At 45.7% G+C, this 115,343-nt stretch carries 113 protein-coding genes, 1 tRNA gene, 1 other RNA gene, 1 riboswitch and 1 other annotated feature (2 of these 117 running past the window's edge); of the genes, 81 read left to right on the top strand and 34 right to left on the bottom strand.

The genetic code is table 11. From position 1 onward, the window contains the following. The 5 genes from BQ5375_RS02555 to BQ5375_RS02535 form a co-directional block, all read left to right on the top strand. Positions 1 to 231, top strand: partial view of a hypothetical protein gene (locus tag BQ5375_RS02555; protein ID WP_022133195.1) — the 3' portion only. Its footprint begins 9 nt before the window's first position; the window shows 231 of its 240 coding nt (coding positions 10-240); its start codon lies off the left edge, out of view; it ends in the stop codon at positions 229 to 231. Continuing rightward, a complete protein-coding gene (locus tag BQ5375_RS02550; RefSeq protein WP_022133196.1) occupies positions 228 to 1,370 on the top strand; it encodes an aminotransferase class V-fold PLP-dependent enzyme in 1,143 nt (380 codons plus the stop codon). Before BQ5375_RS02555 ends, BQ5375_RS02550 begins: the two co-directional genes overlap by 4 nt. Before the next feature lie 149 nt (positions 1,371 to 1,519). Continuing rightward, positions 1,520 to 2,389 carry a diadenylate cyclase CdaA gene (cdaA, locus tag BQ5375_RS02545; protein ID WP_022133197.1) on the top strand — a complete coding sequence of 290 codons (870 nt, stop codon included), beginning with the start codon at positions 1,520 to 1,522 and terminating at the stop codon, positions 2,387 to 2,389. Positions 2,390 to 2,423: 34 nt separating this feature from the next. After that, positions 2,424 to 3,716, top strand: coding sequence for a CdaR family protein (locus BQ5375_RS02540; protein ID WP_076917354.1), 1,293 nt, complete (start codon positions 2,424 to 2,426; stop codon positions 3,714 to 3,716). Between the two features lie 106 nt (positions 3,717 to 3,822). Next, positions 3,823 to 5,475 carry an NAD(P)/FAD-dependent oxidoreductase gene (locus tag BQ5375_RS02535; RefSeq protein WP_022133199.1) on the top strand — a complete coding sequence of 551 codons (1,653 nt, stop codon included), beginning with the start codon at positions 3,823 to 3,825 and terminating at the stop codon, positions 5,473 to 5,475. Between the two features lie 41 nt (positions 5,476 to 5,516). Here BQ5375_RS02535 and rpoN read toward each other — a convergent pair whose 3' ends face one another. Then, positions 5,517 to 6,971 carry an RNA polymerase factor sigma-54 gene (gene rpoN, locus BQ5375_RS02530; protein WP_022133200.1) on the bottom strand — a complete coding sequence of 485 codons (1,455 nt, stop codon included), beginning with the start codon at positions 6,969 to 6,971 and terminating at the stop codon, positions 5,517 to 5,519. A 354-nt stretch (positions 6,972 to 7,325) separates the two neighbouring features. Here rpoN and BQ5375_RS02525 point away from each other — a divergent pair, with 354 nt between their 5' ends. The 5 genes from BQ5375_RS02525 to BQ5375_RS14310 all read left to right on the top strand — a co-directional run bounded on the left by BQ5375_RS02525 (position 7,326) and on the right by BQ5375_RS14310 (position 12,238). Then, positions 7,326 to 9,263, top strand: a complete 1,938-nt coding sequence (locus BQ5375_RS02525; RefSeq protein ID WP_076917353.1) for a Zn-ribbon containing protein — start codon at positions 7,326 to 7,328, stop codon at positions 9,261 to 9,263. 64 nt (positions 9,264 to 9,327) lie between these two features. Further along, complete coding sequence (gene hemW / locus BQ5375_RS02520; RefSeq protein WP_076917352.1) at positions 9,328 to 10,440, top strand: radical SAM family heme chaperone HemW; 1,113 nt, start codon at positions 9,328 to 9,330, stop codon at positions 10,438 to 10,440. A 102-nt stretch (positions 10,441 to 10,542) separates the two neighbouring features. Next, positions 10,543 to 11,502, top strand: a complete 960-nt coding sequence (locus BQ5375_RS02515) for a D-2-hydroxyacid dehydrogenase (RefSeq protein ID WP_022133203.1) — start codon at positions 10,543 to 10,545, stop codon at positions 11,500 to 11,502. A gap of 96 nt (positions 11,503 to 11,598) precedes the next feature. Beyond that, positions 11,599 to 12,078 carry a hypothetical protein gene (locus BQ5375_RS02510; RefSeq protein ID WP_076917351.1) on the top strand — a complete coding sequence of 160 codons (480 nt, stop codon included), beginning with the start codon at positions 11,599 to 11,601 and terminating at the stop codon, positions 12,076 to 12,078. 22 nt (positions 12,079 to 12,100) lie between these two features. Beyond that, the gene (locus BQ5375_RS14310) at positions 12,101 to 12,238 is read left to right on the top strand and encodes a hypothetical protein (protein ID WP_159438015.1); all 138 of its coding nucleotides are present in this window, start codon (positions 12,101 to 12,103) and stop codon (positions 12,236 to 12,238) included. Positions 12,239 to 12,286: 48 nt separating this feature from the next. Here the strand turns inward: BQ5375_RS14310 and BQ5375_RS02505 are convergent, their stop codons facing one another. After that, the gene (locus tag BQ5375_RS02505; RefSeq protein ID WP_076917350.1) at positions 12,287 to 12,646 is read right to left on the bottom strand and encodes a DUF1667 domain-containing protein; all 360 of its coding nucleotides are present in this window, start codon (positions 12,644 to 12,646) and stop codon (positions 12,287 to 12,289) included. Between the two features lie 27 nt (positions 12,647 to 12,673). Continuing rightward, a complete protein-coding gene (locus tag BQ5375_RS02500) occupies positions 12,674 to 14,227 on the bottom strand; it encodes a D-alanyl-D-alanine carboxypeptidase family protein (protein ID WP_022133207.1) in 1,554 nt (517 codons plus the stop codon). A 205-nt stretch (positions 14,228 to 14,432) separates the two neighbouring features. Here BQ5375_RS02500 and BQ5375_RS02495 point away from each other — a divergent pair, with 205 nt between their 5' ends. Together BQ5375_RS02495 and BQ5375_RS02490 are read left to right on the top strand one after the other, a co-directional pair. Continuing rightward, positions 14,433 to 15,098: a metallophosphoesterase gene (locus tag BQ5375_RS02495; RefSeq protein ID WP_022133208.1), complete on the top strand. Its 666-nt coding sequence runs from the start codon at positions 14,433 to 14,435 to the stop codon at positions 15,096 to 15,098. 21 nt (positions 15,099 to 15,119) lie between these two features. Beyond that, a complete protein-coding gene (locus BQ5375_RS02490) occupies positions 15,120 to 16,439 on the top strand; it encodes an alpha-L-fucosidase (RefSeq protein WP_022133209.1) in 1,320 nt (439 codons plus the stop codon). Between the two features lie 53 nt (positions 16,440 to 16,492). Here BQ5375_RS02490 and BQ5375_RS02485 read toward each other — a convergent pair whose 3' ends face one another. From BQ5375_RS02485 to BQ5375_RS02470, 4 genes are all read right to left on the bottom strand, one after another. Then, positions 16,493 to 17,824 carry a uracil-xanthine permease family protein gene (locus BQ5375_RS02485; protein WP_022133210.1) on the bottom strand — a complete coding sequence of 444 codons (1,332 nt, stop codon included), beginning with the start codon at positions 17,822 to 17,824 and terminating at the stop codon, positions 16,493 to 16,495. A 191-nt stretch (positions 17,825 to 18,015) separates the two neighbouring features. Further along, on the bottom strand, positions 18,016 to 19,164 hold the full coding sequence (locus tag BQ5375_RS02480; RefSeq protein WP_022133211.1) for an MFS transporter: 1,149 nt from the start codon (positions 19,162 to 19,164) through the stop codon (positions 18,016 to 18,018). A gap of 302 nt (positions 19,165 to 19,466) precedes the next feature. Continuing rightward, positions 19,467 to 19,652: a YlcI/YnfO family protein gene (locus BQ5375_RS02475; protein WP_022133212.1), complete on the bottom strand. Its 186-nt coding sequence runs from the start codon at positions 19,650 to 19,652 to the stop codon at positions 19,467 to 19,469. Positions 19,653 to 19,769: 117 nt separating this feature from the next. Then, positions 19,770 to 19,860 (bottom strand) — tRNA-Ser (locus tag BQ5375_RS02470). Positions 19,861 to 20,332: 472 nt separating this feature from the next. Between BQ5375_RS02470 and BQ5375_RS02465 the strand changes: the two genes are divergently transcribed. The 6 genes from BQ5375_RS02465 to cimA all read left to right on the top strand — a co-directional run bounded on the left by BQ5375_RS02465 (position 20,333) and on the right by cimA (position 26,996). Next, entirely contained in the window at positions 20,333 to 21,562 is a 1,230-nt protein-coding gene (locus BQ5375_RS02465) for an ABC transporter substrate-binding protein (protein WP_022133213.1), read from the top strand. Between the two features lie 168 nt (positions 21,563 to 21,730). After that, positions 21,731 to 22,618: a branched-chain amino acid ABC transporter permease gene (locus BQ5375_RS02460; protein WP_022133214.1), complete on the top strand. Its 888-nt coding sequence runs from the start codon at positions 21,731 to 21,733 to the stop codon at positions 22,616 to 22,618. Positions 22,619 to 22,645: 27 nt separating this feature from the next. Next, complete coding sequence (locus BQ5375_RS02455; protein ID WP_022133215.1) at positions 22,646 to 23,689, top strand: branched-chain amino acid ABC transporter permease; 1,044 nt, start codon at positions 22,646 to 22,648, stop codon at positions 23,687 to 23,689. Continuing rightward, positions 23,689 to 24,456 carry an ABC transporter ATP-binding protein gene (locus BQ5375_RS02450; RefSeq protein ID WP_022133216.1) on the top strand — a complete coding sequence of 256 codons (768 nt, stop codon included), beginning with the start codon at positions 23,689 to 23,691 and terminating at the stop codon, positions 24,454 to 24,456. The genes BQ5375_RS02455 and BQ5375_RS02450 overlap by 1 nt, the downstream gene beginning before the upstream one ends. Positions 24,457 to 24,536: 80 nt before the next feature. Beyond that, entirely contained in the window at positions 24,537 to 25,241 is a 705-nt protein-coding gene (locus tag BQ5375_RS02445; RefSeq protein WP_076917376.1) for an ABC transporter ATP-binding protein, read from the top strand. A gap of 174 nt (positions 25,242 to 25,415) precedes the next feature. Then, a complete protein-coding gene (cimA, locus tag BQ5375_RS02440) occupies positions 25,416 to 26,996 on the top strand; it encodes a citramalate synthase (protein WP_022133218.1) in 1,581 nt (526 codons plus the stop codon). 480 nt (positions 26,997 to 27,476) lie between these two features. Here cimA and BQ5375_RS02430 read toward each other — a convergent pair whose 3' ends face one another. Together BQ5375_RS02430 and BQ5375_RS02425 are read right to left on the bottom strand one after the other, a co-directional pair. Continuing rightward, entirely contained in the window at positions 27,477 to 27,689 is a 213-nt protein-coding gene (locus tag BQ5375_RS02430) for a helix-turn-helix domain-containing protein (protein WP_076917348.1), read from the bottom strand. Positions 27,690 to 27,768: 79 nt separating this feature from the next. After that, the gene (locus BQ5375_RS02425; RefSeq protein ID WP_022131968.1) at positions 27,769 to 27,981 is read right to left on the bottom strand and encodes a helix-turn-helix domain-containing protein; all 213 of its coding nucleotides are present in this window, start codon (positions 27,979 to 27,981) and stop codon (positions 27,769 to 27,771) included. 92 nt (positions 27,982 to 28,073) lie between these two features. Here BQ5375_RS02425 and BQ5375_RS02420 point away from each other — a divergent pair, with 92 nt between their 5' ends. From BQ5375_RS02420 to BQ5375_RS02410, 3 genes are all read left to right on the top strand, one after another. Next, on the top strand, positions 28,074 to 28,274 hold the full coding sequence (locus tag BQ5375_RS02420) for a hypothetical protein (protein WP_022131969.1): 201 nt from the start codon (positions 28,074 to 28,076) through the stop codon (positions 28,272 to 28,274). Between the two features lie 198 nt (positions 28,275 to 28,472). Then, complete coding sequence (locus BQ5375_RS02415; protein ID WP_022131970.1) at positions 28,473 to 28,919, top strand: MarR family winged helix-turn-helix transcriptional regulator; 447 nt, start codon at positions 28,473 to 28,475, stop codon at positions 28,917 to 28,919. Next, on the top strand, positions 28,906 to 29,970 hold the full coding sequence (locus tag BQ5375_RS02410) for an FUSC family protein (protein ID WP_022131971.1): 1,065 nt from the start codon (positions 28,906 to 28,908) through the stop codon (positions 29,968 to 29,970). Before BQ5375_RS02415 ends, BQ5375_RS02410 begins: the two co-directional genes overlap by 14 nt. Before the next feature lie 112 nt (positions 29,971 to 30,082). Here the strand turns inward: BQ5375_RS02410 and ppdK are convergent, their stop codons facing one another. Beyond that, positions 30,083 to 32,713, bottom strand: a complete 2,631-nt coding sequence (ppdK, locus tag BQ5375_RS02405; protein ID WP_143529414.1) for a pyruvate, phosphate dikinase — start codon at positions 32,711 to 32,713, stop codon at positions 30,083 to 30,085. 430 nt (positions 32,714 to 33,143) lie between these two features. Between ppdK and glmU the strand changes: the two genes are divergently transcribed. The 7 genes from glmU (at position 33,144) to BQ5375_RS02365 (ending at position 42,877) form a co-directional block, all read left to right on the top strand. Beyond that, positions 33,144 to 34,556, top strand: a complete 1,413-nt coding sequence (gene glmU, locus BQ5375_RS02400) for a bifunctional UDP-N-acetylglucosamine diphosphorylase/glucosamine-1-phosphate N-acetyltransferase GlmU (RefSeq protein WP_235849967.1) — start codon at positions 33,144 to 33,146, stop codon at positions 34,554 to 34,556. Positions 34,557 to 34,726: 170 nt separating this feature from the next. Next, complete coding sequence (locus BQ5375_RS02395; RefSeq protein ID WP_022131974.1) at positions 34,727 to 35,686, top strand: ribose-phosphate pyrophosphokinase; 960 nt, start codon at positions 34,727 to 34,729, stop codon at positions 35,684 to 35,686. Between the two features lie 61 nt (positions 35,687 to 35,747). Then, positions 35,748 to 35,897 carry a (2Fe-2S)-binding protein gene (locus BQ5375_RS02390; RefSeq protein WP_022131975.1) on the top strand — a complete coding sequence of 50 codons (150 nt, stop codon included), beginning with the start codon at positions 35,748 to 35,750 and terminating at the stop codon, positions 35,895 to 35,897. Between the two features lie 196 nt (positions 35,898 to 36,093). Further along, complete coding sequence (gene pth / locus BQ5375_RS02380) at positions 36,094 to 36,717, top strand: aminoacyl-tRNA hydrolase (RefSeq protein ID WP_076917375.1); 624 nt, start codon at positions 36,094 to 36,096, stop codon at positions 36,715 to 36,717. Between the two features lie 35 nt (positions 36,718 to 36,752). Then, positions 36,753 to 40,226 (top strand): transcription-repair coupling factor, encoded by a 3,474-nt coding sequence (gene mfd / locus BQ5375_RS02375; RefSeq protein ID WP_076917344.1) that lies wholly within the window; start codon positions 36,753 to 36,755, stop codon positions 40,224 to 40,226. 135 nt (positions 40,227 to 40,361) lie between these two features. Continuing rightward, complete coding sequence (locus BQ5375_RS02370) at positions 40,362 to 41,441, top strand: hypothetical protein (protein WP_022131979.1); 1,080 nt, start codon at positions 40,362 to 40,364, stop codon at positions 41,439 to 41,441. Between the two features lie 290 nt (positions 41,442 to 41,731). Beyond that, the gene (locus tag BQ5375_RS02365; protein ID WP_159438014.1) at positions 41,732 to 42,877 is read left to right on the top strand and encodes a sortase domain-containing protein; all 1,146 of its coding nucleotides are present in this window, start codon (positions 41,732 to 41,734) and stop codon (positions 42,875 to 42,877) included. Between the two features lie 79 nt (positions 42,878 to 42,956). Here BQ5375_RS02365 and BQ5375_RS02360 read toward each other — a convergent pair whose 3' ends face one another. The 3 genes from BQ5375_RS02360 to BQ5375_RS02350 all read right to left on the bottom strand — a co-directional run bounded on the left by BQ5375_RS02360 (position 42,957) and on the right by BQ5375_RS02350 (position 44,612). Further along, positions 42,957 to 43,796, bottom strand: coding sequence for a M23 family metallopeptidase (locus tag BQ5375_RS02360; protein ID WP_022131981.1), 840 nt, complete (start codon positions 43,794 to 43,796; stop codon positions 42,957 to 42,959). 67 nt (positions 43,797 to 43,863) lie between these two features. Further along, positions 43,864 to 44,259: a TSUP family transporter gene (locus BQ5375_RS02355; protein ID WP_022131982.1), complete on the bottom strand. Its 396-nt coding sequence runs from the start codon at positions 44,257 to 44,259 to the stop codon at positions 43,864 to 43,866. A 14-nt stretch (positions 44,260 to 44,273) separates the two neighbouring features. After that, positions 44,274 to 44,612, bottom strand: coding sequence for a sulfite exporter TauE/SafE family protein (locus BQ5375_RS02350; protein WP_022131983.1), 339 nt, complete (start codon positions 44,610 to 44,612; stop codon positions 44,274 to 44,276). A 167-nt stretch (positions 44,613 to 44,779) separates the two neighbouring features. Between BQ5375_RS02350 and BQ5375_RS02345 the strand changes: the two genes are divergently transcribed. Both BQ5375_RS02345 and BQ5375_RS02340 read left to right on the top strand, forming a co-directional pair. After that, positions 44,780 to 45,112 carry an autorepressor SdpR family transcription factor gene (locus BQ5375_RS02345; RefSeq protein ID WP_022131984.1) on the top strand — a complete coding sequence of 111 codons (333 nt, stop codon included), beginning with the start codon at positions 44,780 to 44,782 and terminating at the stop codon, positions 45,110 to 45,112. Next, positions 45,057 to 45,719 carry an SdpI family protein gene (locus BQ5375_RS02340; protein ID WP_022131985.1) on the top strand — a complete coding sequence of 221 codons (663 nt, stop codon included), beginning with the start codon at positions 45,057 to 45,059 and terminating at the stop codon, positions 45,717 to 45,719. Before BQ5375_RS02345 ends, BQ5375_RS02340 begins: the two co-directional genes overlap by 56 nt. A gap of 54 nt (positions 45,720 to 45,773) precedes the next feature. On the opposite strand, the gene BQ5375_RS02335 is transcribed toward BQ5375_RS02340, so the two are convergent. From BQ5375_RS02335 to BQ5375_RS02325, 3 genes are all read right to left on the bottom strand, one after another. Then, on the bottom strand, positions 45,774 to 46,502 hold the full coding sequence (locus tag BQ5375_RS02335; protein ID WP_022131986.1) for a tRNA threonylcarbamoyladenosine dehydratase: 729 nt from the start codon (positions 46,500 to 46,502) through the stop codon (positions 45,774 to 45,776). 71 nt (positions 46,503 to 46,573) lie between these two features. Next, positions 46,574 to 46,778: non-coding RNA, 6S RNA (gene ssrS / locus BQ5375_RS02330), on the bottom strand. A gap of 30 nt (positions 46,779 to 46,808) precedes the next feature. Beyond that, on the bottom strand, positions 46,809 to 47,117 hold the full coding sequence (locus BQ5375_RS02325; RefSeq protein WP_022131987.1) for a DUF1292 domain-containing protein: 309 nt from the start codon (positions 47,115 to 47,117) through the stop codon (positions 46,809 to 46,811). Positions 47,118 to 48,164: 1,047 nt separating this feature from the next. Here BQ5375_RS02325 and yfmF point away from each other — a divergent pair. The 12 genes from yfmF to BQ5375_RS02265 all read left to right on the top strand — a co-directional run bounded on the left by yfmF (position 48,165) and on the right by BQ5375_RS02265 (position 58,650). Further along, the gene (gene yfmF, locus BQ5375_RS02320; RefSeq protein WP_076917343.1) at positions 48,165 to 49,454 is read left to right on the top strand and encodes an EF-P 5-aminopentanol modification-associated protein YfmF; all 1,290 of its coding nucleotides are present in this window, start codon (positions 48,165 to 48,167) and stop codon (positions 49,452 to 49,454) included. Position 49,455: 1 nt separating this feature from the next. Then, complete coding sequence (gene yfmH / locus BQ5375_RS02315) at positions 49,456 to 50,727, top strand: EF-P 5-aminopentanol modification-associated protein YfmH (protein ID WP_022131989.1); 1,272 nt, start codon at positions 49,456 to 49,458, stop codon at positions 50,725 to 50,727. A gap of 25 nt (positions 50,728 to 50,752) precedes the next feature. After that, positions 50,753 to 51,946: a prolipoprotein diacylglyceryl transferase gene (gene lgt / locus BQ5375_RS02310; protein WP_022131990.1), complete on the top strand. Its 1,194-nt coding sequence runs from the start codon at positions 50,753 to 50,755 to the stop codon at positions 51,944 to 51,946. Between the two features lie 28 nt (positions 51,947 to 51,974). Next, on the top strand, positions 51,975 to 52,823 hold the full coding sequence (folD, locus tag BQ5375_RS02305) for a bifunctional methylenetetrahydrofolate dehydrogenase/methenyltetrahydrofolate cyclohydrolase FolD (protein ID WP_022131991.1): 849 nt from the start codon (positions 51,975 to 51,977) through the stop codon (positions 52,821 to 52,823). 431 nt (positions 52,824 to 53,254) lie between these two features. Then, a complete protein-coding gene (gene rplU / locus BQ5375_RS02300; protein WP_022131992.1) occupies positions 53,255 to 53,563 on the top strand; it encodes a 50S ribosomal protein L21 in 309 nt (102 codons plus the stop codon). Then, positions 53,563 to 53,892 (top strand): ribosomal-processing cysteine protease Prp, encoded by a 330-nt coding sequence (locus tag BQ5375_RS02295; protein ID WP_022131993.1) that lies wholly within the window; start codon positions 53,563 to 53,565, stop codon positions 53,890 to 53,892. Before rplU ends, BQ5375_RS02295 begins: the two co-directional genes overlap by 1 nt. Next, positions 53,885 to 54,166, top strand: coding sequence for a 50S ribosomal protein L27 (gene rpmA / locus BQ5375_RS02290; RefSeq protein ID WP_022116380.1), 282 nt, complete (start codon positions 53,885 to 53,887; stop codon positions 54,164 to 54,166). Before BQ5375_RS02295 ends, rpmA begins: the two co-directional genes overlap by 8 nt. 75 nt (positions 54,167 to 54,241) lie before the next feature. Further along, a complete protein-coding gene (locus tag BQ5375_RS02285) occupies positions 54,242 to 54,760 on the top strand; it encodes a GNAT family N-acetyltransferase (RefSeq protein ID WP_022131994.1) in 519 nt (172 codons plus the stop codon). A gap of 34 nt (positions 54,761 to 54,794) precedes the next feature. Continuing rightward, the gene (locus tag BQ5375_RS02280) at positions 54,795 to 55,943 is read left to right on the top strand and encodes an MFS transporter (protein ID WP_022131995.1); all 1,149 of its coding nucleotides are present in this window, start codon (positions 54,795 to 54,797) and stop codon (positions 55,941 to 55,943) included. Between the two features lie 82 nt (positions 55,944 to 56,025). Continuing rightward, positions 56,026 to 57,300, top strand: coding sequence for a GTPase ObgE (obgE, locus tag BQ5375_RS02275; protein ID WP_022131996.1), 1,275 nt, complete (start codon positions 56,026 to 56,028; stop codon positions 57,298 to 57,300). A gap of 36 nt (positions 57,301 to 57,336) precedes the next feature. Then, positions 57,337 to 57,753: a Mini-ribonuclease 3 gene (locus BQ5375_RS02270; protein WP_022131997.1), complete on the top strand. Its 417-nt coding sequence runs from the start codon at positions 57,337 to 57,339 to the stop codon at positions 57,751 to 57,753. Between the two features lie 3 nt (positions 57,754 to 57,756). Continuing rightward, positions 57,757 to 58,650 (top strand): YitT family protein, encoded by an 894-nt coding sequence (locus BQ5375_RS02265; RefSeq protein WP_022131998.1) that lies wholly within the window; start codon positions 57,757 to 57,759, stop codon positions 58,648 to 58,650. A 69-nt stretch (positions 58,651 to 58,719) separates the two neighbouring features. Here the strand turns inward: BQ5375_RS02265 and BQ5375_RS14305 are convergent, their stop codons facing one another. Beyond that, a complete protein-coding gene (locus BQ5375_RS14305) occupies positions 58,720 to 58,860 on the bottom strand; it encodes a hypothetical protein (RefSeq protein ID WP_022131999.1) in 141 nt (46 codons plus the stop codon). 278 nt (positions 58,861 to 59,138) lie between these two features. Here BQ5375_RS14305 and BQ5375_RS02260 point away from each other — a divergent pair, with 278 nt between their 5' ends. After that, positions 59,139 to 59,687 (top strand): NADH peroxidase, encoded by a 549-nt coding sequence (locus BQ5375_RS02260; protein ID WP_022132000.1) that lies wholly within the window; start codon positions 59,139 to 59,141, stop codon positions 59,685 to 59,687. A 70-nt stretch (positions 59,688 to 59,757) separates the two neighbouring features. Beyond that, a complete protein-coding gene (locus tag BQ5375_RS02255) occupies positions 59,758 to 60,111 on the top strand; it encodes an arsenate reductase family protein (RefSeq protein WP_022132001.1) in 354 nt (117 codons plus the stop codon). A 166-nt stretch (positions 60,112 to 60,277) separates the two neighbouring features. On the opposite strand, the gene BQ5375_RS02250 is transcribed toward BQ5375_RS02255, so the two are convergent. After that, positions 60,278 to 60,898 (bottom strand): ECF transporter S component, encoded by a 621-nt coding sequence (locus tag BQ5375_RS02250; RefSeq protein WP_022132002.1) that lies wholly within the window; start codon positions 60,896 to 60,898, stop codon positions 60,278 to 60,280. Between the two features lie 131 nt (positions 60,899 to 61,029). Beyond that, positions 61,030 to 61,162, bottom strand: a riboswitch (FMN riboswitch). A 164-nt stretch (positions 61,163 to 61,326) separates the two neighbouring features. Then, on the bottom strand, positions 61,327 to 61,878 hold the full coding sequence (locus tag BQ5375_RS02245) for a phosphatase PAP2 family protein (RefSeq protein WP_022132003.1): 552 nt from the start codon (positions 61,876 to 61,878) through the stop codon (positions 61,327 to 61,329). 52 nt (positions 61,879 to 61,930) lie between these two features. Here BQ5375_RS02245 and BQ5375_RS02240 point away from each other — a divergent pair, with 52 nt between their 5' ends. Further along, a complete protein-coding gene (locus BQ5375_RS02240; protein ID WP_022132004.1) occupies positions 61,931 to 62,521 on the top strand; it encodes a DedA family protein in 591 nt (196 codons plus the stop codon). A gap of 51 nt (positions 62,522 to 62,572) precedes the next feature. Here the strand turns inward: BQ5375_RS02240 and BQ5375_RS02235 are convergent, their stop codons facing one another. The 4 genes from BQ5375_RS02235 to BQ5375_RS02220 form a co-directional block, all read right to left on the bottom strand. Then, entirely contained in the window at positions 62,573 to 63,088 is a 516-nt protein-coding gene (locus BQ5375_RS02235) for a flavin reductase family protein (protein ID WP_022132005.1), read from the bottom strand. Between the two features lie 96 nt (positions 63,089 to 63,184). Continuing rightward, positions 63,185 to 64,078, bottom strand: a complete 894-nt coding sequence (locus BQ5375_RS02230; RefSeq protein ID WP_022132006.1) for an LCP family protein — start codon at positions 64,076 to 64,078, stop codon at positions 63,185 to 63,187. Between the two features lie 128 nt (positions 64,079 to 64,206). Then, complete coding sequence (locus BQ5375_RS02225) at positions 64,207 to 64,731, bottom strand: hypothetical protein (RefSeq protein ID WP_022132007.1); 525 nt, start codon at positions 64,729 to 64,731, stop codon at positions 64,207 to 64,209. A 245-nt stretch (positions 64,732 to 64,976) separates the two neighbouring features. Then, positions 64,977 to 65,732, bottom strand: a complete 756-nt coding sequence (locus BQ5375_RS02220) for a polysaccharide deacetylase family protein (RefSeq protein ID WP_022132008.1) — start codon at positions 65,730 to 65,732, stop codon at positions 64,977 to 64,979. A 283-nt stretch (positions 65,733 to 66,015) separates the two neighbouring features. Here BQ5375_RS02220 and BQ5375_RS02215 point away from each other — a divergent pair, with 283 nt between their 5' ends. The 3 genes from BQ5375_RS02215 (at position 66,016) to BQ5375_RS02200 (ending at position 69,586) form a co-directional block, all read left to right on the top strand. Beyond that, positions 66,016 to 67,059, top strand: a complete 1,044-nt coding sequence (locus BQ5375_RS02215) for a hypothetical protein (protein WP_022132009.1) — start codon at positions 66,016 to 66,018, stop codon at positions 67,057 to 67,059. A gap of 452 nt (positions 67,060 to 67,511) precedes the next feature. After that, positions 67,512 to 68,798 (top strand): serine--tRNA ligase, encoded by a 1,287-nt coding sequence (gene serS / locus BQ5375_RS02205; RefSeq protein ID WP_022132010.1) that lies wholly within the window; start codon positions 67,512 to 67,514, stop codon positions 68,796 to 68,798. A 233-nt stretch (positions 68,799 to 69,031) separates the two neighbouring features. Beyond that, a complete protein-coding gene (locus BQ5375_RS02200) occupies positions 69,032 to 69,586 on the top strand; it encodes a TIGR01440 family protein (RefSeq protein WP_022132011.1) in 555 nt (184 codons plus the stop codon). A 400-nt stretch (positions 69,587 to 69,986) separates the two neighbouring features. Here the strand turns inward: BQ5375_RS02200 and BQ5375_RS02195 are convergent, their stop codons facing one another. Continuing rightward, positions 69,987 to 70,322, bottom strand: a complete 336-nt coding sequence (locus BQ5375_RS02195; protein ID WP_022132988.1) for a helix-turn-helix domain-containing protein — start codon at positions 70,320 to 70,322, stop codon at positions 69,987 to 69,989. Between the two features lie 157 nt (positions 70,323 to 70,479). Between BQ5375_RS02195 and BQ5375_RS14300 the strand changes: the two genes are divergently transcribed. The 9 genes from BQ5375_RS14300 (at position 70,480) to BQ5375_RS02155 (ending at position 78,779) form a co-directional block, all read left to right on the top strand. Further along, positions 70,480 to 70,644 (top strand): hypothetical protein, encoded by a 165-nt coding sequence (locus BQ5375_RS14300; RefSeq protein ID WP_022132989.1) that lies wholly within the window; start codon positions 70,480 to 70,482, stop codon positions 70,642 to 70,644. A 157-nt stretch (positions 70,645 to 70,801) separates the two neighbouring features. After that, positions 70,802 to 72,001, top strand: coding sequence for a recombinase RecA (gene recA / locus BQ5375_RS02190; protein ID WP_022132990.1), 1,200 nt, complete (start codon positions 70,802 to 70,804; stop codon positions 71,999 to 72,001). Beyond that, positions 72,001 to 72,834 carry a regulatory protein RecX gene (locus tag BQ5375_RS02185; RefSeq protein ID WP_022132991.1) on the top strand — a complete coding sequence of 278 codons (834 nt, stop codon included), beginning with the start codon at positions 72,001 to 72,003 and terminating at the stop codon, positions 72,832 to 72,834. Before recA ends, BQ5375_RS02185 begins: the two co-directional genes overlap by 1 nt. 29 nt (positions 72,835 to 72,863) lie before the next feature. Then, positions 72,864 to 74,207: a 30S ribosomal protein S12 methylthiotransferase RimO gene (rimO, locus tag BQ5375_RS02180; protein WP_022132992.1), complete on the top strand. Its 1,344-nt coding sequence runs from the start codon at positions 72,864 to 72,866 to the stop codon at positions 74,205 to 74,207. Positions 74,208 to 74,220: 13 nt separating this feature from the next. Beyond that, positions 74,221 to 74,787: a CDP-diacylglycerol--glycerol-3-phosphate 3-phosphatidyltransferase gene (gene pgsA / locus BQ5375_RS02175; RefSeq protein ID WP_022132993.1), complete on the top strand. Its 567-nt coding sequence runs from the start codon at positions 74,221 to 74,223 to the stop codon at positions 74,785 to 74,787. A 63-nt stretch (positions 74,788 to 74,850) separates the two neighbouring features. After that, a complete protein-coding gene (locus BQ5375_RS02170) occupies positions 74,851 to 75,429 on the top strand; it encodes a GNAT family N-acetyltransferase (protein ID WP_022132994.1) in 579 nt (192 codons plus the stop codon). Positions 75,430 to 75,447: 18 nt separating this feature from the next. Then, positions 75,448 to 75,659 (top strand) — a binding site (T-box leader). Between the two features lie 134 nt (positions 75,660 to 75,793). Beyond that, positions 75,794 to 77,200 (top strand): cysteine--tRNA ligase, encoded by a 1,407-nt coding sequence (cysS, locus tag BQ5375_RS02165; RefSeq protein ID WP_076917341.1) that lies wholly within the window; start codon positions 75,794 to 75,796, stop codon positions 77,198 to 77,200. Positions 77,201 to 77,368: 168 nt separating this feature from the next. Then, positions 77,369 to 77,905, top strand: coding sequence for a GNAT family N-acetyltransferase (locus tag BQ5375_RS02160; RefSeq protein ID WP_022132997.1), 537 nt, complete (start codon positions 77,369 to 77,371; stop codon positions 77,903 to 77,905). Beyond that, a complete protein-coding gene (locus BQ5375_RS02155) occupies positions 77,898 to 78,779 on the top strand; it encodes a methionyl aminopeptidase (protein ID WP_022132998.1) in 882 nt (293 codons plus the stop codon). Before BQ5375_RS02160 ends, BQ5375_RS02155 begins: the two co-directional genes overlap by 8 nt. 56 nt (positions 78,780 to 78,835) lie before the next feature. Here BQ5375_RS02155 and BQ5375_RS02150 read toward each other — a convergent pair whose 3' ends face one another. Next, entirely contained in the window at positions 78,836 to 79,774 is a 939-nt protein-coding gene (locus BQ5375_RS02150) for a S1 RNA-binding domain-containing protein (protein ID WP_022132999.1), read from the bottom strand. 325 nt (positions 79,775 to 80,099) lie between these two features. On the opposite strand from BQ5375_RS02150, the gene BQ5375_RS02145 reads away from it, so the two are divergent. The 20 genes from BQ5375_RS02145 to BQ5375_RS02050 all read left to right on the top strand — a co-directional run bounded on the left by BQ5375_RS02145 (position 80,100) and on the right by BQ5375_RS02050 (position 104,670). Then, positions 80,100 to 80,279 carry a DUF951 domain-containing protein gene (locus BQ5375_RS02145; RefSeq protein ID WP_022133000.1) on the top strand — a complete coding sequence of 60 codons (180 nt, stop codon included), beginning with the start codon at positions 80,100 to 80,102 and terminating at the stop codon, positions 80,277 to 80,279. Between the two features lie 78 nt (positions 80,280 to 80,357). Further along, positions 80,358 to 81,449: a peptide chain release factor 1 gene (gene prfA / locus BQ5375_RS02140; RefSeq protein ID WP_022133001.1), complete on the top strand. Its 1,092-nt coding sequence runs from the start codon at positions 80,358 to 80,360 to the stop codon at positions 81,447 to 81,449. Positions 81,450 to 81,477: 28 nt separating this feature from the next. Further along, complete coding sequence (locus BQ5375_RS02135) at positions 81,478 to 82,545, top strand: L-threonylcarbamoyladenylate synthase (RefSeq protein ID WP_022133002.1); 1,068 nt, start codon at positions 81,478 to 81,480, stop codon at positions 82,543 to 82,545. Positions 82,546 to 82,563: 18 nt separating this feature from the next. Then, positions 82,564 to 83,190 carry a dephospho-CoA kinase gene (coaE, locus tag BQ5375_RS02130; protein WP_022133003.1) on the top strand — a complete coding sequence of 209 codons (627 nt, stop codon included), beginning with the start codon at positions 82,564 to 82,566 and terminating at the stop codon, positions 83,188 to 83,190. A gap of 30 nt (positions 83,191 to 83,220) precedes the next feature. Further along, the gene (locus BQ5375_RS02125; RefSeq protein WP_022133004.1) at positions 83,221 to 83,817 is read left to right on the top strand and encodes a lytic transglycosylase domain-containing protein; all 597 of its coding nucleotides are present in this window, start codon (positions 83,221 to 83,223) and stop codon (positions 83,815 to 83,817) included. A gap of 92 nt (positions 83,818 to 83,909) precedes the next feature. Beyond that, a complete protein-coding gene (locus BQ5375_RS02120; RefSeq protein WP_076917339.1) occupies positions 83,910 to 85,325 on the top strand; it encodes an aminopeptidase in 1,416 nt (471 codons plus the stop codon). 129 nt (positions 85,326 to 85,454) lie between these two features. Next, complete coding sequence (locus tag BQ5375_RS02115) at positions 85,455 to 85,850, top strand: DUF2500 domain-containing protein (RefSeq protein WP_022133006.1); 396 nt, start codon at positions 85,455 to 85,457, stop codon at positions 85,848 to 85,850. Positions 85,851 to 86,130: 280 nt separating this feature from the next. Then, the gene (rpoB, locus tag BQ5375_RS02110) at positions 86,131 to 89,871 is read left to right on the top strand and encodes a DNA-directed RNA polymerase subunit beta (protein ID WP_022133007.1); all 3,741 of its coding nucleotides are present in this window, start codon (positions 86,131 to 86,133) and stop codon (positions 89,869 to 89,871) included. Positions 89,872 to 89,893: 22 nt separating this feature from the next. Further along, positions 89,894 to 93,484, top strand: coding sequence for a DNA-directed RNA polymerase subunit beta' (rpoC, locus tag BQ5375_RS02105; protein WP_076917338.1), 3,591 nt, complete (start codon positions 89,894 to 89,896; stop codon positions 93,482 to 93,484). Between the two features lie 167 nt (positions 93,485 to 93,651). Then, the gene (locus BQ5375_RS02100; RefSeq protein WP_022133009.1) at positions 93,652 to 94,224 is read left to right on the top strand and encodes a hypothetical protein; all 573 of its coding nucleotides are present in this window, start codon (positions 93,652 to 93,654) and stop codon (positions 94,222 to 94,224) included. A 13-nt stretch (positions 94,225 to 94,237) separates the two neighbouring features. Then, the gene (locus BQ5375_RS02095; protein ID WP_022133010.1) at positions 94,238 to 94,957 is read left to right on the top strand and encodes a hypothetical protein; all 720 of its coding nucleotides are present in this window, start codon (positions 94,238 to 94,240) and stop codon (positions 94,955 to 94,957) included. Between the two features lie 27 nt (positions 94,958 to 94,984). Continuing rightward, complete coding sequence (locus BQ5375_RS02090; RefSeq protein ID WP_022133011.1) at positions 94,985 to 95,902, top strand: hypothetical protein; 918 nt, start codon at positions 94,985 to 94,987, stop codon at positions 95,900 to 95,902. Between the two features lie 246 nt (positions 95,903 to 96,148). After that, the gene (gene rpsL / locus BQ5375_RS02085) at positions 96,149 to 96,565 is read left to right on the top strand and encodes a 30S ribosomal protein S12 (protein ID WP_022116200.1); all 417 of its coding nucleotides are present in this window, start codon (positions 96,149 to 96,151) and stop codon (positions 96,563 to 96,565) included. A gap of 164 nt (positions 96,566 to 96,729) precedes the next feature. Beyond that, entirely contained in the window at positions 96,730 to 97,200 is a 471-nt protein-coding gene (gene rpsG, locus BQ5375_RS02080; RefSeq protein WP_022116199.1) for a 30S ribosomal protein S7, read from the top strand. A gap of 111 nt (positions 97,201 to 97,311) precedes the next feature. Further along, positions 97,312 to 99,393 (top strand): elongation factor G, encoded by a 2,082-nt coding sequence (gene fusA, locus BQ5375_RS02075; RefSeq protein WP_022133012.1) that lies wholly within the window; start codon positions 97,312 to 97,314, stop codon positions 99,391 to 99,393. Positions 99,394 to 99,586: 193 nt separating this feature from the next. Beyond that, a complete protein-coding gene (gene tuf, locus BQ5375_RS02070) occupies positions 99,587 to 100,786 on the top strand; it encodes an elongation factor Tu (RefSeq protein ID WP_022133013.1) in 1,200 nt (399 codons plus the stop codon). Positions 100,787 to 101,068: 282 nt separating this feature from the next. Then, a complete protein-coding gene (locus BQ5375_RS02065) occupies positions 101,069 to 102,028 on the top strand; it encodes a hypothetical protein (protein WP_022133014.1) in 960 nt (319 codons plus the stop codon). Positions 102,029 to 102,193: 165 nt separating this feature from the next. Further along, a complete protein-coding gene (locus BQ5375_RS02060) occupies positions 102,194 to 102,514 on the top strand; it encodes a PadR family transcriptional regulator (protein WP_022133015.1) in 321 nt (106 codons plus the stop codon). After that, positions 102,507 to 103,520, top strand: a complete 1,014-nt coding sequence (locus BQ5375_RS02055; RefSeq protein WP_022133016.1) for a DUF1700 domain-containing protein — start codon at positions 102,507 to 102,509, stop codon at positions 103,518 to 103,520. Before BQ5375_RS02060 ends, BQ5375_RS02055 begins: the two co-directional genes overlap by 8 nt. 1 nt (position 103,521) lies before the next feature. Beyond that, a complete protein-coding gene (locus BQ5375_RS02050) occupies positions 103,522 to 104,670 on the top strand; it encodes a bZIP transcription factor (RefSeq protein WP_022133017.1) in 1,149 nt (382 codons plus the stop codon). Between the two features lie 85 nt (positions 104,671 to 104,755). On the opposite strand, the gene BQ5375_RS02045 is transcribed toward BQ5375_RS02050, so the two are convergent. Continuing rightward, positions 104,756 to 105,829, bottom strand: coding sequence for a M42 family metallopeptidase (locus tag BQ5375_RS02045; protein WP_022133018.1), 1,074 nt, complete (start codon positions 105,827 to 105,829; stop codon positions 104,756 to 104,758). 534 nt (positions 105,830 to 106,363) lie between these two features. Here BQ5375_RS02045 and brnQ point away from each other — a divergent pair. Beyond that, the gene (gene brnQ / locus BQ5375_RS02040; RefSeq protein ID WP_022133019.1) at positions 106,364 to 107,692 is read left to right on the top strand and encodes a branched-chain amino acid transport system II carrier protein; all 1,329 of its coding nucleotides are present in this window, start codon (positions 106,364 to 106,366) and stop codon (positions 107,690 to 107,692) included. 42 nt (positions 107,693 to 107,734) lie between these two features. On the opposite strand, the gene BQ5375_RS02035 is transcribed toward brnQ, so the two are convergent. From BQ5375_RS02035 to yqeC, 3 genes are read right to left on the bottom strand one after another with little or no spacing between them, the layout of a single operon-like run. Further along, on the bottom strand, positions 107,735 to 108,778 hold the full coding sequence (locus tag BQ5375_RS02035; protein WP_076917337.1) for an XdhC family protein: 1,044 nt from the start codon (positions 108,776 to 108,778) through the stop codon (positions 107,735 to 107,737). 15 nt (positions 108,779 to 108,793) lie between these two features. After that, positions 108,794 to 109,585 (bottom strand): selenium-dependent molybdenum cofactor biosynthesis protein YqeB, encoded by a 792-nt coding sequence (yqeB, locus tag BQ5375_RS02030; RefSeq protein WP_022133022.1) that lies wholly within the window; start codon positions 109,583 to 109,585, stop codon positions 108,794 to 108,796. Between the two features lie 14 nt (positions 109,586 to 109,599). After that, positions 109,600 to 110,355 (bottom strand): selenium cofactor biosynthesis protein YqeC, encoded by a 756-nt coding sequence (yqeC, locus tag BQ5375_RS02025; protein WP_022133023.1) that lies wholly within the window; start codon positions 110,353 to 110,355, stop codon positions 109,600 to 109,602. A 165-nt stretch (positions 110,356 to 110,520) separates the two neighbouring features. Here yqeC and BQ5375_RS02020 point away from each other — a divergent pair, with 165 nt between their 5' ends. The 3 genes from BQ5375_RS02020 to BQ5375_RS02010 all read left to right on the top strand — a co-directional run bounded on the left by BQ5375_RS02020 (position 110,521) and on the right by BQ5375_RS02010 (position 112,582). Continuing rightward, a complete protein-coding gene (locus tag BQ5375_RS02020; protein ID WP_022133024.1) occupies positions 110,521 to 110,889 on the top strand; it encodes a winged helix-turn-helix domain-containing protein in 369 nt (122 codons plus the stop codon). Between the two features lie 33 nt (positions 110,890 to 110,922). Further along, positions 110,923 to 111,501 (top strand): pyruvate kinase alpha/beta domain-containing protein, encoded by a 579-nt coding sequence (locus tag BQ5375_RS02015; RefSeq protein ID WP_022133025.1) that lies wholly within the window; start codon positions 110,923 to 110,925, stop codon positions 111,499 to 111,501. 139 nt (positions 111,502 to 111,640) lie between these two features. Then, complete coding sequence (locus BQ5375_RS02010; protein WP_022133026.1) at positions 111,641 to 112,582, top strand: DMT family transporter; 942 nt, start codon at positions 111,641 to 111,643, stop codon at positions 112,580 to 112,582. A gap of 41 nt (positions 112,583 to 112,623) precedes the next feature. Here the strand turns inward: BQ5375_RS02010 and BQ5375_RS02005 are convergent, their stop codons facing one another. The 5 genes in view from BQ5375_RS02005 to BQ5375_RS01985 are tightly spaced (at most 45 nt apart) and all read right to left on the bottom strand, a layout consistent with a single transcriptional unit that may run on beyond the window. After that, on the bottom strand, positions 112,624 to 113,007 hold the full coding sequence (locus BQ5375_RS02005) for a hypothetical protein (RefSeq protein WP_022133027.1): 384 nt from the start codon (positions 113,005 to 113,007) through the stop codon (positions 112,624 to 112,626). A 33-nt stretch (positions 113,008 to 113,040) separates the two neighbouring features. Then, positions 113,041 to 113,235, bottom strand: coding sequence for a hypothetical protein (locus tag BQ5375_RS02000; protein ID WP_022133028.1), 195 nt, complete (start codon positions 113,233 to 113,235; stop codon positions 113,041 to 113,043). Positions 113,236 to 113,261: 26 nt separating this feature from the next. Continuing rightward, entirely contained in the window at positions 113,262 to 113,459 is a 198-nt protein-coding gene (locus tag BQ5375_RS01995; RefSeq protein ID WP_022133029.1) for a hypothetical protein, read from the bottom strand. A 45-nt stretch (positions 113,460 to 113,504) separates the two neighbouring features. Then, positions 113,505 to 113,846: a hypothetical protein gene (locus BQ5375_RS01990; protein ID WP_022133030.1), complete on the bottom strand. Its 342-nt coding sequence runs from the start codon at positions 113,844 to 113,846 to the stop codon at positions 113,505 to 113,507. 31 nt (positions 113,847 to 113,877) lie between these two features. Continuing rightward, positions 113,878 to 115,343: the 3' portion of a hypothetical protein gene (locus BQ5375_RS01985; protein WP_022133031.1), read on the bottom strand. The gene runs 154 nt beyond the window's last position; the window shows 1,466 of its 1,620 coding nt (coding positions 155-1,620); its start codon lies beyond the right edge, outside the window; it ends in the stop codon at positions 113,878 to 113,880.

Raw genomic sequence — 115,343 nt, 5'->3', positions numbered from 1 at the left:
ATAACCAACATTCCGGTATCTTCTCTGACCTACGCGCTCAAAGGCCAGAAAGTATTGGAACGATATGGATATAAAGCATGGGCAGGCCGCGACCATAACCGCGTGAGCGGATGCGGCTATCAACTGACAGTTCGGGGAGATCCCGAAAAGGCAAAGGAACTGCTGGTTCAGTATGGAATCCGTCTGGTTTCTCAGGACAGCCGTCTGGAGAGGGGTGGGGGAAAGGTATGATCTATTTTGACAATGCCGCAACCACCTTTCCAAAGCCGCCCTGTGTTGTCAAGGCGGTCAACGAAGCTCTGCTGCGATATGGAGCAAACCCGGGACGAAGCGGGCACGATCTTTCCCTGCAAACGGCGCAGAAGGTGTTTGAGTGCAGGGAACGGGTCGGAAAGCTGTTTCACTGTCAACCCGAGCAGGTCATCTTTACCAAAAACTGTACCGAGTCGATCAATGTGGCGATCAAAGGCATTGTCCGTCCGGGCGACCACGTGATTATCTCGGATCTTGAGCACAACGCGGTTTACCGTGTGGTGGAGTCATTGCGAAGACAGGGCATAATTCAGTACGATGTGGCTCCGGTGTTTGCCGATGACCAGAAAACGCTCTGGCATTTTGAACATCTTCTGCGCAGCAATACCCGACTGATTGCCTGCACACATGGTTCCAACGTATTTGGATTCTGTGTGCCAATTGAACAGATTGGGCTGATGGCAAGGCGGCGGGGAATTTTTATGCTGGTGGATGCTGCCCAGACCGCGGGACTTTTGGATTATGATTTAAGACGGATGCCGATTGACTACCTGTGCATGCCCGGACATAAGGGACTGTATGGGCCGGCTGGAACCGGGATTTTGATTGTGAACACCGAACATCTGCCTGATCCTTTATGCGAAGGCGGAACAGGAAGCCTTTCGATGGAACCGACCATGCCGGACTTTTTGCCGGATCGTCTGGAAAGCGGAACGGTGAACACATCAGGAATTATCGGACTGTCAGCCGGTGTCGGGTTTGTGCTTCAGAACACACCAAAAAAGCTCTATCTGCATGAAATGCAGCTGTGCGATTATCTGTATCAGAAACTGTGTGGAATCAGGGGAGTTACCCTCTATTCGGATCGGCCCTGCCTTGGAAGAAATCTGCCGCTGATTGCGCTTAATTTAAAAAACATAAACCCAGAAACGGCTGCAGAAGCGTTAAACCGACATCACATCGCGGTGCGTGCCGGATTTCACTGTGCAGCGCTTGCACACCAGAAAATGGGGACCGACCGCTATGGAACCATTCGTGTCAGTCTGGGTGCGTTTAATCATAAAAACGAGGCAGATGCCTTTTGTATGGCGGTAAAACACATTTTAGCCGGAAGGTAACGGTTCAAAAAAATTTTGACGTTGCGGTTGATTATGACTATAAATATGTTACAATAAAAGAAAGAGTTATATAAAGTAAACAACGCCGGCTTTCGGCGTTTCAATAAAATCGGACAGGCTGTGTGCCTGCATAAAAAAGGATGATGATGATGGCGAGTGAATGGAATCAAATCATCGGTACAGTAAAAGCAATCGGTGTATGGGATATCCTGGATATTGTGATTGTAGCGGTGCTGATCTATCAGGTGATCAAGCTGATTCGTGAAACCAGGGCAATGCAGCTGGCAAAAGGTTTGATTTTGCTGCTGTTGTTATATTTTGTGGCGTATAACCTCAACATGAAAACGGTGAGGTTTATCATGCAGAACGTGGTGGCAACCGGTGTTCTGGCTCTGGTTATTGTATTCCAGCCGGAGCTGCGTCGAATGCTGGAACACGTTGCGCAGACAAAGCTTAATAAGTTTAATATTTTTCAGTCATCACCGGAAAAGGACAGCGAGCTGATGGCGGTTTGGAGCAGTTCCATCTCCACCATTGCGCATGCCTGTGAGCATCTTTCCAAAACAAAGACCGGTGCGCTGATTGTATTTGAACGGGAAACAAAACTGGGTGAAATCATCAAAACCGGAACGGTGGTGGATGCTCAGCCAAGTGATGAGCTGATCGGAAACCTGTTCTTTGTCAATTCCCCACTGCATGACGGTGCAATGATTATCCGCGATGGTCGAATTTGTGCTTCCGGCTGCTTCTTGCCGCTGAGCCAGAACTACACCATCAGCAAAGAGATGGGAACCCGTCACCGTGCAGCTCTGGGTATGAGCGAAAACTCCGATGCAGTCGTTGTGGTAGTTTCTGAGGAGACCGGAACCATCTCGATTGCACAGGGCGGCGTTATTGAGAGAAACTTTACCATCCCTCAGCTGGAAAAGCGGCTTTATCATGAGATCCTTCGAAAAGATGAAGGGGAGCAGCAGAAGGAAGTCGGCGTAAAGGCTCTTCTGCGCAAGGTCAAGAAATAAGCGTTTTTGAAGCTGCGGAAAGGATGAATGGCAGATGAAAAAAGAATCCATTTTTGATAACCGCACCTTCCTGATGGTTTTATCAGTAATCATGGCCTTTTTGGCGTGGCTTTTTGTGTCGATGGACAGCAATGATACCAAGGGAAAAACCATCACGGGTGTGACGGTCGATATGCAGGAAGTGGATGAATCAATCGGAAAACTGGGACTGAGTACCATTTCCACCGAACAGATCAAAGTCTCTGTCAGAGTGGAAGGTGTAGTTTATGATATCGGTAACCTCACAGCTTCTGATATTCGGGTTTATCCGGATATTTCCAAGGTTACCACAGCAGGAATGCACACAGTAGAGCTCAAGGGAGAGATCCGCGACAGCAGCAAAGATGTCACCATTCAGGAAATTACACCATCCAGTGTGCAGATTAAGTTTGACAGCCTCCAGACCAAGACATTGGATATCAAGGCAAAACTTTCCGGATACAGTGCACCGGACGATTACCTGATTCGTGATGTCAGCGTCAGCCCAAGTACCGTACAGATTACAGGACCGGCAGAGGATATTTCCAGAATCAGCCAGTGTGTTGTAGAAAAGGATATCGATGAAGAACTGACCAGCAGTTACAGCGAGACCTTGCCGCTTAAGTTCCTGGATGTGGACGGCAACGAACTGGAATTAAAATATGTGGTCAGCGATGTAACCGAAGCAAGAGTGACCATCCCGATTCTGAAGAAGAAGGTTGTTCCGGTGCGGCTTGACTTTATGAATGTACCGGATGGCTTCCAGGTTGACAGGCTCAAGTTTACCCTCTCCAATGAGGAAATTGAGGTTGCAGGTCCGGCAGAATCCATCGATAAATATAAGGAGATTCCGCTGGGACAGATCGACATCAAGTCGCTGGAACTCGGAAAGACCGAAACCTTTGAAGTAAAACTTCCAACCGGATTTGTTAACACCCAGAATATCCAAAGCGTTCTGGTTCAGTTTGATTCGGAGGGAATGATTGAAAAACAGTTTAATGTGGATAACATTATCATTCAGAACGTTCCGCTTAACTATGAGGCGGAGTCGATGACACAGGAGATTACCAATGTCCGCATCATCGGTCCAAAAGATGTTGTGGAAGGTATGGTGGCCGGTGACATTGTGGCAACCATCGATCTTCAGGAAAGCTCCAGCGTCTCTTCCGGACAGGTAGAGCTTCCAGTTAAGATCTCGGTACCAAAGAAGAGTCAGGTTTGGGCAGTGGGAGATTACCGCGCAATCGTTTCCATCTCGGAAACAACAGTGGGTTCCCCAACAGAGAGTACGACCGAGACAGATTCTTAACAACAGGATAAAATCAATTGCAGGAGGGCGCATCACCGAAGATTCGGTCGTGCACTCTCCTGCTGTTATGAGGACCAATTGAGGAGAAAAAGAAAGGCGGTTTGATATGGCGATTATCGTCTCACAGGTAAAAACCACACTGGAGGAATCCTCCAATCAGGATAGAATCTGGGAAGCAGCCCGAAAAACAGCACGCCTGAAACCGGAAGAAATTGAAAAAACCTATCTGGTAAAGAGTAGCATCGATGCACGAAAACAGGATCATATTCTGCTGGTAAGTTCGGTGGGATTTGAGCTGAAGCACCCGGAAGAGGAAAGTCTGGAACAGCTGATGCGCCGCGAACAGGAGGTGCTCAAACGCACCCAGAACAGCAGAAACGGTCAGTTTGTAAAGATTCAGCATAATCCACCTCAGCAGTTTACGGTAGGAAATGGAAAGCTTAGCCAGCCGCCGGTGATTGTGGGCTTTGGTCCGGCAGGAATGTTTGCAGGGCTTGCCCTTGCAAGAATGGGATACTGTCCGGTGATTCTGGAACGGGGTGCTGATGTTGACAGCCGTGTGGAGGCGGTACAGCAGTTTTGGAAGGAAAGGAAGCTCTCAACGGAAAGCAATGTCCAATTTGGAGAAGGTGGAGCAGGAACCTTTTCCGATGGAAAGCTGACCACCCGTATCAGCGACCCAAGATGCAGCTTTATTCTCGAAGAAATGATCCGCCATGGAGCACCGGAAGAAATCCGTTATCGCCAGAAACCGCACGTTGGCACCGATCTTCTGCGCAATGTGGTAAAAAATATCCGACAGGAGATCATCAGTCTGGGAGGAAGCGTTCATTTCAACACCCGGATGGAGGAGATTATCCTTAAAGACGGAAAAGTGACAGCAGTTCGGACCACACAGGGAGAAATTCCAACCCAAGCTGTGGTGCTGGCAGTTGGACACAGTGCCCGGGATACCTTTGAGATGCTGCTGCAAAAACAAGTTTTTCTGGAGCCAAAACCGTTTTCTGTCGGAGTGCGTATCGAACAGCGCCAGCAGGTGATTGACCGGGGATTGTACGGAAATCATGCAGGACATCCAGCCCTTCCAAAAGGAGAATATCAGCTTTCCTGGCGAAATGAGGAGGAACGGGGCGTCTATACTTTCTGTATGTGCCCGGGTGGATTTGTGGTAGCGTCCTCTTCGGAAGAAGATACCGTTGTGACAAACGGCATGAGTGAACATGCCCGTGATGCAGAAAATGCAAACTCGGCGCTGGTCGTTTCGGTGGACGGCAAGGATTTTGGAAGCGACGTGCTGGCAGGAATCGCATTTCAGCGAAAGTTGGAGCGGGAAGCGTTCTGTCTGGGCGGCAGAGATTATCGTGCACCAGCACAGTCGGTACAAAGCTTTCTGGAAAAGAGTACACCGGATCTTTCTAAACCGCTTACCACACCGAGTTTTTCCTGTGGTGTGAAAGAAGCAAATCTCCGCGAAGCCTTTCCGGAGCAGATCAATCAGATGCTCGAACAGGGAATGCGGCGCTTTAACCGCCGATTGCCGGGATTTGCAGATCAGGATGCAGTAATTACCGGAATCGAGACCAGAACCTCTTCTCCGGTTCGAGTTACCAGAAATCCGGACAGCCTTCAGGCATTGGGAATTCATGGACTGTACCCTTGCGGAGAAGGTGCAGGATATGCTGGCGGAATTGTCAGCGCCGCAGTGGATGGCGTGCGTGTTGCAGAACAGATCATGGCATTGTATCAGCCATTGCAATAAAAAAGGACGGACCTTTTGGTCCGCCCTTTTTGTTTGTTCGTTTAGTGGTGGTGACCGCAGTCACAATGGTCGTGTTCACAGCCACAGTGCTCGTGTTCATGTTCACAGTCGCAGTGCTCATGATCGCAGTCACAATGGTCGTCGTCACAGTCATCATCGTCTTCCAGATCATGCTGAGGGTCATAGAAGATGCGGTGATCGCTGTCCGGGATGTTCATTTCCTCGCGAAGACGTTCCACCATATCATCGGTCAAAAAGACGCCGTCCTGTGCCATCAGCTGAGCCAGCTGTTCATCACTGTATGGGGTGTCTGGATGTTCTTCCTGAATTAACTGGGTGAGTTTGTCGCGGATTGCCTCCATACCTTCCTGCTGCGGATGATGTTCCCTTGCAAGGAAGAATTTCATCGGGTAAACACCGAACGGAGACTGGAGATATTTGTTTTTGAGAGTAGCGGATACCAGTTCGGTTTCCATACCCAGTGCCTGAGCAAGTTCTGCGATTGGAAGCAGCTTCATATAGCGAGGGCCATAGCGGAAGAAAGGTTCCTGAAGTTTGATCAGAGTCTTGGTGACCTCGACCAGTGTTTTTCCACGGAACTCGATTTCATGCTGGAGATCTTCTGCATCGGCAATCTTTTCTTCCAGATAGCGGCGTTCCTCACCGTCTACACGGCGGAACATGTTGAGATAATCTTCATTGATTTTAATCTGAGGAAATGCAAAATCGCTGAGTGCAACATAGTATTCATCGATAAACTTGATCATCACCACATCCGGCTGGATGTATGGGGAACGGCTGTGGCTCTGATACTGGGAACCCGGTTTTGGGTTGAGCAGACGAATGCGGAGCATAGCCTGCTCGATTTCCTGCTGGGTGCGTTCAAAGCGTTCGCACATTTGATGGATGTCCGCACTGCCGGTCAGGTCAATTTCATCCAGAAGCTGGCGTGCAACGGTGTCCTCCTCATCCAGCTGAAGCAGCAGACATTCTTTTAAGCTAGATGCGCCAAGTCCCAGCGGCTCCAGATTGTGGATAATCGAGAGTGCCTCTTCATATTCCGATTCGCAAAATCCCTGCTCGGTCAGATCCTGCGGACGTGCAAGCAGATAACCATTTTCATCCAGACAACCGATCAGATAGGAAGCAGCGTTGCGAACCTGCTCGGAGAGCGGAAGCTCTGCAATCTGAGCAAGCAGATGCTGTTCCAAAGTTTCACCGTCTTTGGCATTGAGCATTGCATAATCCGGTTCCTCTGCCTGTGGAAGTTCGGTTTCCTTATCAAAGTAGCTCAGACCTTCCTCAAAGTCGTTGGATTCCAGCCACTCTGCCTTGCGGGCACGCAGATCTTCATCGGTATAACCGGTCAGATTTTCCTCAATTTCGATTACCGGATTTTCCAGCATCACCTGGTTGAGGTAGTCATTTAAGCGCAGGGTATCCATCTTCAGGATTTTGAGCCCGCGTGGGGTGAGTTTATAGTTATGAACATCCATTTTTATTGTCACCTCGTATGGTAGATTGAAAGAATGATGCCTGACAAGAAAGATTTGTCAGGTGATTTAAATTTAATTTTATTATAACATAAGTTTTTCCCTGCGAAAATGCTGTCAGCAATGTTTTATGAAAATAGACAAAAAGCAAGGCTCCTTCTTGTGGCAATGGGGAGAAACGGGGGATAAAATGGGGAAAAACAAAAGGGAGAAAGAAAGGGGAGTTTGAGGCGGTTGTAAGAAAAAATTCATAGTTAACCCCTATTCTTTGAAAAAAAAATACGATATAATGAAAAAACGTGTAAACGGCAAAAATGCCGGAAATTTTGTTTGCATCAGAAAGGTGTGTCCAATCTCATGAAGTGCAGCCAGTGTGGCAAAGAATTTACAGAAGAAGAGCTTGCAGCACAAAACGGAGTTTGTCCGGAGTGTGGAGGTAAGATTAGCAATCAGAAAGTAGAGCAAACCAAAGAAAAAGAATCACAGCATCAGGAAACCGCAGAGACAGATTCTGAAAAGAAGGAAAAGAAAAAAAGAAAGATTCTGATTATTGCCGTAGCGGTAATTGCGGCAGCAGCGGTTTTGGCATCTGCGGCATTTTTGACAAAAGGTTCTATGATGCAGGCAAATTCGGAAAACCATATCAATCCAACAGAGCTTGCTTATACTACCGATGAAGGCATCGGTTTGGCAAATGGAAATCAGACTGTCGAGCTTTATGAAAACGCGGCAGAAGAGGAAAGCGACCGTGAAGAAATCAATGAGATGTTCTCCTATTCCACACCGTATATTGGAAAACAAAACTATGTGGAGATGGAAAATGGGGATACCATTTATCTGCCGCTCAACATCACATCCACCGAAGAAATGACAGGCAAACTTTGCCTGAAAACTGCTGCGGGAGAAGAAAGTGTGCTGGATGAAAATGCGGCAATTATCTACTGTCACAGCAAAAATGCAGTTTATTACAACAAGCTGGAAGACGATAAACTGGTGCAGGTTCAGTATAAGAACGGAACCCTGACCCCTGTTTCCGAAATTGTCGGCGAAGAAAATATTGTGGTAGTTTCTGCATCGGATGATGACAGCCTGCTTCAGGTATTGCAGCTGGATGAAGACCAGAACGCAGTTGCCGGCGGTTATTACTATAACGGAAAACTCCACCTTCTGGATACCAAGTATACGGTTGCAAATGTTTCCAAACAGGGAGATGCAGTATATCTGATCACCAGTGAATCGGAAACCTCTCTGGTAGACCTCTATCGCGTTTCCGATCTGGAAACCGAAGAGACAGAGCTGATTGGAAGCGGTATTTCGGAAATTGCGTTTTATGATAACGGTTCGATGACCTTCCTTGCTGACTGTGATGCATCGCAGAACCAGTACAATCCGGTTGGAAGTGTATACTGGTATGATGGCAGCACCAAGACCGCAGAAAAGGCAGCGGATAATGCAGTTGCACTGCTGGAAACTTCCCTGCGTTCGAATGGATGGATGAATGAAAACGGCAGAGATATGACCACCAGCGAGATGGCACAGCAGATTGCATGGGATAAGCCGCTTTATGAAGGTCAGGTACACTATATCGATGCACAGGGCAATCTCTGTGTTTCCTCTGCACAGGCAGCGACTATTGGAGAAAGCGGCATGCAGGGAATTACGATCTGCGAAGATTTCTATGATGTAGATAACTACACCATGCAGTCGGACATCACTTTTGCAACAGCAACACAGACCGCACTTACCTGGAGCAGAGGAGCAGATCTCTACCGCTATAATCTGGGCAGCATGGAAGAGCCACAGATGATTCCGCTCAATGAATCGGTGGAAGAAAAAGCACAGGAAGTAACCGCACAGGTCGGTTATATTACCATTGGCAGCGGTGATATTCTGGAAGAAACCAATCAGACTCTGGTTCTCAAGAAATTCTCGGATGAAAGCAGTGTAACCGTACTGGAAAATGTGGGAACTCTGACCCTGGCAGGATTGGACAATGCTGGAACCCATATCTATTTTACTTCCGAGGATGGCAGCCTTTACAGCAAATCGCTGGAAAACAGAAGCAATCCAAAGCGCATTGACTCTGATGTAGTACAGGCAACCGCAACCAGTGAAGGACTTTATTATCTGGTCAGCGTGGAAAATACACAGGAAGAGATGACTGTGGGAGAATCCGGCGAACAGAGTGCTCCAGAAGAGCAGTATAACCTGATGTTCCTCCAGTATGGTCAGAGCAAGGGTGAGCTGATCAAAGAGGATGTCAACAGCATCATGGCGGTAAACGTACAGAAATAACAGACTCAAATCACCTCCCGGCGGCAACAGGGAGGTGATTTTTTCACAGGAGGAAAACAGGAGCATGGAAAACCTTGGAATCTATATCCATATCCCATTTTGTATTGCAAAATGTCCGTACTGCGATTTTTATTCGGTTACCTTTCAGGAGCAGACCGCAGACGATTACTGCAAGCAGATGATCCGGGCATTGAGCAATGCTCCAGGGCAGGGCAGAAAGGTGGACAGTGTCTATTTTGGCGGAGGAACACCGGTACTGTTGGGAGAACGGCTGGTTCGTATTTTAAATGCAGTCAGAGAGCACTTTGAGCTGACAGAGGACTGTGAGGTTACACTGGAAGCAAATCCGGCAGCAATGAGTTTTTCTCAGCTTCAGACGCTTTATCAGGGCGGATTTAACCGTATTTCGATGGGAGTGCAGTCTGCATCGGACACAGAACTTGCGCGCCTTGGCAGGCTCCACAGTTTTGAACAAGCAAAGCAGAGCGTCATGATGGCACAGCAGGCAGGATTTGGGAATGTATCGGTCGATCTGATGTTAGGAACACCGGGACAGAACGAGCAGTCGGTGGATCATTTTATCCAGACCTTTTCAGACTCTGGCGTACAGCATATTTCAGGCTATCTCTTAAAGATTGAGCCGGGCACTCCATTTGCCAGACAGCATATCGAAAAGGTCTGTCCGGATGAGGAAACCAGTGCCGACCTTTATCTGCATACCATCGAGCAGATGGAACGGCATGGATTTTTGCAGTACGAGGTTTCAAACTTTGCAAAGCCGGGATTTGAAAGCCGCCACAACTTAAAATATTGGAACTGCGAGGAATATTTAGGGATAGGTCCGGCAGCACACTCCTTTCTGGATGGAAAGAGATTTTATTTTGAGCGGGATCTGAAAGGATTTTTGCAGGCGGAGAATGTTTGGGAGCTGACAAAATCGGACGGAGAAGGCGGCGATTTGTTTGAATATCTGATGCTGCGCCTGCGCCTTGTAAAAGGGGTAAAACTGTCCGAATTGCATGACCGATTTGGCGAACAGACACAGCCGATTGCAGAGCGCGCAGCTTTTCTGCAAAAACATGGATTGCTTTTATTTGACGGAGAAAGGATCTCGCTTACTCCAAAAGGCTTTTTAATTTCCAACAGCATCATCGTCGATCTTTTGGAATATTGTTAGATTATGATTGGAATTTTATGGGGGACACTTGTGCAGTATATATGATTGTGCTACAATGGGTGGAAAGGGAACAATTGTAAAGTGTTGAGGGAGGAATTATCTATGAAAATTCTGGTTCTGGACGGATTTGCATTAAATCCCGGGGATCTGAGTTGGAAAGGAATAAAAGAGCTGGGCACCCTGGTTGTCTATGACCGTACCGAACAGGCAAGAATTATCAGCCGAATCGGTGATGCGGACGTGGTTGTAGTCAATAAATGCCCAATTTCCAGAGAAACGATTGAGGCGTGTCCAAACTTAAAACTGATCTGTGTAACTGCAACCGGTTATAATACCATTGACCTTGAGGCAGCAAAGGAAAAAGGAATCGTTGTCTGCAATGTTCCAACCTATGCAACCGAGTCGGTAACACAGCATGTATTTGCAATGCTGTTTGCGATTACCAACCGCATCTATGAACATGCTCAGTCTGTTAAGATGGGAGAATGGCAGAAAGCACCTGACTTTTCCTACCGCAAGACACCGATCTTTGAAATTGCAAACCAGACCATGGGTATTGTGGGAATGGGACGCATCGGTCAGAGTGTTGCAAGAGTAGCAAAAGCGTTTGGTATGAAGGTTCTTTGTTACAGCAAGCATCCACATCCGGAACTGGAAGATGAGCAGCTCCATTTTGTATCGCTGGAAGAACTGCTTTCAAATTCGGACATTGTTTCGCTTCACTGCCCATTGACCGAAGAAACCGAAAATATGATCTGTAAAAAGACGATTGCTTTGATGAAACCATCTGCAATCTTAATCAATACTTCCCGCGGAAAGATTATCAACTCGCAGGATCTGGCAAATGCGCTGACAACCGGAAAGCTTGGCTATGCGGCTATCGACGTACTGGAGGAAGAACCACCGGTTCATGGTTCACCTCTGATTGAAAATTCCCGCTGTCTGGTAACACCGCATATTGCATGGGCTCCGCTTCAGGCAAGAACCCGCTGCATGCAGATCGTGGAAGAAAATATCCGTGCCTTTAAAGAAGGCAAACCACAGAATGTGATCAACCTGTAAAGATAAAGCCATCTGGAGACAGATGGCTTTTATTTTTGTAGTTGTTTTGAGAAAAGAAAGTATGGTATAATCAGAGAAAGAAAAGGAGGGAAAGAAATGATCAACAAACAGATTTTAAAATTCCCTGCGGCCATGCTGCTTGCAGGTGTGGCGCTGAGAGTCTGTATGAATGGAATAATCAGCATCTGGCTGCGTATGGGAACCCCAATTTCCTCGCTGGGATTGTTTGGAATTCGTCTGCTGCTGAGTGTACTGCTGTTTCTTTTGGTTGGCAGAATGGTGCGCAGACAGTACAGCAAAAAGGAATTTATTCGATCTGCAAATCTGCTGGTATTTTATTCCATCGCGGTACTTTTGTTGGAACAGATTACCCAGTATGCAGGGGTATACAGTACAGTTTCTTTATGGCTTATGCTTCCAACCGAGATTTTTAATGTGATAACCGAGTTTCTTTCCCATTTGATTGGCGGAAGGATTTACTGGATTTCGTCCATACCAGCTTTGTTTGCACCTTATCTGTTTTTCTTTTTTATCAAAGAGGAGAAAAAACGAAATCGAAGCGGGCAGATCGATTAACCATAGCAGAGGAAGATGGAGAATGAAATGGTATGTGCTGGGTTCTTTGTTACTTGCGGGAATGATGATGGTGTGTCTGGTTTGCTGCCAGACACAGGCAGAGCGAAGCCCTGAATATGGCTTGGAAACCATGCAGGTTTGTACAGACAAAATGATTTGAAAAAGAAAAACGAGCTTTCGATAAGAAATCGAAAGCTCGTTTGTTTTTTTATAGGTTTTCCAGTTTATCACTGTCGATGACAACATCGACAGGAAGATCCAGCGGCTGATGCAGAAGCACCTCACCGCGCTTCATTGGACGGTCGATCTTCTGCTTTTTAATTAAGCGAATCAGACGAAAGACCAGTTCTTTTGGAACGGTTCCGGTTGTTTTGACATCAACCGAAGGAACAGCTTTAAAGACGGTGGACGCGTGATAGGTCACAATCTTGCGTTCGCCCTTGAGTTCCTCTCTGGCATGCAGGTCACCGCGGGCACATTTGTTGCCCGAAACGGTAATGACACCGTCGATTTCCTCCACTTCAAGATGGCAGTTATTTTTGCAGACAGGACAGATCATCTGTACCATGATAGGGATGCTCCTTTTTGTCAAATGCTAGAGATAACGTTTGCGGTTTACTCTGCGGTACTTTTTCTTGCGTTTGTTTTTGATGATGGTCGAGATAATAAAGATGACAACAAACAGCAGGAGGAAGAGGAAGAGGAATTTAAACCAGAAACTCTGGAACATCCTGCTGATCTGGTCAAGTACAGCAAGCAGCGGACTGACCTCAATGTCTTCGGCGGCAATCAGGTCGACCGAGCCTAGCTCGCTGCCATACAAAATCAGCTTTAGTTCTCCCATGACATCGCCCTTTTGGATAGGAGCGGTAGCGTAGTCGTTTTCTCCAATTCTTTCTCCGTTCAGGTTGTAGGCGATGCGGCGAACATTGGAAACGTCAATGTTGTTTGGAATCAAGGCGGAGAAGGTTTGTCCGCTTACCAGCTGAAGGTGGTCTTTTCCGCCTTTTGCCAAGCGAAGATTATTGATGCTGCTGACCTTGTCTCCCTTTTCCACAATAGTTTTTGCTTTGTAGGTATCGAATACCCAGTCATAAAACTGTGCAGTCAAAACGAATGCCTGGTTTGGAGAGATGTATTCACCATTTTCATCCAGATAAGGGGCACCCATCATGACCAGAAGGTATTCATAGCCGTCTTTTTCGGCAGTGGTGATCAGACAGCGTCCTGCTTCTTCCAGAGTACCGGTTTTTACACCGGTGATCTGTGGGTAATAGAAACCGGAACCTTCCACAATCATCTTGTTGGTGTTGTCCCAGTGCAGGTTATCCTGCTTGTTGGTCGGGCCGGTATCATAGCTTGGGGTGGATACGATCTCGCGGAAGGTATCGTATTGCAGCGCGTACTTGGTGATCAGATACATGTCATAAGCGGTCGAATAATGGTTTTCATCAAACAGACCGTTCGAATTGACAAAGTGAGTGTCCAGACAGCCGATTTCCTTTGCCTTTTCATTCATCATATCCGCAAATGTTTCCAAAGAGCCGCCGCCGATTTCGTTTGCCAGCATAACCGCAGCCTCATTTGCCGATGGAAGCATGATTGCATAGAGCAGCTGTTCTACGGTAAGTGTTTCTCCCAGAACGATACCGCCGGTAGAAATACCGCCGCCGTAGGAAACGTTGATTTCATAGACATAGTTTTGCAGCTCTGCAGTAAAGGTGATTTCCTCGCTCAGATCATCAAAATGTTCCAGCGTCAGGATTGCTGTCATGATTTTGGTAAGCGATGCTGGATATTTTCGTTCGGTGGCGTTTCGGGAATGGATCAGGGTGTCGGTGGTGAGCTCCACCATGTAAACTGCAAGATCCTTCATTAAAGGATCGCTCTCATCGATGAAGGGAACCGTTCCCTGAGAGATATCCAGCTTTTGGGAGCCGGTTGCGTAATCTCCGCTTTGTTCCTCTGCAGAAGTTTGTCCATTTTCCTCAGAAGCGGTCTGATCGGTTTGAGTATCAGAGTCAGTTTCATCGGTTTGGGTGATTTCGGTATTTGCAGAGAGAAAATCCGGCGGGGCAGCAAGTGCACTTTGTGCCAGAACGCCGGCAATGATGGTGCAGGAAAGCAAAAACGCCATCAGTTTTTTCATTGATTTACCTTCCTTTCTGATATCTATAAATGTAAAATTTATTAAATGGAATACATTTTTATTATAATATACAAAAAAAGATTTGTAAAATCATTTGGCAGAAAAAGAAAATTTTAGCACCAAGTTTAACTGTATGTTCATATTCCTGCTTGAAAAACAAGGGACAGATGCGGTAATATAAAAAGGTATGACAGGAGGGACAGGTATGATCTATTTTACGGGAGATCTGCACGGGGATTATGACCGCTTTAAAAGTAAGGAGCTCAAAAAGCTCAAAAAAGGGGATACCCTGATCGTGTGCGGAGACTTCGGCTTTCTGTGGGACGGTTCAAAAAAAGAACAGTCGATTCTCAAAAAAATAGAAAAATTGAAATATCAGGTCTTGTTTCTGGAAGGAACACATGATAACCTTGACTTGATCGCACAGTATCCGCTTGAGGAATGGAATGGCGGAAAGGTTCGAAGAATCTCGAAGTCTGTTTTGAAGCTGGAACGCGGCAGTGTGTTTACTATCGAAGGAAAGAGACTGTTTGTGTTTGGCGGCGGAGAAAGTCCGGAGATGGATCTTCGGACAGCGGATGGTACCTGGTGGCCTCAGGAACTGCCGACCATTGAGGAAGTGATGCTTGCAAGAGAAGAACTTGCAAAGTATGACAATCAGGTGGACTGCATCGTGACCCATGAATGCAGTTCAACGGTTCGGCATTTTATTGATATGGACGGCGAACACACCAACATTATGACCCACTTTTTTGATGAGATTACCGAAAAGGTTTCGTTTAAAAAATGGTTCTTTGGATGCTACCACATGGATAAGGTGATTCCGCCCAGATATTATGCTCTGTTTGAAAAGGTTTTACCTTTCGAATAATAAAAAAGAGGAGGACTTTGTATGTCCAGTTATGTAACCAAAAAGACACCTGGAAATACCGCATGGTTTACCCATGACCGATTTGGAATGTTCATTCACTGGGGGCTGTACGCAATGCCGGCACGCCACGAGTGGGTAAAAACCCGTGAGCGCACACCGGAGGAAAAATACGACCTCTATTTTAAATACTTTAATCCGGATTTGTATGATGCAAAAGAATGGGCTCGTCAGGCAAAGGCAGCCGGCATGAAATATGCTGTTTTTACAACCAAGCATCATGAGGGCTTCTGTATGTTCGACAGCCAGTACACCGATTACAAATGCACCAACACTCCGGCAGGAAGAGACCTTGTCAGAGAGTTTGTTGATGCATTCCGTGCAGAGGGTATCCGCATTGGCTTCTATTACTCCCTGATCGACTGGCATCATCCGGACTTCACCATCGATGTAAACCACCCACGCCGCGATGATCCAGATGCAAAACAGCAGAACGAAGGCAGAGACATGCACCGCTATGCAGAATATATGCGCAATCAGGTTCGTGAGCTGCTGACAAACTACGGCAAAATCGACATCATGTGGTTTGACTTCTCTTACAGCCAGCGTCACGGCGAAGGCGACAAAGCTTGGTTAGGCGGCAAGGGCAAAAATGATTGGGAATCCGAGGAACTGATTGCTCTGGCAAGAAGCATCCAGCCGGAAATCATCATTGATAACCGAACCGAGATCGAACAGGATATCTGGACACCAGAGCAGTTCCAGCCAACCGACTGGTTCCGTCATCCAAAGACCGGCGAACTGGTTACTTGGGAAGCATGCCAGACCTTCTCCGGTTCCTGGGGTTATTACCGCGATGAGTATACCTGGAAATCTCCTGAGATGCTGCTGCGCATGCTCATCAGCACCGTTGCAAACGGCGGTAACCTGATTATGAACGTAGGTCCAACTGCACGTGGATATCTGGACAGCCGCGCAGAAGAAGCACTGAAGGTATATGCTGACTGGATGAAATACAATAGCCGTTCGATCTATGGCTGTACCAAGGCAGAACCAGAGTTCAAAACTCCAACCGATTGCCGCCTGACCCAGAGTGAAGACGGCAAACGCCTGTACATCCATCTGTTTGCTTATCCATTCGATAACATGAAGGTGGAAGGATTGGCAGGCAAGATCGAATATGCACAGTTCCTGCATGATGGCAGTGAGGTTAAATTCACCGAAGGTAAGGTTGAACTTTTGAGTGACGACAAACAGGAAGATGATGAAACAGCAGCATTCTTCTACCTGCCTCACGTAAAACCAAATTGCCTTGTTCCGGTTATCGAAGTGTTCTTAAAATAACAGTACATAAAAAAACAGCGGTCGTTTTTACGACCGCTGTTTTTCTTTTATGATTATTTGTGTTCTTCGTAAACGGTTACTTCGTGGTCTGGAGTGTGTTCTCCGCCAAACTGATAATCATTTCCCGGGATAATGGCATTTAATACGATGCCAGCGATTGCAGCGATTGCAAGACCGGAAAGATTGATTGTGAAGGAACCAACCTGGAAGGTGATGCCACCGATCGAGTTAAAGCCCAGTGCGCTTACCAAGATGACAGCAGCAATGATGAGGTTTCGGCTCTGTGTAAAGTCAACCTTGTTCTCTACAACATTGCGGATACCGATTGCAGAAATCATACCATACAGCATGAAGGAAACGCCGCCGATGATAGCCGATGGAACGGTCTCGATTGCAGCGCCAAATTTTGGGAAGAAGGAAAGGATGATTGCAACCAGTGCAGCGATTCTCATAACGCGAGGATCATATACCTTGGTCAGAGCGAGAACACCGGTGTTTTCACCGTAGGTGGTGTTTGCAGGACCGCCGCCCAGAGCAGAAAGGCTGGTAGCAAGACCATCACCGAGCAGGGTGCGATGCAGACCTGGGTCGTTGAGGTAGTTTTTGCCGGTGGTTGCGCTGATAGCAGCCATATCACCGATATGTTCCATCATGGTAGCCAGAGCAATCGGCATGATGGTGACAACAGCACTGAAGCTGAATTTTGGCAGGCTCAAAGGTGCCATAGCAAAAACCTGAGAGGAAGAGATTGCTTCAAAGTTTACCTCGCCCATAAAGATGGCAACGATATAGGACACTACAATACCAATCAGAATTGGAACAATTTTGATCATGCCCTTGCCCCAGATGTTGCAGATGACAATGACAGCCAGCGCGATAAAGGCAAGCAGCCAGTTTTCACTTGCATTTGTGATAGCGGAAGGAGCCAGAATCAGACCGATCGAGATAATGATTGGGCCGGTTACAACTGGCGGGAAGAAGCGCATGATACGGCGGATGCCAAAGACAGAAATCAAAGCGGACATCACCACATAAACAAATCCGGCAACCAGAACACCGCCGCAGGCATACGGAAGCATCTCTGTATTGGCAGCACCGTCAGCAAGACGAGGAGCTACCGCGGAATATCCACCCAGAAAAGCGAAAGAAGAGCCCAGAAAAGCAGGAACCTTTCCTTTGGTGATCAGATGGAACAAAAGGGTACCCAGACCAGCCATCAGCAGAGTGGTAGAGACATCAAGACCAGTCAGAATTGGAACCAGAACGGTGGCGCCGAACATCGCAAAAGTGTGCTGGATGCCCAATATCAGCATACGGGGAATTCCGAGCTGGCGAGCATCGTAGATGCCGACTTCACCGATTTTAATTTTTTTGTCGTTGCTCATCGATAAAACCTCCTAAAAACACATCAATATATGCCAAAATAAGCCGTACCTATTGTATCAGATTCTTTGGACAAGGACAATTGGTGTTTCTGATAATTTTTAACAGAATCTTAATTTAGGATAAGCATAAAACAACAAAAAATCCGTCGAAACAAATTCGACGGATTTTTATTTTAGTGCAAGATACTTTTTTATTTTGCGGTATGATACCATCTGCAAAAAGCAAAAACACCGAACAGACACAGAAAAAATCCAAACCAGAAGGCAAGGGAAAGATTCTGGTCAGCAAGCCAGCCAAACGAGAGGTTGGTTGCGATGCCGACACAGTCCATAATCAGTGCATAGATGCTCAGTTCGGTTGCACGATATGCAGAGGATACCTGTTTGTTTTGCAGTTCAGCCTGGAGCGGAGAAAACAGACTGAACACCATCCGCAGAGAAAAAATACTGATTACCACGGGAATAGCCTGCCCGGACACTGCCAGCACACCACAGGCAGATATCGCAATCAGAAAGCAGGATTTTGCAAAACGGGAAATCCCTAAGTGCTTTGAAATCTTTTCTGAAAAGGCACTGAACAACCCAAGCAGAGAAAGCAGGATATACAAATAACCGATGACAGAAAGAGAAATTCCGCAGGAAAGGTATTTGGGCTGGCTGAGAAAAGTGGTGATGGTTTGGTGAGTTTCATTAAAAAAGGCAATGGCCACCAACAGGAGAAGCAGGCTGGGTTTCGAGAGAGTCTGCTTTAACAGATGAAGAAAATCCCGAATAGGAAAGGACTTCTGTTTTGACTTTGTTTCGGACACTTCATCCAGAAAGAAAGGAAGCAGTGCGGCAAGCCCGTAGCTTACAACGGTCAGGAAGCTGGCAAGCGGGTAATTGTCTTTGATAAAGACAGAATAGATCAACGCAGAGAGGCTAAGTCCCAGAGTTTGCAGAGCCTCGCTGATACCAAAAATCCGCTGGCTTTGACCTTCTGCACAGGAAAGGTAAAGAATACTGTTATCCACACCGGATAAACCGGAAATGACAACGGCAAGCAGGATGCGTTCCAATAAAAACATCTCAAAGCTGTGTGCCTGCCAGAAGATGATCTTGGAAATAAAATAAAGCAGGCTGCAAAAGATCATGGTGTGTTTGTAGCCGATTTTGTCCGCCACAATACCCCAAGGAAGTTCCAGCAGCAGACACAAAGCGAGGCAGATGCTTTCGATGATGGTGATTTGAGAAAGGGTAATTCCCTGCGCCTGCCGGTACAGGGTCGCAATCGGGGCATAAAACACCATTGCCTGTAAAAATCCCAACAGGAGCATTAAAACAATATTCTTTTTTATCATAAGAAAAACCGTCCTACATTTAAATTTGATATCACAAATAAGCCGTGCAGGATGCACAGCGATGTCAGGAATATCAAACGATTAATGCAGACGGTTTTGCATCAGGAATACCAGCTTTCTGTTAAAATAGATAAATTTATTATACTCCCTGTTTTTTTGCTTTGCAATAGAAAAACTTTTTGAAATGAAGGATGTGCGTCAAATGCAACATTTTAAAAGCTGAAAATGAAGTATGTGCGTCAAATGCAACATTTTAAAAGCTGAAAATGAAGTATGTGCGTCAAATGCAACATAAAAAAGTATCAGCGGGATGATTTGTTTTGTTCTTCTTCCACTTCCTCCACAGCGGCACGCACTGCAGCGACGACAAAAGCTGAAAAGGTACAGTCTTTTCCCTGAATCAGGGACTCCACCCGCTCGATCAGATCATTTGGAAATCGAATGGTCTTGTTTGTAGTAGGAGGAATAGAGGGAATTTTAAAAGACATGAGATACACCTCGCAGTTAATCTACTGATTTTCACTTATTTATCAGATATCATTGTTGTGTAAAGAAAAAACGCACTCACATTTGTGAGTGCGTAGTTGTGTGCAGGTTCAACCTGCTGGCGGAGACGGTGGGATTCGAACCCACGTGCCTATCTCTAGACAAAACGATTTCGAGTCGTTCTCGTTACGACCACTTCGATACGTCTCCATATCTTATTGTTGTTCGGAAATTCCGATATACAAGACGGTTCATATGCTGCCGCCGCTTTCAATGAAGCCTATACAGTATAACAGATTTTCGTCTCACTTTCAAGACTTTTCCCAAAAAAGATTCCATCAAAAGACTACACTGCACTCAAAATAAAACGGTAGAATTTGTTTTTCAAAGCGTTCTATTTAAAACAATTGCTTTGTTTTTCTATCTTCAAAATCCGGTAAAAAAGAAGTAAGTTCTTTTGAAAAAACAACAGAAAAAAGAATAAATTGTGAATAAAGTTCAAAAAATCACTTTCACAAGTTAAAATCTTAGTGCAATCATACTATTGCATTTTAAAGGACGAAGACTTATAATAAAGCCCATACCAAACACTTTAGCGCATTACAGTTGTTAAGCAATACACTGTGAAAATAATTTTAGTGATATCACTTAATTTGGTAAAAAAATCTGGGAGGACAAAAACATGAAAAAGATGTTAGCAGTTATTTTGATGGCTGCAATGATGGTATCCACATTCAGCGGCTGCTCTGGAAATGGCAGCGGGGAAACAGAGGAAAGTGAAAATTCCACTACAGCTTCTGTAGAATCTTCTGAGGAAGCTTCTGAAGAAACTTCCGGTGAAACCGTTACATACGGTGTTCTGGCACCACTGACCGGTGATGCATCGGTTTACGGTATTTCCACTTCCAACGGCATCAAGATGGGTGCAGAAGATATTAATGAAAACGGCGGCGTTCTGGGTAAAACTCTGGAACTGGAAGTAATGGATGAGAAAGCAGATATCGCTGAGGCAACCAATGCTTACAACGCTCTGAGAAGCCAGGAAGTTTCGGCAATTATCGGTGACGTTACCTCCAAACCAGCTATGGCTGTTGCAGAGATCGCTGCTGAAGAATATGCAGATGGCGATGGTATCCCGGTTATCACACCAACCGGTACAACACCGGACATCACTCCAAATGGTGAAAATATTTTCCGTGCATGCTATACCGACCCATTCCAGGGCAAAGCAATGGCAACCTTCGCAGCAGAAAACCTGGGTGCAACAAAGGTAGCAGTTATGTACAATACTTCTGATGACTATTCCACCGGTATTGCAAATGCATTTGTGGAAACAGCAGAAGAAAAAGGAATTGAAATCGTAGCAAACGAAGGTTACGGTGCTGATGATAACGACTTCAAGACACAGCTGACCAAGATTCAGGCACTCAATCCAGATGCAATCATGGTTCCAGACTACTATAACAACGTAGCGCTGATCGCAACTCAGGCAAGAGAAATCGGCTATGACGGCGTTATGCTTGGTGCAGACGGCTGGGACGGCGTACTCAACGTACTGGACGATGCAAATAAATCTGTTGTAAACAACTGCTATTTCTGCAACCACTTCTTCATCAACGATACCGATGAAAAGGTAGCAAACTTTGTAAAAGAATACAAGGAAACCTATGGAGAAGATCCAACCGCATTCTCCGCTCTCGGTTACGATGCAGTATGCATCCTGGATGAAGCAACCGAAAAAGCAGGAAGCACCGATCCAGAAGCAGTTGTAGCAGCAATGCAGGAACTGGAATATGACGGTGTAACCGGACACATTACCTTTGATGAAAACGGTGACCCAATTAAAGATGTAGCAATCCTGAAATTGGAAGACGGAGCCGTTACACTCGAAACCAAACTGGCAGCAGAATAAAGATTCATTTTTTCGATAATAAGTTTTTCTAGATATTCCCTTAAAACACACAAATAGGGCGGAGCAACTGGGTTCTGCCCTATTTGTACATTCTGAGATGGGAATATCGTATTAGGGAATATCACACAAGGGAATATCAAAGATAGAAAATGGAAGGTAGGAGGAACAATGGAACAGGTTGTTATGTTTCTCAAACAGGTCATCAACGGCGTTCAGGTGGGCAGCATCTACGCTCTGGTGGCATTAGGATACACGATGGTATATGGCATCGTAAAGCTGTTAAACTTTGCACATGGCGACTTTATCATGGTGGGTGCATACATTTCCCTGTTTGCCATGACAGGTGCAGGAATGCCGGTCTGGCTTGCTGCGGTTATTGCAGTGGCAGGATGTGCATTGCTTGGCGTACTAACCGAAAAAATCGCATATAAACCGCTGAGAAATTCACCAAAACTTTCGGTACTTATTACAGCGATTGGCGTGAGCCTGTTCTTGCAGAACCTGTTTTTAATCCTGTTTACCTCGTCGCCAAAACCTTATCCGAATACCGTCAATATTCCAGCGGTCAATGTCGGACCAATCCAGATCAGCGGTGTTACACTGGTAACAATCGTATTGTCCGCTGTTTCGATGATTGCTTTACAGCTCTTTGTTAAAAAGACAAAAATGGGACGTGCAATGCGTGCCGTATCTGAAGATGCGCAAGCAGCTACCCTGATGGGTGTTAATGTAAACCATACTATTTCGCTGACCTTTGCAGTCGGTTCAGGACTTGCTGCTATTGCAGCGGTTATGTACTGTACCGCTTACCCAATGGTTGACCCTTACATGGGTTCGATGCTGGGCCTCAAAGCCTTCATTGCAGCAGTTCTGGGCGGAATCGGAATTATTCCGGGCGCTATGCTGGGAGGTTTTGCAATCGGACTGATCGAGAGCCTGACCAAAGCTTACATCTCCTCGCAGCTTGCAGATGCAGTAGTATTTGGAATTTTGATTTTGGTACTCCTGATTAAACCGGCAGGTATTTTTGGCAAGAATGTCGGAGAGAAAGTATAACAGTCGAACAAAGGGGTCGTTACAAAAATGAAAGATACAGTAAAAGTTCCCTGGAAAGCATATATCCTCAATGCGTTCTGTACCGTTTTGATCTTTGTCGCACTGTCCGGCATGATCGAAGCCAAGGTAATCGATAAATATATCCAGGGCATTATCATGTTAGTATTTGTCAATATCATTCTGGCGGTATCGTTAAACCTGACCACCGGATTTTTGGGACAGATTGCACTGGGACATGCAGGTTTCATGTCGATTGGCGCATATACCAGCGCCATCATCACCAAGGCAGTGAAAGATCTGCCGGATGGAAGCTTTTTACAGTCGCTGCCGCCTCAGCTGATCTTTGGCGTGGCACTGCTTGCTGGCGGTATTCTGGCAGCTTTGTTCGGTATCCTGGTTGGTATTCCGGCTTTGCGCTTAAAGGGAGACTATCTTGCGATTATCACCCTTGGCTTTGGTGAGATCATCCGTGTTATCATGGAAAATCTTGAGATCACCGGCGGTGCACAGGGCCTGCGCTCCATCCCAGGCTATTCCACCAAATACTTTGGAATGTGCTACTGGATTACGATTTTATCCATCGTCATTTTGTATATGCTGGTTCGTTCCCGTCATGGACGGGCGATCATGGCAATCCGCGAGGATGATATCGCTTCGGAAGCAGTGGGAATCCCGAATACCTATTATAAAGTAATGGCATTCAGTGTTGCAGCATTTTTCGCAGGTATTGCCGGCGGTATCTATGCACATTATCTCCGTATTCTGGGTGCAAAGAGCTTTAACTTTAGCCGCTCTATTGAGATCATCGTTATCGTTGTTCTGGGCGGTATGGGTTCAATGACTGGTTCGATTGTGGCAGCAATTGCTCTGACCATTCTGCCGGAAGCGCTGCGCAGTTTCTCCGATTACCGCATGCTCGCTTATTCCATCGCACTGATTGTTGTTATGATCTTTAAGCCATCCGGATTGTTTGGACGATATGAATTTTCCCTGATGGGATGCATTGATAAAATCCTTGGAAAAGGAAAGAAGCGCAGTAAGGAAACTGCAGCAGAAGGGAGCGTAAAATAATGACAGACACTCCTGTTTTAAAAGCGGAACATCTCGGAATCAGCTTTGGAGGACTCAAGGCGGTATCCGATTTTGATATTCAGATTGGTCAAAATGAGCTGGTTGGATTGATTGGTCCAAACGGTGCGGGCAAGACCACCATCTTTAACCTTCTGACTGGTGTTTACCAGCCGACCGAAGGAGTCATCTATTTAAACGGAAAATCTATGGCAAAGAAAAAGCCAAACCAGATGGTAAAGGAAGGAATTGCAAGAACCTTCCAGAATATCCGTCTGTTTAAAGAACTTTCGGTGCTGGATAATGTCAAGGTTGCGTTCAATCAGGGCATGAGCTATTCGGTGCTTAAATCCATCTTCCGCACTCCATCCTACTGGAAAGAAGAGGCCGAGATCGACCGCAAAGCGCGCGAATTGCTGGCAGTTTTTCACATGGAAGACAAAGCAGATTCTCTTGCGCAGAACCTGCCTTATGGTCAGCAGCGCAAACTGGAAATTGCAAGGGCTCTTGCGACCAATCCAAAACTGCTGCTGCTGGACGAGCCGGCAGCGGGCATGAATCCAACCGAGACCGCGGAACTGATGGACACCATCTCCACCATCCGCAAAAACTTCAACATTTCGATCCTGCTCATCGAGCACGATATGAGCCTTGTTATGAGCATCTGCGAGAGACTGATCGTAATTGACTATGGTCAGATCATTGCAAAGGGCACACCATATGAAATCGCCAACAACGAAAAGGTAATCGGCGCATACTTGGGCGCATAAATCTGCGCATCATGCAGGGATGGTTCCCTGCACAACGTATCCGCACAGGATACACGAAAGGACGGGTAATAATGGGAAAGATGCTGGATGTCCAGGAACTGAATGTGCATTATGGTTCCATTCATGCAATTCGGGATATCAGCCTTACAGTAAATGAAGGAGAAATTGTCTCGCTGATTGGTGCAAACGGTGCGGGAAAAACAACAACCCTGCACACCATTACCGGGATTAAAAAGGCGACATCCGGTCGCATTTTTCTGGACGGTAAGGATCTGATGGCTACCGAACCGCACAAAATCATCACCATGGGAATGGCGCATGTGCCGGAAGGCCGCCATATCTTTTCCCAGATGACGGTAGCGGAAAACTTGGAAATGGGAGCGTTCTGGCTTAAGGATAAGTCCCATGTCAATAAGGAAATGGAAAAGGTTTACGCACAGTTCCCAAGACTGAAAGAACGTTATAAACAGGCAGCGGGCACACTCTCGGGAGGAGAACAGCAGATGCTGGCAATCGGACGCGCAATTATGTCGAAGCCGAAAATCATGCTGATGGATGAGCCTTCGATGGGTCTTTCTCCGCTGCTGGTAAAGGAAATCTTCGAGATTATCAAACAGCTCAACCAGGAGGGAATGACCATCCTCCTGGTTGAGCAGAACGCCAAAATGGCACTCTCTATCGCACATCACGCCTATGTCCTGGAAACGGGCAAGATCGTTTTGCAGGGCAAAGCCTCCGATATGCTTGAAAACGATAATGTTAGAAAAGCGTATCTTGGCGCATAACTCTCACCTTTGTACCGCCGCAGTATCAAAATACTGCGGCGGTACGCTTATATAGAAGTTTTGTGCGGAAAACGGGGATGCCATAAAAATCTTGACAGGGCAGTTAGTCTTTGCTATCATAACAAAAAATAAGGTGGGAAACAAAGAGCATTTGCAAAAGAGGTGCGGCAGATTATGGAACAACAGGCAAAAAAAATCTGGATTTTTGATTCTACACTGCGGGATGGTGCGCAAGGGGAGGAAATCTCGTTTTCAGTGCAGGATAAGCTCAATATCGTGCAGACGTTGGATCAACTGGGCATCGATTATATTGAGGCAGGAAATCCGGGTTCCAATCCAAAGGATCTGGAATTTTTTGAACGGGTGGGTCAGCTGACACTCCACCATGCAAAATTGGTGGCATTTGGAAGCACCCGCCGCAAAGAGGAAAAGGTGGAAGATGATATTAACCTGCAGGCGTTGCTTTCCGCAAACACCAAGGCGGTGAGCATCTTCGGCAAGAGCTGGGATTTTCATGTTACAGATATCATCCACACAACCTTAGAAGAAAACCTGCGGATGATCGAAGAAACAGTTGCTTTTTTAAAAGCGCACGGCAAGGAAGTTATCTTTGATGCAGAGCACTTTTTTGACGGATACAAGCGCAACCCGGACTATGCGATGCAGACGCTGCTTGCAGCACAGAAAGGCGGCGCGGACTATATCTGTTTATGTGAGACAAACGGCGGTGCATTTCCAGATGAAGTCAGCCGCATTGTAGCACAGGTACTTCCGCAGCTTCGGGTTCCGGTTGGCATCCATACTCATGATGACGGCGGAATGGCGGTTGCCAGCAGTGTGATGGCGGTGCTGGCAGGTGCACAGATGGTGCAGGGAACGCTGATCGGTTTTGGAGAACGCTGCGGCAATGCAAATCTTTCGGCAATCATCGCGAATTTGCAGCTGAAGCGGAATTATCAGTGCATTCCACCGGAAAATCTGCACAAGCTGATGCAGACCTGTCGGGTAGTATCGGAAATTTCCAATGTCCGCCTGCACAAGAACATGCCTTATGTTGGAAAGAGCGCATTTGCCCACAAAGGCGGCATGCACATTGATGGGGTGAACAAGGCACCGGCATCTTTTGAACATATCAACCCGGAAAGTGTGGGAAACTCCCGACGTTTCCTGATGTCCGAGGTAGCGGGAAGAAGTACCCTGATCGAGCGCATCCAGAAGGTAGATGCGAGCGTCCGACGGGAGGACGAGGTGACTACCCGCATTATCAATCAGGTTAAGGAAATGGAGCATCAGGGCTACCAGTTTGAAGGAGCCGACGCGACGCTGGAAATGCTGATCCGCAAGCAGTTAGGACAATACCGACCATTTTTCCGTGTGGAAAAGTTTAAGACGATCGGAGAGCAGCAGGCAGGAGAGGAGACGGCTTCTGCTGCGGCGATGGTCAAGGTTGTCGTAGGCGGTCAGGCAGAGATGAATGCAGCGGAAGGAAACGGTCCAGTCAACGCCTTAGACTGTGCTTTACGAAAAGCGCTAGAGCGGTTCTATCCGGTTTTACGGACGGTACACCTGACCGATTACAAGGTACGAGTTTTGGACAGCAGCAACCGCACCGCATCGAAGGTAAGGGTTTTAATTGAAACGACCGACGGCAAGGAATCCTGGACGACGGTGGGGGTATCGGTGGACATTATTGAGGCGAGCTTGATTGCACTGATTGCATCGATCGAGTACAAGCTGATTCACACATCTGTTTAAAGATGAGGATGGGGGATTGTTCTGCCAAAAGGGGAGGACGCTTCTTAACGGATATTATGTGTGGAAGCTAGAATTTCTTAGTAGAAAAATGCAAAGCCAGGTGCAGGCTCATTATGTGGGGTTACGCACCCCACGCCCGCGGTTCCTTTTCTTTTACGAGAAAAGAAACCAAAAGCGTATCAAAGAGGAAGTGTCCTCTTTGATATCTCCTCGGGGGGAAGTATCCCCCGGGGTTGCCGCAAAGCGGCAAAGCCTCCCCCTCTTGTAAAAAACTCCCGTGATAGAAGGGGGGCGCGTGACCGCTCTGCGGTTACTGCGGGGGCACAGCCCCCAGGGATATCTAAGGGGTGTCCCCTTAGACACGTTTTTGGGTACTTTTATCGTGAAATAAAAGTACCCGCGGTGTGGAGCGCGTAGCTCCACAAAAACAAACAGGTTTGATGAAACAAAAAAGACCTCTCAAGTAATTGAGAGGTCTTTTTATCGAATTGGTTTTGGGCTATTTGTCAATCCAAGTAGATAATCAACACTGGTTTGATAAAACTGGGCAAGCTGTATCAGAATGTCGACCGGAATATTGATTGCTCCGCTTTCATAGCGGGAATAAGTAGCTTGTTTTATACAAAGGATGTTTGCAATATATTCTTGTGTCAAGTCATGATCTTCTCTTAGGTCACGGATACGATGAAACAAATTTCTCACCTCAAAACGATTATAAATCATAAAGAGAAAATGATTTAAATATTATGCAATTTTCGGATAAAAGGTATCGTTATTTATGGGGCTTAGGGTTATCAGTTAACCCAAGGAGATAATCTACGCTGGTTTTGTGAATTTTGGCAAGTTTGATTAAAATATCAGTTGGAACATCATAGGCGCCTCTTTCATATCGAGAATAGGTTGTTTGAGATACACCAAGTAAAGCAGCCATTTGAGTTTGCGATAAATCTAAATCTTCACGCAGATCTCTAATACGTTGATACAATCTTCTCACCTCGAGAATATTGTATTTTATACGTATTGCGTATATTGACAAATATGCTATTTTGGCCTAAAATATTTTTGAGGTGATGGAAAATGTGCGAAAATACTGTCGATACCCAGCAGGACCTCCTTCGCTATAAACAAATGTATCTGCGTATGGTCCGCGCTGTTATGGATGCCGAAAAACTGCTCCACGACGCAATGGAGGAATGCGAGGAACTTTTTATTTCTGAAAATGCTCAAACCCAAATTTCTCCCAAACAAGATAACCAGGATTTGAAAAAAGCAGTTTAAAAATTGAAATTCATTTTCAGTATCCATAAATGAAAAAGGGGACTCCGTATTTTACGGAGTCCCCTTTTTGTGTAATGCTTGCTTTGACTGTAACCCGAATCTGCTCGTGTAATAAGTGCGATATCACCTTAATAACGGTTGACAAATAGTAGTTCAAACGATATACTTAACAAAGTTAACTATATAGGGGGGATATCTATGGAGTGGACAGATATGGTGCACTATCAGCAGCAGATGCAGAAAATTATACGGTTTCTGCTTCCTGTGCATAAATCGGTATTGACCGCAAGTGAATGTGAACTTTTGGCCCATTTGTATTTGCGTCCAGAGCAAAATACACCGGTTTTGCTCAGTATAGAAAGCGGCATGAGGAAAGAGGCGGTGAGCCGCTGCCTGAAATCTCTTTATGAAAAGGGATGTATCTCCAAACAGCGTCAGGAAACAGATGAACGGAGCTATCAACTGTTTATCACAGAAACCGGACTTAGTGAATTAAGAAAAGGATACGAAAGTATCCTGCAGCCATTTTATGATCTTTGGCGCAGTTCTGGTGACGATTTTGAGGCATTCATGCATTATGCAGATAAACTTGCCGCACAGATTGAGAAAGGACAGGGAAACACTCGTGACAATGAAGTTTTATGATGCGTTACAGCTGGACCCGGCAATACTGAAACGAAAAATTGCTGCTTGTGATGAGAAAAAGGAAAAAGCATATTATTGGTTTGCCATGTCGGTACGTTCTGTGCTGATTGTGGCTGCTGCCATTATCTTTATCAGCCTGTTATCTAGCGTGTTTGGCGCCGACAATACCCCAATGGGTGTTGTATTGTTCTGTATGATTTTGGGGATTCGTTTTGTTAATTTCGAGTACTGTGTCAAAGATTCGCTCGTGACCCTGCTGGCAGTGCTGGCGATTTTGGTGCTGGCGCCAAGCGCAGCGGCAGTAATTCCAGAAGTTTTTTTGATTCCGCTGCACTTTGCAGCCTTTTTTGCTCTGCTTTATATGACGACGCAGCGGCCAGAGATGGGAAACGGCGGCCTGTATAGTTTTGCTTACATCTACCTGACAGGAAATCCTGTCACAGGAGAAGCACTGGTCCGCCGCATCTTTCTGGCTCTGGTAGGATATCTGATCTGTGGAGTGATTTTATTTGCAAAACATCGGGATCAGCATACGGCGACTCGTTTTCACCACGTTGTACGGAAATTTGATCTGTCCACACCCATCCATCTGTGGCAGCTGCGCATGGCACTTGGAGTAAGTCTGGTAATGACAGCCGGGCAGGTCTTTGGTGTAGAGCGCTTTATGTGGATGGGATTTGCCTGCGCATCACTGCTGTCAGAATACCCATATTCGGGAAAGGTGTTCACCCGTTTCTGGCAGAGAATTGTCGGAGCAATCGCGGGTTCTCTTGCATTTTTTGTCCTTTATTTGATCTTGCCAGAATCCCTGCACGCGTTGATGGGACCGTTAGGAGGACTGTGTCTGGGATTTTGTACGGACTACCGGTATAAAACAGCGATGAACTGCTTTGGCGCACTGATGCTGGGCGCTGGAATTTACGGAATTCATGGAGCAGTCATTCTGCGTGTTGTAGATACTGTCTTAGGTGTAACGTTCGGACTGATTTTTGCAGCACTTTTCCACCGAGTGGCAGCAGTCAGGTTTTTGTCACGCTCGATAGAGGAGTAGAGGGAAAAGTTTAAATCAAAATATTATAATAATAAAGCTCCCCGCACATTTCCAGAAAGGAATGTGCGGGGAGCTTTTTGTGTCTCCAATAACCCCGAAGGGTAAATTTTACTTAGCGAGGATATTTGATTGCAGCCTGTGCAGCAGCAAGACGTGCGATCGGAACGCGGAATGGAGAGCAGGAAACGTAGGTCAGACCAACTTTGTGGCAGAATTCAACGGAGGATGGATCACCACCGTGTTCGCCGCAGATACCCAGTTTGATGTCAGGACGGGTCTGTCTGCCCAGTTTGCATGCCATCTCTACCAGTTTACCAACGCCAGCCTGGTCGAGTTTTGCAAATGGATCGAATTCGTAAATCTTCTTGTCGTAGTAGTAGTTGAGGAACTTACCAGCATCATCACGGCTGAAACCAAAGGTCATCTGGGTCAGGTCGTTTGTACCGAAGGAGAAGAATTCAGCTTCTTTTGCAATCTCGTCAGCAGTAACAGCAGCACGAGGAATCTCGATCATGGTACCTACCTTGTAGTGCAGTTCCATACCGGACTGAGCAATCAGTTCATCAGCTGTCTTGGTAACAACCGATTTTACGTATGCAAGCTCTTTTACTTCGCCAACCAGTGGGATCATGATTTCAGGAACGATCTTCCATTCTGGATGTTTGCGGGAAACATTGATTGCTGCGTTGATAACAGCCTGTGTCTGCATCTCAGCAATTTCTGGGTAAGAAACAGCCAGACGGCAGCCACGATGACCCATCATAGGGTTAAATTCATGCAGAGAAGCGATAACGTTGTGGATTTCCTCTACGGAAATGTTCATCTCTTCAGAAAGTTCTTTGATCTCAGCTTCGGTGTGAGGAACAAACTCATGAAGCGGTGGGTCCAGGAAACGGATGGTTACCGGATGACCCTGCATTGCTTCGTAGATTGCCTCGAAGTCACCCTGCTGCATTGGAAGCAGTTTAGCCAGAGCGACACGGCGCTGTTCCTCTGTCTTGGAAAGGATCATTTCACGAACTGCTTTGATGCGGACGCCTTCAAAGAACATATGTTCGGTACGGCACAGACCGATACCTTCTGCACCAAACGAGAGAGCCTGAACAGCATCTTTTGGTGTATCAGCGTTGGTGTAAACTTTCAGCTGTCTTGCTTCGTCAGCCCAAGCCATCAGACGGCCAAAGTCACCGGAAACGGAAGCTGCAACAGTTGGGATTGCTTCGCCGTAGATCTTACCGGTGGAACCATCCAGAGAGATGTATTCGCCGCGGGAGATCTTTCTTCCGCCCAGTTCAAAGTAACCTTCTTCTTCGTGCATTACGATATCGCCGCAGCCGGATACACAGCAGGTGCCCATACCACGTGCAACAACTGCTGCATGAGAGGTCATACCGCCGCGAACGGTCAGGATGCCTTTTGCATGGTTCATACCTTCAATATCTTCAGGAGAGGTTTCCAGACGAACCAGGATAACAGCTTCGCCTTTCTTGCCTTCTTCAGTAGCTTCTTCAGCGGTAAATACAACCTTGCCGCAAGCAGCACCTGGGGAAGCAGCCAGACCAACACCGATTTCTTTTGCAGCTTTCAGTGCTTTCTGGTCAAACTGTGGATGCAGCAGAGAGTCAAGCTGTTTTGGCTCAACCATGCATACAGCTTCCTGTGGTGTGATCATGCCTTCGTCTACCAGATCGCAGGCAATTTTGATTGCAGCGTGAGCGGTACGTTTACCATTTCTGGTCTGCAGCATGAAGAGTTTGCCATTTTCGATGGTGAACTCCATATCCTGCATGTCGCGGTAATGCTGCTCCAGACGATGAGCAACATCGCAGAACTGATTGTATACGTCAGGCATGATGTCTTTGAGTTCATCGATGTGCTGTGGAGTACGAACACCAGCAACAACGTCTTCGCCCTGTGCGTTGACAAGGAACTCACCAAACAGACGGTTTTCACCGGTTGCAGGGTCACGGGTAAATGCTACGCCGGTACCGGAAGTGTTGCCGGTGTTGCCGAATACCATGGTCTGTACGTTAACAGCAGTGCCCCAGGAGGATGGGATATCGTTCATTCTTCTGTAGTAGATTGCACGTGGGTTATCCCAGGAACGGAATACTGCTTTTACAGCTTCCATCAGCTGTTCTCTTGGCTGCTGTGGGAAATCTTCGTTTTTCTGTTCTTTATAGTATGCTTTAAAGCGGACAACCATTTCTTTCAGGTCATCTGCGTCAAGCTCGGTGTCAAGAGTAACGCCTTTTGCTTCTTTCATCTGGTCGATGATAACCTCAAACTGATGTTTTGGAACTTCCATAACAACGTCGGAGAACATCTGGATGAAGCGGCGATAGGAGTCGTAAGCAAAACGCTCATTGTTGGTCAGTTTAGCAAAACCTTCTACAACCTGATCGTTTAAGCCGAGGTTCAGGATGGTATCCATCATACCTGGCATGGAAGCTCTTGCGCCGGAACGGACAGAAACCAGAAGAGGATTGCTTGGATCACCGAATTTTTTGCCGGTGAGTTCTTCCAGTTTTGCAAGATGCTCAAAAATTTCTGCTTCGATTTCAGGGCTTACCTGACGGTCATCTTCATAGTACTGTGTGCAGGCTTCGGTGGTGATGGTGAATCCCTGTGGAACAGGAAGACCAAGAACGGTCATCTCAGCGAGGTTTGCGCCTTTACCGCCGAGCAGTTCACGCATTTTTGCATTGCCTTCCGAAAAGGCATAGACAAACTTTTTCATAATAATAACCTCCTTAAAGGGAAAGAGGATCAATTTAGCACAGGCAAGGATGGAATATGTATTTGCTTCCAAAACTGTGCAAAAAGATGAAAAATCCTCGAAAATTTTATTTCCATCCCCTGATGGTACATATTATATCAAATAAAACTCAACAATACCATACTTTTTTATAAGTTTTTCATAAAAAAATTACCGGAAAAATTCATGAAAATCGAGCATTGCATTGTGATCATTTCATGTGGAGGACAAATAAGATTGGAAAAAATGATAATTTTAACCAAAAATTAAACAGATTAAATAAAATCAGCATATTATTTTTATTTTGCTTTATCTAACCTATCGGAAATGATCGGGAACCTTGAATTTTTACAAAGCGGATTTTATAATATATGTCAGAGTACACAAAGCTATGAGAAAGAATGGAGTGAATATCGTGACAACACAAACCTGTGCGATCATTCTGGCAGCAGGCCAGGGAACCAGAATGAAATCGAAACATCCAAAAGCAATGTGTGAAGTACTGTTTAAACCGATGATTTGCTGGGTCACCGACTGGTGCCGCAAAGCGGGAATAGAAAAAATATGCGTTGTAGTGGGGGAAGGTGCCCAGGAGATTGAGGCAGTTCTGCCAGAAGGCTGTGTTACAGTTTTACAGTCTGAACGCAAAGGTACCGGCCATGCCGTTATGATGGCAAAAGAATTTATTCAGGAAAATATCGACAGCGATATTGTGGTGCTCAATGCAGACGCGCCGTTTGTCAATGACAGAGTGCTTCGAGAGTCGCTTGATCAGCATCGGACCGAAAATGCAAAAATAACAGTGATTACAGCAAAACTTGACCATCCAACCGGTTATGGAAGACTGGTTCGCAGCACAGAGGATGATAAGGTTGTCACTGCCATTGTCGAAGAAAAGGATGCAACCGAAGAGCAAAGAGCAATCAAAGAGGTAAATTCCGGTGCGTACTGGTTCTCTGCAAAGTTTTTGCAGGATGCACTGACCAAAATTGACTGCAATAACAGCCAGCATGAATACTATCTGCCAGATACAGTAAAAGTGGCGTTCTCTCAGGGAGAAAAGGTGATTGCCTGCCTCTGTGACGACCCAAATCTGGTGCTGGGAGCAAACGATCGGGCTGGTTTGTTAAAATTAAATGAAATCGCGAACAAAATTGTGGTTGACAGACTTTTGGAAGATGGTGTAAACTTTTATTGTACGGATGGAATCGTAATTTCTCCGGACGTTACCATTGGAAGAGATACCACAATCGCACCAGGTACCCAGCTGATTGGTCATGTTGAGATTGGGGAAGACTGTGTGATCGGACCAAACACTATCATCGAAAACAGCCAGATCGGAAATGGATGCCAGATTCATTCCTCCTTCATCGAAAAATCCAAGGTAGGAAACGGTGTTCGAATCGGACCGAACAGCCATCTGCGTCCGAACAGCGTTCTGGCAGATTCAGTCAAGATCGGAAACTTTGTGGAGATTAAAAATTCTACATTGGGAGAAAAGACCAGCGTAGCACATCTGACCTACATCGGAGACTCCGATTTTGGTTCGCATATCAATGTTGGATGTGGCGTGGTAACGGTAAATTATAATGGTTACCGCAAATTCCGCAGCACAGTGGAAGATAATGCATTCATCGGCTGCAATACCAATCTTGTATCGCCGGTTCATGTCGGCAAGGGCGCTTATATCGCAGCAGGTTCCACCATCACAGATGATGTACAGGAAGAAGAACTTGCGATTGCCCGTGCAAGACAGACAAACAAACAGGGCTGGGTAGCAGGCTATCGTGAAAAAGAGCTTGCACTCAAGGCCAAAAACTCCAAATAGAGAGAACCTCAGAATGGAGTAAATCAATTTGTATCATACAGTCTGGAAACGAACGTGTTTTACGGACTGTTTAACGGCATCAGCCGGATATTCTTTAGAGGGACTAAAGAGGAATTCAAGGTGGGCGGAGAAAAATCTGCCGAGAAAAAGTAAGGGGAGTCAAAAAAGAAATGAATTTGCATGGTAAGGATATTAAAATCTTCACTGCTAATTCCAATCCAAAAGTTGCAGCAGAAATCGCAGCTTGTTTGGGTCTGCCAGTAGGCAAGAGCGAAGTAAAAACATTCTCTGACGGCGAGATCGCTGTATCGATTCAGGAGTCTGTTCGTGGTTCGGACGTATTCGTTGTACAGTCCACCTGCACACCAGTAAACGATAACCTGATGGAACTGCTGATCATGATCGATGCTTTCAAACGCGCTTCTGCTGGTCGTGTTACCGCAGTAATGCCATACTTCGGTTATGCAAGACAGGACAGAAAAGCAAAAGCCAGAGACCCGATCTCTGCAAAACTGGTTGCAGACCTCATTACCGCAGCTGGCGCAGACCGCGTGCTGACCATGGACCTGCATGCAGCACAGATCCAGGGCTTCTTTGATATTCCGGTTGATCATCTGCTGGGTGTGCCGATCATGATCCCACACTTCATCGAAAAGATCGGTGACGAGCAGTCGATCTACACCGTTGTTTCTCCAGACCTTGGTTCTGTAACAAGAGCAAGAAAATTTGCTGAACGCTGCGATGTTCCGCTGGCAATCATCGACAAGAGAAGACCAAAAGCAAACGTCTGCGAAGTTATGAACATCATCGGTGATGTTCGTGACAGAAAGGTCATCATCGTTGACGATATGATCGACACAGCAGGTACTCTGTGCAACGCTGCAAACGCTCTGGTTGAAGTTGGCGGTGCAAAAGAAGTTATCGCTTGTGCTACTCATGGCGTACTGTCCGGTCCAGCTCTGGAAAGAATCGAAAAGAGCGCACTCAAAGAGGTTGTTCTGCTCGATACCATTCCGCTGCCGGAAAACTGCAACAGCACAAAGATCACTCAGCTTCCAGTTGCTCCTGTATTTGCAGAGGCAATCGAAAGAATCTATCAGGACAAACCGGTTTCCCCGCTGTTTGTTTAATTTTGACAAGAAGACAAGGGCAGGTAAGTTTACCTGCCCTTTTTTCTGGTGAGGAGTTTGGATGGAATATATCTGTTACTGTGACAAGGTGACCGAGGAAGATATTGTTCGGGCAATCGGACAGGGGGCCAGAACCATCCGCGATATTCAGCGGATGACCGGCGCAATGACCCACTGTGACTGTGCAAACAAAAATCCAAAGGGAACCTGATGCACACCGGATATTTTGCGGGTGCTGAGGAAACATCTTCCAAAACCTGCAAAGTAGCCATTTGGAAAATGGTTAAGATTTTTGAGAATAATAAAAGTGCGGGCAGGCTGACCACAGGCTTCTATCGATATGGAGGTCTGTGGTTGTCCTGCCCTGTTGCCGACCCTGTAAGTGAGAGGTAAAAAAGATGGACAAAATGTACGATATTTTTGAAAAGTTAAAAACACTCAACACAAAGCCGTCAGTGACCGGAACACCGGAATTTCTGGTGGTAGGTCTGGGAAATCCAGAGCCAAAATACGATACAACCCGCCACAATGCCGGATTTATGGCAATCGACCGCATTGCACAGAAGACAGGATGCAAAGTTGATCAGCTCAAATTCAAATCCCTGTACGGAATGTGCGAAATTGAGGGAAAAAAGGTCATGCTGATGAAGCCGTCGACCTATATGAACAATTCCGGTGAAGCAGTTCGGGAAGCAAGCCAGTTTTATAAAATTGGTCCGGAGCATATCATTGTAATATTTGACGATATTTCGCTGGATGTTGGCAAAATGCGCATCCGCAGAAAAGGAAGCGACGGCGGCCACAACGGAATCAAGAGCATTATCTATCTGACCGGAAGCGATCAGTATCCGCGCATCAAGATCGGTGTTGGCAAGAAGCCGCACCCAGATTACGATCTGGCAGCATGGGTTCTGGGACATTTTTCGGATGAGGATATGAAAAATCTTTCTCCGGTTCTGGACAACAGCTTTGAAGCGGTCAAAGAGATTGTCAAGGGCAATATCGACCGCGCAATGAATCTGTTTAACTAGTTTTATTTTAAGAAAACGAAGGGCGGTGAAGTTTGATGAAACAGTTTTTATCCCTGCTGGATGGGATGATGGAATATGAACAGCTCAAAACTGCGCTGCAAAACGGCAGAACACCGATTTCAATCAGCGGTGCAGCGGCGTCTCATAAGACAAATATGATTGCGGCGCTGGTAAGCCAGCTAAATCGCCGGGCGCTCATTATCGTTCCGGATGAAAGCACAGCAATCCGCTTTGCAGCGGATCTTTCCACCCTGCTTGGAGAAAAGGTGCTGCATTTTCCGGCAAGAGATTATGTCCTGCTGGATGTGGACGGTGCGTCCGGAGAATTTGAGCATCAGCGTCTGGGCGTGCTCAGCGCGGTACTGCGCAAAGAGACAAAGGTGGTTGTTTCTTCCATCGAGTCGGCATGTGAAAGAACCATACCAGTCAAGAAGCTGGAAGAATCCATCCTGACCATCGACAGTGACGGGCAATATGACTGCGAAAAAATCGTGGAGAAGCTGGTGGCAATGGGCTATCAGCGTAGAGATCAGGTTGAAGGTATCTGTCAATTTGCGCGCCGCGGCGGAATTCTGGACATCTTCCCGCCTGACAGAACAGATCCGGTGCGTATCGAGTTCTGGGACGATGAGATCGATATGATGTCTTCTTTCCAGGTCGATACCCAGCGCCGTCAGGACCCGGTGGACAAGGTAACCATCCCTCCAGCGAGAGAGGTACTGTTTGACAGCCCGCAGGCGCTGATCGATCTGTTAAACAAACAGGTCGAAGCACAGAAGGGTAAGACAGGAGTGAAGGTAAAGGAACATCTGGAACGGGATATCGAGCGTCTGGACGGAGGATTAAGTCCGGTCAGCATCGACCGCTATCTGCCAATCCTGTATGAACCGACCACCATCTTTGATTATTTTGAAGCAGATGCGATGACCTTTTTGTGCGAGCCGATTTCCTGCAAGGAAAACTTTTCCAATGCAATGGCACAGCACCATGAGGATGTCAAGATGTTGCTGGAGGACGGAATCCTGTTCCGTGGATGTAGCGTCTACTACGATGATTTCACCGACCTGTGCCAGAATCTTTGTCGCCATGCCGGTGTGCTGATGGATACCTTCAGCCGTTCGGTCAATGAGGTTCCAATCAAAGAACTGATTTCGATAACGGCTTCGCAGCTGTCCACCTGGAGCGGCGAGTATGCCATCCTAAAGGATGATATCGAGGACTATGTTAAGACCGGATTCTGCTGTGTGATCTTTGCGGGAACCTACCGCGGTGCGCAGGCTCTGGTTTCAGACTTAAATCATGATTTTTCTGCAGACTTTGTGCAGGATGTTTCCACCATCGTTCCGGGAAAGATTTATGTTGTAGAGGGAACGCTTTCGGCAGGAATGGAATATCCGCAGTTAAAGCTGGCGGTATTAAGCCATACCAAAACCGGAGCGAGCAAGACAAAGGCACCAAAACAGAAAAAGGGTGTCAACATCAAGAATATCTCTGACCTGAATGTTGGGGATTATGTGGTTCATGTTTCTCATGGTATCGGTATCTTCGAAGGTATTGTTAAGCGCGATATCCATGGGGTTGTCAAGGATTATATCAAGATTCGCTATGCCGGCAGCGATATGCTGTTTGTGCCGGTTACCCAGCTGGACCTTGTAACCAAGTATATCGGCGGCAAGGAAGACAGCATTGTAAAATTGAATAAATTAAATTCCGCAGAATGGGCAAAGACCCGGGCAAGAGTTAAAAAAGCGGTCAAGGATATGGCGGATGAGCTCATCAAGCTCTATGCCAAACGAGAAGCGGCAAAAGGATACGCCTTTAGTCAGGATACCGACTGGCAGAACGACTTTGAGCGCCGCTTCCCTTACGATGAGACCGATGACCAGCTGCGCTGCATTCAGGAAATCAAGGATGACATGGAAAAGCCGGTTCCGATGGACCGACTGCTCTGCGGCGACGTAGGATTTGGCAAGACCGAAGTTGCCATCCGTGCAGCGTTTAAATGTGTCATGGATGGAAAGCAGTGCGCGGTTCTGGTGCCGACCACCATCCTGGCATGGCAGCACTATCAGACCTTCCGCAAGCGAATGGAAGGTTTCCCGATCAAGGTCGATATCCTTTCCCGATTCCGAACCCCAAGGGAACAGGAGCAGGTTCTGGAAGAGCTGCGCCGTGGAGAGATTGACATTGTGGTCGGAACCCATCGACTGGTACAGAAGGATGTCAAGTTTAAAGATCTAGGGCTTTGTATCATCGACGAGGAACAGCGCTTTGGCGTCAAGCACAAGGAAAGCTTTAAGGAGATGCGCAACAATGTCGATGTGCTGACCCTTTCGGCGACCCCGATTCCGAGAACCCTCAATATGGCGATGTCGGGTATACGCGATATGTCCACCATTGAGGAAGCCCCGCAGGACCGTCAGCCGGTTCAGACCTATGTCATGGAGCATGACTGGGGAATTTTGACCCAGGCGATGAACAAGGAACTCAGGCGCGGCGGACAGGTATTTTATCTGCATAACCGCGTGGATACTATTGACCGCTGTGCTGCGACCATCCAGCAGTTTTTGCCGGATGCCACCGTCGTAGTTGCCCATGGCAAGATGAGCGAGGAGCAGCTTTCCAAGGTCTGGAAGCGCCTGATTGACCATGAAATCGATATTCTGGTCTGCACCACCATCATCGAAACCGGTGTGGACGTATCAAACTGCAATACGCTGATTATTGAAGATGCCGACAAACTGGGACTTTCCCAGCTGTATCAGATCAGGGGACGTGTCGGCCGTTCCAGCCGTCGTGCTTTTGCTTATCTTACCGTAACAAAGGGCAAGGCACTGACCGATGTTGCAACCAAACGTCTGGAAGCAATCCGTGAATTTACCACCTTCGGCTCAGGATTTAGAATCGCGATGCGAGATCTGGAGATCAGGGGTGCCGGAAATATTCTGGGTGCGCAGCAGCATGGACACATGGAAGCGGTCGGATATGAGATGTATCTGAAGATGCTTTCTGATGCGGTAGCGGTTGCCAAAGGTGAAAAGCCGAATACCCAGACAACCGAGTGTCTGGTGGATATCCGAATTGGAGCGCATATTCCGGAAGATTATATCGAAAGTCTGGCACAGAGAATCGATATTTACAAGAAGATTGCTTCGATCGAAAACGAAGCAGACGCTCTGGATATTACCGACGAGCTGATCGACCGTTTTGGAGATCCGCCGGAAGCAGTCAAGGGACTCATCGATGTTTCCCTGCTGCGCAATACTGCTGCTAAAATCGGTATCAAGGAAATCTCCCAGAGAGCAGACAGCTTGCTTCTTTATCCGGAAACGGTGGATATGGAAAAAGCAAGTCACCTTGCATCCGCACTCAAGGGAAGGGTTATGCTCAACGCCGGAGCAAAACCATATATCACCGTCAAGGTGGCAAAGGGAGAAAAGCCGATCGACACCATGCGTATCGCTTTGGGCATCATGTCCGGCGAGAATGTGGATTTGAGCAAAAAGTAAATTTTTCTGCCAAAGAACACACAATGGCGTCAGTGATAGACTTTTTAAAAATTTGGGTGTATAATAACATGGTATTTTGCCAAAAGCGGATCGGTACACCCGCTTTCGGAAGTAAAAATTTTAGGAGGATATTTCATGAACCTTTTGAAAAAATGCACAGCCATGCTGCTGACCGGAGCAATTGCTCTCTCCTGTGCAGCATGTTCCGGCGAGGATACTGCTTGGATCATGCGAAATGGTGAGCTGGAAATGCCGGCAGGAGCTTACATTAACAGCCTGATTGAAAGCTATTATGAAGCAAGCTCTTTGGTTGAGGATTCGGAAAAGGATGTTCTCAAACAGCAGATCGATGGAAAAGACGCTGACGAATGGATCAAGGAAGAGGCACTCAAGGCAACCAAACAGAACATGGCAGTTTGCGCAAAATTCAACGAACTGGGACTTTCCTTCAGTGAACAGGAACTGATGACCTGCCAGACTCAGGCTGAATCCTACTATGAGCAGGCAGGAGAAAACCTGGAAAAGAACGGAATTTCCAAAGACTCCATTGAGCTTCTCTACCAGATCACCTATATGAAGGTCAAAGTATTTGATGCAATTTATGGTGAAGGCGGAGAAAAGGAAGTTTCCGAACAGGAACTGCGCGATTACTATGAAAACAATTATATCAAGATGGCAGTTCAGACCTTTAACTTTCCAGCAGAGCCAGAAGTAGCGGAAGACGCAACCGAGGAAGAAAAAGAAATGTACGATGAGTTCTATCAGGGTGAACGCAGCAACGTTTACACCAATGCAGAATCTCTTTATACTCAGGGCCAGATTGGTCTGGAACAGGGCAAATCCTGGAACGAGGTCCTCAACCTGTACAAACAGGATAATGCAGACAATGGGGAAGAGTACGATATGACCACCAACAACTATCGTCTGGTAGATACTGCAACCACCACCCTGAATGCAGATATCATCGGCGCACTCAAGGAAGCTGAAGTTGGCGAGATTATCAAGGTTGAGACCGATAATATGATTGCAGTCGGCGCAACTGCAGACCTGAACGAAGACCCAACCGATTTTGAGTATGTCAAGAGCACAATCTGCCACGCTCTGAAAGACGAAGAATTCGAAAACATGCTTCTGGAAACTGCATCGGATGAATCCTTCGAGGTAAATCAGAAAGCAGTTGACCGCTATGCTCCAAGCAAACTGAAGATGGATTAATGATCCGAAAGGAAAAGAAAAATGTCCTCCCAACAGGAGGACATTTTTTTATGGATTTTTGCAAAGAAGAATATGAATGAATCTTTAAATTTTTTTCAGTTATGTTCCACAACCGTACTTTTTTATGATATAATAATCAGGAAATGCTGAAAAGCGGCAAAATGACCATCTGTCTGCGCTTTCAAGGCATCAATGCTGAAAGAAAACAGCACCAAAGACGGAATACGAAAATTCACATCGGGGTAGCAAGGGGCTATCCAATCAAAATAAAAGGATAAGGGATGAAATTTATGAAGGATCGCATTGGACAGTCCAGCAGAAAGAAAAAACCGGTTGATAAAAGTGTTTCCAGCATCACCGGTGTGCCAACACCAGACAGCTTTGCGGGATTTTCTGCAGATGATGATTATCAGCCAAAGAAACCAAAGTGGCCAATCTTAGTTTGCGGCGTTGTTGCGGTAGCACTGGTTGCAGGCGGAGCATGGTATTTCCTTTCCAATCAGGGCAGCATTACCGAACCGGGAACACCAAGTGTACAGTATCCGGAAAATACTGCTGGAGTAGATGAACAGCAGCAGGCAATGCAGGATGTGCTGCAGAGTGCAAAAGAACAGCGCGTTCCAAGCATGACACAGCTGGTTGACCTTATTGCTATCAACAAGCTGGCTGGTACATTGGAATCGGAAGGGGACGGCAAGAACGCAAATGTGGTAGCAACTCTGCCAACAGAATCTCTTGCTCAGAAAGCAACCGAATTTAAAGAATCCACCAATGAGGATACGATCGGATGGATTCAGCTTCCAAATACCAATGTTGACTATCCGGTTGTATACAAGGCAGGTTCGGAGAACTATGACTATTATGGAAGCTTGGACTACAACAAAAATTACAGCAAAGACGGCGCAATTTTTGCCGATTACGAATGCAGCTTCCCAGAGCTTTCTCAGAACACCACTCTTTATGGTCATAACTGGCATAATGTCTACACTCCAAGAACCTTGGAAAATATGCAGAGCAATGATACCATGTTCTCTCTGGTCATGAGCTACCATTATACCGACTTTGCTCAGGAAAACCCATTTATCTATTTCTCTACTACCGAAAAAGATTATGTTTTCCAGGTGTTTGCAGCGTACTATACCGATATCAGCAAGGGCAAAGCTTCCATGTATAACTTTGCTAATACAGACCAGGAAACCTTCCAGGAAGTAATCGCAGAAGCAAAAGCGAAGAGCATGCAGAACTATAATGTTCCGGTTACCAGCGAAGATCATATCCTGACCCTTTCTACCTGTACACGTATGAAAGGAGCTTCTGATACACAACGATTTGTTGTTATGGCAAAATTGGTATCCGAGGGTACACCGTCCACAACCATCAGCACACATACCAATCCAATGACATACAATGTCAAATTGACCCGCCCAGAAGAATAAAAATCGATTATAAAATAAAATGCCACAAAAGCCTTCTCCTTTGCGGGAGAAGGCTTTTGTGGTTTGAGAGGAGGGGTGTCTATTTTGCAAGGGAAGCCGGATCAACATATTCGCCGTTTTGTTTTACGTCGAAATGAAGATGTGGCTCCAACGAGAGTTCACATGGAATTTCGCCTACCGAACCGATCTGATCGCCAGCAGTCACGGTCATATCGACCGAAACCAGGATGTCATCAGACAGTCCGGAATAGGTCATCACATAATCACCGGAGGTCACTTCTACAACATTGCCCCAAAGCGGGTCGGAGCGGATGTCTGTGACGACACCATCACTGGATGCAGTGACTGCCGAGCCGAGTTCGGCACTGATGTCAATTCCGTTGTGGGTGCGCCAGTCACCAAGTGTTTCGTTTTTGACCAGCATGTCCCCGCTAAAAGGAGCGATTGCAGCTCCGCTGACCGGTAAGGTCAAGGAAAAATCGTCCGATTCCTGCTGCTGCACGGGCTGTGTGGATGCTTCGGAAGATTCGGTAGACTCCGGTACAGATTCGGACGGTACAGAAGGCGATAAGACATCCGTTGATGATTCGTCGTCCGGTGTCTCTGCGGTCAGGATACCTTCCTGTTGTCCCTGAGAGGATGGGGAGGAATCTCCGTTTGCTTCCGCAGTCACAGAATCGGAAGACTCGGGGGTCTGCTGCAGGATATTGTCGATTTTCTGCTCCGCAGGATGTGTGTCGAGCTGGTCTTCTGGGTGCATGGTTTCTGCCTGCGGAGTTTCGGATAAAGGGGCGGACTCAATATTATCGATAGTTTTGTCTACGGCAACCCAGGCCGCAGCACCGGCACCTGCAAGGCAGAGTGCCAAAGCAAGATAAAATCCCTTGCCGGAGATGAATTTTGCAAATCCATTACTCATGGTGTGACCATTCCTTTCATAGGTAAGATAATTTCCTCTGACTGTATTTTGCTCAGACAGGATGGTTTTATGCCTTACTTTGAGAAAACTTTTTGAAAACCGGAAACAGAGAGCAAAGTAGCTCACGCAGTCCAATTACCAATAAGAACAGACCAAAAGCTTTTCTTAAAAGATCTGGTTCCAGCATGTTTGCGAGTAAACTTCCCAGAATTCCGCCGATGATGCCGCCGGGAATGCAGGGCTTCAGGAGAGAAAAGGAAATCAGCTTGTTTTTCCAGTGAAAGAAGAGGGAGAGTGCTGCAGCTGGAAGAAAGAGCAGGAGATTAAGCGACTGCATCTGAGGCTGCGAAAGGGTGGAAAAAAAGGAAAGATAGAGAAGCAAAACAGTACCGCCGCCCAATCCCATTGCAGCTACCAAAGAGGAAAGAAACACAGCAGCGATAGAGAATACAGAAAGTTCCATCAAAATTTTCTCCTTTATGTGAGCAGGATTTTTGCGGCGCTGTACAAAATCAGAATGGAAAAACTGATTTTCAGCAGAAAAACAGGAATCCTTTTTAAGCACCATGCGCCGCATACGGAACCGAGAAGTGCAGGAACAAAAAAGAACAAGCTTTGTCCGAGGGAGAGATTGCCGCGAAGATAGTATACCCCAAGGCTGATGATGGATAGAGGCAGGATCAGCGCAATACTGGTTGCATGAGCCTGACGAGGAGAAAGCCCTTTTTTCTCTAGCAGCGCAACTGCCAGAATACCACCGCCGGAACCGAAAAATCCATTAAGCAGTCCGATTGCGATTCCAAAGAAGAATAACAAAAAATCACCCCCAAAAACAAAATGCTCCTTCTTTGGATATTTTTCCAGAAAGAAGGAGCGTTATTCATTTTGAAAAGGCTTTGTGGCGACTTGACTTTTTTTGTCAGGAGGATTATCTTGTATTTAAGTAATTAAACAAATATTAAAATAGATTGGAGGAAGGCAGGATGGCATTGCAGGAAACACTCAAAGCGATTTCTGACCCAGTACGAAGAAAGATTCTGCTTTCGTTGCGGGAAAAGGAGCTTTCAGCAGGAGAGATCGCACAGTTTTTGCAGATGACTCCGCCCGCGACCTCGCATCACCTGCAAAAACTAAAATATGCGGGGCTTGTTTCGGAGCGAAAAGAGAAAAATTATATTTTCTATGAGCTCAATACCTCTTTGTTTGAGGAACTTTTGCTGTGGCTCAAACAGTTTGAGCAAAGGAAGGAGGAAACATCAGATGAAGGGAATCAAAAGGCTGTATTCGATTCTGACCTTCCTGCCGCTCATCGTTAGTATCTTTGCCTGCCCGATTCTTCCCCAAAAGATTCCTGCACACTACAATCTGGCAGGGGAGGTCGATCGATGGGGAAGCAGGTTGGAAATCTTGATTATTCCAATCATTACCGCAGTGTTTGGATGGATATTTAGACGCTGGATTGTCAGCGCCATGAAAAAGCAACCAGAAAATTCCGAACGAGCCTTATATATCGGGGGAATTTCGATGTTGTTTGTGTTTAACGGATTGTTTTTTGTGATGCTGTATACCTCGTTTGCTGTGGTGGAGCATCTGGCAAACCCGGAAAATTCGATCATACAAATCATCAATATTCTGGTTGGAATTATGTTGATTCCGTTAGGAAACATCATGCCGAAGGTAAAGCGTAACGGAGTGTTTGGTGTACGCACTAAATGGAGCATGGCAAACGATACCTGTTGGAATCTTTCTCAGAGGTTTGGCGGAATGAGCTTTGTTATTACCGGTATCCTGATTATTGTGGGAAGCCTGATGATGGAAAATCCCGCATATCAGAGTATTTTTATGGTAGTGATGATTTTATTGGATGCGGTATTCTGTATTGTTTATTCCTATCAGGCTTATCAAAAATATGGGAAAAACTAAGTGCCCAAAGGTTTTGCCTTTGGGCACTGTTATAGGATATAATATAAAATTAGCTTAGTTTTGAGATGGCAGACTGATGAGACGACGAATGCCGACACTTGCCATCAGATAACCTGCGGCAGGAGGAACGAAGGCGCAGCTTGCCGGACTGTGGCGTCCGTGTTCCTCGCCGCCTGCACAGATTGCTTTGGCAGGAACTTCAACCGAATAGATGACAGTCTGCTTTTCAACGCCGCGTTTTTTGAGTTCCCGGCGCATCACGCGGGCAAGCGGACATCCGCAGCCGGTTGTTTCGGAAATATCACCCCAGCGTAGGCGGGAAGGGTCAACACGGTTTCCGGTTCCCAGACAGCTGATGAGCGGGATGTTTTTTTCCTTGCAGGTTTGTGCCAGAAACAGTTTTGCAGTGACGGTATCGATCGCATCCAGGATTAGATCCGGTTTTTCGTCAAAAAGAAAATCGGAGTTTTCCGGCAGGAAAAACCGTTCGTAGCAGATGATATTGAGATCAGGATTGATGGACAGCAGTCTTTTTTTAGCAGCAAGGCATTTGCTCTGACCGACCATATCAGCGGTCGCAAAAAGCTGTCGGTTTAAGTTGGTAATGTCCACAGTGTCGTTATCAATCAGGACAAGCTTACCCACGCCCATGCGGCAGACGGCTTCGGCAGCTGCTCCGCCGACACCGCCCAGACCCAATACGGCTACTGTTTTTTGCGACAGATTGTCGATTGTCTGCTCTCCAAAGAGCTTTTCTGTGCGCTCAAGCCATTTTCTGCTCATAGCGGACCTCCTTATTATGAATTCAAAAAGACATGAAAAAAGCGCACCAAGCAGTGCGCTGATTTTTTATGAGATACCCCACCGTGCCGTCGCCATGGCAAGTTAAAACCCGTCGTATGGACAGGTGGGTTGCTGCCCAGCACCTTCACGCTCCCTTCGTCCACAGACGTGAAATTCACGCTGCGGGAGGTCTGCAATCCAGTACCGGAGCTTGGCGTCCCTTTTAAAAAGTGTTGGATTATAAAAACCATACTTTCTCGAACACGGCAGGAGTACAAGCAAAATTATTTACAGAAATACAGGAAATTATTCCTCGTCGTCCGAAACAACGTCATAATCTTCTTCCAGACGTTCCATGAAGATATCAGCGATTTCGTCCATTTCGTCCTCATCTTCGATGGTTTCCAGAAATTCCTGGCCATCTACAGTAACAACCTTGAGAATTACCAGCTCACCGCTGTCATCCAGCGATTCCTGTGGATCATCAAATACTGGGGAAAGTGCCATATAACGATTTTCACCGTTGTCAATTGCATCCAGAACTTCAAATGTATGTTCAACACCGTCGTCATCTTCCAGAGTCAGGATGTCGTTGCCAAATTCGTTATCGATCATCGGGCCGCAGCTCCTTTCATTTCAACTACGATTATATTATAGCATTCTGAGATCAAAGTCAATCATTATTATAGATTTTATAAATTGTTCAATAAAAAGATTCAAATTTGTTGAAAATTAATATTGAAAAACACAATAGAATAGGATATAATGAAATCACAACAAAGGTAATATTAAATATAAAACAGAAAGGGTGATTCCTATGAAAACAGGAGCAGAACCAGTTTCAATCCTTTCTGAGGAATCAAAAGTTTCCTCAGGGAGATCCCAAAACAGATAAGTTTCCATAACAAAGCGATCAGAAACCTGAAAAAAGAAATTCATTAAATCAAAAGATTTAATAAAAAGAATTTCTAAAAAAGGATAAAACAAGATCGAAAGCAATGAAGCAAAATAAAATATGGAAAACAAAATCTGAACAAGTTTATATTTAATATCAAAAAGATTCTGATGGAAGTAGTATCAGAAGAAAAGGAAAAAACCTTTAAAAAAAATAATGAAAACTGAATAAGAAAAAAGAAAGGAAAAGAACCTTTAAAAAAAATTAAAAACAAATGATATTACCTTTTCATTGTTAATATAGATTCTTAAGAAGAAAGCTAGTTAACATTGATTTCAAAATAATTGCTTTTTAGGTGAGTCCGATGAAATAGCAGATTTTAAAAAGGTACCCCTTACAAGATAACATACAAAAAAGAAGTTGAGTTAAAGGAAATGTGATTGAAATGAGAGCATTCCCCAAAAAACCAAACATCTCAGGTTATCTAAAAGAATACTAGTCATAATGAGGGAAATACCAATGTACTAATCTGATTTATCAAGAGAACTCCGAATAAACGATAAAGCTTCCAAGAGGGGCTGTGAGAAATCACAGCCCCTTTTATAATGTCTGGAAATAAAAAACCATGCGTCATTTTGATGCATGGTTTTTCTTTTTTGGAAAGAAAGGGAATGAGTTCACAGTCTGGATATAGAAACACAAAAAGGAATATGATATAATAACCAGTAGGAATTGTAATGAAACAAGATCAGATAGGAGATGAATTCATGGAATATCCGCTGATAAGAGAATGCATTGCGAATGGAGTGTATTTTTCTTCCATCACAGATAAAAAGTTTAAACATAATCGAATCTCGGTCAACCTCATTGTGAAGCTGGACAGAGAAAAGGTAACCGATCGTGCGGTAGTACCATTTATTCTGCGTCAGGGAAGTAAGAATTGTCCGGATTTTACCGACCTCAATAAAAAACTGTGTGACCTGTACGGAGCTTCGCTGGATGCCGGTGTCGATAAAATCGGTGAGTATCAGATGATCACTTTGGGAATCATCGGGGTGGACAACCGTTTTGCGCTGTCCGGAGAAGACATGGTACAGGAATGTACCCGAATGCTCTGCGAAATTGTACTGGAACCGGATATTACAGATGGTAAATTCAATGTAAAAAATACAGAATTGGAAAAACAGTACCTGTTAGAAACTATTTCTTCCGAGATCAATGATAAGAGAACTTATGCTAACATCCGCTGCAAGGATATCATGTGTAAGAATGAAGCTTGTGCAATCAAGAAGTATGGTTATGCAGAAGATGCACAGAAGATTACACCAGAGTCTGCAGCAAAGGCATATCAGGAACTGATCGAAACAGCACAGGTTGAGATCATGTTTGAAGGCTGCGGAGATCCAAATGCAGCAAAAGAGATTTTCCGCAAAAAGTTTGCTGAGATTACAAGAAATCCAATTTCGATTACTAAGTGCTGCACAAGACCTCAGCAGGGAGAAGTGAAGCAGGTAGTCGAAAAGATGGATGTAAAACAGGGAAAACTGGTTATGGGCTTCCGTGTGGAAAATATGGACAGCTATACCAAAATGAATGCAGAACGAGTAGCAATCGGTCTGTTTGGCGGAACAGCAAGTTCCTTCCTGTTTAAGAATGTCCGCGAAAAAATGAGCTTGTGCTACTACTGCTCCTCTCAGTACGACCGACATACCGGAATTATGATGGTATACAGTGGTGTAGAAGCTGCAAACGCACAGAAGGCAAAGGAAGCAATTCTTGCTCAGCTGGAAATGATGCAGCGCGGAGATTTTTCTGAAAAAGATCTAGAAGAAACAAAACTCTTCTTTAAGACTGCGCTCAAGGCAACCGGCGATTCACTGGGCGCAATGGACAGCTGGTATCTGGCTCAGATTATGGGCGGCACAGAGGTTTCACCGGATATGGAAATTGAGCTGTGCAGCAAGGTTACCAAGCAGGATGTTATCGATGCGGTAAACTGTGTGAAACTGGATACCGTTTATATGCTGATGCCGCAGGATGAAAAGGAGGGGGAATAGGATGAAACAGGAAATCGTGCGAAATGAACGAATTGGAGAGGAATATCTGCGGATAGAACATCCATCGGGACTCACCATGCTGCTGTATCCAATGAAAGGGTTCTCCACTTCTTATGCGATGTTTTCTACCAAGTATGGTTCCATCGATGTCTGCTTCAAAACAGAAAAGGACAAGGATTTTGTAACGGTACCGGCAGGAATTGCCCACTATCTGGAACACAAGATGTTTGAAAGTGAGGATGGAGATGCATTTGACCGCTATGCAAAAACCGGTGCATCGGCGAATGCATTTACAAGTTTTGACAAGACCTGTTATCTGTTTGCATGTTCCGACCAGTTCAGAGAGTCGATTGAAATTCTGCTCGACTTTGTGACCGATCCTTACTTTACCAAAGAGACAGTAGAAAAGGAACAGGGAATTATTGCCCAGGAAATCAGAATGTACGATGACGATCCAGGTTGGAGAGTCATGTTTAACCTTCTGGAAAGCATGTACCAGAAAAATAGCGTCAAAGTGGATATTGCCGGAACAGTGGAATCGATTGCACAGATTAACGCAGATCTGCTTTATCGTTGTTACAATACTTTCTATAACCTAAACAATATGGTACTGACCGTTGCAGGAAACTTTGACCCACAGGATGTCATTGATGCAGCAGATCAGGTGCTCAAAAAAGCAGAGCCAATCCAGATTGAACGTAAGGTAGAGGAAGAACCGGCAGAGGTTGCAAGAAAACGCTTTGTACAACATCTTCCAGTTGCTACACCAATGTTCTATATTGGATTTAAGAGCCCGAACGCAGGAGAAACACAGAATTTCCGCAATATGATCTATGATGAGATGATTCTGGACCTGGTTACCGGAGAAACAACCGAATTGTACAAAAAATTGTACGAGCAGGGCCTGATCAACGGTGGAATTATCGGAGAAACCATGGCTGGCAGAGATTATCTGTGCTCGATGATCTCCGGTGAATCCAAAGATCCGGATTCTGTTTATGAGCAGATTGCAGAAGCGTTTGAGCAGGCTAAGATGAATGGAATTGCGGATGAGGATTTCGAACGCATCAAGAAATCGACCTATGGAAGATATCTTGGAATGTTCGGAAAACCGGAGTCCATTGCGGCTGCAACCGTAAACTGCTATTTTGCAGGAATGGATTTGTATGAGCTGATTGAATTGGTGGCAAACAGCACCAAGGAAGAGCTGATGGAACGTCTGAAAGCAGATTTCCTGACAGAAAACAGCAGCATTTCCATTGTAATGGCATAAGACAAAAGGTAAGGAGCAAAGTTTCATGGAACAGACAGTTGCCTTCCCAGGGTTGGGATTGGAATTTAATATTAACAGAGTCGCTTTTCAGATTGGAAATATACCCGTTTATTGGTATGGTATCCTGATTGCACTGGGATTCATTCTTGCAATTATATATGTTAACAAGCGTGCAAAAGAATTCGGCGTTGATCCAGACCGGATGCTCGATGTCATTATGGGCGGTGCAGTCGGCGGAATCGTCGGCGCAAGAGCTTATTATGTTCTGCTCAAATGGGATTATTACGGACAGAACCTGGATCAGATCTTTAATACCAGAAGCGGCGGTATGGCAATCTATGGCGGTATTATCGGCGGATTGCTGATAGGTCTTTTGATGTGCAAGATTCGAAAGGTTCGCTTTGTTCCGGCAGTTGATCTGGCTGCTGGCGGATTCTTTATCGGACAGGCAATCGGACGCTGGGGCAACTTTGTGAATATTGAAGCTTTTGGCGGAAATACCAGCCTGCCATGGGGCATGTCTTCTTCGGTCATTACTTCTTATCTGACCGAACATGAAGTGGAGCTGGAAGCATTGGGCATGAATATTGACCCGAACATGCCAGTGCATCCAACCTTTTTGTATGAATCGATCTGGTGCCTGCTGGGCTTTTTGTTTATTGCATGGTACACCAAACGCCGCAAATTTGACGGTGAACTGATCCTCATCTATATGATGTGGTACGGTGCAGGCAGAGCAGTGATTGAAGGACTGCGTACAGACAGCCTGATGATTCCAAACACTTCCCTGCGCGCATCCCAGATGCTGGCTTTGGCAATGGTGATTGTGGCAGCAGTGATTTGGGTGATCAATACCTCTAAAGTGAAAAAAGCAGGTGAGAAACATCTGTTTGTGGACAGTGAGGAAGGTCAGCTGATTATAAGCGGTCAATTCTATCAGAAGAAGGGCGAAACAGCCAAAGCTTCTGATGCAGAACAGACCCATTCTCTGTTTACAGAAAATGCAGAACAGTCAGCAAAAACTGCAGAGAAAAAAGAAGTTTCAGAAGTTACTTCCGAACAGCCAGAAGAAGCGGCAGCAGAAGAAGTTAAGCAGGAAGAAACCGTAAATACAGAAGCTGATGAGCAGCCTGCTAAACAGGAAGAAAATTTCCTGGGAAATGAATCGGAACTAAACCCGGAAGAACCACAGGAAGAACTTTCGGAAGAAGAAAAATAAACACCAATATTTGTGAGGAGGAATCGGAATGGCAACCATTATGGATGGCAAAGCGTTATCTCAGAAACTGAAGGAACAGATGAAGGAACGCATCGCACAGATGCGGGTAGAGGGAATTATTCCAAAACTGGTGGTCGTTCTGGTTGGTAACGACAGTGCGTCGGAAGTTTATGTTCGCAACAAACATAAATCCTGCGGCGAAGTTGGAATTGAATCGGAGATTATTCACCTCCCTGAAGAAACAACACAGGAAGAACTTCTGGATACCGTATATCAGCTTAACGAAGATCCAACAGTGGACGGAATCCTGGTTCAGCTTCCGCTTCCAAAACAGATCAACGAAAAGATTGTGCTGCGTGCAATCCTTCCGGAAAAGGATGTGGACGGCTTCCATCCTGTCAGCGTAGGCCTTTTGAGCATCGGAGACGAAGGTTTTGCGCCAGCTACTCCAAGCGGTATTATGGCAATCTTTAAGGAATATGGCATTGAGGTTGCAGGCAAAAACTGTGTAGTAATCGGCAGAAGCAACATCGTTGGAAAACCAATGGCAGCACTGCTGCTCCAGCACGATGCGACCGTTACGATCTGTCACTCCAAGACACAGAATCTTGCTGAAATCACCAGACGGGCAGATATTGTCATTGTTGCAACCGGAAGAAGAAATACCCTGACTGCAGATATGGTAAAAGATGGTGTGGTTGTGGTCGATGTTGGTATGAACCGAAATGAGCTTGGAAAACTCTGCGGCGACGTTGACTTTGCACAGGTTAAGGAAAAAGCTTCCTTTATCACACCAGTTCCAGGCGGAGTGGGTCCGATGACTATTACCGAGCTTTTGGAGAATACCATTCTGGCAGCACAAAGACATCATCGTTAGGAAATGCCAATTAGCAAAAACAAAAGTTTTCAAACTTTCAAAAATGCGCTTGAACACCCTGAGTTGAACTTGTTCAGCTCAGGGTGTTTCGCTTGTTGCGATGAGCGACCAAAGACGCTCTCTTTGGAATCTGCAATTTTTTGAAAAAAATTGAGTAAAACTTTTTGTCTTTCCCAAAACGAGCAAGTGTGTTAACGCGAGGGAGCGCCGTGTGCTGAAACTGCCACTTCCCACCAAACCAAAGCGCGAAACAGCTTTGGTACTTTCTCGGAAAGTACATTTTCGGCATAATGACGGCATTTTTTGGCTTGACAAGCACTGCTTGATATGGTAGGATAAGTTGTACCGCATGTTACGGGCTTGAGAAGTGTGCGCCAAAACAGGCCACCGCCTGAAAAGACAGCGAGTTTATACAGAAAGAGGAATTTATTATGTACGCAATTATCAAAACCGGCGGCAAACAGTATCGCGTATCCGTAGGCGATGTAGTTTATGTTGAAAAGCTCAATGCTGAAGCAGAAGCAAACGTTGAATTCGACGTTATCGCTCTTGGCAAAGAAGATGGTATGGTAGTAGGCACTCCAGTTGTTGAAGGTGCTAAAGTTGCCGGTAAAGTTCTCAAAAACGGCAAAGGCAAAAAGATCACCGTATTCACTTACAGATCCAAGAAAGACAGCAAACGCAAGATGGGTCACAGACAGCCATATACAAAGGTTGAAATCACTGCTATCAACGCATAATGATCCAAGCTGATTTTTTTAAAACCGGAGAACTGCTCAGCGGATTTTCGCTCAGCGGACATGCAGGATATGATGATTATGGTCATGATATCGTCTGTGCTTCGGTAACCTCGGCGGTTCAAATGACCGCAAATGCCCTCACAGAAGTTTTGAAACTCAAAGCAGATGTGTCGGTAGGGGAAAACGTTATTCAAGTAAAGCTCTCAAAACAGGATGCACAGAAGGGACAGTCCTTTTTACAGGCACTGCTTCTTCATTTAAATATTCTGGCAGAAGACTATGAGGGCACAATCAAGGTAAATCTTTCGGAGGTGTACAACAATGCTTAGACTTAGCATGCAATTCTTTGCTCATAAAAAAGGTGTTGGTTCCACAAAGAACGGCCGTGACTCTGAATCCAAACGTCTCGGCGCAAAACGTGCAGACGGTCAGTTCGTACTGGCTGGTAACATTCTGTACCGTCAGAGAGGAACTCACATTCATCCAGGAGAAAATGTAGGTATCGGCAGCGACGATACTCTGTTTGCTCTCAAAGATGGTAAAGTTAAATTTGAGCGCATGGGCCGCGATCGCAAGAAAGTAAGCGTTATTCCGGTTCAGTAATCCATTTTGATGACGAGAAAAATCCCGAGATGTTTGGTCTCGGGATTTTTTTAGGTTTATGCGAGGGGGAAAATCATGATGGGAGATATTTCAATCCGCTCGATGAGCCAGGAAGATGCGCAGGAGATGTGTTCCTGGGAGTATTCCGGGCAATACCGCGTGTACAACAACAGTTGGGAAAAGATGGCAGAACAGGGTGTTTCCTACGCAGATGAAGAGACCCGCCGGAAAGAATTTTATACCTTGCTGCGCGATGGAAAGATGATCGGATTTTTCCGCCTTCGCCGCGGAGAAAAGGTTGTAGAACTTGGACTGGGGCTTCGACCGGATCTTTGCGGGCAGGGACTTGGAAAGAAACTGGTGCAGGCAGCGGTTCAGGAGCATAAAAAACGTTTTGGGGATCTCCCATTGTGGCTTGCAGTGCGTGTCTGGAACGAGCGCGCGATAAGGTGCTACCGTGCGTGCGGTTTTGTAGAAATCAAACGTCTGACGTTGGAGTTGTCGGAAGGTCCGACGGAATTTATCCGCATGGAATACCGGGATGATGAAAAAGTGGAAAGGAATTGCAAGGCATCCGGGAGTGTAGTACAATAGAGCTTAGATACTGTAAGAACAGGGGGCTCATTGTATGAAAACGCTCAATCGGAGTTTGAAGCTTGCAAGTTTTCCCTTTTGGATGTCGTCCTTTTTGCTTCCGATTTATTGCAGCAGTCTGGGACTTTCTCCACTGGAAACGACCGGTATGTTTTCGGTCTATTCGCTGTTTGTTCTGCTCAGTAAGTTAGTGTCCGGAAGGCTATGTGACCACGAAAAAATTGGCAGAAAAAAGGTGTTTTTGACAGGGCTTGTGCTGACTGCATGTTCTTATGCGCTCCTTGCGTTTTCCAGAGAACTTGTCTGGCTGTATCTTTCCCAGATGATAGACGGTATTGCAACGGCACTTTTGTCCGTTTCGCTCTACACCATGGTGGTTGACGAGAGCGGAGAAGAGATAGCAGTCAATCGAGGAAAGCAGTCCGCGGCGCAAAACTTTGGCGGATTGTACGGTATGATTTTTTATTTTGTGCTGTTGTCCAATATGGATTTCTTTGCTACTTGGAAAGTGTTTTTCCTAGGAAGTGCGGTCCTGACTTTGTATGGGGTCTGGAATGCAGCAAGAAGACTTGAGGATAATATGCCAAAAGAAACAGACGGGAAAAAGCTCCAAAATCTGAAACTGGCAATCTGCTTAAAAGCGAAAGGATTGATTGCTGTGCGCTTTTTGCTTTCCCTTTCTCTCAATGTGCTAGGCGCAGTATTTGTCCTGATTATGATGCAGCGATTTGGAAATAATATGATGATGATTGGGCTAATCTGCCTGATTCCATCCACCCTGCTGGCTTATCTGTCTCCTTCCATCGGCGCAAAAATAAAACGTTTTGGAGAAAGAAAGTCGTTTTTAACAGCAAGTATTCTGGCAATTCTGCTTTTAATCTGGATGTCGGCAAGCACAGTACCTGTTCTTTTTGGACTGGGATGGTCGGGATATTCCTTTGCTGTCACAGCCATGAATCTTTCGATGGATGCAGTCTTTTCCAAGCAGATACCGGAGAAGGAGCGGGGAATGTACAGCGGTATTTATTCGTGCAGTGTAAATCTGGGAAGCATGATTGCCTCGGTATTGGGCGGATTTTTCATGCAGGAGATTGGCGAATCAACGCCATTTTATCTTACTGCTGTTTTGCTAATCTTAACCATGTTGGTTTTCCAAAAAGTTCTTTTAACAGAGAATAAGTAATATAGAGTTGTTTTGTGCCTTTCCTTGCCGCGCGGCACAAAATGAAATGAGGGCGGCAAAGAGAAGAAAAGAGGCGAAACGAATGTTTATTGATAAAGCTACGATTAAAGTACAGGCAGGTACCGGCGGAAACGGTGCCGTTTCTTTCCACAGAGAAAAGTTTGTTGCAGCGGGAGGTCCGGACGGCGGAGACGGCGGACGCGGCGGAAACGTTGTACTGCAGGGTTGCGAGAGCATCAACACCCTGATTGACTTTAAGTACAAAAGAAAATTCATCGCACAGAACGGCCAGAACGGCGGAACAAACCGCTGCTTTGGTAAGAGCGCACCGGATCTTGTCATCAAAGTTCCAGTAGGAACTGTTGTCAAGAATGCAGAGAGCGGTCAGGTCATGGCAGATATCGTGGATGAAACACCGGTTATCATTGCGCATGGCGGAAAAGGCGGCTGGGGAAACAGCCACTTTGCAACTCCTACCCGACAGATTCCACGCTATGCAAAACCAGGTATTCCAGGAGAGAGCTTCGATCTGATTCTGGAGCTTAAACTTTTGGCAGACGTTGGTCTGGTAGGCTATCCAAATGTCGGCAAATCGACCCTGATCTCGGTAGTCAGCGGAGCAAAACCGGTTATTGCAAACTACCACTTCACTACTTTGACTCCGGTTCTGGGTGTTGTAAAAGTAGCAGAGGAAAAATCCTTTGTTATGGCAGATATTCCGGGATTGATTGAAGGCGCAAGCGACGGTGTTGGTTTAGGCCATGAATTTTTGCGCCATGTTGAGCGCTGCCGCCTGATCGTTCATGTTGTGGATGTTTCCGGCTGCGAAGGAAGAGATCCGAAAGAGGACTTCAAGACCATCAATCATGAGCTTGCAAACTTCAGCGAGGAGCTTTCGACCAGAGAACAGATCGTCGTTGCAAATAAAAGCGATATCGCGACCGAAGAACAGATTGAGGATTTCAAAAACTTTGTGGAGGAACAGGGATGCCAGTTCTTCTGCATTTCGGCTGCAACCCGCAAGGGAATCGAGCCACTGGTTCATGCAATCTCCCAGAAGCTGGATGAGCTGCCGCCAATCAAACGTTTTGAAGTCAACTATGTACCGGTTATGCCAGATAAAGATGAAAACAAATGGAAGTTTGACATTACTGTGGACGAGGATGGCGTTTATGTGGTCGAAGCAGACTGGCTGGTTAAGGTACTCGGCATGGTCAACATCGAGGACGAGGAGTCGCTCGGTTACTTCCAGCGTGTTCTCCGTCAGAGCGGAATCATCGATCGTCTGGAAGAAATGGGCATCAACGAAGGGGATACTGTCAGCATCCTGAACTTCGAGTTTGATTATATCCGATAAAAGCATCTGACAGCACAGTAGATAGCTGAGAAGGGAATGTTAACAACGGAAAGCTTAAACAACGAAAAAGTGGATATCAGACTGTACAGCCCACAGGCACTGGCCTTCCTGGGGGATGCCGTGTATGAAATTCTGGTGCGGGAACGGATTGTTCATCGCGCCAACATGCCGGTGAATAAGCTGCATTTGCAGGCAGTGGAACAGGTGAGGGCTTCTTATCAGAGCAAAGCGTATGCAGTTGTGGAACCGGTACTCACCGAAGAGGAACTGGCAGCGCTCAAACGCGGACGAAATATCAGCTCGATTAAGCCGCCCAAAAACGGAACGATGCAGGATTATCGCCGCGCAACCGGTCTGGAGTGTCTGTTTGGATATCTGTATCTGAAGGGCGAAATTCAGAGAATCAACGAGCTGTTTTTGATGATTGAGGAACACCTTGAGCAGGGGGAGTAAAAAATGGTTAATAGTCAGCTTGTGCAAAAAGAAAGTAAATTAAAAACAATTGCAGTAGACCTGTTATTTGACTTGATTGCAGGTATTGCGTTTGGTGTTTCTGTCAATGTATTTACCGCACCAAACCATATTGCTCCGGGTGGAGTAACCGGTTTTGCTACCCTGATGAACTACATCTTCGGTGTGCCGATCGGTTTGATGTCCTTTATGATTAACGTTCCGCTTCTTTTGTCGGGAGTTAAAATTTTAGGAAAAGAATTTTTTGTCAAAACCTTTAAATCGGTTGTTATCATCAACTTCTCGGTAGACGTAATCGTACCGTTTATCACACAGGGATATGTTTATCAGGGCGAGAAGATGATGGCTGGATTGATGGGCGGTGTGCTGATGGGCACCTGTATCGGTCTGGTTTTGCAGAGAGGTTCCACCAGCGGCGGTTTGGATATCGTCGGCAGAATGGTAAAGAAACAGATGCCGCAGTTCTCGATTGGTAAGATTATGTTTGCGGGAGACTTTACTATTCTGGTTGTGTCGATGCTGGTATACAAAAATATCGAGAGCGGATTAAACGGTCTGATTTGTATTTTTGTTTCCTCCAAAATCGTAGACTACCTGCTGTATGGCATGGAAAAAGGCATGATGCTGTATGTAGTATCGGATAAGGCAGAAGAGATCGCCACAGCGATTATGTCCAACATTGTTCGCGGTGCAACCCTGTTGAATGCAGAGGGAGCATATTCCCATGATCCAAAGAAGGTTGTACTCTGTGCAATTCGTGATCATCAGTATCCGGGTGTAAAGAGACTGGTAAAACAGATCGACCCGAATGCATTTATGATGGTAAATGATACCCATGATATTCTGGGCAGCGGATTTAATGATATTAATGCAGATTAAAAAAAAGGCTGGATGCATTTGCATCCAGCCTTTTTTTCAGGTCATCAGACCTAGTGATACAGTCAGATTTTATTTGTAGTTTCTGATTTCTGGGGTATCAGGGTGCTGAGTCTTGAGATTCTGAGCTTCATTTTTGCAGTTTCTACCGGTCTGGATAGTGGTATTAACGGCGTTGTCCTTGCGGCAGTTTTTTTCGCTCTTTTTGGACATGTTTCATCCATCCTTTTTTCTTAAAATCTTACGGATTTTTGTTTCCGCAGTTATAGTATGTGGATTTTTGGGCAAAGATATACATAGAGCGCTCCGAGCCTGTTTCTGGAAATTAGTTTAGTGAAAAGGACTAATTTTACCAAAAAAATTTTCTTTTAATTTACAGAAAAAACACTTGAAAATAATATACCATTGTGGTATTATTTAAACCAGAGAAGGACATCAGGAATCAAGCAATTGGTTCTTAACAGGAATAAAATTTAAGGAGGAAAACAATTATGAAAAAATGGGTTTGCAAAATTTGTGGTTATGTTTATACTGGTGAAACACCTCCGGAATTCTGCCCACAGTGTAAAGCTCCTGCTTCCAAATTTGAAGAACAGGCTCAGGGCGAATTTGTTTGGGCTGATGAGCACAGAATCGGCGTTGCTGAAGGCGTAGATGCAGAGATCCTCGAAGGTCTGCGTATGAACTTCCAGGGCGAATGCACCGAAGTTGGTATGTACCTTGCAATGTCCCGTCAGGCAGCAAGAGAAGGTTATCCGGAGATTGCAGAATACTATAAAACAGCTGCTTTTGAAGAAGCAGAACATGCTGCAAAATTTGCAGAACTGCTGGGCGAAGTTGTTACAACTTCCACCAAGAAAAATCTGGAACTGCGTGTAGCTGCTGAAGCAGGCGCTTGCGCTGGCAAGAAAGAAATTGCTACCAAAGCAAAACAGCTCGGTCTGGATGCAATCCATGACACCGTTCATGAAATGGCTAAAGACGAAGCTCGTCACGGCTGTGCTTTCCAGGGTCTGCTCAACAGATACTTTGGCAAATAATCAATGAACTTTTTAGGGCGGAACCTTTGGGTTCTGCCCTTTTTTTATCATCAGAAAGGGAGCGCAAAATATGATTCTTGTACTGGAATATCCAAAATGCAGCACCTGCAAAAAAGCTTTGAGCTGGCTTAAAGAGAACAATATTGCATTTGAAGACCGCCATATTGTGGAACAAAACCCTAGTGTGGAGGAGTTGACACAGTGGTATCACAAAAGCGGTCTGCCGCTCAAAAAGTTTTTTAACACCAGCGGCAATCTTTATAAAGAGCTTGGACTCAAGGATAAACTGCCTGCCATGAGTGAGCAGGAGCAGCTTGAGCTTCTTGCAACCAACGGTATGCTGGTAAAACGTCCGCTTGTTGTGGGAGAAAATTTTGTCCTGACCGGCTTTAAAGAGGCGGAATGGGAGCAGTTAAAAGGATAAAAAATAAGGGTAAATACAAAGAACCGGCTGGAAAATCCAACCGGTTCTTTGCCAGTATAGTATAGTGAAAAATAGGAGAAGGCATAAATAGAATCCAAATAACAGAGCTCATTATAATAGAGAAACTTGAACTTTATGTGAATTTGCTCTGAAAGGAAACTGAATCTTATGCCATACGAGAACGAATGAATCCTGACATCTTGTTGTAAAGAAGCAGTGTGAGAACAGAAAGAATCAAGCCTTTGATCAGATTGAATGGAGCTGCGCCAAACAGAATGTAAGCGTTCATGCTGTCAACCATTGGGTTTACTGCATGGCAAGCATCGATGATTGCTTCCAGAGGCATAACTTTGGAATAGAATGGAATCAGCATAAATTTGTTTGCTAAAGATCCAACTACGGTGATGGTTGCAGCACCTGCAAGTACCGAGATAACAACACCTTTACGGGATGGATTTTTGCGGTACAGGAGGGAAGATACAACCGAGAAGGAGCAGAGGATGATCATGTCTGCAAGTTCACCGACACAACCAGTCTGGCTGGACAGCATGTGGATAGCATCCTTGATAATGGTGACATAGATAGCAGGAAGCGGACCATACATAAAGCCCATGATCAGAATCGGTACACCACTTAAATCTACTTTTAAGAATGGCGGCATAAAAGGAATTGGCATCTCAATGAACATCAAGATGGTGGAAATTGCTGCAAAGACACCGACCAGAGTGATCATCTGCACACGGGTAGCAGAACGGAGTGGTTTGTTTGGCGAAATTGTGTTTGTCATAAAAAGCATCCCTTTCTCAGTCCGGAAAACCGGAATACATGTGGTTTGAGAAGGTCTGTTAACTTTCCAAAGCGATGAATATAGGCATAAAAAAAGCCTTCTGAAAAATCAGAAGGCGAACGTGCGAAAATACACCGTTTCTTCATACCGGACTTTACCGTTGGTTTGGGGATCTGACCCAATCTGCCAAAAATGGCTCGCGGACTCGTGGCTGTTGTGCCCATTACCGCCAGTGAGGAATTACACCTCGCCCTGAAACAGACTTTCTTGTTTTATTTTTTTGTGAAAAGATGGAATCAGACGTCTTTGTTTCGTTTTCTTTTCAACCACATTATATACGAGCAAATCGTAGAAGTCAAGCAGTTTTGCACAAATAGATTGTGAAAATAGCAACAATTAACCGGGGAATTGACCAAAAAATGTCAAACTCAGCGAACAAAATAGCCAAGAAGGACAGAACACAATGGGTAGCATACAGCGGAGAAAACAAGGGAAAACAGCGCACCGCAAAACACATCTTTCGGAAAATGAAGTCCTGCAAGAATGCGGGAGGCACCTGTCAGCAATGCCAAAACTCCAGACAAAATAACCAAAGGAATTGGGAAAAGATTGTGCAAAAAAATCCAGAGCAAAGCAGAAAAAATTAAAAAGGCGCAAGCCGTGTGCCGACTGGGGAAGGAAGCGCCGCTTTCATGTCCAATCAGCGGTGTAAAATCGAAGAGATCATAGGGGCGCGGTGCATTGATTTTTTTGCGCAGAACGCTTACCAGCACAAATCCGACGGCAGGAATGATCCAGAACAAAAGATATTCTGCATCAAATCCATAGAAAAGGAAGTGGGAGAACAGACAAACAGAACCGACAGCATACAGAAAAAACATCGAATAGGGAAACAGGCGACAGCAAGAAACTAAAATTTTGTTTAAAATGGGTCTTTGATAAAACCAGTTTGTCAAAGACTGATAGGATTGTTGATTCATAAAAAAGACTCCTGTAACATATGAATGTGAAAAAGGAAAGGGGAAACAGAAAATGGAAGAATGGATTATTCAGTCGATGGGAGAATGGGGAATGATCGGAATTTTTTTGCTGATGGCGGCAGAAAATGTATTCCCACCAATTCCATCAGAGATCGTCTTAACCTGTGCAGGTTTTTTGACCACCTGCTCTAAACTGACAAAACCGCAGGCAATCATCTCGGCTACCTTGGGTTCTCTGTTGGGAGCAGTAATCCTGTACGGCTTAGGAAGAATTTTACCGGTGGAAAAGCTGCAAAAATTTGGATTTAAGCGGGAAGAGATCGAAAGTGCAACAGCATGGTTTAACAAAAAGGGAAAGATCGCGGTTTTGCTTTGCCGATGTGTGCCGGTTGTGCGCAGCCTGATTTCGGTTCCGGCTGGCGCTGCACGGATGCCGATGAGCAGCTTTTTGCCGTTGACTGTTTTGGGAACGTTAGCATGGGATGCTGTTCTGATTCTGATGGGCGCAGCAGCAGGTGCTTCCTGGCAGGCAGCTGCCGGAAAGTTCCACTATGATTCAGCCTTTCTTCTGCTGGTTGCTTTTTCCCTGTTGGTTACCGGCTTGCCGTTTTATTACCTCCATAAAAAAAGAAAAAAACAATAGGCAACTCAAAAACTGCACCTCAAAAATTGGGGTGCAGTTTTTTTGAGTGGTTTATTTTACGAAGATTTTTTCCACTTCGCCAACATAGACATCGTGGAAATCTTTCTGCGGATAAACGCTTGCAGCAAGTTCAGGGTCAACAAAGCAGTCTTCACGCAGTGTTTGTACATACAATTTGCGGCAGATGAGCACAGCAGTTGCTTCCTCAAAGCAAGGAACACCATTTAAATGGGTGAGAGTAAGACCGGATTTCTGAATTTTATCTTCGTCTCGTCCGGATACGGTGCCAAGATAGCCCAGCTCCTTCATCTTTTCTCCGCCGAAAAAGCAAAGGGAGAAATATTCGCTCTGGTCAACAAATTCTTTGGTGTATCTTTGTGGACGAATAAAGGCAAATGCGACATTTTTGTTCCAGAGATGTCCCAGACCTCCCCAGCTAGCAGTCATGGTGTTGGCAACCGGTTTGCCGTCCATTTGTTTTTCAGCAGTGATCAGCATCCACTCTTTGGCGATAGTGTGGAAAACGCTGTTCTCAAAATCTTTTGCACAAATTTCATGAAAGCTCATAAAAATCCCCCTTTTACGCAGATGGATAGAGTAATGGATGATTTTATGATATCGGATTTTGGAAAGATGTCAAGAGGGATTTTGTAGAGAGTACTCTCAAGAATCAGCACCAAATAAAGAACAAAGCTTTTCGCGGTCTTGCGTGGAAAGAGTCAGCGTTGCATCCTGATTTCTTGTAAATTCTGGGACAAAGGAGACAGCAGGCTCGGTGGAAATGGTTCCGAGAAAATCAGCAGCTTTTTTTCGAGAATCATAATCAGAAAAAATAAGATTGGTATTTGATAGGTTTACAATATCGTTAAACAGCTTGTTGGAATTTTCAGATAAAAGTAGGGAGCGATGCTGATTGATGCCTAAAGCCAAAAAGGAACTGAAAAAGCGGCATTGTTCTGTTGTGGAGTCGGGAGTTTGGGAGCGCAGCCAGCAAAACAGACGCTCACCATCCAATAACTGAAGCCCTTTGGTTAAGGTGATGCGAAGGCCATCGACGATCAAATCGATGTCTTCGGAAAAATTAAGTTGTGTGCTGCCAAAGCAGTTGAGCAATGCAGGGAGTGATTCTCTGGAAATGAGCAGATATTTTTCTACATCAATTCCATAAGTTTCGGATAAAGCGTTTTGAATCCCGGAGATTCCTTCTTTTTGGTAGATTTTTTCGGCAGGTTCAGAGACCTGAGATAAACTAAGGTTAAAGGAATCGGGGAAAGAGAAGATGATGATATTGCCCATAATAGGGTCAAAGCGGAGCAGGAAAAACAGGGAGGGGGATAAACTATCCTCACAGATCAAAAGGTTCATACAGTCAGAAGGGTCGGGAAGGTAGACAGAAGAATTGCTGTCTGTTGGGGTATTGGTGGATACTTTGGAAGAAGGCAGAGCAGATTTTGGATGAACCAGCATGAGGGTTGCCATCCACAACAGAATAAAACAAAGAAAAGCAGAGGTAAACGCGACCAGGAATGCGCGTATTTTGAGAGAAACAGGATGCATGAAAAAATCCTCCTTTTCCAAAGAGGATGGGATGTTAAGAGGATTTTATGCAGACAAAGAGGCACCGACAAACGGTGCCTCTTTGTCTGCATAAAGATATGGAGAGAATATGAAAACGATATTGCGAATTACTCTGCGTTAGCGGTTTCTGCAGCGGTCTGTACCAGTTTTACAACAGTTGCAGAAGAGGTGTCTTCACCCTCGATGCTGCCGGTATAAGTAATTTCCAAAGTATCACCAACTGTCATGCCGTTAACTTCGGTCTGGTCAGCGTCATCTGGAATGCTGAAGGTTAAAGCGGTTCCGTCCTCAGTCTCGATGGTAACGGTACCCTCAGTAGATTCGGTGATAGTACCGGTGATAACCTGTTCTTCAGCGGTAGAAGTGTCATCTGCTGTGTCGCTCTCCGCCTCTTCAGAAGAAGTTTCTTCATCGGAAGACGCTTCACCTGTTGTGGTTTCATCGGTAGCCTCTGTTTCGGTGTTTTCGTCCGAAGCAACTTCTTCAACCGGCTCCTCTTCGGTGCTTTCGGATTCTGTGCTTGTGCTGGTTGATGTTGTGGTATTGGTGTCATCCTTATTATCGTCAGAAGAACATGCGGCAAAAGAGAATACCATTACCGCAGCCAGCAAAACTGCAAAAAGACTTTTCATGGAAAGACTCCTTTCATAAATGATGCAGCGTTTCAATTACAATTCGTATAAATTTGCTGCACCTATAAGATAACGCATAAAAATGAATAGGCTATGTATAATATCAAAATATATTGTTTTGGAAATATTAAAATTAACTGATATGAATTTTTAAGAAAAAACAAAGCCAATATTACGAAGAAATTATGATAATACAAAAATTTCCTTTTTGCAATCAGCAAAAAGGAAATTTTAAAAGAATAAAATTACGGTTTTAACTGCATACCAGAAGGATCAACTAGTTTACTATTAGGATAAATTAATTCGCCGACAGGGACGATTTCGTATCCCTGACTTTTGATTTGCTGAAGGATGAGAGGGAGAGCAGATGCAGAATGTTTGGCACCGGCATGGAGCAGAATAATCGCGCCGGGAGAAAGTTTGTCAGAAACACGGTCAGCAATTTCCTGTGCGGAGAGCCCTTTCCAGTCCAGGGTGTCGATGCTCCACTGAATCGGAATACAGCCGCTTTGATGGATACAGTCAATGACAGTATCATTATAGCTGCCGGAAGGTGGACGGAAGAGAACAGGAGTTTGGCCGCAGGCATTTTGAATGCTCTGCTGTGATTGGGAGATCTCATTTAAAATTTCGCTTTGAGACAGACCGTCCAGATCTCGATGGGAATAGGAATGACTGCCGATTTCCTGACCGCTTTTAGTGATGGTCGCGGCAGAAACCGGATATTTTTCTGCCCATTCTCCCAGCAGAAAAAAGGTTGCGTTAACCTCTTGCTCAGCAAGGCAGGAGAGCATAGCAGGAATATCGCTGTCATCCCAGGCACAGTTTATACCGATGGCAACCTTTTTTTCCTCAGTCTGTACCGAATAGATGGGAAGTGATCTCCCATTGCTTGCCGAAAATACCGATTGAACCGCAGGTGTGTAGAGCGTACTTAGCAGAACACCGATTATAAGACAGATAATAAGCAATGTCTTAGCCCGAAAGACGATGATTTTCATGGCAGTTCCTCCTTTTACCAGAGTGTATGCGGCAAAGGAAAAAACTATCCGTTAAATGAGATGATGTTGTATCAAGAAAAGAAGGTTAAAGTGATTATCATGTCCGATTTTAAACAAAAGGATAGAATGAGGGATCATCTTTCTTTTACGATTTTAAAAAGTTTACAGAACGATTATATTATGGAAATTTATGGTATGCAAATCATCCTTGAAATAAAAGGAAAAATCCGATATACTAAGAGGGAAAAGAGGAAACAGGACAGAAACCTTCAGGAGGACTTTTATGAACAAAAATTTAAAGACAATAGCGATTGCGTGTTTGTGTGCGGTTGCTGTTCTATCCACCGGCTTTTCGGCAGTCACTTTAATGCGGGTGCGCCAGCTGGAGCAAAATGTCAGCGCGGTGCAGCATTCTGTGACCAGCATCGACAGTGATATCAATTCTACCTTAAATTCTGCTATTACCACCATTACCGAAAGCGCGCAGAAAAATGCGAGCATTGTTTCCGATTACTCGGTAAATTGGGGAGAGTGCAACCAGAAAGATCAGAGTATGCAGATGACCATCCGCATCATGCCAAAGGAATACAGTGACCAGACACAGGTTCGTGTTCGTTACAGCGGTTATTCCGCAAAAGGACAAGGATATGATATGGTGTTTGACTGTGAAGGCTTTGAAGAGCAGGTGGCAGATGCTGTCCGTGTGGAATCTGGTGTATATGAGGCAAGCCTTACCATTCCGCTGGTGGACTATATCAGTTTAAGCGCTGAAGTTCAGGATGGCGATGTTGTGCGTCAGGAAAAACTGGAGAATCAGTATTCTGCATGGGGATTAAATCTGCTGCATCCGCAGATGAGCGGCGGCTTTGATTCCTATTCGGTAAAATCGGAGGATAAATCTTCGATTGAATACAGTGCGTTTGCATCGGTTAATCTGATGACCAGCTATGATGCCGGCGGAGTGAGCAACGAACCGAAAATGACCGGTGGCACAGTTAGCATCTACTTAAACGATCAGGAAGTGATTACCAAAACGCTTGGAGAAAAAGAAGAAACGCAAGAGGATGCGCAGCAGGCTGCTTTGGTGGAGAAATCCGGCGAAGTTTACAAGGTATGGAACAATGACAGCGGAAACGCACCGATGAGCTGGAGCGGGGAAATCAAAAATATCCAGGACGGAGACATCGTGACCTTTGTGATGAAGGTACAGGATGAAAATGGATTTACCTACCAGCAGGAAGTAAACCGGACAGTCTTTACTGTAAAGGATGGCTGGATTCAGGGAACAGAATCAACACCGCAAAGCAGTGAAATTCTGGTTAAATAGATTTTGTAAGCAGCAAAAATCTAAAACAAAAGAATAAAAGCAACAAAAGACCTGCTTTTTTCGGGAAAGGCAGGTCTTTTTCTCGTCAGAATCATGAATTTTACGGTGGTTTATACAAAAGGGACTTTACAAAAAAGGCAAACGGGGTATATAATATCCTTGGAAACAACAGAACAACCACAAAGCGCAGTGATGGAAAAGATGATCGTCTGATCGTTTTGCAGAGAGCCGGCGGAAGGTGCAAGCCGGTAAACAGGGCGATGATTTCCGCTTCCGGAGCGTTTAGCGATGAGCTAAGGGGTGGCGCCCTGTAACGCGCCAAGAAAGAGGCAGAAAATTTTTCTGCAATTTGGGTGGCAACACGGAAAAGTTCCTTTCGTCCCATGGGTGGACGGGAGGTTTTTTTATTTTCCACATAAAATTTGTTGTATTTTGGTAAGGAGGATATCAGCATGCTGGATATCAAACTGGTCAGAGCAAATCCTGACCTTGTCAAAGAAAATATTAAAAAGAAATTCCAAGACGAAAAACTGGTTCTGGTTGACGAAGTTCTGGAGCTGGACACCCAGTTCCGCGATGCAAAATCCAGAGGTGACTATCTGCGCGGTCAGAGAAACACCCTGTCCAAACAGATCGGCGGACTGATGGCAAAAGGCCAGAAAGAAGAAGCAGAACAGGTAAAAGCACAGGTAACTGCAATGGCTCAGGAGCTGGCTGATCTGGAAGTAAAAGAAGAACAGCTCACCGAAGAAATCAAAAAACGTATGATGGTTATTCCAAACATCATCGACGAGTCTGTTCCGATCGGTAAGGACGACAGCGAGAACGTTGAGGTAGAACGTTTTGGCGAACCAGTTGTTCCGGATTATGAAATTCCATATCATGTTGATATTATGGAACGTCTGCATGGCATTGACCTTGACAGTGCAAGAAGAACAAGCGGCAACGGATTCTACTATCTGTGCGGCGATATTGCAAGACTGCACTCTGCAATCCTGTCCTATGCAAGAGACTTTATGATCGACAGAGGTTTCACCTATTATGTTCCTCCATTCATGATCCGTTCCAGCGTTGTAAATGGCGTTATGAGCTTTGCTGAGATGGAAAACATGATGTACAAGATCGAGGGCGAAGACCTGTACCTGATCGGTACCAGCGAACATTCCATGATCGGTAAATTTATCGACACTATCCTTGATGAATCCCAGCTCCCACAGACTCTGACCAGCTATTCCCCATGCTTCAGAAAAGAAGTTGGTGCACATGGCATCGAAGAAAGAGGCGTTTACCGCATCCATCAGTTCGAGAAACAGGAAATGATCGTTGTCTGCAAACCAGAGGAAAGCATGGAATGGTTCAAGAAACTGTGGACCAACACTGTTGACTTCTTCCGTTCTCTGGATATTCCAGTTCGTACTCTGGAATGTTGCTCCGGCGACCTCGCTGACCTGAAGGTTAAGAGCCTTGACGTAGAAGCATGGAGCCCACGTCAGCAGAAATACTTTGAGGTTGGCAGCTGCTCCAATCTGGGTGATGCACAGGCACGCAGACTGGGAATCCGCGTTAAGAACAAGGAAACAAAACAGACCTATCTGCCGCACACCCTCAACAACACCGTTGTTGCACCTCCTCGTATGCTGATTGCATTCCTGGAAAACAACCTCAACGATGACGGTTCTGTTCGCATTCCAGAGCCTCTGAGAATGTACATGGGCGGCAAAGACGTTATCCGTCCATAGGCAGGCTGAGCCTGCACGCGGTTCGCGTTGTCGGTTAAGTGCAAGCTGAAGAGCCTCGCTCTCGCGCAGGTCGCTTGTCTCCGACTGCGCTCGCTGCAGCAAAAACAAAAGTTTTTGGTCGAGCTTTTGTACACAAAAGTTTGTGGTGTCCAGAGGCGAAGCCTTTGGTCGCCTTCCGCAGAGTGCGGAATACCTAAAACAATAAAATCATACAAAGAAAGGAGTTGCTTATCATGGAACTTGATTTACAGCTTATCAAACAACAGGTGGCACACGTCACTGAAGAACTGCTGAAGGTGGCAAACTTAAAAGCGGGCGATGTCTTTGTACTGGGATGCAGCTCCAGCGAAATCTGCGGCGGACATATCGGTAAGGCTTCCAGCAAGGAAGTCGGCGAAGCTGTTATTGATGCGATTCTGCCAATCCTGAAAGAAAAGGGAATCTACCTTGCCGTTCAGGGCTGCGAACACATCAACCGTTCGCTCGTGATCGAAAGAGAAGCAGCAGAAAAATACAATTTTGAAATTGTCACCGTAAAACCAGCTCTTCATGCGGGTGGTGCCTGCTCGGTAGCGGCTTATGCAAGAGCAGAAGATCCGGTTATGGTTGAACATGTAGTTGCAAAAGCCGGCATGGATATCGGCGATACCTTTATCGGACAGCACATCAAGCACGTACAGATTCCGGTTCGACTGGATCTCAAGGAAATCGGCGGCGCGCATGTAACCTTTGTTCGCAGCCGTCCGAAGCTTATCGGTGGTCCGAGAGCCGAATATCCAGAAGCTTAGCAGATTGAATCTGCACACTGTTTCGCGCTTTGGTTTTGTGTGAAATGAAAGTTTCCATACACGGCGATCGCTCGTGTTAACACACTCGCTCGTTTGGGAAAAATAAAAGTTTTCGTCCACCTTTTTCAAAAGGTGGTGGTGTCCAGAGGCGAAGCCTTTGGCTGCCTTCCGCAGAAGGCGGAATCTTTATCGTCAGGAGCATTTAGGAAAGTGTGAAAACCCTTTGCGATAAAAAGGGTTTTCACAAACTACCGAATCGAACAGACTGACCCCGAAAAGTTCCCAGTGGGAAGTTTTCGGCAGGCTGAGCCTGCACCCATTTCGCCTACGGCGCAAAGACGGGTAGTTAAAAGAAAACTGAAGATAAGAAAAAGAGCTGACCAAGAAGGTCAGCTCTTTTTTATACCTCTGGATGTTCGGATAGAAACACCTTTATAATTTTATAAATATATTTCTTCTCCTGAGCAGAACATTGTTCAAGAAGTTCTGCGATATCCCGATTTAGATAGGATTTATTTTCCTGAGAAACACCCAGTAATAAATCATTAGGTGTGATTTGAAAAGCATCACAAAGTTTCATCAGTGTTTCCAAACTGGGAATGGAGTAGCAGTTTTCAATATTGGAAACATAATTGTTTGAAATACCTGATTTTTCTGCCAGACGTTCCTGCGACCAGCCCTTTTCTTTACGAAGTTGAAGTACCCTTTTCCCCAAAAGTTGATAGTCAATCGCCATTTTTGAACCTCCTTGTCATAATGTTATCTCAAGAATAGAAAAGGATAAGCAAAAAAAGAACAAATTAAAAATGTAATTACACTTGAATCGAATATAAAATTCGCTTATAATGTAAATGCATTTTAAATGAGTATTAACATTTGTGAAGGAGTAAAAAATGAAAAAGCAGATTTCTGTTAGGATGAAGAAAACATTGTTGGAAAGAATTGACCGGTTTGCAGAAAGCAGACAAATCACAAGAACGCAGGCTGTCGAAATGCTGTTGCAATCTGTTTTGTCGAAACAAAATGAGCAGGAGGAGAAGTTAAAACAAACGGAGTAGACAGGGTCATGATATCCTGTATCAAAAAGGCGGAGCTGCTTTTCTTTTACAAAGAGAAAGCAGCTCCGTTGATTTTTATGGTGTGATATAATATAATAAGAAGAAGCTCAAATAGTAAATATCCACACAATGGTTTTAATAAGAACAGGAGGACAATATGGCAGAATCCGAAAAAGAAAAGGCCCTTCAAACAGCCCTTGCACAGATCGAAAAACAGTTCGGTAAAGGCGCTGTTATGAAGCTTGGTCAAAATTCATCCCTGAATGTAGAAGCAATTCCGACCGGTTCTCTTTCGCTGGATATCGCACTCGGTATCGGCGGCGTTCCGCGCGGAAGAATCATCGAAATCTATGGACCAGAAAGTTCTGGTAAAACTACCGTTGCCCTGCACATCGTTGCCGAAGCACAGAAGATGGGCGGCGAGGCTGTATTCATCGACGTTGAGCATGCACTTGACCCAGTTTATGCACAGGCTCTCGGTGTTGATATTGACTCCCTGCTGGTTTCCCAGCCAGATACCGGTGAACAGGCACTGGAAATCTGTGAAGCACTGGTTCGTTCCGGTGCTATCGATGTAGTCGTTGTCGACTCGGTTGCAGCGATGACTACCAAGGCGGAAATCGAAGGCGAGATGGGCGATTCCTTTGTTGGCTTGCAGGCAAGACTGATGTCTCAGGCTCTCAGAAAGCTCACCGGCGCTATCTCCAAATCCAACGCAGTCTGCATCTTTATCAACCAGCTGCGTGAAAAGATCGGCGTTATGTACGGAAATCCAGAAACTACCCCGGGCGGACGTGCGCTCAAATTCTATTCCTCTGTCCGCATGGATATTCGCAAGAAAGATCCAATCAAAGAGGGTAGCGATGTTATCGGTAACCTGACCAAGGTTAAGATCGTTAAGAACAAGGTTGCTCCTCCGTTTAGAGAAGCAGAGTTCGATATCATGTACGGCGAAGGTATCTCCCGTGAGGGCGAGGTTATCGACCTTGCAGTGAAACTGGATATCATCAAGAAATCCGGTTCTTGGTACAGCTATCAGGACAACCGTATCGGTCAGGGAAGAGATAAGGTAAAACAGTACCTGAAAGATAATCCGGAATTCTGTGAGAAGATCGCACAGGAAGTTATGGCACAGAAGGACAAACTGCTGTCCATGTCCAAAGGTGGAGCAAAGAAGAAGGGCAAAGAGGATGCAGATACAGACACCTCTGCTCCAACAGCAGCACTGGTGGATCGTGACGAAATGCCGATGGATGATGAAGCTCCAGTCAGCAGCATGCCGGATCTCGATGAGGATTTCGGTGGACAGAGAAGTTCTTCCAGCAAGATCATCGACATTGAAGCAGACGATAAATAATGCAGCCCAATTTTAAAACCATCACGGCCCTGAAGGAAACCCGACAGGGCCGGATGGCTGTCTTTTTTGATGATACTTTTGATTTCTCGGTGGATGAAGAAACCTTGCTCCGGCACAAGCTGAAGGTCGGGCAAAAGTTTACTCCTGCGCAGTATGAACAGCTCAAAAGCGAAACCCAGTACCAAAAAGCAAGGGAAAAGGCGTTTTCACTTTTGTCTTACAAGTCCTTTACCCGAAAACAGCTGGGCGAGCGTCTGGCACGGGATTTTTCCGAAGACTGTGTGGAGGATGTGCTCGACCGTTTGGAAGAGCTGGGACTAATCAATGATGCAGACTATGCGCTTCGCTGCGCAAGAGATCTGTTTTCAATCAAGCATTATGCTCCGACGAGGGTCCGGCAGGAACTTGCTGCCCGGGGAATTGACCGAAATGATATCGAAGATGTCATGGAGGAGTTTTCCGATTTTGATGAGCAGCAGGCAATTGCTCAAATTCTGGAAAGAAAATATGCTTGCTCCCTCAAAGAGGAAAAAGGACGGCGCAGGGCATTTGCTGCTCTGATGCGCTTAGGGTATGAGCCGGATGACATCCGCTCACAGATTAGCGTTTTGCTTTCCAGGATGCAGGAAGATGCCGAAGAAGAATCCGAAGAGGAGGAATCTTTGGAAGAACGGGACATCGAGGGAGAGATCCGAACCTTGCTGCTCAAAAAGTACAAAAGTGTGCTGGGCGAGCAGAAGGGGAAGGACAGAGCGATTCGCGGACTCATGCGAAAGGGCTATCATTACGGAGATATCAAACGGGTTTTAGACGAGATTTTAGAAGAGGAATAATAATCATAAATTTTGGAAAGGAAGAAATTATGGCAGTAAAAGTAGGAATGGTATCCTTAGGCTGTTCCAAAAATCAGGTCGATGCAGAAATCCTGCTTGCCCTGATGGTAAATAACGGTTATGAACTGTGTGCAGACCCGGAGCAGTGTGATGTTGTCATCATCAACACCTGCGGATTTATCGAGGACGCAAAAAAAGAGTCGATTGAAACCATCTTTGAGTTTGCCCAGCTGAAAGCACAGGGTAAGGTCAAGGTTCTGGTAGTTACCGGTTGTCTTGCTGAGCGTTATCGCGAAGAACTGGCTATGGAGATTCCAGAAGCGGATGTTGTGCTTGGTATCGGCAAAAATACCGAGATTGCAAAAGCAGTCAAGGAAGCACTGGATGGACAGCGTGTCACCGCATTTGGTGATAAGGCAGATCTGCCGCTCAACGGTGACAGAGTGCTCAGCACCGAAAAATATTCGGCATACTTAAAGATTGCAGAAGGTTGTGACAACAAGTGCAGCTACTGTGCAATTCCGCTGATTCGTGGGGGCTTCCGTTCCAGAAAGATGGAAGATATCCTCGAAGAGGCAAGAGGTCTCGCTGAAAGCGGTGTCAAAGAACTCAACCTCGTTGCACAGGACACCACCAAATATGGTCAGGATTTGTACGGGGAATATTCTCTGGATAAACTGCTGACCGAGCTGTGCAAGATTGACGGCTTCCACTGGATTCGTATTCTTTACGGTTACCCGGATCGTGTGACCGACAGTCTGCTGGAAGTGATGGCAAGAGAACCAAAGGTAGTAAAATATATCGACCTTCCGCTCCAGCACGCAAATGAAAAGGTTCTGCGTGAGATGAACCGCAACGGCAGCTTTGAGTCGCTGACCGCTCTGATGCAGAGAATCCGAGACAAGGTTCCGGGCGTAGTGCTCAGAACAACCTTCATCGCAGGCTTCCCGGGAGAAACCGAAGAAGAATTTGCACAGCTTGTTGAGTTTGTCCGTGCGGTACGTTTCGAACGTATGGGCTGCTTTGCTTATTCCACCGAAGAAGATACTCCGGCTGGGGAACGTGAAGACCAGATCGATGAAGAGGTAAGAAGACATCGTGCAGACCTTGTCATGGAAGAACAGATGGGAATTGCTTTTGAACTGGGCAAATCTCTGGTCGGCAAAAAGCTGGAGGTTCTGGTCGAGGGCTATGATGACGAGCAGCAGATGTATGTCGGCAGAAGCTATATGGATGCGCCGGACATTGATACCAAAACAAGCTTCGTAAGCGAATATGAAGATGTGAAACCAGGCGATTTTGTCTGGGTAGAGATTCTCGACTCGGTTGGATATGACCTGATCGGACGTCAGACCGAACCAGACGAAAAGTAAAGAAGGTTTTAATATGAATTTACCGAATAAACTGACCATGTTAAGAATCCTGATGATTCCAGTATTCATGGTGTTTATCGAGCTTAACAGTCTGCCTAACCATATTTTGTGGGCATTTGTGGTGTTTGTTCTGGCATCTCTTACCGATATGCTGGACGGAAAGATCGCAAGAAAGTATAATCTGGTCACCGACTTTGGAAAGTTTATGGACCCGCTGGCAGACAAGATTCTGGTAACAGCAGCCTTGATCTATTTTATCCCATTAAGACTGGCTCCAGCATGGATTGTGATTTTGATTCTGGCAAGGGAATTTCTGGTCACCTCGCTGAGACTGATTGCTTCGGGCAAGGGCATCGTCATTGCGGCAGATAAATGGGGCAAGTATAAAACCGCTACCACCATGGTGTGGATTTGCTACGCACTCTTGATGACAAACTTTATCGATACTATGTCGATTGGAATGCAGAGTGTGTGCACCGGCATCCATATTGCGCTGATGATTCTTTCTCTGGCGCTGACCCTCCTTTCCGGTTTCAATTATCTGTGGAAAAACCGTGCCCTGATTGCTCAGGCAAAATAAGAATAAAGGCTGTCGGCATTTGCCGGCAGCTTTTTGTTTTAGTACAGACAGAAAGGAGAAAGTATGGAGGTAAAACTGCTTAGCCCATCTTGGGAACACAGAGAACAATATATACAACTTCTGAAGGAATGGAAGGAATCTGGGGAAGAAATTCATCCGGGAACGCTGCGGCGCTGTCCCTGTATACAAAACCCAATACTTTCCCAGAGTAAGTGGCTGGAATGGCTCGCAGCGGAGAAACAGCAGGGGCAGAATCTCTTTTTCCTGGTACGGGAGGACGGAAGACTGTTGGGGGCTATCAGTATTCGACCACAGGAGCAGGGAGAGAGTCTTTGGATTAATGGGCACTGCGGTTATGGAATCCGCCCATCGGAGCGCAGAAAGGGTTATGCAACCAAGATGATGAGGATGGCAGTAGAAATATTGCAAGGACAGGGAATTAATCCGGTGATCGTTACCTGTGATCAGGAAAACATTGCTTCGGAAAAAACGATTATACACTGCGGCGGAGTGCAGGTCGGAGAAATTATGGACCCCGATACAGGGGGAATCAACCGTATTTTTGTAATTGGGGACGGAAAGAAAGTTTTGAAAGCAGGGCGCTTTTCCTCTTGCAATCAAAACGAAAATGTGGTACGCTGATTAAACAGTGGAAAACCCAAAAAAGCGATGACCCAGGAAGAGTAGAAAAGAAGCTCCCCCGACAGAGAGACCGGAACAGGTGAGAGCCGGTCAGGGCAGGAATCTTTTTGAATGCACCTGCGAGCTGTCCTCTGGAAAGCAAGCCGAGTATAGAGGAACGTACCTCCTGCGTTAAAGGGAAAAGCGATAAATTTGAAGTGGAACCGCGGAATTATTACTCCGCCTTCATCTGCCATTTGGCAGGTGGGGGCGGAGTTTTTCACGTTATCAAGATCAAAATGTGGAAAATATCCGATGGTGTCCATAGACTGAATCGAAAGATCACCGCATACAGTAGTACAGCAGCTGAAAGGAGAGATTCTCTATGAAAATATTTAACACTCTAACCCGAGAAAAAGAAAAATTTGTGCCGATCGAGCAGGGCAAGGTAAAAATGTATGCCTGCGGACCGACTGTATATAACTTTATCCACATCGGCAACGCACGTCCAATCTGTGTATTTGACACTATGCGCAGATATCTGGAATTTAAAGGATACGATGTTACCTTTGTCCAGAACTTTACCGACATCGATGACAAGATCATCAAAAAGGCAAACGAAGAAGGCGTAACTGCAAAGGAAATCGCAGAGCGTTACATCAACGAATACCTGACCGATACCAAAGGCCTTGGTATCCGCGAAGCAACCATTCATCCAAAGGCAACCGAAACCATCGATGAGATCAAACACATCGTGGAAACCCTCGAAGACAAGGGCTTTGCTTACGAAGCAAACGGCGACGTTCTGTTCCGCACCAAGAAAGATCCGGGTTACGGCAAACTGTCCCATCAGCCACTGGAAGAGCTTGAAAGCGGTGCTAGAATCAGTGTTGGCGAACACAAGGAAGATCCGCTGGACTTTGTACTGTGGAAATCCGCAAAACCGGGAGAACCACATTGGTCTTCCCGCTGGGGTGAGGGTCGTCCAGGCTGGCATATTGAATGTACCGCGATGATTCACAAACATCTGGGTGAAACCATCGATATCCACTGTGGCGGTCAGGACCTGATCTTCCCGCATCATGAAAATGAAATCGCACAGTCTGAGTGCTGCACCGGAAAAGAATATGCCCACTACTGGATGCACAACGGCTATATCAACGTTGACAACAAGAAGATGAGCAAATCTCTGGGCAACTTCTTTACCGTTCGTGAGGTAGCGGAGAAATATGGCTACGAGCCAATCAAATATATGATGCTTTCCGCTCATTACAGAAGCCCAATCAACTATAATTTGACCATCATTGAGCAGTGCAAAGCAGCACTGGAACGTCTGCACAACTGCCGCGACAATCTCGACTTTGCGATCAAGAACGCTCTGCCGGAAACTGCTGATGCTGCTGCAGATGAAGCATTCAAACAGCAGGTAGACAGCAGAAAGGCACAGTTTATCGAAGCAATGGACGATGACCTCAACACCGCTGACGGTATCGCAGCAGTATTTGATCTGGTACGTGATATCAATACCTTTATTGCAGTACCAAGAGCAAAAGAAGCACTTTCTTATGCAAGCGAGATGTTTGATCGTTTGGTTACCGATGTTCTGGGTCTTTTGTACGAGCGCAAGGAAGACAATCTGGATGCAGAGATCGAAGCACTGATCGAGCAGCGTCAGCAGGCAAGAAAAGAAAAGAATTTTGCACTGGCTGACAAGATCCGCGATGATCTGAAAGCACGCGGAATCGTTCTGCTGGATACCCCACAGGGCGTAAAATGGAAGATGGAAAACTAAGAGAAATGAAAAGGAACCGGTTTTGTGACCGGTTCCTTTTTTAGACAAAAGATTTGAATACAGTTTACAAACAAATCTTGCAATTGATGGCAGGAGTGCGTTATACTAAAAACAAAGCCGATGGATTTGGTATATCTTTTTCTGCTGCGGAAAGAAGGGAAGGACAGGGTGAAACAGATCGAAACAGAGCGCTTGATATTGAGAGCTCCCACACCGGAGGATGCGGTGCCTTTACTCCCGATTCGAAACAGTGATTTTGTTCTTCAGTTTAATCCGACTACTCCCAAAAATCAGGAGCAGCTGCAGGAAGAACTGATGGAAGAACAGGATCGCACCCTGATTCTTGAGAAAAAGGAAGACGGAAAGGTGATTGGAGCCTGCTTCTTTGGCGGGGATGCATTGCGTTATCAGGTTTATTCCCAGACCCTCTCCTATTATCTTGCGCAGAAAGAAGCCAGAAAAGGATATATGACCGAAGCAATGCAAGCATTGATAGAGATGTTATTTGCGCAGGGAGTGCAGGTCCTTTCCCTGCGGTGCTATGCAGAAAATATTGCTTCGGCAAAGCTTGCCGAAAAGTTAGGATTTGTTAAGGAAGGCTGCATCCGCCACGCGGTTTCAGATCGCAATGGCGTGATTCATGACGACTGTATCTATTCGCTGACAAGAGAAGAATATTTGACAGGAGGTAACAACAATGTCTGAGAAAAAACTGGGCCGCAACGACCCATGCTGGTGCGGCAGCCAGAAAAAATATAAACACTGCCACATGGAATTTGATGAAAAACTGGACCATTTCCGCAGAGAGGGTCATACCGTACCGACCCATGAGATGATCAAAACCCCAGAACAGATTGAGGGCATCCGTCAGAGCAGCAAGATCAACATTGCAGTGCTTGACCTGGTAGCACAAAAGATTCATGCGGGAATGACCACCGAAGAGATTGACAAGATTGTTTATGATGAAACTACTCGTCTGGGCGGTATCCCTGCACCTCTCAACTATGAAGGATTTCCAAAGAGCGTATGCACCTCGGTAAACGATCAGGTCTGCCATGGTATTCCATCCGACAAGGTTGTCTTAAAGGACGGCGATATTATCAATGTGGATGTTTCCACCATCTACAACGGTTATTTTTCTGATTCTTCCAGAATGTTCTGCATCGGTGAAGTTTCCGAAAATGCTGCAAACCTGGTCAAAGTTGCCAAGGAATGTGTAGAGCTGGGACTTGCTGAAGTAAAACCATGGGGCTTTTTGGGAGATATTGCACAGGCAATTTCCGACCATGCCCATAAGAACGGATATACCATCGTCCGTGAAATCGGCGGCCATGGAATTGGCTTGGAATTCCACGAAGATCCATGGGTAGGCTATGTCGGCAAAAGAGGTACTGACATGATGCTGGCACCAGGAATGGTATTTACCATTGAGCCGATGGTAAACGAAGGAAAGCACAATGTCCGCATGGATGAAAACGGACAGGATTGGATTGTCGTAACCAGTGATGGCAAGCTGTCTGCTCAGTGGGAGATCACCGTAGCGGTGACAGAGGACGGATACGAAGTCCTGACCTATTAACACAAAACAAAAAGAGGAACCGCAAAGGTTCCTCTTTTGCTTTCGAAAAAATGATTTTATGCAAAGAAAGTTTCGATCTTTTTGTTTGATACAGCAGGAGAATAAACCCAGTGGTCTAGGTGTCCTGAATCGATAAAGTAGCGCAGGGGAGTAATCGGAGCTGGGACATCGCCGGGTGGGTCAAACGAGTCGATGATGATGAGCTTAATTTTCATCTTTTCGGGAATCAGATTCTTTATGTAGACGCTTGCCTGCTGTCCAACCTTCACCCCATCTTTGGGTTCAGCAAGTCCTGCCAGGTTGGGTGCAAGCTCCACAAAAACCCCGTAGTGTTCCACCGAACGCACGATGCCGGATACCGTTTCACCGGAAGAAAACAGTGCAGCGTTTTCCTCCCAGGTCCCAAGAAGTTCCTTATGGCTTAAGGATACCCGCAGGTTCTGGTCCACATCGGTGACGACGGCATAGATGTCCTGTCCGGTGCGGAATCGGTCGGACGGGTGGGAGATGCGGGATACCGAAATGCAGTCGATTGGGATCAGGGAAGGGATGCCGCAGCCAATATCCACAAAACAGCCGAATGCTTCCAGATGGGTGACACGTGCGGGGATGATATCTCCGGCGTGAAGATGACGGATCGATTCTTCTAAGCATCTCTGTTGTGCAAGGCGGCGGGACAAAATAGGGGTGAAGGAACCATCCGGATTTTGCTCGATAGATTGGACAACAAAGCAGACCGGTTTATTGACACGGGAAAGCAGCGCAATGTCGCGGGTGGTGCCGTCACTGATCCCGACAGCGCCTTCACAGCGGGGGATTTTTCCTTTGCAGAATCCAAAATCGATTACCAGATCATGTTCCGGCGTACAGACACAGGCTCTTGCTTCCAGAATAGTCTGGCTGTGAAGTGCTTCCCGAAGTCCGGAAATATTTTGACAGAAACTGTGATTTTGTGCGGTATTTACAAGCCAGCCCTCGGGCCAGTAGTTTGTCATTTTTCTTCCCTCCTCCTGTCCAAACGGTTTGGACAGTTTTTTGTTTTATCAGATAGCGTCAATGGCTGGTTTATCTATATGCAGGAGAGAATGGATTTATTTCTGATCTGTCTGCGCTGGCAAAAAGGGTAGCCATCAAAATTTTACAAAGGGACACAAAAGAATAAAATGCTTTTCTTTTGCATGATTGTGGTAAAGTTTGTGCAAGATTTTGTTGCACAAACAAGGGCTTGTTTGCTATAATAGAATCTGTATGCAGGAATTTTTGACCGTTGTCCTGATTATTTTTCCGGATAGTGGACTTGAGAAAAGGAGGTCGCAGAAGATGGACGTGCGTGTTGGCGATATCTTGGTTATGAAGAAAAATCATCCCTGCGGGGAAAACAAGTTCCTGGTATTAAGAAGCGGCATGGATTTTAAGCTTCGTTGTACCGGCTGCGGCCATGAGGTCATGGTTGCCAGAAGTAAGGCAGAGAAAAATATCCGGGAGATCCGCAGGCCGTAAAGGAAAGGCAGCTGCAAAGAGGGCGGATCAAAACAGAAGAGAAAATGACGGAATAAAAGATTTAAGGAGAATGAAACGATGTTTGAACAGTTAAGCGTAGCGGAAGAACGCTATCAGGCAATCAACGACAAGTTGATGGACCCAAATGTTGTCAGCGACCCAAAACAGTATGCGGAGTTGATGAAGGAGTATAAGAACCTGACTCCAATCGTTGAAAAATACCGCGAATATACCAAGGCTAAAAACGATATGGACGAGGCAAAAATGATGCTGGAAGAAAGCGGTCTGGACAAGGATTTCCGCGAACTGATCGAAGAACAGTATGAAACCAGCAAAAAAGATATCGAAACCATCTCGGAAGAGCTTAAAATTCTGCTGATTCCAAAAGACCCGAACGATGACAAGAACGTTATCGTTGAGATCCGCGGCGGTGCAGGCGGTGATGAAGCAGCTCTGTTTGCAAACAGCCTGTTCAGAATGTACTCGATGTATGCAGAAAGCCAGGGCTGGAAGATCGAGATCCTTAACGCAAACCCAACCGAACTGGGCGGTTATAAGGAAATCAGCTTCTCCATCAACGGTGAAGGAGCTTACTCCAAATTCAAATTTGAATCGGGTGTTCACCGTGTACAGCGTGTACCGGAAACCGAAACACAGGGCCGTATCCACACATCCACCGTTACCGTTGCTGTTCTGCCGGAAGTGGATGATGTTGAGGTTGAAATCAATCCGAAAGACCTTCAGATCGATACCTACCGTTCGGGCGGTGCAGGCGGTCAGCATGTAAACAAGACCGAGTCTGCAATCCGAATCACCCATATTCCTACCGGTACTGTTGTTGAGTGTCAGGATGAACGAAGCCAGTACAAGAATAAGGATAAAGCAATGAAGATTCTGCGCTCCCGTATCTATGAAAAGATGCAGAGAGAGCAGGAGGAAAAGATTGCTTCCGAAAGAAAACTGCAGGTTGGTGCAGGTGACCGTGCAGAACGTATCCGTACCTACAACTATCCACAGGGACGTGTTACCGATCACCGCATTGGCTTGACCCTGTATAAACTGGAGCAGATACTCAACGGAGATCTGACCGAGCTGTTTGATGGACTCAATACCTTTGACCAGGCAGAAAAACTCAAAGAAAGCTCGAACGCTACCGGCAGCGAAAACTAAACTGTCTGCTGAAAAGAGGCTTAAATCCATGCAAGAGCAAATTTTTAAGCACAGAGAGACACAGATTTTGACTGTAAAGGAAATGAAACAGGACAGGGAAGCGATCATCCGTGCAGGACAGATCATCCGTCAGGGCGGACTGGTCGCACTTCCAACCGAAACAGTTTATGGTCTGGGTGCTAATGCCCTGAATCCTGATGCGGTAAAAAATATCTTTCTGGCAAAGGGACGTCCGCAGGATAATCCATTGATTATCCATATCGAGGATGCTTCCCAGGCAGAGCGTTATGCCAAAAATATCCCGCCGGTTTATTATGAACTGTGCAGGCGTTTTTGTCCGGGACCGCTGACGATCATTCTGCCGAAAAAGGATATTATCCCACTGGAAACTTCGGGAGGACTGGAAACGGTAGCAATCCGTATTCCAGCTCACCCGGTAGCAAGAGCGATTATCCATGAGGCAGGGGTACCGATTGCAGCGCCTTCGGCAAATCTTTCCGGTTCCCCAAGCCCTACCACAGCGCAGCATTGTGTGCATGACCTCTGGGGTCGTGTAGACGCGATTGTGGATGCCGGAGAGTGCAGCGTGGGCGTAGAGTCAACTGTTATTTCCCTTGCAGGGGAAAAGCCGATTCTGCTGCGTCCGGGTGCTGTGACTCCGCAGATGTTAAAAGAATTTCTGCCGGATCTGATGATTCATGAAGCGGTAACCGAAAAGCTCAAAGAGGGAGTCCGCGCGGATTCTCCGGGTATGAAGTACAAGCACTATGCGCCGAAGGCAAAAATCACCATTCTGGATGCAGACAGCAGGGAGTTTACAGAATATGTCAATTCCCAGAAGAAAGAAGGTCTGTTTGCACTCTGCTTTGAGGAGGATGTTCCTTTTTTACAGGTTCCATATATCAGCCTGGGTAAAGATGAAACCGATCAGGCAAAGCACCTGTTTGCAGCACTTAGAGAATTGGATGAAAGGGGCGCACAGGAAGTGTATGCGCGCTGTCCATCCAAACAAGGAGTGGGTCTTGCGGTGTATAACCGCCTGATTCGGGCTGCAGCATATCAGGAACATACTCTGGATGGGGAAAGTGAGGCATAGATCACAGGAATGAGAAATATGATCGTGGGGCTCACCGGTCAGACCGGTGCAGGAAAATCGACGGTTTCGGACTATCTTAGGGAAAACGGAGTCGTTGTAATTGATGCGGACAAGATCGCAAGGGAGGTCGTCGAGACAGGCAGCGCCTGCATCGCTGACATTGCCCTGGAGTTTGGCTGCGAATATATCAACATGGATGGTACGCTCAACCGAAAGAAAATGGCGCGCACTGTCTTTAACGATAAAGAAAAACTCAAGAAATTAAATAACCTGATGTTTCCATACATCATCGACAGTATTCGCAGAGAATTAAAACGTCTGCGGGAACAGCAGGAAGGAATTATTGTGCTGGATGCTCCAACTTTGTTTGAGAGCGGTGCAGACCGCGAATGTGACCGTGTTGTTTCGGTCACAGCGGATGTACAGTCCCGTAAAGAGCGCATTATCCGCCGAGATAAGCTGACAGAAGAGGAAGCGGATGAACGCATTCAGGCACAGCACGACGAGGAATATTATAAGAGCCGTTCGTGGCAGGTGCTGGAAAACAACGGCAGTATCGATGAGCTGAAAAATCAGACTTCCGTTTTGCTTTCCAAACTGGAAGCAGAGATGGAAGCGGGAAATTCATCGGAGGCACAGCAGTAAAAACCCCTTTTTTAAACGGTGGAGGTTTTGATGGCAAGGAAAAAGAAACGTGCAGGTTCTGCGAAAAGAAAATCCATTTTTTTGTGGCTTGTTTTGCTGGTTGTTCTGGTAGCGGCAGGATTTGCCGCACTGCAGCCGGCAACAGAAAGTGTCTACCGTCAGCTGTATCCAAGAACCTATCGGGAATATGTGGAGCGTTACAGCAGGGAATACCAGGTGGACCGGGATCTTGTGTATGCGGTGGCAAAGGTGGAAAGCAACTTTGACCCCAATGCGGTTTCTCATGCAGATGCACGCGGAGTCATGCAGATGACAGAAGATGCATTTGAATGGGTGCAGTACCGAATGGGGGATGAGAGTGGTGTCAGCTACGAGGATATCTTTGATCCGGAGGTTTCCATTCAGTATGGAACCTATATGCTGCATCTGCTTCTGGAAGAAACCGGCGATGAAAAGCTGGCGATCTGTTCCTACCATGCGGGAATAGGGAATGTAAATTCCTGGCTTTCGCAGGAAGAATACTCAAAAGATGGAAAAACACTTGACAAAATACCCTATTCTGATACAGAATGGTATTATAACAAAGTTTCCGAAACCAAAAAAATCTATCGCAAACTTTATTCTTAGCAAATTTGTTTCTAACCGTAAGTTAAAAACGGTGTAGATATCGGTTGTTTTGGATGTAATTTTCAGGACAGCTAAAAATTTTAATCGGGAGGATGAACGATATGGAAAAAACCAAAGGCGAGCAGCTCCAGGAAGAATTAATGATGAAGATGGTCAACGGTACCACCCGTCTGTCTGACGAAGAGATCGATAAAGCATACGATTATGCTGAAGGCTACAAAAAATATATGGATGCAGCCAAAATCGAAATGGAAGCAGTCAGAGAAGCTATCAGACAGCTGAAAGAAAACGGTTATGAAGAATTTGTACCAGGCAAAAAATATCAGCCAGGTGAAAGATTCTACTACAACAACCGCGGCAAATCTCTGATCTTCGGTACTATGGGTACCCGTCCAATCGAAAAAGGCGTTAAGATCCTTGCAGCTCATGTTGATTCCCCAAGACTTGACCTGAAACCAAGCCCACTGTTTGAAGAAGCAGAACTGGGTTACCTCAGACCACATTACTATGGTGGTATCAAGAAATACCAGTGGCCAACCATTCCTCTGGCTCTGCACGGTGACGTTTACAAGAAAGACGGTTCTGTTGTTACCATCACCATCGGTGAAGATGAAAACGATCCGATTTTCTGCGTAACCGACCTGCTGCCACATCTGGCATCCAAACAGAGAACTCAGACTCTGGCAGAAGCATTCAAGGGCGAATCCATGAATATTCTGATCGGTTCCAGACAGTTTAAAGATGAAAAAGCTTCTGAAAAGGTTAAACTGAACCTGATGAAGATCTTCAACGAAAAATACGGCATCACAGAAAGAGACTTCCTGGGCGCTGAACTGAGCGTTGTTCCAGCTCTCAAAGCAAGAGACCTCGGTCTTGACAGAAGCATGATCGGCGCATATGGTCATGACGACCGTGTTTGCTCCTACACTGAAATGACAGCTGAAATCGCAAACACCAACCCAGAATGGACTTCTGTTGTTATCTTCGCTGATAAAGAAGAAGTTGGTTCTGACGGTAACACTGGTATGCACTCCAGATTCCTGGAATACTTCCTGGCTGATCTGGCTGAGCCATTCGGCGTTCCAGTAAGACGCGTTCTGTCCAACTCCAAATGTCTGTCTGCTGACGTAAGCGCAGCATTCGATCCAGCATTTGCAGATGCTTATGAAAAACAGAACTCTTCCTTCATCAACTACGGTGTATGTGTTGTTAAATACACAGGTGCAGGTGGTAAGAGCAGCACCAACGACTGCAACGCTAAATTCACAAGCAAAGTTTGTGCAATCCTCGACAATGCAGACGTTGTATGGCAGTTCGGTGAACTTGGTAAAGTTGACCAGGGCGGCGGCGGCACTGTTGCTAAATACATCGCTGAGCTGGATGTTGACACCATCGATATCGGTGTTCCAGTTCTGTGCATGCATGCTCCAATGGAAATCATCTCCAAGGTTGACCTGTATGAAACACATCGTGGTTTCTATGAGTTCCTTGTTGCTAAGATGGACTAATTAAACAAAGAACAAAAACCTTCCGGTATTTTGCCGGAAGGTTTTTTGTTTTGATGGGATCGTTTGTGTTCTTGTATCAGCGCAGGATCTGTGTTACAATAATCAAAAAAACAGAGAGGATTTTGTTTGATGCTTGGTATTTTCGGAATGTTGCTTGCTGTGTTGGGAGCGTTTTTGCTCATCAGTGTGGTGGGTGCATTGATTATGACACTGATTGGTGTTGCCTATCAAAGGAAAAAGCTGGACAAGGAGCCGGTTGTCACGATTCATGCATCGGTGATTTCCAAAAGGGAAAAGCCGATCTATCGCCGTGAAAATTCATCTGCCAAAAACAATATGATTGTGCGGATCATCTATTATGCGACCTTCCGCACGGGGGAAGAGAAAGAGATCGAGCTGAGTGTGACAAAGGAAGAATGGGATCTTTTGGCAGAAGGGGACGAGGGAGAGCTTACCTATCAGGGAAACTGGTATCAGGAATTTGAGAAAAACAGAAAAAAGAGTCTCTGTCAAGAAGACTCTTAGATGAAATAGAAAGTTGAATTTTGGCATAAATAAACAAAACTCCGATCAAAAAATCGGAGTTTTTCTTACGACAAAAGGTGCCGGAAAGATTGACTTTAACGGCAAAATACAATATAATATTATAATGTATCAAAATGGATAGTTGTGTAGTTGACTAAACATATTGTAGCATAGAAGAAAGAAGAATTCAATACCTTTTTGCAAAATAATGGATTCTGACCGAACAAAGTTGTACACATTAGACAATTGTTAAAATAAGCGGATTGGAGTGGATAAGCCTATGGTGAATGTTAAGCCGGTACATCTGGGTAAAAATGTTCGAATGAGCTTTTCTCGGATTAATGAGGTTTTGGAAATGCCAAACCTGATTGAAGTGCAGAAAAACTCCTACAAATGGTTTCTTGAGGAGGGATTAAAGGAAGTATTTAAAGATATGTCCGAGATTTCAGACTATCAGGGCAATCTGGTACTTGACTTTATCGATTACCGTCTTGACGAAAAACCCAAATACACCATCGAAGAGTGTAAAGAGCGCGATGCAACATATGCAGCTCCTCTGCGGGTTCGTGCAAGCCTCCTGAACAAGGAGACAGGCGAGGTAAAAGAACAGGACATCTTCATGGGTGATTTCCCTGTGATGACACCAAGCGGTACATTTATTATCAATGGTGCGGAGCGAGTTATCGTTTCCCAGTTGGTACGTTCTCCAGGCGTGTACTACGGTGTATCCCGTGACAAAGCTGGTAAGGAACTTTTCTCTACAACAGTTATTCCAAACCGCGGCGCATGGCTTGAGTACGAAACCGACTCCAACGATGTCTTCTATGTTCGTATTGATAAAAACAGAAAGCTGCCAGTAACAACCTTTATCCGTGCTCTGGGCCTTTCCAGCGATGCGCAGATTCTGGAATTCTTTGGCGAAGATGCAAGAATCCAGGCTACCATCGAAAAGGACAGCACCAACAACACAGAAGAGGCTCTGCTGGAAGTTTACAGAAAACTGCGTCCAGGTGAACCACCAACAGTAGACAGCGCTCAGTCCCATTTGAACGCACTGTTCTTTGACGCTAGAAGATACGACCTGTCCCGTGTTGGACGTTACAAATACAACAAAAAGCTGGGTATCGCTTCCAGAATCAACGGTCACATTGTTGCTGAACCAATCATCAACAGTCGTACCGGTGAAGTGATGGCAGAACCGGACGAAGTTCTGACCCGCGCAAAAGCAGAAGAGATCGAGCGCGCAGGTGTTGACACCGTATTCCTCAAATGCGGCGACCGCATCGTAAAGGTTATCTCCAATGGTATGGTTAACCTGCTTGATTACACCTCCTGCTACACCGAGGAAGAGCTCGAAGAGATCGGTGTTAATGAAAAGGTACGTTTCTCGGTACTGTGTGAAATTCTGGATAGCTGCAACTCTGATGAAGAGCTGCGCCAGATGATCGTGGACAGAGCAGATGACCTGATTCCAAAACACATCATCAAGGACGATATCTTTGCAACCATCAACTATGTCTGCTGCCTGGGCAACGGCGTTGGCTCCACCGACGACATTGACCATCTGGGCAACAGAAGAATCCGTTCTGTCGGCGAACTGCTTCAGAACCAGTTCAGAATCGGTTTCTCCAGAATGGAACGTGTTATTCGTGAAAGAATGACAACTCAGGCACAGGATATGGAGGTTATCACTCCACAGGCTCTGATCAACATCCGTCCGGTTGTTGCTGCGATCAAAGAGTTCTTTGGTTCCTCCCCACTGTCCCAGTTCATGGACCAGAACAACCCTCTGGCAGAACTGACCCACAAGAGACGTCTTTCCGCTCTGGGTCCTGGCGGTCTTTCCAGAGACCGTGCAGGTTTCGAAGTTCGAGACGTACACTACAGCCACTACGGAAGAATGTGTCCGGTAGAGACCCCAGAAGGTCCTAACATCGGTCTGATCTCCTATCTGGCTACTTTCGCAAGAATCAATAAATACGGCTTCATCGAGGCTCCATACCGCCGTGTTGACAAAGAAACCGGCAAGGTTCTGGATGAAGTAGAATATATGACTGCTGACCGTGAAGACGAATTCATCGTTGCACAGGCAAACGAACCGCTGACCGAAGAAAACACCTTCGCAAACAAGATGGTTTCGGTTCGTCACCGCGACATGGTTAAGATCGTGGAACGTGAGCAGGTAGACTACATGGACGTATCGCCTAAGATGGTAGTATCCGTTGCAACAGCAATGATCCCATTCCTTGAAAACGACGATACCAACCGAGCTCTGATGGGTGCGAACATGCAGCGTCAGGCAGTGCCGCTTCTCAAGACCGAAAACCCAATCGTTGGTACCGGTATGGAGTACAAAGCAGCTGTTGACTCGGGTGTCTGCGTTGTTTCCGATGTAAACGGTGTGGTTGACCGCGTTGACGCAAACAAGGTTGTTGTCCGCACTGATGACGGCGAACTCAAAAACTTCCACATCATCAAATTCCTGCGTTCCAACCAGGGAACCTGCTTCAACCAGAGACCAATTGTCAGCGCAGGCGAACGTGTCAGCGTTGGACAGGTACTGGCTGATGGTCCTGCTACCTGCAATGGTGAAATCTCGCTGGGTAAAAACGCTCTGATCGGCTTTATGACATGGGAAGGTTACAACTACGAGGACGCTGTACTGCTGAACGAAAGAATGGTACGCGACGACGTTTACACCTCCATCCATATCGAGGAGCACGAGATCGAAGCGCGTGACACCAAGCTCGGACCGGAAGAAATCACCCGCGACATTCCAAACGTCGGTGAGGATGCCCTCAAAGAACTGGATGACCGCGGTATTATCCGTATCGGTGCAGAAGTTCACTCCGGTGATATTCTGGTTGGTAAGGTTACACCAAAGGGTGAAACCGAGCTCAACGCTGAAGAAAGACTGCTGCGTGCAATCTTCGGCGAAAAAGCAAGAGAAGTTCGTGATACCTCCCTGCGTGTTCCACACGGTGAGTACGGTATCATCGTTGACGTAAAAGTATTTACCAGAGAAAACTCCGATGAGCTTTCTCCTGGTGTTAACATGGTCGTTCGCTGCTACATTGCTCAGAAACGTAAGATTTCTGTCGGCGATAAGATGGCAGGTCGTCATGGTAACAAGGGTGTTGTTTCCAGAATCCTTCCTCAGGAAGATATGCCATTCCTGGCTGACGGTCGTCCGCTGGACATCGTTCTGAACCCTCTGGGCGTACCTTCCCGTATGAACATCGGTCAGGTACTTGAGGTCCATCTGGGACGTGCTGCTGCTGAATTGGGCTGGAAGATCATGACACCTGTTTTTGACGGCGCAAACGAAAATGATATTAAAGAATGTTTGGAAATGGCAGGCTTACGCGGCGACGGTAAGACAACCGTTTATGACGGACGTACCGGTGAACCATTTGATAACCCGGTAACCGTTGGTTACATGTATTACCTCAAGCTGCATCACCTGGTAGACGATAAGATCCATGCCCGTTCCACCGGTCCATACTCGCTGGTAACCCAGCAGCCTCTGGGTGGTAAAGCTCAGTTTGGTGGTCAGCGTTTCGGTGAGATGGAGGTTTGGGCACTGGAAGCTTACGGTGCTGCTTACACCCTGCAGGAAATCCTGACAGTAAAATCGGACGATGTTGTCGGACGTGTAAAGACATTCGAGGCTATCGTAAAAGGCAAAAACGTTCCGAAGCCAGGTGTCCCGGAATCCTTCAAGGTACTCATCAAAGAGCTTCAGTCTCTGTCGCTTGATGTTAAGGTACTGGATAAGAACAACGAGGAGATCGATCTCAAACAGGATCTGGATGACGATATGGGCTTTAACGGCAATGAGCGTTATCAGGAAGAAGACGACGGAACTACCTTTGAAAGCGAGACCGTCGCAGTTGATTCCGAGTTTGAGGACAGCTTTGCTATGGAACATCCTGATATGCAGGACGACGATGATTTCGGCAGCCTGCTGGATGAGTTCTCCGACTTTGGCATTGATGATGACAGTGATGATAATATGTAATTAAGGAAGAAGGGGTCGTAAAATGGAATTTAACGTATTCGAGTCTATTAAAATCGGCTTGGCTTCTCCGGAAAAAATCAGGGAATGGTCTTATGGTGAGGTTAAAAAACCGGAAACCATCAACTATAGAACCCTGAAACCAGAACGTGATGGTCTGTTCTGTGAAAGAATCTTTGGTCCAACCAAGGACTGGGAGTGTTACTGTGGTAAATACAAACGCCTGCGTTACAAAGGCAAAATCTGTGAACGCTGCGGTGTTGAGGTAACAAAATCCAAGGTTCGTCGTGAAAGAATGGGTCACATCGAGCTGGCTGCTCCGGTTTCTCATATCTGGTACTTTAAGGGTACTTCTTCCAGAATGGGTCTTTTGCTTAACATGTCTCCAAGACTTCTGGAAAAGGTGCTGTACTTTGCATCCTATATTGTAACTGACCCAGGTACAACAAACCTGAAAAAATACACCCTTCTTTCTGAGAAGGAATATCGCGATATGCGCGAGGCTTATGAGGACGAGTTCGAAGCATCTATGGGTGCGGAAGCAATCAAAAAGCTGCTGGAAGATCTCGACCTCGAACAGCTCTCCAGAGAGCTCAAAGACGAACTGGAAACCCTTCCAGTTGGTCAGAAGAGAGCAAGAATCTTAAAACGTCTGGAAGTCGTTGAGGCATTCCGCCTCAGCGGCAACCAGCCTTCCTGGATGATCATGGATGTTGTTCCGGTTATTCCACCGGATATCCGTCCAATGGTTCAGCTCGACGGCGGACGCTTTGCTACCAGTGACCTGAATGATCTGTACCGCAGAGTTATCAACCGTAACAACCGTCTGAAAAAGCTGATCGAACTGGGTGCTCCTGACATCATCGTTCGCAACGAAAAGAGAATGCTTCAGGAATCTGTCGATGCCCTCATCGACAACGGACGTCACGGCAGACCGGTAACCGGTCCAAACAACCGTCCGCTCAAATCCCTGTCCGATATGCTGAAAGGTAAACAGGGTCGTTTCCGTCAGAACCTGCTTGGTAAACGTGTTGACTACTCTGGACGTTCGGTAATCGTTGTCGGACCAGACCTGAAGATGTATCAGTGCGGTCTGCCAAAAGAAATGGCACTCGAGCTGTTCAAACCATTCGTTATGAAACGTCTGGTTGACCAGGAAATCGCAACCAACATTAAAAATGCCCGCAAGATGGTAGACAGAGCTTCCATGAAGGAAGTTTGGGATGCACTGGAAGTTGTAATCAAGAACCATCCGGTTCTCTTAAACCGTGCGCCTACCCTGCACCGTCTGGGTATCCAGGCATTCGAGCCAATCCTGGTAGAAGGTCGTGCAATCCGTCTGCACCCACTGGTATGTACCGCATTTAACGCGGACTTCGACGGTGACCAGATGGCTATTCACCTCCCACTGTCCGCAGAGGCACAGGCTGAGGCCCGCTTCCTGATGCTGGCAGCTGGAAACCTGCTCAAACCTTCCGATGGTCGTCCTGTAACCATCCCGACACAGGATATGATCCTCGGTTCCTACTACCTGACCATGGTACGTGAAGACGAACCAGGTGCAGGCAAGGTATTCCGCAACTTTGATGAAGCAAAAATGGCTTATGACACCGGTGTTGTTGGCCTGCATGCTCCAATCAAGGTTCGTGTATCCAAAGAAATCAACGGCAAAACCATCAGCCGCATCATTGATGCTACTGTTGGCCGTATCATCTTCAATGATCCAATCCCACAGGATCTTGGTTTTGTAGACAGAACCGATTCCGAGAAGCAGTTTGACCTGGAAGTTGCATTTCTGGTTAGAAAGAAAGAGCTCGGAAAGATCATTGATAAATGTATCCGCGCATGCGGTACTGTTAAGACTTCCGAAGTTCTTGACAAGATCAAAAATCAGGGCTTTAAGTACTCTACCAAGAGCGGTCTGACCGTTGCGGTACGAGATGCTCTGATTCCTGAAAACAAACAGGAACTGATCGCTCAGGCGGACGAAAAGGTAGCACAGATCAAACGTCAGTATGACCGTGGTCTTATCTCCGATGACGTTCGTTATGACCGTGTCATCAAGGTATGGAATGATACCACCGACGCAGTTAAGAAAGAGCTGAGCGCAACCTTCGGTGAAAGAAACCCAATTTACATGTTCGCAGATTCCGGTGCTCGAGGCTCCATGGAGCAGATCAGACAGCTGGCAGGTATGCGTGGTCTGATTGCAAACACTTCCGGTAAAGCGATCGAAATTCCAATTAAATCTAACTACCGTGAAGGCTTAAACATCTTGGAGTACTTCCAGTCCTCTCGAGGCGCTCGTAAAGGTCTGGCAGATACCGCGCTGCGTACCGCGGACTCTGGTTACCTGACCCGTCGATTGGTTGACGTATCTCAGGATGTTATCATCCGTTGCGATGACTGTGGTACTCACGAAGGTATCATGGTTTACGATATCGAAGACAGCGGACGTGTTATTGAAAGCCTGGCAGAACGTCTGACCGGACGTTACCTTGCAGATGATGTTGTTCATCCGCAGACCGGCGAAGTTCTGGCTACCCGCGAAAAGATGATCGACGAGAAAACTGCTCAGAAGATTGTTGATGCAGGTATTACACAGGTTAAGATCCGTTCTATCCTCAACTGTCAGGCTAAGAAGGGTGTCTGTGCAAAATGTTACGGTGCTAACCTTGCAAACGGTCAGCCTGTTGGCATTGGTGAAGCAGTCGGCGTAATTTCCGCACAGTCCATCGGTGAGCCTGGTACCCAGCTGACCATGCGTACTTTCCATACCGGTGGTGTTGCTTCCGCAAGCGATATTACACAGGGTCTTCCAAGGGTTGAGGAGCTGTTCGAGGCAAGAAAACCAAAGAACGCAGCAATCATCAGCCATGTTTCCGGTATTGCAAACTTCCGTCTGGATCACAAAGGTGCAAATACTGTTAACGTTACCAGCGCAGATGGTGAAGTATTCACCAAGATCGTACCATTCGACTACAAGATCATCGTTCAGGAAGGTCAGTATGTTGAAAAAGGTCAGCTGATCACCGAAGGTTCCGTTGAACCAGGTGAGGTTCTGACCGTAAGCGGCGAGCTGGCTGTTCAGGATTACCTGATCAAAGAGGTACAGCGCGTATACCGTACACAGGGTGTAGATATCAACGATAAGCATATCGAAGTTATCGTTCGTCAGATGATGCGTAAAGTCCGCATCGATGACGGCGGCGATACCAAGCTGATCACCGGTTCCCTGATTGATAAATCGGAACTGCGTGAAGCAAATGAAGAACTGCTTGCACTGGAGGCACAGGACGGAATCCACCGCAAACCTGCAACCTATCATGCAGTACTCATGGGTATCACCAAAGCTTCTCTGGCAACCGATTCCTTCATGTCTGCTGCTTCCTTCCAGGAAACAACCCGTGTTCTGACCGAAGCTGCAATCAAAGGTAAGGTTGACCCACTCAGCGGTCTGAAAGAAAACGTTATCATCGGTAAGCTGATCCCAGCTGGTACCGGTATCATTGAATATATCGAACCAGAAGAAGAGGCTCCGATTCAGGAAGCTGCCGAAACTCCTGCAAGTGATGCAATTGTAGAAGCACCTGACGAAGAAAGCGCAGCATTCTAACGCTCAATTTAAAATCTGTTTTAAAAAGCACATTGGACAAAAAGTCCAATGTGCTTTTTTTGTCGTTTTTCATAAGAAAGGAATTAGAAAATTAGTCAAGTGTCGGATTGATAAATATTCATTTTCTGCTACAATGATAGTAAAGATAATAAAAGGAGAGAGATAAGATGAAATCGATGGTATGGATGTTAATCAGTTTGACGATGATTTTGACGTTAACCGGATGCTCGAAAGAAAGTATGACCTTGTCCCGAATGACGTTGCCTGAAAATCAGATGGAAGAACAGGCGATCGACCAAAGCCTTCAGGGAAAATCGGAAAATCATGCTCCTCAAGCGGAAAAGCAAGCGTATTACACCTGCAATACCAGTGAGGAATGCCAATATAGTTTTTCGTTCTGGCGTCTTGAAGAAGGAAAATGGATGGAGAGCAAATTAAATGAGGGAAGTTTAGCACCCGGGGATCATAACTTAACTGTTTACCTGAGCAATGATGAAGGCGGCTATGGTGCCGGAGCAAAAACGATGAAAAATGCACAGACAGTGTATTATCAAAAGTGGATTGAACCAATGGATACGATTTATCGAAATAAAAGCGAAGAGATCTCTGCGCACGACCGCGTGATTCTTGCCGTAGGAGGGAAAAATGCATCCGGCTTAAAGCCTGAGATTATTTCTGATATCAATGAGCTGAAAAATCTGGAGGATAATGTTTATTTGCTGACACTTACACTTTCATAATGGAGGGAAAACGATGAAAAAAGGTCTTAGTATTTTGTTGGTTATGGGAATGTTGCTGACACTGACAGCAATTCCATCTTTTGCGGACGAAGGAGAAAAACAAAAACCAAATCCAGATGTTGGAGTAATGTTGCAGGAAGACCCAAAAGCACCTGCGGAAGTTGATCCGGAAGAAGCAAAAAAACAGCAGGAGCTTCAAACGTGGTATGATGAGCTTACCGAAGAAGAACGGGAATTTGTTCATCAAAAGATGAATGAAAAAGAACAGGAAGCGGTTCTTTCTGAGGAGCAAACAAGAAGAAAAGAGGCGGATAGCCTGAAAAATTATCTGCAGAAGAATCTGTCTAAAACACAGTATACCTATCTGTTTAACCAAAATGGTGTGTTGGAGATCGGAGTACCATCTGCAAAATATATCAGTCGTGCTAAGGAACTGTGCACCAAATATACCGAGCAAACCAAACAGGATGTGACAGTCTGCTATGAGCTGTGCCGATACTCGATCAAAGAACTGGAAAAAGCAAAGGAAAGTCTCGAAAAAGACCAAGATTTTACCCAGCTCATGAAGCAGGTAAGGTATGCACTTGTGATTAATAATGGCTATCTCGAACTTTACTGCACAGATGAAACGCCAAAGAAGTTTGATAGCTGGTTTGAAAAGAGTGATTACCGGGATATGATGGTCGTCAATGAATATCAAAAAATATTGCCGACTGATTCTGTTGGTCTTTAAAGGAAAAAAGAAGGAGGTACAGAATATATGAAAAAGAAGATAGTTGCATTTTTACTTGCCGCTATTATGATAGCTGGAATGGGAGTCAGCAGTTTTGCTGCTGGGACCAACACAGCTGCAGGAATGCAGCAGAATATGAGCTTATCCTCCGCAGCGCAGAACAAAAAGATTTCCACATCCAAAAAGAAGGAGCTCACCACAAAACAGTTGCTTGAACTTCAGGAGGAACAACTCAGTTTATTGGATTATAAAGAAATGAGTGCTGTCAATTTTGTCAAAAAGACCAATACCCTGCACCTTGAAGTGGTAAAAAAAGCTTCTTCCGGTTTGCAGAACAGGATTAAGCAAATAGAAAAAGAATATGGAATCAAAACAGAGGTCAAGATTGTCGATCAATATGAAGATCTGCTGGAAGAAGTAGTACCGCCAGAAGATCTGCCGGAAGAAGTAGTACAGTCAACAGAAAATCCGGTTAAGGAAAAGACAAAGGAAGACTATGCTTGGGATTTTGCCAATTATCTGAGTGATCAGCTAACAGGAAATGAATACAGCTACATTACAGTCCGTCAATCAGATGCAGTGTTGGAAATCGGTGTTCCTTCTGTCAAAGCGATGGACAAGGCAATTGAACTGGTAGAAATTTATCGGGAAGTAAAGGGAATCAAGTTTATCGACCAGCTTCATCCGGAAAAGTATGTTACGGTCGAGTATCACCTGTCTCCGTTTTCCAGAAACCAGATCATTCAGGCATATAATTCGGTTGTCCAGGATAGCCTGATTCGAAAGCTTAGAGGAGACGGCAGCATCTATTCTATTAATCATCATGGTGACCGCGTTCGGATCGAGTATATAGATAAGGGTGAAGAGCTCAAAGAATGGCGTGAGAAAAGCAAATATTCCAACTTGATCTCACTGGAGCCATTTTATAAGGTAAATCCTCAGTAAAAAAGGGAGCAGCTGCTCCCTTTTTGTTTTGGAATAGGAATAAGTTGGGTTATACCAGGGAAGAATGAGAAGGAATGTTTCGGTTTGTATAAGGAAAGGCGCATAAAAGCGCGGAAAATTGGTGCAAACGTCGATAGAAATTTTGTTGACAGATTGGATTTTGGATGATAGAATATTTAATTGGTAGGGCATGGACTAAAGCCGTACCATCGAAAAATTTTATAAACTTTAGCAAGGAGGTGCAATATGCCAACCTTTAACCAATTAGTTCGTAAAGGCAGAGAATCTGTAGAGAAAAAGTCCACAGCTCCAGCTCTTCTGAAAGGATGGAACTCCCTGAAGAGAGAAGCAATCGACCAGAATTCTCCTCAGAAACGTGGTGTATGTACTGCAATCAGAACCCAGACACCAAAGAAACCAAACTCCGCGCTGCGTAAAGTTGCCAGAGTAAGACTTTCCAACGGAATCGAAGCTACCGCTTACATTCCAGGTATCGGTCACAACCTTCAGGAACACTCCGTTGTTCTGATCCGTGGCGGCCGTGTAAAGGACCTCCCTGGTGTTCGTTACCACATCATCCGCGGTACACTCGATACACAGGGTGTAGCAAACAGAATGCAGAGCCGTTCCAAATACGGTGCAAAACGTCCAAAGAAAAAGTAATAAAACTCCATTTTAATTTGAAAACAAGCGCTCATGTGAGCTTTTATATAGCCGAACACAGGGAACACCTGCAATCGGCGGCATAGAAGACTTCACAATGGCTTAACGGGAGTTTTGTCACTTTCGAGTACCTATGAATTCAGACTGTGAAGGAGGGAAGCGAAGTGCCAAGAAGAGGTCAAATCGCTAAACGTGATGTTCTGCCAGATCCAATGTACAATTCCAAACTGGTAACACGTTTAATCAACAATATCATGTACGACGGTAAGAAGGGTGTTGCCCAGAAGATCGTTTATGGTGCATTCGAAATCGTTAACGAGAAGACAGGTAAAGATGCTCTGGAAGCTTTCAAAGAAGCTCTGGAAAACATCATGCCAGTTCTGGAAGTTAAAGCTCGCCGTATCGGTGGTGCTACCTATCAGGTACCAATGGAGGTTCGTCCAGCTAGAAGACAGACCCTCGGCCTGAGATGGCTCACAAACTACTCCAGAGCTCGTTCCGAGAAAACAATGAAAGAGCGTCTTGCTGGTGAGATCATTGATGCAATCAATGGTACCGGCGGAGCTGTTAAAAAACGTGAGGATACTCACAAAATGGCTGAAGCTAACAAAGCTTTCGCACATTACAGATTCTAATCAGGACGGTATCCAGACAGCAGTGCCTGACTTTGGGGCACTGCGGTCTGTGCTGATTCTGGTTTTTTACTACCCGAATGAATACATCCCTAGATTGCGAAGGAGGACAATATGCCAAGAGACGTTGCATTAGCTATGACTCGTAACATCGGCATAATGGCGCACATCGATGCTGGTAAAACTACCACAACAGAGCGTATTCTGTACTACACCGGTATTAACCACAAAATCGGTGAAACTCATGATGGTAGCGCAACGATGGACTGGATGGTACAGGAGCAGGAGAGAGGTATTACCATTACTTCCGCTGCTACAACCTGCTACTGGAAAAACCATCGTATCAACATCATTGATACTCCTGGACACGTTGACTTTACAGTAGAGGTAGAGCGTTCCCTGCGAGTTCTCGACGGTTCTGTAACAGTAATGTGTGCTAAAGGCGGAGTTGAGCCACAGTCTGAGACTGTTTGGCGCCAGGCTGATAAATATCATGTTCCAAGAATGATCTACGTTAACAAGATGGATATCATGGGTGCAGACTTCTACAATGTTCTGAACATGATCCATGACCGTCTGAAATGTAATGCTGTTCCGATTCAGCTGCCAATCGGTGCTGAAGCATTCTTCGAAGGTCTGATCGACCTCGTTGAAATGAAAGCTTACATTTACAACGATGATCTGGGCAAGGACATTTCTGTTGTTGACATTCCAGACAACATGAAAGACCAGGCAGAAGAATACCGCACAAAGATGATCGAATCCATCTGCGAGCAGGATGAAGAACTGATGGAAAAATACCTCAATGGTGAGGAACTGACCATCGAAGAAATCAAACACGCAATCCGTGTTGATACCATCGCTAACAGAATGGTTCCAATCTGCTGTGGTACTTCCTATAAAAACAAGGGTGTTCAGAAACTTCTGGATGCTATCGTTGACTACATGCCAGCACCAACCGATATCCCAGATATCAAAGGTGTAAGTCTTGATACTGAAGAAGAAGAGGACAGACCATCTTCCGATGATGCTCCGTTTGCAGCTCTTGCATTCAAGATTGCAACCGACCCATTCGTAGGTAAACTCTGCTTCTTCCGTGTATACTCTGGTGTTGTTAACACCGGCGACACTGTTCTCAACGCAACCAAAGGCCACACAGAAAGAATGGGTCGTATCCTTCAGATGCATGCTAACCACAGAAAAGATATCGAAGCTTGCTACGCAGGCGATATCGCAGCTGCAGTAGGTGTTAAGAAGGTTACTACCGGTGATACCCTGTGTGATCCAAAATACCCAATCATCCTCGAAACCATGGAATTCCCAGAACCGGTTATCCGTGTAGCAATCGAGCCTAAGACAAAAGCTGGTCAGGAAAAGATGGGTATTGCTCTTGCAAAACTGGCTGAGGAAGACCCAACCTTCAAAACATACACAGACGAAGAAACAGGACAGACCATCATCGCTGGTATGGGTGAGCTCCATCTGGAGATCATCGTTGACCGTCTGCTGCGTGAGTTTAAGGTTGAGGCTAACGTAGGTAAACCTCAGGTAGCTTACAAAGAAACTATCAGAAAACCTGCTGATGTTGATATGAAATACGCTCGTCAGTCCGGTGGTAAAGGTCAGTACGGTCACGTTAAGATCAAAGTTACCCCGAACGAATCCGGTAAGGGTTACGAGTTTATCAACAACGTTGTTGGTGGTGCAATTCCGAAGGAATACATCCCAGCAGTTGACGCTGGTATCCAGGGCGCAATGACCGCTGGTGTTGTTGCTGCTTACCCAGTAGTTGACGTTAAAGTTGAGCTGTACGATGGTTCTTACCATGAAGTCGACTCTTCTGAAATGGCATTTAAGATCGCTGGTTCTATGGCGTTCAAAGAAGCTATGAGAAAAGGCGACCCAGTACTGCTCGAGCCTATCATGAAAGTAACCGTTATCACTCCAGATGATTACCTGGGTGATGTTATCGGTGACCTGAACTCCCGTCGTGGTCAGATCCAGGGTATGGATGCTAGACATGGCGTACAGCAGGTTAACTCCTTTGTTCCACTGTCCGAAATGTTCGGTTACGCTACCGACCTGCGTTCTAAGACACAGGGCCGTGGTCAGTACACCATGGAACCTTCTCACTATGTAGAAGTTCCAAAGAGCATTGCTGACAAGATCATCTCTGCTAGAACAAAAGGAGAATAATCTTCCGATTCGGTGATTTTTCACCGTTTAAGGGGATTTTTTAGGGAATAATTCTGCTTTTTTGCGGGTTTACCCTTGATTTTTGAATCATAAATTGTTACAATACGAATTGTAATATATACAAATACGACTACGGGCGAAAGGCTTCGGAATTTTCAGAAGCCTCCCCCCGTATTTAAGGGAGGAAACAACAATGGCAAAAGCTAAATTCGAAAGAACCAAGCCACATGTTAACATTGGTACTATCGGCCACGTTGACCACGGTAAAACCACTCTGACTGCTGCTATCACAAAAGCTCTGTCCCTCAAAGGTCAGGCTAGCTTCACCGATTACGCTAACATCGATAAAGCTCCAGAAGAAAGAGAACGTGGTATCACAATCAACACTTCTCACGTTGAGTACGAAACCGACAAGAGACACTACGCTCACGTTGACTGCCCAGGACATGCTGACTACGTTAAGAACATGATCACTGGTGCTGCTCAGATGGACGGCGCTATCCTCGTTGTATCTGCTGCAGACGGCCCAATGCCACAGACCCGTGAGCACATCCTGCTCTCCCGTCAGGTAGGCGTTCCTTACATCGTAGTATTCATGAACAAAGCTGACCAGGTTGACGACCCAGAACTGCTCGAACTGGTAGAAATGGAAATCCGTGACCTGCTCAACGAGTACGATTTCCCAGGCGATGACACTCCAATCGTTTGCGGTTCTGCTCTGAAAGCTCTGGAAGCTCCAAACGATCCAGCTGACCCAGCTTACGCTCCAATCTACGAACTGATGGACAAAGTTGACGAATACATCCCAACTCCAGAAAGAAAACAGGATCTGCCATTCCTGATGCCAATCGAAGATATCTTCACCATCACTGGCCGTGGTACTGTTGCTACTGGTAGAGTTGAAAGAGGCGTTCTGAAACTCTCCGACGAAGTTGAAATCGTAGGTCTCCAGGAAGAGAAGATGAAGACAGTTGTTACCGGTATCGAGATGTTCAGAAAACTGCTCGACTTCGCTGAAGCTGGCGATAACATCGGTGCTCTGCTCCGTGGTGTTCAGAGAACTGACATCAAACGTGGTCAGGTTCTGTGCAAACCAGGTTCCATCCATCCACACACCAAATTCCATGCTCAGGTATACGTTCTGAAAAAAGATGAAGGTGGCCGTCATACTCCATTCTTCAACAACTACAGACCACAGTTCTTCTTCAGAACAACTGACGTTACTGGCGTAATCAAACTGCCAGAAGGCGTTGAAATGTGCATGCCTGGCGATAACGTAGAAATGGACGTTGAACTGATCACTCCAATCGCTATCGAAGAAGGTCTGCGTTTCGCTATCCGTGAAGGTGGTAGAACCGTAGGTTCCGGCGTTGTTACCAAGATTGCTGAATAATTTTATTCGTTAGTCTGGTTAACACCATTTATAACGTATTTAAGAGGTACAACCTTTTGGGTTGTACCTCTTTTTTTGCGTAAAATCAAATTGCAAGAAAAAAGGAATATATTTACAAAAATTGTAGAAAAAATTCCCAAAAATGACAATCAGATTACAAATTTTGTTTTTTTTACTTGTAATTTTGTAATTTATATTGTATACTAAATAACAGAGAACCAAGTAAGCTATGAATTTCTTCCGATGCAACAGAATATCTTAATAGAAAGGGGGCGGCACGGAATGAAATTAATGAAAACTTTGATGGCATTTGGTCTGGCAATGACAATGACGGTAAGCATGAGTGCCGTCTCTTATGCACAGATTCCACTGAGCATGATGATTGCATCGACAGCACCGATTACAATGCAAAAAAATGCTTATCAGCTTTGTCTGGATCAAGCGACTGTAAAACATACTGCACAAACATCACAGGCACTTTCTCTGCCACAGCAGGAAGCAGTAACAAGGGATGATCTTTCTTTTTATCCGGGAGATACCTTGTATATTCCGATTTTGGATGTAAAAACCGGAGAACTTTACAGTGAAAAAAATCGTCCATCCAACTGGAACTTCAGGGCAGAAGGTTTTGATTCACAGGCAGTATCCACAGTACGCTGGGCAAATGAAAATGGAACACTCAGTATTGCCATTGATTTTGCAGGACAGCTGCCGCATTCCAGTACACTTTGGGTTGGTGGCGTTATTACACTTTACGATGAACAGACCGGAATCGAATCGAGCAGTTTGTATTTGAATGCTTCTTTTGGTAACGTAACAAAGGAACTGATTCCACTTTCTGTCAACGAAATCGTTTCTCCAATGAATCTGCATGTAGGCAACGGCTATTCTGGAGAAGCAGTAACACTGTCCTTTGGTTCCAATGTGACGGTAAAGAATGCGGTTCTTCCACAGGGAAAAACAATCTATTTTAATCTGGATCAGAGTTTTGATAGTGAGATTGCAAATCGATATCGCTCTTTTGATATCCAGTGTTACAATTTCCTCGGTGATGAAGATAGTTTTGTTCAGCCAGCACAGCTGTGTTTACCAGCACAGCGCACCGATTCTTATGTTTATGAAGTGGTGGATGGACAGCTTCGCAGTGTTCAGTCGGAATATGACGAAGAGAACAACCAGATCTGCATTACAGTAGATTCCTTGGGATATTACATTGTATCCCCAATCCTGATGCAGGAGTAAGATAAATATTGTTTTTTAAAAAGGGAGGATTTTCCTCCCTTTTTTTCTTTTGTTTTGACAAAAAAAGACAAAGCCAAGTACTAAAATTTGTATGGTATTAAATTACGCTAGGTATTGTGTAATACAAAGTACTATGCTATAATCTAGGTGCAGGGAGGGAAAGCGATGAACACACAATTTCGCAAAGGAGTCATCGAAATGTGCATTTTGGCACTGATCGAACGAAAAGATATGTACGGCTACGAAATTGTTCAAAGTATTGCTTACTACACCGAGATCAATGAAGGGACAGTTTATCCAATTTTACGAAGATTGACACAGGAAGAATATTTTGTGACCTATCTGAAGGAAAGCACAGTCGGTCCCGCCCGAAAGTATTATCACATGACAGAAAAAGGAAAGGGCTATCTTGGTTCGCTCAAAGCAGACTGGAACGATTTTTCAAAGATGGTAAATGATATTTTGAGAGGTGAGGTTCTTGAATAAGCAGGAATATTTGGAGCGCCTGGAGGCGTGCTTAAAACATAAATTATCCCGAGATGAGATCGAGGATATTATGCGTGATTACGCAGAATATTTTGAAGAAGGAAGAAGACAAAGCAAGCAGGATTCGGAGATTTCTGCAAAATTGGGAGATCCGGAACTGGTGGCTCAGCAGTTGATTGAGGAAAGTCAGGAACAGAAGAATGAATATCATCCTTCCAGCAAATCCACAGAAAAGAAAATGCCGTGGAATTATGCGGCTGAAGGTTTGCATCGGCTGAAAGACAAATTCCAGGAATGGGATAAAGGAGAAGGAAAACGCAGAGAAGAAAGCAATTCGCAGGAGGAAAATTTCTGTCAGCAAGAATCATTCCAAGATGCAGAAGAAGAGATACGGGAAAAAGAAAATCATAAAAAATGCAAACAATCCACTTCCGATTCGTTGCTGATACGCGGGTTCAAAGCGATTGGCAGAGGATGCAGATGGTGCATTTATGCTGCGATGGCATTCATGATGTTGACCATTGCATTTATGATTTCCATGGGACTGGTCGGTTTTGCCGCAATGGTTCTGGGAGGACTGGCAACAGCGATCGCTTTTGTAGTAATCGGTGTGTTAATAGGTCTTGCAGGAATCGTGGCTTCTGGTTTTGGATTTGCCTTTTTTAATTTCTGGACCGGCATTGCAGTATTGTCGGGTTCTGTTGCACTGCTTGGTTTTTGTGCCTTGCTGGAACTTTTCCTCCTGAAAATGTTAAAAATGTTCTGGTCATTCAGCAAAAATGTCTTTGCAAAATCGGCAGAGCTTTGGATGCGAATGCTTAGAAAAATTGAAAGTTGGTTGATTGTGAAGAAAGAAAAAACAGCAGAAAAATCCACAATCAACAAGTCTGAAAAAACTGTATCCCAAAAAGAAAATTCTGTTCCGGTGCTTCCTCTGCCAATGGATGATGCAGAGCAGCAGGATTCCAAGGAAGATTCCCTTGATGGGGGAAAGGAGGTCCTCTAAGATGAAAAAAGCCGTTATTGCAGCATCTGCATGCTTTGTGGCGGGACTGATTGGATGTACCATCAGCCTGCCAATGGTAGCCAAAGATGTGATTCATTTATACAATGATACCGTATCAGAAACAACAAATTTTTATACAACACAGGACCTTCCGGCGGGAATTACCGAGCTGAGAATGGTAAATCAGGATACGATGGGGATGAGTCTGGTGGAGGTCAGACAGTCTCCGGATGACCAGATTCATTTGCAGGTGTATCGTTCCGAATTTTCCGGCTTTGATGCAGAGATTGTGACAGAAGGAAACAAGGCAGAAATCATTCTGAAAGAGGTTCCAAGTCAAAATTTGCAGATCAGCAAGGAATTGCTGGTTGAATTGATTCGGGATGGAATTCACTCTCAAAATAACCTGATTTTGGAAGTGCCAAAGACAGTTAGCCTGACCAGCAGCGAAACAGATGGTGTTTATTTTGGTGTGGATGGGGGAGTAGAATTTGTAAATTCCCAGCTTGTCCACAATTACGGATATGTTCCAAGTGAAAACCAGAACTGGAAAATTCAATATGAAGAGTCACTGAGTCAGATTGAACAACTGGAATATCAGGTGGAAGAATTGACTCAAGAAAATCGGATGCTTCAAGAAGAGCTGGAGTCCCTTTATGAAGATTCTGAGGAGACAGATATTATTGTTTCACCAAGTGGAGAGATGACGATAGAAGAGCCATCGGAATCAAATGAAACAATCTTTCCATCCGATATCATCCAGAAAGAAACAGAACTTTCTAAACAGCGAGATATGTTCAAAGAATGGAAGATCAGCAAGGATGATTATATCAGAACTTTGAACAGTATGAGCAGAGACATCAGCAATGCACGTCAGCAGCAGGTAATACAGGCAGGCAGAGAGGATGTTCTGCCAATGGTGGAAGAAACCGCAGATTTGATTCTGGAGTATAACCGGATTGATGCCCAGATCCTCAACGCACAGCGCGACTATAATGAAGGTTTCATCACACAGGAGCAGTATAACAGTATTGTTCAGTCTTATGAAACTTCTATTCGCAGCATGAGTGAGCAGATCAATGTGTGGAAAACTTCCCTGAAAGAACAGGGCTATGATTGGGACAGCGCGGTTGTTACCCCAAATCTTTGATTTTTCCTTTTAGATTCATCCATAAAGAAAATCCCCGAGGAATTTCCTCGGGGATTTTCAGCTTTTTAAGAGATGAAGATATTGTCTAGAAAGATTTGATTGTCTCGTCATTGAGGCGTTTGATGATTTCAACAGCCAGTTTTACGCTGTTGTTGTAGTCAGCCATGCATGCGAATCCATGGTGAGAATGGATGTAACGAACCGGAACACCGATGATGATGACCGGAACACCACCGTTGGACAGATGGATTGGACCACCGTTTGTGCCGCCGCCGGAACGAACCGATTCCTGAACCGGGATACCAAGTTCACGACCAAGTTCCAGAGCAAAACGCTGGAAACGAGGATTGGTTACCATGGATTTGTCGAAGTGACGGAGCATTGGACCTTTTTTCATTGCGGTCTGGATGAAGTAATCTGGATTGAAGGTGTCATCAGCAGGGCAGCCTTCGAAACAGATTGCGATGTCAGGTTTTACAACGTCACGGGTAACAAATGCGCCGCGTTCGCCGATTTCTTCCTGAGAGGACAGAACGCCGACAACATCAACACCCAGATCTTCGTTTTTCAGATCTTTCATGGTGTCCAGAACAGCTGCGCAGCCAAGGCGGTTGTCAAATGCTTTACCCAGCATGACATCGTTGCTTTCATCGTACTCGAAGGTTACGTCTGGAACAACTGGTGCACCGATGTGGATGTTGTATACTTTCTCGGTTTCTTCTTTGGAGGTAGAACCGATATCGATTACCATATCAGCGATGGTTGGGCAGGCATTTTTCTGTGCAGCGGAGAGGAAGTGAACTGGTGTGCTGGCAACAATACCGGAAACCCATCTGCCATCATAGGTCTGTACTTTTACTTTGTGAGCTGGAACGGTGTAGTTGGACCAGCCGCCCAAAGGAAGGAACTGCAGGGTTCCGTTTGGTTTGATTGCCTGAACGATAAAGCTAACTTCGTCGCTGTGTGCATCAACCATAACAACTGGTTTTTTGCCAGCATTTTTTTCTGGTGTGATGTAAACGTTGAGGTTGCAGTCGTGTCTTACCGAACCAAGAGCTTCGTCCTGTGCAAATTTTTCTGCAATTTCAACAACCTGGTCTTCAAAGCCGCAAGCGCCGTATGCGTTGGAAAGTTGTTCAATCAATTTTAAAGAATTCATTTTACATGACCTCCCTTTTTGGAACTGTATTAACGGAAAGTATCGTTAAAACAGAAAATAAGCTTTAAAAAGTAATGTAAATACTTTTAATTTATCGAAAACAGTATATCACAACCCTTTGGATAGTGCAAGAACAGGAAAAAACAAAGGAAAAAATGATACTGAACAAATCGAATATTTTCAGCGAATGAATTTGTAAATTATCACAGCTTTCTTTGCACGAAAAAGAGGAAGAGATTCTTTTTTCGTGCAAATCCTATAAAAATGGTCCGATATATTTTATATGGAGAGATTAAATTTTTAAGGAAAAGATTGACAGTGAAGAATAAAGGAAAAAACAGGTTTGTTTTAATCTATTATCTAAAAAGTACTTTAAAGTAAGTACGCGTATTCGTAATAAAGAAAGAGCAATTTAATATAAAAAATCACTAAATATTTTTCCTAATAAATAAAAAATATTGACAATATGTATAAGGCATAATAAGATAATCGCAAATACCATAATTTTTTTGAAGAAATGGAAGTGACGCAAAAATGAAGCAAAAACTGGGAACCATGCAGATGATCTACGTTTCCTGTATGTTGTTTTCCATCTTTTTTGGAGCGGGCAATATGATCTTCCCACCAAATTTGGGTCAGCAGGCAGGAACACAGGCAGCTGTTGCGCTGTTGGGCTTTATTATCACCGATGCAGGTCTTGCCGTTTTGGGAATTTTGGCAGTAGTTATTGCCGGAAACAGCATGAACGACCTGATTGGCAAAGCCGGAAAAAAGATCGGAATCTTCTTGACCGCAGCGATTTATCTTTTGCTGGGGCCTCTGTTTGCGCTCCCAAGAACCGGTTCTGTTTCGTTTGAGATCGGTGTAACTCCGTTTCTGCCGGAAGGAACCAGTACCTTTTTACCGATGTTCCTTTATACAGGAATCTTTTTTGCCCTTACTTATTTCTTTTCGCTCAAACCTACCAAGATTATTGATATTGTAGGCAAGGTTATGACACCTCTCCTGCTGCTTTCCATCCTGATTATCTTTGTGGCAGCCGTTATAAATCCACTGGGAGAGATTCAGCAGACTTCGGTCAATTATGCAAATGGACCATTTGTAGAAGGATTGCTTCAGGGATATCTGGCACTGGATGGATTTGCTGCCCCGGTATTTGCTATTATTATCATCGACAGTTTCCGTCAGCGCGGGATTTCCAATCGAAAGGAAATCATCCGCAACACCGCTATTGTTGGTGTGATTGCGATTGTTCTGCTCTGTCTGGTTTACAGTGCTCTGTGTTTTATCGGTGCACAGACTTCTGGTATGGAACCATTCGCAAACGGTGGCGTTCTGTTAAACTTTGCAGTTTATCAGCTGTTTGGAAAATGGGGTAATCTGATTCTTGGTTCTGCGGTGGTTCTGGCATGTATGACCACTTCGATTGGTCTGACCACTTCTTTTGGAGAATATTTTTCTAAAATGTTCCCGCGTTTTTCTTATAAGAGCATCGTAACCGTTGTAACCCTGTTTACTTGGCTAATCTCCAACGTGGGCCTTCAGATGCTTCTGGATACAGTTCTGCCAATTCTGGTAATCCTCTATCCACTGTTGATCGTGCTGGTAATCCTTTCCTTCTTTGATCGATTCTGGAAAGGAAAAACAGAAGTTTATGTATGCAGCATGGTATTTACGCTGGCGTTTTCTATCTTTGATGGATTCAAAACACTTGGATGGTCGTTGGGCGGACTGACGGAACAGGTCATGAAACTTCCGCTTGCTTCCCTTGGAATCGGATGGATTATCCCGGCAGCCATTGGTCTTGTGGTTGGATTAAGTCCTCTGGGAAAAGCCATCGGCAAAAAACTGAGAAATTCATAAAAAGAAAAATCCGGTCATTTGACCGGATTTTTTTGTGGAACATTAGTCGACAAGACAGATGAAAACATCTGCACTGCCGCCGCAGATCATGCCGTCTTCTTTGGCACTCTGATTGTCCATCAGGAAGGTCTGGAAAACCGGGGTATGGTCTCGATTCAGGCATAGGTTTCGCGCTGTCTGGATAACATCGTATTCGATTTTTCCACCGCCGATGGTGCCACAGATCATGCCATTTTGATCCACCGCCATCTTGGAGCCGGCACCGCGCGGGATAGAACCGGATTTACGAACAATCATGCAGAAGGCAACCGGACCTTCTGCTTTGTCGATTGCATCAAAGACAGGGTCTTCCAAAGAGGAATCTGGGAGACGGGTGTTTTTGACTTCGATGATCTGCGCCATGATGCTTACCGAAATTTCTTCCGGTGTCTGCGCGTGGATAGGGAGCCCGATCGGACTGAATACACGGTCAATCTGCTGCTGAGTAAATCCGTCTTCCAACAGAGACTGATGAACCAATGCTACCTTGCGGCGGCTGCCGATCATACCGAGATAGGCACAGGGCTGCTGTGCAAGAAGATAGGACAGGCAGGTGTAATCGTGCTGGTGACCGCGGGTGACGATGACATAATAGGTGCTGTTGTCGCAGGGAAGCTGCGGCAAAGCCTTGTCAAAGGGCAGGCAGAGAGTGGCAGCTTTAGGAAAGCGGGATGGGTTGCAAAACTCTTCGCGTTCATCCACAACGGTGACCGAAAATCCCAGCATGACAGCCAGCTGATAAACAAAGTAGGAGACATGACCTCCGCCCAGCAAAATAAGTTGTGGCTTTGGGGCAAGATGCTCGACAAAGATACTGTGCCCCTGAAAGGAAATGGTGGCAGGAAGCTGCTGGTCTGGGGTCAGCTGCTGGAAAAAATCATCCCAGAAAGCGGCAAGGGAAGGTGACTGTGGAATTGGATGAACCGATGCAAAAAAGGCCTTTTCTCCAATCTTTTGTGGGTCAGGAGAGTTGGTGATCAGGGCGAACAGACCGCCGCGGCACTGGCGGGAAACTTCCATCATGGAGCGAAAAAATGATTGACTCATAACAACAGTCCTTTCTTATCGGTTTTGCAGTCCAAGGTGCAGAATCGCTTCCAGCACGCCGCCTCCGACCGCTCTTGCCTTGTCAGATACAGTAAAGCAATGTTCATAGCAGCCACGCGGGTCGATGTCGCCGGATTTCATTCCTGCTTTAACCGGAACATTATCCTGAAGCAGTCCACGGACAATGCCGTCAATCTGAGCAGTTACCGGCTGGTCATCGACCAGTGCAACAGTTTGTCCTGCTTTGACAATGTCGCCGATTGCAAGAATTGGATGGAAGATTCCATCACAGGGAGCACGCAGCAGACGCTCGACAGTATACCCGCCGATCTCTCCAGGGATACCAGTATTTTTGGAAGCACACCCCTGATAGATACAACGTCCTAGGTCATGTCCGCGCTGTGTCTCAATGACACAGTGGCAATCCTGTGGGACTGAGAATCCAGGACCGACTCCAATGACCACAGGAGCTTGTGTGGGGTCGGTGGAGAGGTTTTTCTTTGCTAGGATGGAATCGACTACTGCATCGAAATGAATGGATTTAAGGACCTCACAGCGGGAATCTATCAATACAGGAATTTCGTCTCGCTGCAAAACAGAAGGAATTTGTGCAAAGTCCAAAATCAGTCTGGCAGTGATGTTTTCGACAACAGCACTTCCCTCATAAACAGCGCGGGAAAAAGCAACCGAGCGGCGCACTGTGGTGGGAATGGCAATTTCGGTCATGACAACCTGCATGCCGGCATTTTTTAAACGAACAGCGATACCGGTGGCAATATCACCGGCACCTTTAATCAATATGAGCATGGAAAAGGTTCCTTTCAGAGTTTGGTGGGATCGATGATCTTATCCTGATGCAGTGAGGTAAACGCAACAGGGAAAGACGCATGGGATAAGCGCAGGGAAGAAAGAATTTGCTGTGCCATAGAGATTCTTTCCAAAGTATCGCATTTATTCAGCACAAGCGAAAAGGCTTTGGAATGATCCACACATTTTTGATATCCCAGAGGGCTTACAATTACCTCTGCCATCATCTGAGGTGTCAAAATGTCCTGGGGAGAGCAGCCTAAAATAGCACAGACCTGTTCAGGACGATGACAGCGCTGTAAAATGGGAACACCGGCAGCGTCCATACCGGCTACGCCGACGATATGCTTGGTATGAGCGAGAATGACCGGTTCATGTTCAGCAGGAGCTTTAAAGGGAAGATGTCTTGCTCCGTCCGCTTCGATGAGTACAATGTCGGCAAGTGTTTCTGCCTGAGCGAAAAATTGATCGGAAGGTGCCGAAAATTTCTGAGGGTTTTGGGATTTTTTGGCACAGGTAACGACACGGTAGCGGGCAAGCAGTTTCTGAATCTGCACAAAATCGAGAGTTTGAGCTTCCTCTTCCAGCACGACCCAGGGCGGAACTGGATGCAGAGCAGCAATATGGGTAGTGGTTGTACAGAGAACCGTTTTACCTTCCCTGCAAAATTCATCGGCAAGATGTGCGATGACAGAGGTTTTTCCGCCGCCGCCGATTACCGAAATGATCCCGCGTTCAGGAAGAGATAACAGTTGTTTTAACGGTGACATTTTGTTTCCCACTACCTTTCTTTCATCAATTCTTTTTTCATTGTATCATAATCGATGGATTTTTTCTATCGGAGAATGGTATCCAGATATGCTCTTTGAAGCAAAAGAGGATGAAAAGAAACAGATTTTGTGATATAATGGAAGAAATTTGAGGGGGTGGGAAGGATGGAATCCAAACAGCCACTGGAATATAAATTGCAGGTAAGGATCTGCCGTGGAGAGAAATTTTTTGGTCCCGGAGTGGCACAGCTGATGCAGCTGATTGACCAGCATCACTCCCTGCACAAGGCAACCGAGGAGATGCACATTGCGTACAGCAAAGCATGGCGGATTCTCAAGGAAGCACAGAAAAATATCGGCTTTGAGATCATCCACAAAACGGTGGGAGGTTCAGGTGGTGGCGGCTCGGTCCTGACCGAAGAGGGGAGAGAATATCTCCAACGCTATCTTGCCTTTGAGCAGGAACTTCGAAAAGAAGCCGACCGATTGTTTCAAAAATATTTTCTGGATTTTGAACATCCGGATGAAAAATAATCTGCACTGTAACAGAGAACAGGAGGAAGCTTTATGACCATTTTTGAAAAGACAGGCCCTGTCAACACCGAAGAGACCTTGAACATTGCCCTGAAAACGGCAAAGGAGAGAAACCTTGACATTGTAGTTGCTTCCAGCGAAGGTGACACAGCACTGAGTCTGATGCAGAAAGCAAAGGAAGCAGGATTTGCCGGAAAGATTGTCTGTGTCAGCTGTGCCTATGGCTCCAAAACACCGGGAGAAAACCGCTTTTCTCAGGAGCGCCGCACCACACTTGAGCAAAATGGTATTCGTGTCGTAACAGCAGCCCATGCGCTCAGTGGCGGTGAACGAGGACTGACCAAGATGTTTGGCAGCGTACATCCGGTGGAACTGATTGCCTATACCCTGCGCATGTTCGGACAGGGAACCAAAGTGTGTGTTGAGGTTGCTCTGATGGCTCTGGACTGCGGCAGCATCTCCTATGGAAAACCAATTGTGGCAATCGGTGGAAGCGGCAGAGGGGCGGATACAGCCTGTGTGCTCACTCCCGGTTATACCGCAAACCTGATGGAAACCAAAATCCATGAGATTTTGTGCAAACCATCCCTGATGACAGAAGAACCGAGATAGACAATTAAAAATGAGAACGGCGGCGCCAGGAACGGAAAACAGCGCCGCCGTTTTTGTGTGCAAAATCTTCTGGAATTTTGTAGAGTTTTATATTATAATTTAAAAATATGACATCTATCTTCAGAGAGGAACTCTTATCATGAATGCACTTGAAAAAAGAAACAATGTTGTGGGAACGGTCTGCATTATCCTTGCAACTCTGTGTTGGGGACTTTCCGGATGTTCCGGGCAGTATCTGCTGCACGATCTTTCCCTCCCGACCCCCGTTGTGCTCTGTATCCGGCAGGTCAGCGCAGGACTGATCCTGATTGTACTGGATAAACTGTTTCGGCAGAAAGGAAAGGATACACAGCCGCGTCCATCTATCTGGAAATCCAAACAGGACTGCAAAACTCTTCTTTTCTTTTCTCTGTTTGGAATCTGCCTGACACAGTTTAGCTTTTTTATGGCGATCTATTATGCCGATTCCGGAACAGCTACCGTTTTGCAGTATCTTTCCACCATCATTATTTTGATTGTAACCTGTATTCAGCAAAGGATCTTCCCAAAGAGAGAAGAACTTCTGGCAATCCTTGCGGCGGTTGCAGGTACCTTTGTGATCAGTACGGGCGGACGATTCAATCAGCTTGCAATCTCCGGACATGCATTGTTTTTCGGGATTGTCTGTGCGCTGGCTTATTCCACCTATACCCTCGTTCCTGGGCAGATCGTGCGGACATACGGGTCAAAATATATCGTGGGCAGGGGAATGCTGATCAGCGGAATCTTTCTTTCGATTTTTGTACGTCCATGGACCTATCATCTGGAATTGTCCGGACAGGTTCTGCTGGGATTCTGCGGATTGATTCTGATTGGAACAGCAGCCGGTTCCACCCTTTACCATTTTGGAGCATCCCTGCTGCCGCCGGTAAAAGCGGGAATTATCGCAAACTTTGACCCGGTTTCATCGGTTATTTTGACCGCAGTTTTGCTTGGTACAAAGTTTACAGCAGCAGATTTGGTCGGTTTTGTTCTGATTATCAGTGCTGTGTTCCTGTTAAATCTTTACTGGATCAAAAAGCCATCGCCAAAGCAGGAATAATGAAACAGAAAAAAGCTGTCGAATTAGTACGACAGCTTTTTTTACGCAATTTTTGAACCGAAGAAATGAGACAATAAAATCAGTATTCCTGTTATCAAAAGATGCAGTGCGATATTGGGAAGGGTAAAGTTATAGGTGTTGGAAACTTCCCCATATTCCAGAAGATAACGGCAGAGAAAACCAATCATGGTCATCGATAGAGCAATCAAAATCGATTTCGTTATTTTCTTAGAGAAAATAATCTCCATAATTTTACCAAGATAAACGCAGGAGATACAGACGGTAAACAGGTTAAGCAGTGTAATCTGGAGCGGAAAAGCTTTGGTCAGGTTGATAACGGGAAAGGCGCAGCAACCAATAAAAACAAACCATGCACACACAAAGAGGAAAAAGCCTTTCTTATGGGATAAAACAAATGAGCTCATTCTCACTCCTCCTTTGTAATAAGAACAAGATGATTATTTCTGTCTGTTTTTGTAGCGGATCAAATTAACCACAAAGGCTATGCACCAAAGTAGGGCACAGAGTGTATTTAAAAACTGCAGGAGCGGGTTAGAGTACGGAATCGTAAAATGCAGAACAGCATTGATGATCCAGACAACAGCAGCAGTACCGCATAAAATAACAGAAATGAGGCTTACATATTTTTTCATTCTGACTCCTCCTTTAGGCAGGAGAACTACTGATTTTTATCCTCATGATACTGAATCAGGTTTGTCACAAACAGGTAGCCGCAGAGAACGGCAAATCCAACACTAACCCATGTAACAAGACCGATTGAACGGGAAAAAATGTCAAACAGAGCATTGATTCCCCAGATCAGGGCGGTAATTCCCCACAGAAGGATGGACAAGAATGGAGTTGATGTTTTTTTCATAAAATACACCTCAAAGAATAGATTGTGTTTTAGCGTAAGACAAAATTAAAACAAAATGATGGTTACTCCATCGTTCTGCCGACCGTAATCGATGTCCGTTTTAAGCTGCGGACAAATCTCGATGGCTTTTCGTCCGTCTTCGGTAAAGGGGGTAAAATCTTCCCCTTTGACAAAATGGCGGATCATGCCGGAGCGCTTGCGCTCAGCACACAGCTTTAAGCAGGCAGCCTTGATGGCGCCGCCTTTGCCGGAAGAACCATAGCCGTGGATTACCTTTAAGGCGCGGCAGCGGGAGCATTTGGCAAGGCGAATTTCCTGACTTAAGCGGACAGAAGCCTCGGAAGCAAGCGGAAAGTTTCGTTCGAGATTGACGGTTTTGCAGATCAAGAAAAGACACTCCTTTGGGGACGGTTTAAGATTAAACAAAGCAGAAAAAGATGGCGGAAGCCCAAAATGGAATATAACATCCAAGCACAATGTCGCGGTCATTGAGCGCGATCAAAATTTTCATCAAAAGGAAATGCAGTACCAGCATCACGCCGTAGACCAGACAGCAAAAGGCAGCAGTATTTCCAAGCAAGATGGAGAATACCAGAAGCAGGAAAATCATCGGTAACAGAAAAACAGCGTACAAGGCAACACGAAGCGGGAGATTATCCTTCGGTTTCAGTGGCTCCTCCAGTCTTAAGAACAGGTAGATCAGCAGCACAGAGGCTGCACAGATCAGTAAAGCAGTGGCGTTAGAGGCATAGCCCGAGAACGTCCAAGGATAAAAAAGCCACAGGTAAAACAACATCAGCAATATCAAACCGATTTCCAGTCCAGAGCAGAACAACGTCCGCTTCCAGGAGGTTTTGAGTGGCTTAAAACGGTGAAGGACCGAAATACCAAACAGCTTAGAAAACAGAATAATACAGCCCAGCAGACACAGCAGTGTGAAGGCAAGGGTCAAAAACAGTGGAGAATCGCCGTTCTTGCAGAAAATCCAAAGAATCGGGCAGGCAATTAATGCGCATACCCAGCTAAGCACCAAAATCCCAAACAGTTTTCCCTTTTTCTCTGGGGTGAACGGGGAAGGGATGCCGTAGGAGATGGACGGCGCGTATTTTGGCGCAATCAGTACACCGCAGCCAAGGCAGACAAACAGGAAGATTCCCGCTGCAAACAATAGAATATTGCGCAGACGAGGAAGAAAGCTGTGCCGCAAAATGGTTTGACCGGTTGTTTGATTGATAAAGCTTGTCAGCTCATAGATGGTCTGATAATGGGTCGGTACCAGCGGATGAAAGCTTGCATCGGTGATGGAAAGAGAGACATCATTTCGGCTGGCGTGATATACCCCACCGACATGGATGATGGTGTCGGTGGAAAACTTGTTGTACAAGAGGGTCATCTGGTAGGGGGAGGCAATGTTGTCCCCGTTGGAAGTGTACAAAAGCATGGGTTGACGCACCATATCAGGGGAAAGGGAATTGATCCAGTCACTCTGATTTTGATAGTTGCCGTCAACGATGATGGCATCGTCAACGTGCTGGGTGTTGAGGGTTGGAGCGATCAGCGCAGCAGCTTTTGCGGTTTTGCTGCCATAGACGATCTCATCTAGCAGCGTGTCCGCACCTTCATGAAAGCCAATCCAGACCTGCTGGTCTTCTGCTATGCCGCTCTGCGCAGTCAATTCCTGTACTGCAGTTTCAAAAAAGGAGACTTGCGTTTCGGGCAGAAAATAGGGGAATTCGGGATTTTTGGCGACCAGCACCGGATAACCGGAGTCCAGCAGCTCACGCAGGATGGCTTTGTGAGCAAACCCATCTTTTGGACAGCAGAGCAAAAAGGCAGTGTCACCTTCTCCCGGATAGAACGAAGCTTCGAGCTCGGATGGTCCGC

Source organism: Negativibacillus massiliensis, assembly GCF_900148495.1.
Classification (GTDB): domain Bacteria; phylum Bacillota; class Clostridia; order Oscillospirales; family Ruminococcaceae; genus Negativibacillus; species Negativibacillus massiliensis.
The sequence above is the reverse complement of the archived record's forward strand: the minus strand, read 5'-3'. Positions and strand labels throughout refer to the sequence as shown.

Coding starts and splice junctions, on each gene's coding strand:
- BQ5375_RS02015 (WP_022133025.1), top strand. CDS start 110,923: ATGACCATTTTTGAAAAGACAGGCCCTGTCAACACCGAAGAGACCTTG.
- BQ5375_RS02335 (WP_022131986.1), bottom strand. CDS start 46,502: ATGAGCAGAAAATGGCTTGAGCGCACAGAAAAGCTCTTTGGAGAGCAG.
- yfmH (WP_022131989.1), top strand. CDS start 49,456: ATGAAACAGGAAATCGTGCGAAATGAACGAATTGGAGAGGAATATCTG.
- BQ5375_RS02065 (WP_022133014.1), top strand. CDS start 101,069: ATGAAATTAATGAAAACTTTGATGGCATTTGGTCTGGCAATGACAATG.
- BQ5375_RS02500 (WP_022133207.1), bottom strand. CDS start 14,227: ATGAAAAAACTGATGGCGTTTTTGCTTTCCTGCACCATCATTGCCGGC.
- BQ5375_RS02235 (WP_022132005.1), bottom strand. CDS start 63,088: ATGAGCTTTCATGAAATTTGTGCAAAAGATTTTGAGAACAGCGTTTTC.
- BQ5375_RS02245 (WP_022132003.1), bottom strand. CDS start 61,878: ATGAATCAACAATCCTATCAGTCTTTGACAAACTGGTTTTATCAAAGA.
- brnQ (WP_022133019.1), top strand. CDS start 106,364: ATGAAGCAAAAACTGGGAACCATGCAGATGATCTACGTTTCCTGTATG.
- BQ5375_RS02255 (WP_022132001.1), top strand. CDS start 59,758: ATGATTCTTGTACTGGAATATCCAAAATGCAGCACCTGCAAAAAAGCT.
- yqeB (WP_022133022.1), bottom strand. CDS start 109,585: ATGCTCATATTGATTAAAGGTGCCGGTGATATTGCCACCGGTATCGCT.
- cimA (WP_022133218.1), top strand. CDS start 25,416: ATGGAACAACAGGCAAAAAAAATCTGGATTTTTGATTCTACACTGCGG.
- BQ5375_RS02270 (WP_022131997.1), top strand. CDS start 57,337: ATGTTAACAACGGAAAGCTTAAACAACGAAAAAGTGGATATCAGACTG.
- BQ5375_RS02535 (WP_022133199.1), top strand. CDS start 3,823: ATGGCGATTATCGTCTCACAGGTAAAAACCACACTGGAGGAATCCTCC.
- BQ5375_RS02465 (WP_022133213.1), top strand. CDS start 20,333: ATGAAAAAGATGTTAGCAGTTATTTTGATGGCTGCAATGATGGTATCC.
- rplU (WP_022131992.1), top strand. CDS start 53,255: ATGTACGCAATTATCAAAACCGGCGGCAAACAGTATCGCGTATCCGTA.
- BQ5375_RS02490 (WP_022133209.1), top strand. CDS start 15,120: ATGTCCAGTTATGTAACCAAAAAGACACCTGGAAATACCGCATGGTTT.
- fusA (WP_022133012.1), top strand. CDS start 97,312: ATGCCAAGAGACGTTGCATTAGCTATGACTCGTAACATCGGCATAATG.
- BQ5375_RS02220 (WP_022132008.1), bottom strand. CDS start 65,732: ATGAAAATCATCGTCTTTCGGGCTAAGACATTGCTTATTATCTGTCTT.
- BQ5375_RS01995 (WP_022133029.1), bottom strand. CDS start 113,459: ATGAAAAAAACATCAACTCCATTCTTGTCCATCCTTCTGTGGGGAATT.
- BQ5375_RS02060 (WP_022133015.1), top strand. CDS start 102,194: ATGAACACACAATTTCGCAAAGGAGTCATCGAAATGTGCATTTTGGCA.
- BQ5375_RS02550 (WP_022133196.1), top strand. CDS start 228: ATGATCTATTTTGACAATGCCGCAACCACCTTTCCAAAGCCGCCCTGT.
- BQ5375_RS02100 (WP_022133009.1), top strand. CDS start 93,652: ATGAAATCGATGGTATGGATGTTAATCAGTTTGACGATGATTTTGACG.
- BQ5375_RS02250 (WP_022132002.1), bottom strand. CDS start 60,898: ATGACAAACACAATTTCGCCAAACAAACCACTCCGTTCTGCTACCCGT.
- obgE (WP_022131996.1), top strand. CDS start 56,026: ATGTTTATTGATAAAGCTACGATTAAAGTACAGGCAGGTACCGGCGGA.
- rpoB (WP_022133007.1), top strand. CDS start 86,131: ATGGTGAATGTTAAGCCGGTACATCTGGGTAAAAATGTTCGAATGAGC.
- yqeC (WP_022133023.1), bottom strand. CDS start 110,355: ATGTCACCGTTAAAACAACTGTTATCTCTTCCTGAACGCGGGATCATT.
- pgsA (WP_022132993.1), top strand. CDS start 74,221: ATGAATTTACCGAATAAACTGACCATGTTAAGAATCCTGATGATTCCA.
- rimO (WP_022132992.1), top strand. CDS start 72,864: ATGGCAGTAAAAGTAGGAATGGTATCCTTAGGCTGTTCCAAAAATCAG.
- BQ5375_RS02390 (WP_022131975.1), top strand. CDS start 35,748: ATGGAATATATCTGTTACTGTGACAAGGTGACCGAGGAAGATATTGTT.
- BQ5375_RS02000 (WP_022133028.1), bottom strand. CDS start 113,235: ATGAAAAAATATGTAAGCCTCATTTCTGTTATTTTATGCGGTACTGCT.
- rpoN (WP_022133200.1), bottom strand. CDS start 6,971: ATGGATGTTCATAACTATAAACTCACCCCACGCGGGCTCAAAATCCTG.
- rpmA (WP_022116380.1), top strand. CDS start 53,885: ATGCTTAGACTTAGCATGCAATTCTTTGCTCATAAAAAAGGTGTTGGT.
- BQ5375_RS02445 (WP_076917376.1), top strand. CDS start 24,537: ATGCTGGATGTCCAGGAACTGAATGTGCATTATGGTTCCATTCATGCA.
- BQ5375_RS02045 (WP_022133018.1), bottom strand. CDS start 105,829: ATGAATTCTTTAAAATTGATTGAACAACTTTCCAACGCATACGGCGCT.
- BQ5375_RS02455 (WP_022133215.1), top strand. CDS start 22,646: ATGAAAGATACAGTAAAAGTTCCCTGGAAAGCATATATCCTCAATGCG.
- BQ5375_RS02185 (WP_022132991.1), top strand. CDS start 72,001: ATGCAGCCCAATTTTAAAACCATCACGGCCCTGAAGGAAACCCGACAG.
- BQ5375_RS02510 (WP_076917351.1), top strand. CDS start 11,599: ATGATCAACAAACAGATTTTAAAATTCCCTGCGGCCATGCTGCTTGCA.
- BQ5375_RS02150 (WP_022132999.1), bottom strand. CDS start 79,774: ATGACAAACTACTGGCCCGAGGGCTGGCTTGTAAATACCGCACAAAAT.
- BQ5375_RS02360 (WP_022131981.1), bottom strand. CDS start 43,796: ATGAGTAATGGATTTGCAAAATTCATCTCCGGCAAGGGATTTTATCTT.
- BQ5375_RS02340 (WP_022131985.1), top strand. CDS start 45,057: ATGAAGGGAATCAAAAGGCTGTATTCGATTCTGACCTTCCTGCCGCTC.
- BQ5375_RS02480 (WP_022133211.1), bottom strand. CDS start 19,164: ATGATAAAAAAGAATATTGTTTTAATGCTCCTGTTGGGATTTTTACAG.
- tuf (WP_022133013.1), top strand. CDS start 99,587: ATGGCAAAAGCTAAATTCGAAAGAACCAAGCCACATGTTAACATTGGT.
- BQ5375_RS14310 (WP_159438015.1), top strand. CDS start 12,101: ATGAAATGGTATGTGCTGGGTTCTTTGTTACTTGCGGGAATGATGATG.
- BQ5375_RS02035 (WP_076917337.1), bottom strand. CDS start 108,778: ATGAGTCAATCATTTTTTCGCTCCATGATGGAAGTTTCCCGCCAGTGC.
- BQ5375_RS02505 (WP_076917350.1), bottom strand. CDS start 12,646: ATGGTACAGATGATCTGTCCTGTCTGCAAAAATAACTGCCATCTTGAA.
- BQ5375_RS02540 (WP_076917354.1), top strand. CDS start 2,424: ATGAAAAAAGAATCCATTTTTGATAACCGCACCTTCCTGATGGTTTTA.
- lgt (WP_022131990.1), top strand. CDS start 50,753: ATGGAACAGACAGTTGCCTTCCCAGGGTTGGGATTGGAATTTAATATT.
- rpoC (WP_076917338.1), top strand. CDS start 89,894: ATGGAATTTAACGTATTCGAGTCTATTAAAATCGGCTTGGCTTCTCCG.
- BQ5375_RS02230 (WP_022132006.1), bottom strand. CDS start 64,078: ATGCATCCTGTTTCTCTCAAAATACGCGCATTCCTGGTCGCGTTTACC.
- BQ5375_RS02145 (WP_022133000.1), top strand. CDS start 80,100: ATGGACGTGCGTGTTGGCGATATCTTGGTTATGAAGAAAAATCATCCC.
- BQ5375_RS02410 (WP_022131971.1), top strand. CDS start 28,906: ATGAAGTTTTATGATGCGTTACAGCTGGACCCGGCAATACTGAAACGA.
- BQ5375_RS14300 (WP_022132989.1), top strand. CDS start 70,480: ATGAAAAAGCAGATTTCTGTTAGGATGAAGAAAACATTGTTGGAAAGA.
- BQ5375_RS02265 (WP_022131998.1), top strand. CDS start 57,757: ATGGTTAATAGTCAGCTTGTGCAAAAAGAAAGTAAATTAAAAACAATT.
- BQ5375_RS02215 (WP_022132009.1), top strand. CDS start 66,016: ATGAACAAAAATTTAAAGACAATAGCGATTGCGTGTTTGTGTGCGGTT.
- BQ5375_RS02495 (WP_022133208.1), top strand. CDS start 14,433: ATGATCTATTTTACGGGAGATCTGCACGGGGATTATGACCGCTTTAAA.
- pth (WP_076917375.1), top strand. CDS start 36,094: ATGTACGATATTTTTGAAAAGTTAAAAACACTCAACACAAAGCCGTCA.
- BQ5375_RS02415 (WP_022131970.1), top strand. CDS start 28,473: ATGGAGTGGACAGATATGGTGCACTATCAGCAGCAGATGCAGAAAATT.
- BQ5375_RS02155 (WP_022132998.1), top strand. CDS start 77,898: ATGTCTGAGAAAAAACTGGGCCGCAACGACCCATGCTGGTGCGGCAGC.
- BQ5375_RS02090 (WP_022133011.1), top strand. CDS start 94,985: ATGAAAAAGAAGATAGTTGCATTTTTACTTGCCGCTATTATGATAGCT.
- BQ5375_RS02365 (WP_159438014.1), top strand. CDS start 41,732: ATGAAGGATCGCATTGGACAGTCCAGCAGAAAGAAAAAACCGGTTGAT.
- rpsL (WP_022116200.1), top strand. CDS start 96,149: ATGCCAACCTTTAACCAATTAGTTCGTAAAGGCAGAGAATCTGTAGAG.
- folD (WP_022131991.1), top strand. CDS start 51,975: ATGGCAACCATTATGGATGGCAAAGCGTTATCTCAGAAACTGAAGGAA.
- BQ5375_RS02240 (WP_022132004.1), top strand. CDS start 61,931: ATGGAAGAATGGATTATTCAGTCGATGGGAGAATGGGGAATGATCGGA.
- BQ5375_RS14305 (WP_022131999.1), bottom strand. CDS start 58,860: ATGTCCAAAAAGAGCGAAAAAAACTGCCGCAAGGACAACGCCGTTAAT.
- BQ5375_RS02050 (WP_022133017.1), top strand. CDS start 103,522: ATGAAAAAAGCCGTTATTGCAGCATCTGCATGCTTTGTGGCGGGACTG.
- BQ5375_RS02450 (WP_022133216.1), top strand. CDS start 23,689: ATGACAGACACTCCTGTTTTAAAAGCGGAACATCTCGGAATCAGCTTT.
- BQ5375_RS02395 (WP_022131974.1), top strand. CDS start 34,727: ATGAATTTGCATGGTAAGGATATTAAAATCTTCACTGCTAATTCCAAT.
- BQ5375_RS02355 (WP_022131982.1), bottom strand. CDS start 44,259: ATGGAACTTTCTGTATTCTCTATCGCTGCTGTGTTTCTTTCCTCTTTG.
- prfA (WP_022133001.1), top strand. CDS start 80,358: ATGTTTGAACAGTTAAGCGTAGCGGAAGAACGCTATCAGGCAATCAAC.
- BQ5375_RS02200 (WP_022132011.1), top strand. CDS start 69,032: ATGGAACTTGATTTACAGCTTATCAAACAACAGGTGGCACACGTCACT.
- BQ5375_RS02345 (WP_022131984.1), top strand. CDS start 44,780: ATGGCATTGCAGGAAACACTCAAAGCGATTTCTGACCCAGTACGAAGA.
- BQ5375_RS02005 (WP_022133027.1), bottom strand. CDS start 113,007: ATGAGCTCATTTGTTTTATCCCATAAGAAAGGCTTTTTCCTCTTTGTG.
- BQ5375_RS02170 (WP_022132994.1), top strand. CDS start 74,851: ATGGAGGTAAAACTGCTTAGCCCATCTTGGGAACACAGAGAACAATAT.
- BQ5375_RS02295 (WP_022131993.1), top strand. CDS start 53,563: ATGATCCAAGCTGATTTTTTTAAAACCGGAGAACTGCTCAGCGGATTT.
- BQ5375_RS02285 (WP_022131994.1), top strand. CDS start 54,242: ATGATGGGAGATATTTCAATCCGCTCGATGAGCCAGGAAGATGCGCAG.
- BQ5375_RS02095 (WP_022133010.1), top strand. CDS start 94,238: ATGAAAAAAGGTCTTAGTATTTTGTTGGTTATGGGAATGTTGCTGACA.
- mfd (WP_076917344.1), top strand. CDS start 36,753: ATGAAACAGTTTTTATCCCTGCTGGATGGGATGATGGAATATGAACAG.
- BQ5375_RS02125 (WP_022133004.1), top strand. CDS start 83,221: ATGGCAAGGAAAAAGAAACGTGCAGGTTCTGCGAAAAGAAAATCCATT.
- BQ5375_RS02020 (WP_022133024.1), top strand. CDS start 110,521: ATGGAATCCAAACAGCCACTGGAATATAAATTGCAGGTAAGGATCTGC.
- serS (WP_022132010.1), top strand. CDS start 67,512: ATGCTGGATATCAAACTGGTCAGAGCAAATCCTGACCTTGTCAAAGAA.
- BQ5375_RS02260 (WP_022132000.1), top strand. CDS start 59,139: ATGAAAAAATGGGTTTGCAAAATTTGTGGTTATGTTTATACTGGTGAA.
- BQ5375_RS02485 (WP_022133210.1), bottom strand. CDS start 17,824: ATGAGCAACGACAAAAAAATTAAAATCGGTGAAGTCGGCATCTACGAT.
- cdaA (WP_022133197.1), top strand. CDS start 1,520: ATGGCGAGTGAATGGAATCAAATCATCGGTACAGTAAAAGCAATCGGT.
- BQ5375_RS02370 (WP_022131979.1), top strand. CDS start 40,362: ATGAACCTTTTGAAAAAATGCACAGCCATGCTGCTGACCGGAGCAATT.
- coaE (WP_022133003.1), top strand. CDS start 82,564: ATGATCGTGGGGCTCACCGGTCAGACCGGTGCAGGAAAATCGACGGTT.
- recA (WP_022132990.1), top strand. CDS start 70,802: ATGGCAGAATCCGAAAAAGAAAAGGCCCTTCAAACAGCCCTTGCACAG.
- BQ5375_RS02420 (WP_022131969.1), top strand. CDS start 28,074: ATGTGCGAAAATACTGTCGATACCCAGCAGGACCTCCTTCGCTATAAA.
- BQ5375_RS02280 (WP_022131995.1), top strand. CDS start 54,795: ATGAAAACGCTCAATCGGAGTTTGAAGCTTGCAAGTTTTCCCTTTTGG.
- BQ5375_RS02525 (WP_076917353.1), top strand. CDS start 7,326: ATGAAGTGCAGCCAGTGTGGCAAAGAATTTACAGAAGAAGAGCTTGCA.
- BQ5375_RS02115 (WP_022133006.1), top strand. CDS start 85,455: ATGCTTGGTATTTTCGGAATGTTGCTTGCTGTGTTGGGAGCGTTTTTG.
- BQ5375_RS02515 (WP_022133203.1), top strand. CDS start 10,543: ATGAAAATTCTGGTTCTGGACGGATTTGCATTAAATCCCGGGGATCTG.
- BQ5375_RS02135 (WP_022133002.1), top strand. CDS start 81,478: ATGCAAGAGCAAATTTTTAAGCACAGAGAGACACAGATTTTGACTGTA.
- BQ5375_RS02225 (WP_022132007.1), bottom strand. CDS start 64,731: ATGAAAAGTCTTTTTGCAGTTTTGCTGGCTGCGGTAATGGTATTCTCT.
- BQ5375_RS02325 (WP_022131987.1), bottom strand. CDS start 47,117: ATGATCGATAACGAATTTGGCAACGACATCCTGACTCTGGAAGATGAC.
- BQ5375_RS02195 (WP_022132988.1), bottom strand. CDS start 70,322: ATGGCGATTGACTATCAACTTTTGGGGAAAAGGGTACTTCAACTTCGT.
- BQ5375_RS02120 (WP_076917339.1), top strand. CDS start 83,910: ATGAACGATATGGAAAAAACCAAAGGCGAGCAGCTCCAGGAAGAATTA.
- hemW (WP_076917352.1), top strand. CDS start 9,328: ATGGAAAACCTTGGAATCTATATCCATATCCCATTTTGTATTGCAAAA.
- BQ5375_RS02475 (WP_022133212.1), bottom strand. CDS start 19,652: ATGTCTTTTAAAATTCCCTCTATTCCTCCTACTACAAACAAGACCATT.
- cysS (WP_076917341.1), top strand. CDS start 75,794: ATGAAAATATTTAACACTCTAACCCGAGAAAAAGAAAAATTTGTGCCG.
- BQ5375_RS02460 (WP_022133214.1), top strand. CDS start 21,731: ATGGAACAGGTTGTTATGTTTCTCAAACAGGTCATCAACGGCGTTCAG.
- yfmF (WP_076917343.1), top strand. CDS start 48,165: ATGGAATATCCGCTGATAAGAGAATGCATTGCGAATGGAGTGTATTTT.
- BQ5375_RS02010 (WP_022133026.1), top strand. CDS start 111,641: ATGAATGCACTTGAAAAAAGAAACAATGTTGTGGGAACGGTCTGCATT.